Genomic DNA, 115,343 nt, shown 5'->3' with positions numbered 1-115,343 from the left:
CTCCCCGGCGCGTATGTCTTCGCGCGCTTCGAATTCCCCGGAAAGAAGCTGCTGCGGTCCGTGGTCGCGGTGCCGTTCGTCCTGCCCACGGTGGTGGTGGGGTCGGCGTTCCTGGCCCTGGTCGGGCGCGGCGGAGTGCTGGACGACCTGTGGGGCGTACGGCTGGACACGTCGGTGTGGGCGATCCTGCTGGCGCACGTCTTCTTCAACTACGCCGTGGTCGTACGGACCGTGTCCGGCCTCTGGGGGCAGCTCGACCCGCGGCAGGAGGAAGCGGCCCGGGTGCTCGGCGCGTCCCGCTGGGGCGCCTGGCGGCGGGTGACACTGCCCGCGCTGGGGCCGGCCGTCGCGGCCGCCGCACTCATGGTCTTCCTCTTCACCTTCACCTCCTTCGGTGTGGTGCAGATCCTGGGAGGGCCGACGTTTTCCACTCTGGAGGTGGAGATCTACCGGCAGACCGCCGATTTCCTGGATCTGCCGACCGCTGCCGTCCTCACGATGCTCCAGTTCGCCGCCGTACTGGCGCTGCTGGGCCTGCACGCCTGGACCGTACGGCGGCGGGAGGCCACCCTCACGCTCGTCGACCCGGCGCAGACGGTACGGCGGCCGCGCGGCGCCGGCCAATGGACGCTGCTGTGGGGGACGCTCGTCGTGATCGTGCTGCTGCTGGTGGTGCCGCTGGCGGTGCTGATCGAGCGGTCCTTCGCCGGGCCGGACGGCTACGGGTTCACGTTCTACCGGGCGTTGCAGTCCGCTGCCTCCATGGACAGCACCTTCGCCGTGGCCCCCTTGAACGCCTTGTGGAACTCGCTCGCGTACGGGGCCGCCGCCACGCTGATCGCCCTGGTGGTGGGCGGGCTGGCCGCGGCCGCGCTGACGAAGCGGGGCGGCAGGCTGGTGCGCGGGTTCGACGCGTTGCTGATGCTGCCCCTCGGGGTTTCGGCCGTGACCGTCGGGTTCGGCTTTCTGATCACTCTTGATGAGCCGCCGCTCGATCTGCGGTCGTCGTGGTGGCTGGTGCCGCTGGCCCAGGCCCTGGTCGGAGTGCCTTTCGTCGTACGGACCATGCTGCCCGTGCTGCGCGCCGTGGACGAACGGCTGCGGGAGGCCGCGGCGGTGCTGGGGGCCTCGCCGTGGCGGGTGTGGCGCGAGGTCGACCTGCCGCTGGTGCGGCGGGCCCTGCTGGTCGCCGCGGGCTTCGCGTTCGCCGTGTCGCTGGGCGAGTTCGGCGCGACGGTCTTCATCGCGCGGCCCGACAACCCGACGCTGCCGGTGGCCGTCGCTCGGCTGCTGGGACGCGCCGGAGAACTCAACTACGGACAGGCCATGGCACTGTCCACGATCTTGATGGTGGTGTGCGCGGGCGCGCTGCTGGCGCTGGAGCGCATCCGTACCGACCAGGCCGGAGAGTTTTAGATGGCGGAACACGCCGACACGGCGGACCAGGCGCTGCTGCGGCTGGACGACGTCACCGTCCGCTTCCGTACCGGGCAGCCGCCGGCGCTGGACGGGGTCGGCCTGAGCGTCGCCGCGCAGGAGATCGTCTGCGTGCTGGGGCCCAGCGGCAGCGGCAAATCCACGCTCCTGCGGGTCGTGGCGGGACTGCAGGCCGCCGACACGGGGCGCGTCCTCCTGCAAGGACGGGACCAGTCGGGCGTGCCCACACACCGCCGCGGCGTCGGGCTGATGTTCCAGGACCACCAGCTCTTCCCGCAGCGCGACGTCGGCGGGAACGTGGCCTTCGGCCTGCGCATGCGCGGCGCCTCACGTGCCGAACAGGAGCGTACGGTTGCCGAACTCCTGGACCTGGTCGGCCTGCCGGGCGCCCAGCGGCGCGCCGTGGCGGCGCTGTCCGGCGGCGAACAACAGCGGGTCGCGCTGGCCCGTGCCCTCGCACCGAGGCCACGGCTGCTGATGCTGGACGAGCCGCTCGGCCAGCTCGACCGCGGCCTGCGGGAGCGGCTGGTCGTCGAACTGCGGAGGGTCTTCGGCGAGCTCGGGACGACCGTGCTGGCCGTGACGCACGACCAGGGTGAAGCCTTCGCGCTGGCCGACCGGGTGGTGGTCATGCAGGAGGGGCGGATCGCGCAGAGCGGCACCCCGCTGGAGGTCTGGCAGCGTCCCGCCACCGAGTTCGTCGCCCGCTTCCTGGGCTTCGACAACGTGGTGGAGGCGACCGTACGGGGTGGATCGGCCGACACCCCGTGGGGCAAGGTCCCGGTGCCGGACGGCACACCGGACGGCCCGTGCCGCCTGCTGGTGCGCCCGGCCGGGGTGAGGATCACGGCTGCCGCGGACGGATTGCCGTGCAGGGTAGCCGCGCGCACCTTCCGCGGTACCCATGTCGCCCTGCTCCTTCAGCCGGACACCGGGCCGCAGGTGGAGGCCGCCTGCGCGCTGCGGGACGCACCGCAGGACGGCGAATCGGTGGGCGTCACCTTCGCGGCCGAGGACGTCGTGGTCCTGGACGGCTGAGGGACGCCCACCATAGGGACGGCTCGTGCTAGGGGGAACTGGTGCGGCTGCCCGCCGTGCTCCGGGCGTCGCTCTCGGCCGCCGGCCCGTCCAGCGCCTTCGCTTCCGCCGCGGGAGCCGGTACGGCCGCCGGACCGGCCGCCGCTTCGGTCGCGCCGCCGCCCTCCGGCTCGCCGAACCACGCGACCGCGACGGCGCCCGCCACCGCCACCAGGAAGCCGAGCACCGCCATCCAGGCGAAGCCCGGCCGGGAGGAGTCACCGAGCCACAGCACCCCGAGGATGCCCGGCACCACCGTCTCGCCCACCACCAGTGCCGCCGTGGCGCCGTTGACCGAACCGATCTGGAGAGCCACCGTGTGCAGGTACATGCCGCCGATGCCGGCGACCAGGATCGCGTAGAGCGCCGGGTCGGCCAGGAGGGTGGGCAGATTGAACGGGTCGACGCCGTTCAGTACCCGTACGCCCACACCGAGCGCGCCGAAGCCCAGACCGGACAGCAGACCGGCGAGGATCGCGGCGCGGCTGCCGAGCAGCCGGACGGCCAGCGTTCCGCCGCCCATCAGCGCCACCGAGGCGATCAGCAGCCACCAGTGGGTGGTCGTCGAGGCGTCACCGCCGCCCTCCGGCCCGGCCGCGGTGGCGAGCAGGACCAGCGCCGAGCAGACCACGCCGATGGAGACCCACTCGCGCGGGTTCAGCCGGATGCCGAGCAGCTTGATGCTGAGTACGGCGGTGATCACGAGGTTGGCGCTGATGACGGTCTGCGAGAGGAACAGCGGCAGCATCCGGGCGGCCAGCGCGCCGAGCCCGAACCCCACGAAGTCCAGCACCGTACCGACCATGAATTCCCACGTCACGGCGGCCTTGGCGGTGGAGGAGAGGCTGGGTCCGCCGTGGGCGGTGACGCCGGTGGTGGACGCGGCGGCCGCCTCCCGGCGCGCGGACTTGCGCGATCCCACCGCTTGCAGGACCGACCCCGTGCCGTAGCAGGCCGAGGCCGCTACCGCCGTCAGAAGACCGATGAGCACCAAGAACTCCGTTTCGCGCACTGCCTGGTTTTACCTGTGCATTACCTGACTAGCGAGACGTGGTTTTGGAGGCGTGAGTTGCCTCGGAGGGTCAAGCAGATGCCGCAGAACCGGAACCGGGGGCTCCGCCGAGGCGGGCCAGCGCGTCCGGAGCCTCTTCCACCGAGTCGACCAGAGCGATCTTGCCGGACATGGCACGCTCCGCGGCGAGCGCCCGCAGCAGCGGCCAGGCGGGCAGTTTTTCGGTCCAGTGGGCGCGGTCGACCAGCACCATCGGGGTCGGCTCACCCCGCGATCCGTAGTAGTTCGGGGTCGCGTTGTCGAAGATCTCCTGCACGGTGCCCGCCGCGCCGGGCAGGAAGACCACCCCGGCGTTGGAACGGGCCAGCAGGCCGTCCTCGCGGACCGCGTTGACGAAGTACTTGGCGATGTGGGAAGCGAACGCGTTCGGCGGCTCGTGCCCGTAGAACCAGGTGGGAATGCCGACCGAGTCGCCGCCGCCCGGCCAGCGGCCGCGCACCTCGAAGGCGGCCCGCGCCCAGTCCGTCACCGAGGGGCCGAACTGCGGCACCTTGGCGAGCAGCGCGAGGCTCTCGTCCAGCATGGTGTCGCCGAAGGGTGCCGCGTAGGCGCCGAGGTTCGCGGCCTCCATCGCGCCCGGACCGCCGCCCGTGGCGACCGTCAGGCCGGACCGGGCGAGCCGGCGCCCCAGCCGGGCCGCGCCTTCGTACGCGTCGGAACCGCGCTCCAGCGCGTGCCCGCCCATGACGCCGACGACACGGGCACCGGAGAGGTGCTCGTCCAGTGCGTCGGAGACGGCGTCGTCGTGGATGCTGCGCAGCATCGAGGCGAAGATGTCGCCGTCCGACATGGTCCGCTGGTACCAGGCGTAGGCCCGCGCGTCCGGGGTCGCCGGGTAGCCGGCGTCCGTGGCGAGGTCTTCGAAGAGTTCGCCGGGCGAGTAGAGGCTGCCGCGGTACGGGTCGAACGGCAGGCCCGGTATCGGCGGGAAGACCAGCGCGCCGGCCGCCCGCACGCCCGCGGCGACCTCCGGCTCCATCCGGCAGCCGAGGAAGACGGTGTCGGCGACCGGCGTGCCGAGCAGGGCGGAGGTGCGGCCGGTCAGGTCGACGGACTGGACGCGGTAGCCGCGCAGACTGCCCGAGGCCAGCACCCGGTCGAACGCGGCGAGCGTCTCTATCTCGCGGTCGCTGCCGGGGTGTTGCGGCCGTTCGACGGGGCGGTGGGGGGCGGGGGACGCGGGGGGATCGGAGTTCGGCTGCACGCCCGTCATCGTAGGCGGGAGGCACCGGGGCCCGGCGGCGAGGGCGGGGACGGCGAGGACGGCGACGGCGGGGGCGGGCCGCGTGGTGCGGGGGCAGGGGAGGAGAGGGGTGTCAGGGGAGGAGCGGGAGAGCGGCGAGTTCGGCGATGGCCCAGGTCAGGGGAGCCAGGACGGCAAGGAGGGCCAGGACGCGGAGAGCGGCGGCGCGGTGGAGGACCGAGCGGGGCGTACCGAGACGGCGGAGGGCGGCGGTGGTGTGCGTACGGGCCCAGCGGGCCTCCAGGGCCGCCGTGAGGGCGCTCGCGGTGACGCAGGCCAGGACGAGGGCCGCGCCCAGCCCGGTGAGGGGCCCGAGCGGCCGGGCGGGAACGGCTTCGTACACCTTCACCGCCGCGTACGTACCGGAGGCGACCGCGCAGAGCACGCCGAGCGGACGGCCGATGCGCCGGGACTCCTCCTGGAGCACGCGGCCCGCGAGGAGACGCACGGCACCCGGGCGGCCGGCCGCGAGCAGCCGGCCGGACAACTGCGTCAGGCCGGGGCCTGCCAGGACCAGGCCGAGGGTGGACAGCGCCCAGCCCGCCAGGACCCCCGGCGGGCTGCCGACGAGGCGCTCGGGCAACGGGAGGAGCGCGCCGGTGTCGTCGGCGCCCCGGCTGACGTAGGTCTCCAGGGCGAGGCCGGCCGCCGTCAGCGTGATCCCCCACGGGAGCGCGGCGGGCACGGCGGAACGCGAGCCGTTGGTGTCCATGGCCGTCAGCGGCTCGCCGGTTCCGGTGGCCACCCGGGGGCCGCGCCGGCCACCGCGAGCGTCCTTGCGGGGGCGCGGACGGGGGCGCAGGGCGACGGCGGTCGCGCCCGACGCCGTCACGGGGACGACGGCGAGCAGCAACAGCGCACCGGCCGCCGGTAGGGCGTGGCCCGCGCCGAGGAGCTGGGTGGCGGAATCGGCGGCGGCCGCGCCGACCAGGTCGCCGCGGAGCGCCAGGAAGACGAGCAGCGCGAGGACGCTGCCCAGGACACAGGAGACGGCGGTGGAGGCGGCGGCGATCAGGGTCAGCCGGGCAGGGCCCAGCCCGGCCGCCGACATACCCCGTTGCGGGCGGGACGCGGGGTCGGTACGGGCCGCGGACACGGCGAGCTGGGTGGTGGCCGCGACCGGCACGGCGCACCAGAGGAGACGTACGAAGGCGTCCGCGGCCGACGCCGGGTGGGCGGCGGCGTGGCCGAGGACGGCCAGGAGGAGGAAGCCGGTGCCCGCGGCGGCCGCGGCCACCAGCAGACGGCGGAGCAGGACGAGGGGATGGGCCCCACGGGTCAGACGGAGAGCGAGCACTCTGCCCTGCTTTCCTTCTCGGGGGCGGGGGCCTTGGGGCCGACGCGGCGGCCGTCGAGGAGTGCCACGCTGCGGTCCGCGAGGGTCTCGGCCTCGGGCTCGTGGGTGGCGAGGACGACCGTGATGTCGTGGGAGCGGGCGGCCGTGGTGATCGCGCGCAGGACCTGGGCGGCGTCGGAGCGGTGCAGCGGCGCGGTGGGCTCGTCGGCGAACAGGACCCGCGGCGCGCAGGCCAGGGCGCGGGCGACGGCGATGCGCTGGCGCTGCGACTGGTCGAGGCGGCCGGGGCGTTGGCGGGCGCACAGGCCCACGTCCAGCCGGTCCAGCCATTCGCCGGCGGTCTGTTTGGCGGCGCGGTGACCGACGCCGCGCAGCAGCAGCGGGAGGGCGGCGTTCTCCCAGGCGGTCAGCTCGGGGACGAGGTGCGGTTCGGTGTCCACCCAACTGAACCGGTCCAGGCGCAGCCGTTCACGGCTGAGCGGGGAGAGTGTGTGCACGGGTGAACTGTTGAACCAGATCTCCCCGCTGTCCGGGACAAGTTGGCCGGAAAGGCACCGCAGGAGCGTCGTCTTGCCGCAGCCGCGCGGGCCGGTGACGGCGAGGATCTCGCCCTCGCGGACACCGACGGAAACCCCGGCCAGCGCGGGGGAGCCGGCGTATGTGTGGTGCAGGCCGCGCGCCCAGAGAACGTCGTTGTCAGGTGGGGCCACCATCTGCGCACCTCATGCTCGTCGCGTCCGATCGTTCCCCCAACCGGGTGAACGACCATGGAGAGTATCGGTCACTGGCACGGTAAGGAGTGGCGACCCTCGGTATTCGGCGCTCGCCGCGCACCACGGCTGAGGTTCACTCAAATGGCGGCTTATATGAAGAACCTGGGCGAAGGGTGAGCGGCAGGGGAGCGCGGGAGGCTCGGGGTGGGCAGGGGAAGGCAGGGGGCCGGCGCCCGGAACCCGCGCTCGTCCGGGTGCCACGCCTGCCCGGAGGGCGTGCGGGGCTGTGAGTTCCTGGGCGTACGCGCATCACGGGCGGGCGCGCGAGCCTGCTGAGCGGGCCTGTACGTACGTTCCCCGGCAGGTGACCGGGTAACCGGACGGGGGCGGCGGGCCCGGAGGACCGGCCCAGGCCACGGGCCCGGGGCGAGGCAGCGGCCCACTGCCGCACGATCCTCGACCCCGGGCCCGCGCCCGCAGTCCCGTACCTCTCCGTACGTCCCCCCTACTGCCCCCTACTTCGCCGTACGTCTCAGAGCTTCGCCCAAGCCTCCGTCAGCGTGCCGCGCAGAATCTGCTCGATTTCGTCGAAGACCGGCTGGTCGGCGATGAGCGGCGGGGCGAGCTGGATCACCGGGTCGCCGCGGTCGTCGGCACGGCAGTACAGGCCGTTGTCGAACAGGGCCTTGGAGAGGAAGCCGTACAGGACCCGCTCGGTCTCCTCGTCGTTGAACGATTCCTTTGTGGTCTTGTCCTTGACGAGTTCGATGCCGTAGAAGAAGCCGTTGCCGCGGACGTCGCCGACGATCGGCAGGTCGTGCAGCTTCTTCAGGGTCGAGAAGAAGGCGTCCTCCTTGTCCAGCACGTGCTGGTTGAGGCCCTCGCGCTCGAAGATGTCGAGGTTGGCGCAGGCGACGGCGGCGGAGACCGGGTGGCCGCCGAAGGTGTAGCCGTGCAGGAAGGTGTTGTCGCCCTTGTAGAACGGCTCGGCCAGCCGGTCGGAGATGACGCAGGCGCCGATCGGGGAGTAGCCCGAGGTCATGCCCTTGGCGCAGGTGATCATGTCGGGTACGTAGTCGAACTTGTCGCAGGCGAACATCGTGCCGAGGCGGCCGAAGGCGCAGATGACCTCGTCGGAGACGAGCAGCACGTCGTGCCGGTCGCAGATCTCGCGGACGCGCTGGAAGTAGCCGGGCGGGGGCGGGAAGCAGCCGCCCGCGTTCTGCACCGGCTCCAGGAAGACGGCGGCGACGGTGTCCGCGCCCTCGAAGAGGATCTGCTGCTCGATCTGGGCGGCGGCCCAGCGGCCGAACGCCTCCGGGTCGTCACCGAAGAGCGGCGCGCGGTAGATGTTGGTGTTCGGGACCTTGTGGGCGCCGGGGACCAGCGGCTCGAACGGGGCCTTCAGGCCCGGCAGGCCGGTGATGGACAGGGCGCCCTGCGGCGTGCCGTGGTAGGCCACCGCGCGCGATATGACCTTGTGCTTGGTGGGCTTGCCGGTGAGCTTGAAGTACTGCTTGGCCAGCTTCCACGCGGTCTCGACGGCCTCACCGCCGCCGGTGGTGAAGAAGACCTTGTTCAGGTCGCCCGGCGCGTGGTGCGCCAGCCGCTCGGCGAGCTCCACGGCCTTGGGGTGCGCGTACGACCAGATGGGGAAGAAGGCCAGTTCCTGGGCCTGCTTGAGCGCGGTCTCGGCGAGTTCGGCGCGGCCGTGCCCGGCCTGGACGACGAACAGGCCGGCCAGCCCGTCGATGTAGCGCTTGCCCTTGTCGTCGTAGATGTTCGTGCCCTCGCCGCGCACGATCGTCGGCACGGGGGCGTTCTCGTACGACGACATGCGGGTGAAGTGCATCCACAGGTGGTCGTAGGCCGTCTTCGAGAGGTCAGCGGTCATGGCTATCTGGTTCCCCAGGTGTAGGTCTGCTTACGGAGCTTGAGGTAGACGAAGCTCTCGGTCGTCCGGACGCCGGGCAGCGTGCGGATCCGCTTGTTGATCATTTCCAGCAGGTGGTCGTCGTCCTCGCAGACGATCTCGATGAGGAGATCGAAGGAGCCCGCGGTCATGACGACGTACTCGACCTCTTCCATGGCCGTCAGGGCGTCGGCCACCGGGTCGAGGTCACCTTCGACGTTGATCCCGACCATCGCCTGCCGCCGGAAGCCGACCGTGAGGGGGTCGGTGACCGCGACGATCTGCATCACGCCTTGGTCGAGCAGTTTCTGTACGCGTTGCCGCACCGCCGCCTCGGACAGGCCGACGGCCTTGCCGATCGCGGCGTACGGACGGCGGCCGTCCTCCTGGAGCTGCTCGATGATCGCCAGGGAGACGGAGTCGATCGACTGGGTGCCGTTTCTGTCACGAGTGGCCACATCCCTCACTGTGCACGAGCCTCGTCAGTCCCGCAACCCTGATTCGATGAAATCAGTTGTCTGTAGATATCGACGCCACTGATTTCGTCGTTCATCCCTTTCGGGTATGTCGAAAACGTTGACTTCCTGGCTAGGGTGGGCATCTCAAGCACTGGACACCTGACTAGGAGGGGTCGCTCGTGACCACCGAACTGCGTCGGCTGCGCAACTACATCGACGGGGAGTTCCGGGACGCCGCCGACGGGCGGACCACGGAGGTGGTCGACCCGTCCACGGGCGAGGCGTACGCCACCGCTCCGCTGTCCGGCGCCGCGGACGTCGACGCCGCGATGGCCGCCGCCGCGACGGCGTTCCCCGCCTGGCGCGACCTGGTGCCGGCCGAGCGCCAGAAGGTCCTGCTCAAGATCGCCGACCGCTTCGAGGAGCGGGCCGAGGAGCTGATCGCCGCCGAGTCGGAGAACTGCGGCAAGCCGGTCGCGCTCGTCCGGTCCGAGGAGATCCCGCCGATGGTGGACCAGATCCGCTTCTTCGCGGGGGCCGCCCGGATGCTGGAGGGCCGCGCGGCGGGCGAGTACATGGACGGTCTGACGTCCATCGTCCGCCGGGAGCCGGTCGGTGTCTGCGCGCAGGTCGCACCGTGGAACTACCCCATGATGATGGCGGTGTGGAAGTTCGCCCCGGCGCTGGCCGCGGGCAACACCGTCGTCCTCAAGCCCTCCGACACCACGCCCGCCTCGACCGTGCTGATCGCCGAGATCATCGGCGGTGTGCTGGACGAGCTGGGCCACTCCCGCGGCGTCTTCAACGTCATCTGCGGCGACCGGGACACCGGCCGTCTGATGGTCGAGCACAAGACCCCGGCGATGGCCTCGATCACCGGCTCCGTACGGGCCGGTATGCAGGTCGCCGAGTCCGCGTCCAAGGATCTCAAGCGGGTCCACCTGGAGCTGGGCGGCAAGGCGCCGGTCGTGGTCTTCGAGGACACCGACATCGCCAAGGCGGTCGAGGGCATCGCGGAGGCGGGCTACTTCAACGCCGGCCAGGACTGTACGGCCGCGACCCGGGTGCTCGTCCACGAGTCCATCCACGACGAGTTCGTGACCGCGCTCGCCAAGGCCGCCGCCGACACCAGGACCGGCGCGCCGGACGACGAGGACGTGTTCTACGGGCCGCTGAACAACGCCAACCAGTTGGCGCAGGTCAAGCGCTTCATCGACGGTCTGCCCGCGCACGCCAAGATCGAGGCGGGCGGCCACCAGGTCGGCGAGAAGGGCTACTTCTACGCTCCCACCGTCGTCTCCGGCCTCAAGCAGGACGACGAGATCGTCCAGCAGGAGGTCTTCGGCCCGGTCATCACCGTCCAGTCCTTCCGGGACGAGGACCAGGCCGTCGAGTGGTCGAACGGGGTGGAGTACGCGCTGGCGTCCTCGGTGTGGACCAAGGACCACGCCCGGGCCATGCGGATGTCGAAGAAGCTGGACTTCGGCTGCGTGTGGATCAACACCCACATCCCGCTGGTCGCCGAGATGCCGCACGGCGGCTTCAAGAAGTCCGGTTACGGCAAGGACCTCTCGGGCTACGGCTTCGAGGACTACACGCGCATCAAGCACGTGATGACGTCGCTGGACGGCTGATTCGCTGGCCACGGGCGGGCGGGGGTCCCGGCACCGGCCCCGCCCGCCCGTGCGCTCGCCCGCCCCGCCACCGGTCCCGCCCCCCTTCCCGCCGCTCGGCACACCGTCGTGAACAGCGCCCCGGCAGCCGACGTTCTGTTGCTTGCCGCCGCCGCCCACCGCACGTGAGAGTGCTCGCCATGGCTGAACTTTCGCGACGCTCGCTGCTACGGGGCACGGTCGGTACGGGAGCGGCCGGGGCGCTGGCCGCGCTGGCGGCCGGCTGCGGAGTGCCCGCGGCGTACGTCGCGCCGGCCGACCGCGCGGCCCCCGACCGCTCGGCCCGCGACCGGCGCCTGACCTTCGCCAACTGGCCGCTCTACATCGACGTGGACGAGCGCGACCAGCAGCGGCGGCCGACGCTGGAGGCGTTCGAGCGGCACACCGGCATCTCGGTGACGTACACCGAAGAGATCAACGACAACGACGAGTTCTTCGGGAAGATCAGCCCCGCCCTGATGAACCGCCGGCCGACCGGCCGCGACCTGATCGTCATCAGCGACTGGATGTGCGGCCGCTTCGTACGCCTCGGCTGGGTGCAGGAGATGGACCGGGCCCGGCAGCCCCACGTCGCGCAACACCTCGACCCGCTGCTGCGCACCCCGCACTTCGACCCCGGGCGCAAGCACAGCGTCCCCTGGCAGTCGGGCATCACCGGCATCGCGTACAACCGCCGGAAGCTCGGCCGGGAGATCCAGCACACCGCCGACCTGTGGAAGGACGACCTGCGCGGCCGGGTGACACTGCTGTCCGGGCTGGACGAGTCCTTCGCGATGCTCATGCAGGGCGACGGCGTCGACATCACGCGCTGGACGGAGACCGACTTCTACCGGATGACGGAACGTATCCGCCGCCTCGTCGACAGGAAACACATCCGGCGCTTCACCGGCAACGACTACATCAAGGACCTGGCCTCCGGGGACGTGCTCGCGGCGCAGGCGTACTCGGGTGACGTCATCCAGCTCAAGGAGGACAACCCGGACATCGAGTTCGTGGTGCCGCAGGAGGGCGCCGAACTGTGGGCGGAGAGCCTGATGATCCCCGGCCGCGCCGAGCACAAGCACAACGCGGAAGAGCTGATCGACTTCTACTACCGCCCGGAGATCGCCGCCGAACTGGCCGTCTGGGTCAACTACGTCTGCCCGGTCCCGGCCGCCCGGGACATCCTCGCCTCCGCCAAGGACGAGGACCGCGCCGCGCTGGCCGAGGACCCCCTGGTCTTCCCGGACGGCGCGCTGCGCGAGCGCCTGGCCATCGCCCGCGACATCACGTCCAAGGAACGTCCGGCGTTCGCCAAGGAGTGGAATGGGATTGTGGGGTTGTGAGGGGGCAGGCGAAGTGTCAGCTTCCTGACAGGCGGTCAACTTCTCTCTGTAACGCGAGGATGCCGTACGGCGCTTATAAGAATGGGGCCGCATCTGCGGTGGCGTTTCTATAAGATCAAGTCGGAGTCCACCGATCCCGGAGGTTGAATGACTGTCCTTCCTGTCGCCGTACCCGAGCCTGATGGCTATCGCACGCAGCTTGCTGCCCTCGGCACCAAGCTGGAGTACCTGCATCCGGCCTTGCGGGCCGGGGAGGTCGCCCGCCGGTCCGCGACGCGGAACCACCCGGCGAACACCGCCGGCACCAGGGCGTATCAGGAACACGTCCGGATCATTCGTGAGATGCACATCCGGCACGAGGGCTGGAAACGGCTTCTGCACGACCACTTGGAGCTGGTCTGCAACCCTGACAGGACGGTTGCCTTCGGTGTCATGAGCGGTGACGGGGCGACGGGGGAACGGACGTTCCCGCCCCGGAACGCGCGCCGTCGTGGCGCGGCCACGAAGCGGGTCGCCGAGGACAACGCCGCGCAACTGGAGCTGTTCCCGCTGCACCGCGGGAACGAGGTCGTCCTCAGCTCAGAGGAGGCCGGTCACCTCCAGGTCTGGTTCCTCGTCTCCCGCCGCATCGAGGCCGGTGACAAGGTGTACGTCCACAACGAGCTGTCACTGCCCGCCGAGGTCGTCGACGGTTACGTCTCGGAGTGGAAGCGGCGCATCCTTCTGCCGGTCTTCGAAATGGACGGAATCGAACCGCCGCACGAAGATGGGGGTGGCGAGATCGACATCCCGGTGCCGTTCCGCTGAGAGCCCGTCCCGGTGCGGCACTGTTCTCACAGTGCCGCACCCTGCACCACCGACCCTACGAGGCAGTCCACCATGGTGACCCCATCACGCATCACGCTGGCCCGGAAACGCCGGGGACTGACCCTCGCAGATCTCTCCGCCCGCGCCGGAGTGTCCCTGCAGAGCCTGTCGAACTATGAGACAGGTCGCACCGCGCCCCGGCCGTCCACCGTTCGACGGCTCGCCGACGCGCTCGATTTTCCCGAGCGTTTCTTCAGTGGGCCGGACATCGACGAACTGCCGGCGGAGGGCATCTCCTGGCGCGCCCGTACCAAGACACCGCCCCGTGTCCTGGACTCAGCGCGGGCCGCGGGCACACTCGCGGCACAGTTGTACGAGTGGATCGACGAGCGTTTTCGCCTGCCCGAGCCCGATCTGCCCTCGCTCGGCAAACCGGACCCGGAGACGGCCGCGGAGATGGTGCGCACCCGTTGGGGGTTGGGTACCGCTCCGGCGCCGAACATGGTGCACCTCCTGGAGGCGCACGGGGTCCGGGTCTTTTCGCTGCCGCCGGACTCGTTGGAGGTGGATGCGTTCGCGGTGTGGCGGGGCACGGTTCCGTTCGTCTTCCTGAACATGCTGAAGACCGTCGAACGCGGGAGGTTCGACGCCGCCCACGAGCTGGGGCACCTGATCATGCACGGCAGCGGTGAACGCCCGTGCACCGGTCCAGGGGCTGAACGGCAGGCGAACGACTTCGCCAGTGCCTTCCTCATGCCGGCCGCCAGCGTGCTCGGTCACATGCCGGCGGGCGCCCGCGTCGACCAGGTCCTGGAGGGCAAGCGGATCTGGAAAGTCTCGGCCATGGCGCTGACGTACCGTATGCACGACCTGGGGCTTCTCACCGACTGGCAATACCGATCGACCTGTGCGGAACTGAGTGCGCGTGGCTATCGCACGGACGAACCGCAGGGCCTGAAGAAGCGGGAGACGTCGCAGATCCTGACCAAGGTCTTCCAAGGGCTGTGGTCCAAGGGCATCCGTCCCGGTGACGTCGCCGACCAGCTCGGCGTCAGAGCGGAAGAGGTGGCGGAAATGCTGTTCGGGCTGAGCATGGAGACGGTGACGGGCGAGGAAGAAGGAGCCGGCGAGCACCAGGCCAAAAGGTCGCTGAGCCTCGTGCGCTGAGGGGGACGTCACGGTTCGTGCCCCTGCGCAGGAGTGGGCGCAGGGGCTCCTTGTAGTACGTGCGGTTCAGCGTGGCTTGCCCTGCGCGACGGCCTGTTCCAGGGCGGTGCGCAGTCGATCGTACGTAGGGCCGAGTCGTCGCAGGCCCGCTGCCAGTGCTTGGTCGTCGTTGGAGACGACGGGGTACTGCAAACTGCCGAGGATGCGGGACTGTTCGGTCAGGAGGGCGGCCGGGGTGGTCAGGCCCAGGGGGGCGAGGCAGGCTGCTGCGTCGTTGAGGCGGCGGGTGCCGACCTGGATGGCGAATTCAGCGAGCAGCTCGCGGGTGTCGGGAGGCAGGTCGCCCTTGGCGACCTGGTCGGCCAGGGCTTCGAGTGCGGCGGCTCCGCCCAGTGTTCCCGGCGCGACCGGCAGGTCGTTGCGGCCGGCCAGCCACTGTACGGCGCCGGGTAGGGACTGGCGCAGGGCGTCCGTTGGGGCGACGGTCCGCTGTTGGGTGAAGGCGGAGCGCATCACGTAGGTGTCTTCGGTGTACGGCACTGTCTCCGCGCGCCAGGCTGCGGCGAAAGCCGGGGTGGGGAGGGTGGCGTACGGGTGGCCGTGCGGGTCGTGGAGGAGGACGGTGTCGTTCTCGACGGCGAGGACGACGACGTAGTGGTCGGCGCCGTTCGCGGTGCCGGAGCCGTGCTGGTACAGGAGTAGGCCCATCTCCAGTGGGCCGGCCAGGACGGGGCCTTCCGAGCAGGCGGCGCGGAGACGGGCCAGTGCCTCGTCCTGGGTGCCGCCCGCTTCGCGTGTGCAGTGCAGGCCGAGTGCCTGCACGGCGGCGTCCAGGCCGCGTTCCGGGTCCCAGCCGTACGGGTCGAACAGGGGCATGGTGCCGCCGATGAGTTGGACGCCGAACGGGGAGCCGGTGAGGGTTTCGATGAGGGCGGTCGGCGGGGCGGCAGGGCCGAGCAGCATCGCGAGGGAGTTGCTGTAGCAGTACGGGCCGGAGCCGGTGTAGGTGAGCATGGGGGCCTCGATGAGGGGAGAGGGGTGGGTGGGTGCGTCCCTCAGTGGAGTGCTTGACACCGTGACAAGGTCAAGGGGGCTCGTAAGTGGCCGGAAGGCAGGCGGGTTTGGGGGCGTGGCAGACTCGGTGGTCATGTCGGTGATCACGCAGGACATGAGCCCCGCTGTCACGTTCGGACTGCTCGCTGCCTGGGCGCTGCATGATGCGGAGGAGGTGGTCTTCGGGCCGCGGTGGATCCGTAACAGCGTGCCGGAGCTGCGGGAACGGTTTTCCGGGGTGCCGGAACGGTTCTGGAAGGCGCTGGAGGGCGTGGACCAGCGGGAGTTCACGGTCGCGGTGGGGACCATGGCGGTCGTCGTGGCCGCTGCCTCGGTGCGGGGGCACCGCACCGGTGGCCGGTCGGCCTTCTTCCAGGGGGCGGTGGACGGGTTCGGGCTGCACGGCCTGGTGCACCTCGCGCAGGCCGCGGCCGTACGGGGCTACACCCCCGGCTCGGTCACCTCACCGCTGATCGTCATCCCGTACGCGATGTGGGCGCGCGGCAGGCTTCGTCGTACGGGGTGTCTCAGGCCGACGGACGCGCGCGGGGCGGTGAGCGGCTTGGCCGTGGCCGGGGCGGCCACGGTTCTGTCCCACTTCCTGGCGCGGCGATTGGTGAGGCGCTGAGTCGGGGCGGGGCCGTGGCCGGGTACGGATGTCAGAGGGCGGCGCGTACGGCGGGCACCCGGTTGGTCGTGACGGCGTCGACGCCCGCGCGCCTGAGGCGGCGCGCGGCGCGGGGCGTGTCGGTGGTCCAGGCGGCGAACAGGTAACCGCCGTCGTGCGCCCGTTCGACCAGGTCCTCGGTGACCAGGCCGAAGTGGTAGTTGAGCCAGCGGGGGCGGACGCGGGCCAGCAGCTCGGGGCGGGGCGGGGCCGTGCGGCACCAGGACAGGGCGAGTTCGGCGGCCGGGTCGGCGGCGCGGACGGCCAGCATGGACAGGCCGCCGCCGCAGTAGTACGCGCGGTCGGTGGCGCCGGACTCGTGGACTTCGGAGACAGCGGCCTGCGCGGCCGCAGGGTCGGGGAGGTCGATCAGGGCGCGGGCGGACGGGTACTCGGCGGTGAGGGCGAGAGCGGCGCGCAGCGTGGGCACACCGCCTGCCGTGGCCTCTTCCACCTGGGCGTACGTCAGCGAGGAGAGTCTGCGGTCGTGGCCCCACAGGCGTTCCAGCGTCGGGTCGTGCAGGAGGACCGGTACACGGTCGGCGGTCAGCCGTACGTCGATCTCGACCGCGTCGGCGCCCGCTTCGAGCGCGGCGCGGAGCGAGGCCAGGGTGTTCTCGCGGTGGTCGTACGGGGCGCCGCGGTGGCCGATGACCGCGATGCGGCCGGTGGCGGGCGCCGGTGCGGCCGGACGGGCCGACGGCGCCCGCGGCGGCGCGGGGGCCGGGGCGTGGCGCGCGGCCCTCACCGCAGCCATTCCGCGGTGTAGCCGTCGATCTCCGCAGCCAGTGCAGCCTTGGCGGAGGCGTCCATGAACGACGCCTCGACGGCGTTCTTGGCCAGGGCGGCGACCCCGGCGGCGTCGAGGTCCAGCAGGCGCGCGGCGACCCCGTACTCCAGGCACAGGTCCGTGCCGAACATCGGCGGGTCGTCACTGTTGATCGTCACCAGCACCCCCGCGTCGACCATCTCCTTCAGCGGGTGCTCGTCGAGGGTGCGCACGGCGCGGGTGGCGATGTTCGAGGTCGGGCAGACCTCCAGCGGGATGCGGTGCTCGGCGAGGTGGGCCAGCAGCTTCGGGTCCTGGACGGAACTGGTGCCGTGACCGATCCGCTCGGCCCGCAGGTCGGTGAGCGCGTCCCAGACGGTCTGCGGGCCGGTGGTCTCGCCGGCGTGCGGCACCGAGTGCAGGCCCGCGGCGATGGCGCGGTCGAAGTACGGCTTGAACTGCGGGCGCGGCACACCGATCTCCGGGCCGCCGAGCCCGAACGAGACCAGGCCCTCCGGCCGCAGGTCACAGGCGATCCGCGTGGTCTCCTCGGCCGCGTCCAGCCCGGCCTCGCCGGGGATGTCGAAGCACCAGCGCAGCACCACGCCCAGCTCGGCCTCCGCCGCCCGGCGCGCGTCCTCGATGGCCTCGACGAACGCCTCGTCGGGGATGCCGCGACGGGTGGAGCTGTACGGGGTGACGGTCAGCTCGGCGTAGCGGATGTTCTGCCGCGCCATGTCACGGGCCACCTCGTACGTCAGCAGCCGGACATCGGTGGCGTCGCGGATGAGGTCCACGACGGAGAGGTACACCTGGATGAAGTGGGCGAAGTCGCGGAAGGTGAAGTAGTCGGTGAGTGCCTCGGGGTCGGTGGGGACCGCGGAGTCCGGGTGGCGGGCGGCCAGCTCGGCGACGATGCGGGGGGACGCCGATCCGACGTGGTGGACGTGCAGCTCCGCCTTGGGCAGTCCGGCGATGAAGGCGTCGAGATCGGACAACGGGTCCTCCTGGTCGAGGGGCGAGCTGGGCGTGCTGCGGACGGTGGCCATCGTATGCGGGCCCCCGGCGGCCCGAACGGCGCAGGTCTTGGCAAAACGGTGCAGGTCTTAGCATGGGCGGATCGTGAACGTGGGGGGAATGTGGGGATGTCGATGTCCGACAGTCAGCAGCCCGAGCCGCGCGACCCGTGGGCGCCGCCGGAGGACCGGAGGCCGATGCCCGCGCGGTCGGCGGGCGCGCCGACGGCAGGTGCGATGACTGGTGAGGTGGCAGGCGCGGGGGCTGGTGTGGCGGCCGGTGCGGCAATTGGTGCGGCGGCCGGTGCGGCGGGGCTGTCCGGGGCGCAGCCGACCGGGCCGGTGAAGGCCGCGTCCGTGGAGGGCGAGCTTGCGGAGGGTGGTGCCGTGGAGGGCGGTGTTGCGGGGGCTGCGCCTGTGTCGGACGAGGTGAGTGCTTCGGGGGATGCGGAGAGGGCGGGCGCTCAGGAAGTTGTGGGCGGGGCCAGTGGGTCGAGTGCTTCGAGTGGTGCGGAAGGGGTCGGCCGTGCGAGCGGTTCGGACGCTGCGGGCGAGCCCGTTCTCCCGGGCAGCCCGAACGGCCCCGGCCTGCTGAGTAAGCCGGAGGCTCCGGGCGGCCGGTTCGACGTTCCGCCGCCGCCACTCGCACCGGGTACGGCAGGGGCGTACGCACCTCCCGGTGCTCCCGGTGCTCCCGGTTCCCCCGGTTCCGGAGTGCCGCCCATAGCCGGCGCCGGGGCGGACGGGCAGCGGCCCGGCGCTCCGTACGGTGCGGCCCAGCCTCCCTACGGCTCTCCTCAGCCACCGTACGGCCCCGCCGGGCCGGGCGGCGCGCCGTACCCCGGCGGCCAGCCGGGACAGCAGCCGCCGACGGGCTACCAGCCCTACTGGGCGCCTGCCGGGCCGAACAACGGATACGGCACGGCCGCTCTCGTCCTCGGGATCGTCGGTGCCACCCTCTGCTTCACGATGGTGATCGGCTTCCTCCTCGGTGTGCTCGCGATCGTCTTCGGCATACTCGGGCGCGCGAAGGTGTCCAGGGGCGAGGCGGACAACGGCGGGAGCGCGCTGGCCGGGCTGGTCCTGGGCGGTGCGGCGCTGCTGCTGAGCGGGTTCATGGTCTGCTGGGTCGTGCTGGCGTCCGCCACCGACGAAGGCGGCGACGACCCGTGGTACCCCGGCTACTACGACGGCGGTGACTCCGGCGGCTCGACTTCCGGCGGTTCCGGCTCCGGCGGCTCCTCCTCCGGCGGCTCCCGTTCCGAGGACGACGGTCCGGACACGTACCAGGCCGCGCCCGCCCCTGACCCGCGCGTGTACGAGGCCGTGTCCGCCGACCCGGCCGCGGTCCCCGGTCTGTCGGTGCCCTCCCGCGGCCGGCTCGTCGTCTCCGCCTAGCCGTCTCCTCCGCCTAGCCGTCTCCGTCCAGCCGTCTTCTCCCGTTCAGCCCTCTTCGCCTAGCCCTCCGCGGAACCCGCCCCCGTACTCGCTCCGGACGCCAGCCGCCGGCGTGCCTCCATCAAGGCGAAGCCGAGCAGGTTGAGGCCGCGCCAGCGGGCCGGGTCCGGTGCGCGCGCGTCGGCGGCCAGGCCGATGCCCCATATCCGGTCCACCGGGCTGGCCTCGACGAGGACGCGGGAGCCGGTGCCGAGCAGGTAGTCGCGCAGGGCCGGGTCCTGGCCGAACTTGTGGACGTTGCCCTCGACGACGTACTCGAAGCGGCGCCGCCCCCACTCCGCGCTGTCGAAGCCGCGCACGGAGCGGCCGGCGTCCTTCGCCTGCTTCGGGTGGGTGGCGGATATGGCCCGCCGCTCCGCCTCAGCGTCGCCGAACAGCCGGGCCTTGCAGGCCATCATCCAGTGCTCCGCGGTGGCGTACCGCACGCCGTCGACCGTGAACGGAGCGGGCCACCACTGGCTGAGGCAGCTCGCGCCGAGCTGTCCGTCGCGGCGTGGCGCATGGCCCCAGAAGTAGAGGTAGTCGAAGCGTTGGTCAGTCGCCGCGGTCAGCTCTGCCACCGAGCGCGGCTCGCTCCCTGGCTCGTTCATCCCGGCACCCCCCCGTGCTGTCGTGCATCATGCCGGGATTCTGTCAGCGGGCACTGACAACGTGTCGGGGTGCCCCACGACGGAAATCGCAGAATCCGTCGCGTAACCAAAAGGCAACAACGGAATCACTTGTTGAGGCCCAGTCCCTCTGTCAAGATCAGCCATCGATTCCGGAAAGAGCTACGCCTGGGAGTGCCGCCGAGCGGCCCCGGCGCCCGGCGGAGGAGAGCACCATGGTTCAGCGATTCGACGTGCACGAACGTTTCGCCGAGGGCGCGCAGTTCCTCGCCGGCGAGTTGCGGGACGGCAGTTCCGGCCGTACCCAGCAGGTGGTCGATCCGGCCACCGGCGAGCAGGTGTACAGCTACCGGCTGGCCTCCACGGCGGACGTCGACACGGCCGTACGGGCCGCCGCGGACGCCTTCCCCGGGTGGGCGGGCGCGACCCCGGGCGAGCGCTCGGACGCCCTGCACCGCTTCGCCGCCGTCCTCGGCGAGCGGGCCGGTGAGCTGGCGTACGCCGAGTCGTTGCAGTGCGGCAAGCCGGTCAAGCTCAGCGAGGAGTTCGACGTACCGGGGTCGGTCGACAACGCGGCCTTCTTCGCGGGGGCCGCGCGGCACCTGGAGGGCAGGTCGGCGGGCGAGTACAGCCCCGACCACACCTCCGTGGTCCGCCGCGAGCCGATCGGCGTCGTCGGCTCGATCGCACCGTGGAACTACCCGCTCCAGATGGCGGCCTGGAAGGTGCTGCCGGCCGTCGCCGCGGGCAACACGATCGTCCTGAAGCCCGCCGAGATCACGCCGCTGACCTCGGTGATGTTCGCGCAGGCGGCCACCGAGGCGGGTATCCCGGACGGAGTGCTCAACATCGTCTCCGGCGCGGGCCGGGAGGCCGGCGAGCACCTGGTCGCCCACCCCGGCGTCGCCATGACCTCCTTCACCGGCTCGACGGCGGTCGGCAAGCGGGTCGCCGAGATCGCCACCGGCACCGTCAAGCGGCTGCACCTCGAACTCGGCGGCAAGGCGCCGTTCGTGGTCTTCGACGACGCCGACCTGGAGGCGGCGGTGCAGGGCGCGGTGGCCGGTGCCCTGATCAACTCCGGGCAGGACTGCACCGCCGCCACCCGCGCCTACGTGCAGCGCCCGCTGTACGACGCGTTCGTCGGCGGTGTCGCCGACCTGATGGCGACCGTACGGCTCGGCGACCCGTTCGACCCCGCCACCGATCTCGGCCCGCTCGTCTCGCACACCCACCGCGACCGGGTCGCCGGTTTCGTCGAGCGCGCCCGGTCGTACGCCACCGTCGTCACCGGCGGTGAGGCGCCCCAGGGCGACCTGGCGAAGGGCGCGTACTACCGGCCCACGCTCATCACGGGCGCCGCGCAGGACAGCGAGGCGGTCCAGAGCGAGATCTTCGGGCCGGTGCTGGTCGTGCTGCCCTTCGACAGCGACGACGAGGGCATCGCGCTGGCCAACGACACCCCGTACGGCCTGGCGGCGTCCGCCTGGAGCCGGGACGTCTACCGGACCGGCCGCGCCACCCGCGAGATCAAGGCGGGCTGCGTCTGGGTCAACGACCACATCCCGATCCTCAGCGAGATGCCGCACGGGGGCTACAAGGCCAGCGGCTTCGGCAAGGACATGTCCGCCTACTCCTTCGAGGAGTACACGCAGGTCAAGCACGTCATGTACGACAACACGGGGGTCGCCAGGAAGGACTGGCACCGGACCGTCTTCGGGGACCGCGTCTGACGCGGAACGGCCGTCGTCACCGGCCGGGAGCCGGTGGCATCAGGAAAGGGCACCGCGTATGGAGGACCGTCAGCAGCCCGGGGAGAGTCTGTCGCCGCCCGAACTGGCCGCCGTACGGCGCAGCCTCACCGACGGCCGGATGGCCATGACCCGGCGGTCGCTGCTGCGCGCTACCGGGGCGGGGGCGCTGGCGCTCGGCGGCCTCGGCGCACTGTCGGCCTGCGGGATCCCGCCCGCGGGCCGTACGGACGCCGGGCGGTCCGTGGACCACTCCGGGCAGGAGAAACGTGTCGTCTTCTCCAACTGGACGGAGTACCTGGACGTCAGCGACGACGGCAAGCGCCGGCCGACCCTGGACGCCTTCACCCGCCGTACCGGGATCACGGTGAAGTACACCGAGGACATCAACGACAACGACGAGTTCTTCGGCAAGATCCAGGCGCAGCTCGCCGCGGGCCAGGACACCGGCCGGGACCTGATCGTGCTGACGGACTGGATGTGCGCGCGGATGATTTCGCTGGGCTGGGTCCAGCGGCTGGACGCGGGAAATCTTCCGCATGCGTCCGGCGGTGTCGCGCGGCAGTTCCGCGATCCGGACTGGGACCCCGGGCGTGCTCATTCGTATCCGTGGACGGGCATTCCGGCGGTCATCGCGTACAACGCGAAGGCCACCGAGGGGCGCACGGTCGATTCCGTCAGCCAATTGCTCGACGATCCGCGGCTGAAGGGGCGGGTCGGGTTCCTGTCGGAAATGCGGGACACGGTCGGGCTGACGCTCCTGGACATGGGAAAGCGCCCCGAGGACTGCACGTCCGGCGATTTCGACGCGGCCGTCGCCCGGCTGCAGCAGGGCGTGGACGCCAAGCAGATCCGCCGGTTCACCGGCAACGACTACATCAACGACCTCAGCAAGGGCGATCTCGCCGCCTGCGTGGCCTGGGCCGGGGACGTCGTCCAACTGCAGCAGGACAACCCGGACATCGAGTACGCCGTGCCGAAGGCCGGGTGCATGATCTCGACGGACAATCTGATGGTGCCGAACCGGGCCCGGCACAAGGAGAACGCCGAGCGCCTCATCGACTACTGCTACGAGCCGAAGGTGGCGGCGCGGATCGCGGCGTACATCCATTACGTGTGCCCGGTCGACGGGGTACGCGAGGAACTGGCGAAGATCGACCGTGCTCTGGCGGACCATCCGCTGATTCTCCCGGACCGGGAGACGGCCGCCAGGTCGCATTCCTTCCGGGCGCTGAACGCCGGGGAGAGCAAGGAATTCGCCCAGAAATTCGCCGATCTGACGGGCGCCTGAGCAGGCCCCGGACCGGCCCGCCAGGGGCCGCCCCCGGACCGTGCCCGTACCGCCCTTCCGACCCACGGGACCACCCATGACACAGACCTCCGGCGGCGACGTCCGCCTCTCCGGGATCAGCAAGACCTACGGCTCCTTCACCGCCGTCCACCCGCTCGACCTGACGGTCCCGGCGGGCTCCTTCTTCGCGCTGCTGGGCGCTTCCGGCTGCGGCAAGACCACCACCCTGCGCATGATCGCGGGCCTGGAGGACCCGTCCACCGGCACCGTCGCGCTGGACGGCCGGGACGTCACCGCGCTGCCCCCGTACAAGCGCCCGGTCAACACCGTCTTCCAGAACTACGCGCTCTTTCCGCACCTGGACATCTACGAGAACATCGCGTTCGGGCTGCGCCGCCGTGGCATCAAATCCGTGAAGAAGCAGGTCGAAGAGATGCTCGACCTGGTCGAACTCGGTCCGATGGCGCGCCGTAAACCCCAGCAGCTCTCCGGCGGCCAGCAGCAGCGCGTCGCGGTGGCCCGCGCCCTGATCAACCACCCGCGGGTGCTCCTCCTGGACGAGCCGCTCGGCGCCCTCGACCTCAAGCTGCGCCGCCAGATGCAGCTCGAACTCAAACGCATCCAGACCGAGGTCGGCATCACCTTCGTGCACGTCACCCACGACCAGGAGGAGGCCATGACCATGGCCGACACGGTCGCGGTGATGAACGGCGGCCGCGTCGAGCAGCTCGGCGCCCCCGCCGACCTGTACGAGAACCCCGGCACCACCTTCGTCGCCAACTTCCTGGGCACCTCCAACCTCATCGAGGCCGAGGTGGTGACGGCCGGCGGCGACGACCTGCTGCTCACCGCGGGCGGCAGCAAACTGCGGCTGCCCGCCGGGCGATGTCGCACCACGGCCCGTACGGGCGGCACGGTCCTGGCGGGCGTACGGCCGGAGAAGATCAGCCTCGCGCACGCCGATGAAGCGGGTGCGATCGCCGACGGACGCAACCGGCTGACCGGCCGCATCGCCCACGCCGGGTTCCTCGGCGTCAGCACGCAGTACGTCGTCGAGACCCCCGGCGCCGGACGCCTCGCCGTCTACGAGCAGAACGTCGAACGCGACGTGCGCCTGGTGCCCGGCGCCGAGGTCGTCCTGCACTGGAACCCCGCGCACACCTTCGGCCTGGACGCCTCCCAGGACATCGGGGCCGGCGCGGACACCGCCGAGGAGACGGCATGACGACGACCACCGAGGCGCCACCACCCGCCGCCGAGGACGCGCCGCAGGTCCGGGCACGCGGCGCGCGGAAGCGGCTCGTCCCGTACTGGCTGCTGCTCCCCGGCATCCTGTGGCTGGTCGTCTTCTTCGCCGCCCCGCTCGTCTACCAGGCGTCCACGTCGGTGCAGACCGGCTCCCTCGAAGAGGGCTTCAAGGTCACCTGGCACTTCGCCGCCTACTGGGACGCGCTCGGCGCGTACTGGCCGCAGTTCCTGCGGTCCGTCGGCTACGCGGCCACCGCGACCGTGCTCTGCCTGGTCCTGGGCTACCCGCTCGCGTACCTCATCGCCTTCAAGGCGGGCCGCTGGCGCAACGTCGTGATGATTCTGGTCATCGCCCCGTTCTTCACCAGCTTCCTGATCCGCACGCTGGCCTGGAAGACGATCCTCGCGGACGGCGGCCCGGTGGTCGGCGTCCTGAACTCGTTGCACGTCCTGGACGTGACGAGCTGGCTCGGGCTGACCGAGGGGCAGCGGGTGCTGGCCACGCCGCTGGCGGTGGTCTGCGGCCTGACGTACAACTTCCTGCCGTTCATGGTGCTGCCGCTGTACACCTCGCTGGAGCGCATCGACCCCCGGCTGCACGAGGCCGCCGGGGACCTGTACGCGCGTCCGGTCACCACCTTCCGCCGGGTGACGTTCCCGCTGTCCATGCCGGGTGTGGTGGCCGGCACCCTGCTGACCTTCATCCCCGCGGCGGGCGACTACATCAACGCCGAACTGCTCGGCTCCACCGACCAGAAGATGATCGGCAACGTCATCCAGTCGCAGTTCCTGCGCGTCCTGGACTACCCGACCGCCGCCGCGCTCTCGTTCATCCTCATGGCGGCCATCCTCGCCATGGTCACCCTCTACATCCGCAAGTCCGGGACGGAGGACCTGGTCTGATGGCCGTGCTCCGGTGGCTGCGCCGCCACCTCGTCGTGCTCGCGGGCCTCGGCACGCTCGGGTACCTGATCCTGCCCAACCTCGTCGTCCTGGTCTTCTCGTTCAACAAGCCCAACGGCCGCTTCAACTACGAGTGGCAGCGCTTCTCGGCGGACGCCTGGGCCGATCCGTGCGGCGTCGCCGACCTGTGCGGATCGCTGGGCCTGAGCCTGCGGATCGCCCTCTGGGCGACGGTCGGCGCGACCGTACTGGGCACCATGATCGCCTTCGCGCTGGCCCGCTACCGCTTCCGCGCCCGGCCCGCCGTCAACACCCTGATCTTCCTGCCGATGGCGATGCCCGAGGTGGTGATGGCCGCCTCGCTGGCCACCCTCTTCCTCAACATGGGCATCCGGTTCGGGTTCTGGACGATCCTGATCGCGCACATCATGTTCTGCCTGAGCTTCGTCGTCACGGCGGTCAAGGCCCGCGTGATGAGCATGGACCCGCGCCTGGAACAGGCCGCCCAGGACCTCTACGCGTCCCCCGCGCAGACGTTCCTGCGGGTGACGCTGCCGATCGCCGCCCCCGGCATCGCGGCGGGCGCGCTGCTCTCCTTCGCGCTGTCCTTCGACGACTTCATCATCACGAACTTCAACGCCGGCTCCACTGTGACGTTCCCCATGTTCGTCTGGGGATCGGCGCAGCGTGGCACACCCGTTCAGATCAATGTCATCGGAACGGCGATGTTCCTCATCGCCGTGCTCTGCGTCCTGGGAGGGCAACTCCTCTCCGGACGCCGGAAGAGGAGCTGAGAACCATGGCACGAGCTGCCATGAGCACCCCCGCCCACGCCCTCGCGGACGCCGCGCCGGTCTCCTTCTGGCTGGACGACGAGGACCGTCCCGCCGCGCTGCCCGCCCTCGTCGGCGACGAACGCACCGACCTGCTCGTCGTCGGCGGCGGCTACTCCGGACTGTGGACCGCCCTGATCGCCAAGGAACGCGACCCCGGACGCGACGTCGTCCTCGTGGAGGGCCAGGAGGTCGGCTGGGCCGCCTCCGGCCGCAACGGCGGCTTCTGCGCCGCCTCCCTCACCCACGGCCTCGGCAACGGCCTGGACCGCTGGCCGGACGAGCTGGCGAAGCTGGAGGAACTCGGCGCCCGCAACCTCGACGCCATCGAGGACACCGTCGCCCGCCACGGCATCGACTGCGCCTTCGAACGCACCGGCGAGATCAACGTCGCCACCGCACCCCACCAGGTCGCCGAGCTGAAGGAAGGCGCCGAACAGGCCGCCCGGCTCGGCCTGGACGGCGTGGAGTTCCTGGACCGCGAGGCGCTGCGCGAACACGTCGTCTCGCCGACCTTCCTGGCCGGCCTCTGGGACCGTACGGGCGTCGCCATGCTCAACCCGGCCCGCCTCGCCTGGGGCCTGAAGAAGGCATGCCTGGACCTCGGCGTACGGATCTACGAGCACACGCCCGCCACCGCGCTCGCCGCCGACGGCGTGGGCATGGCCGCCCGCACCCCGTACGGCCGGGTCTTCGCCCGCCGGATCGCCCTCGGCACCAACGTCTTCCCGTCCCTGGTGCGCCGTGTCCGCCCGTACGTCGTGCCCGTCTACGACCACGCGCTGATGACCGAGCCGCTGTCCGCCGAGCAGCAGGCAGCCATCGGCTGGCAGGGCCGCCAGGGCCTGTCGGACAGCAACCACCATTTCCACTACTTCCGCCGCACCGCCGACGGCCGCATCCTGTGGGGCGGCTACGACGCCGTCTACCGCTTCAACGCCGCGGTACGGGCCGAGTACGACCACCGTCCCGCCACGTACGAGAAGCTGGCCCGGCACTTCTTCCGGTGCTTCCCCCAACTGGAGGGGCTGCGCTTCACGCACGCCTGGGGCGGTGCCATCGACACCTGCTCGCGCTTCTCCGCCTTCTTCGGCACCGCGCACGCCGGGCGGGTCGCCTACGCCGCCGGGTACACCGGCCTGGGTGTGGGCGCCACCCGCTTCGGGGCCGAGGTGATGCTCGACCTGCTGGCGGGGGAGCGGACCGAACGCACCGAGCTGGAGATGGTCCGCAAGAAGCCGCTGCCGTTTCCGCCGGAGCCGCTGCGCTGGGCCGGGATCGGCCTGACGCAGTGGTCGATGACACGGGCCGACACCCACGGCGGGCGGCGCAATCTGTGGCTGCGCGCGATGGACAAGGCGGGGCTCGGGTTCGACAGCTAAAGGCTGGTGGGGCCCGGGCAGGTTCCGGAGGGGCGCGTTCCGTACCCGGCCGGTGTCCGGGACCCGCCGTCCGCCCCTCCCGCGCGCCGGTACACCACTCCGCGCCCCCGCCGGCTCCGGTCTTCCGTGAAAAACCCCGGCAAACCCGTGTAAGGATGCCGCCTCCGCCGCCTCTCACCGGGCGGACAGCGGTCCGAGGGGACCGCGGAAGCGAGGAGACATGGACCCCGCGGGGGCGAAGAACGCAGTGGAGTGGCTGGCGACGGCGGCAGCGGACCCGGACGCCTGCCGGTGGGAATGGGAGCGCAACCCCCTCGGGGTCGCCCTGCTCCCGGCCGGCCGGCTCTGGGACGTGCTGATCGTGCCCGGCGCCCTGGGACGCCCGACCCTGGACGTACTGACCCGTGTACTGGACCAGCCGGGACCGGTCCTAGCCGACTTCGGGGGCACCCGTACGGGTTTCTTCGTGCCGCCGGGCACCGCGGCACGCTGGCTCGGCACCGGCGTGCGCGGCGCGGGCGACGGCAGTTGGATCGTGGTGCCGTACCCGGGGCGGGCGACGGGCGGGGTGCGCTGGCTGGTCGTCCCGGACGGCACCGGGCGGCTCACCGAACCGGCCGTGCTCGAACTGGCGATGCACGAGGCCGCCGCACGGCTCGCCGGGGACCGGTGAGAAGACCGGCGCGGCGGCGCCGTGAGACAGGACACAGCCGTGCTTTCCCCGGCGCGGCGTTGAGTCCTCCGGCGCCCGTATCCGTGGTCCCGAGTGGGACGCCCGACAGGGCTCCCCGGCGGGCCGGGCGTGTGGGGCGTCCGTCGTCGTAGTCAGGTGCCGCATCTCAGGGGGGAATCATGCGCACGTCGGAGTACGTTCTCGGAAGGCTGGGCGTCGAACCGGCGACGGAATCGGTCTACCGCGCCCTGCTGGCGCAACCGCATGCCACGGCGGCGGAATTGGCGGCCCGTACGGACCTGACCGAGCAGGAGGCCGAGCGGGCCCTCGGCCGGCTGACCGGACTCGCCCTGGCACACCCTTCCACGGAACGCCCCGGGCGGCTTTACGCGGTGAGCCCGCGCCTGGGCATGGACATTCTGCTCGCCCGGCAGCAGGCCGAACTCGCCGCGCAGCAACAGCGCGTGGAGGAGAGCCGGGCAGCCGCCGCCCGGCTCGTCTCCGAATTCGCCACGCATCAGCATTCCGCCGCCGACCAGGGGGTGTTCCGATTGGCGGGGGCCGACCGGATCAGCGACCACGTACGGGAAATCGGCGCCCGTGCCGAGGAGGAATTGCAGGTGTTCGCCGCCGGGCAGCCGTACCCGTCGTCCGCCGCGTCCGCGTCCCGGCGTCTGTACGAGGACCTGCTCGCCCGCGGAATCCGGATACGGACCGTCTGCCTCGACAGCGCCCGCAACGATCCGGACGCCGTGGAGCAGGCCGAGCGGCTGGCGGCGGCCGGCGCCGAGGTCCGTACCGCCGCGGTCCTCCCCACCCGCATGGTCGTCGTCGACCGCCGCTCCGCGCTCGTCTTCACGGCCGGCGAGGACGCCACGGAGGCCGCCGTCTCCGTACGGGTGCCGGGCGTCGTGACCGCGCTGAGCACGCTGTTCGACGCCGTGTGGGCAGCGGCGGAACGGCTGGGCCCGCCGCCGTCCCGGCGCGCGGCGGACGGCTTCACCCGGCAGCACCTCGCCGCGCTGCAACTGCTCGCGGAGGGCCACACGGACGCCACGGTCGCCCGGCGGCTGGGCGTCTCGGCCCGGACGGCGCGCCGGATCGCCACCGACGCGATGGCGGGGATGAAGGCGCGCAGCCGGTTCCAGGCCGGGGTGCTGGCCGCGCAGTTGGGTTATCTGCCGGCGGCGTCGCCCGAGGTGCAGCGCACCGCATGAAGCGGAAAGGGTGGCCGGTGTCAGCACACCGGCCGCTTTTTCCCGTCCGCCGTTCCGGGGCCGGGCCGTGGACCGAATGGGACACGGCCGGTTCGGTCCACCGGCCGCCTCTTTTCCCGTACGGCGGCCGGTCCGACACTCCTTTCCATGAAGGCTCTGGTGTTGTCCGGCGGGACGGGAACCCGTCTTCGCCCATTCACGTACTCGATGCCCAAGCAATTGATCCCGATTGCGGGCAAGCCGGTTCTGCGGCACGTCCTGGAGAACATCCGGGAATGCGGTGTCACGGACATCGGCATCGTCGTCGACGCCCGGGACCGCCACATCGCGGCGGCTTTCGGTGACGGCGCGGACCTCGGCGTACGGCTCGGTTATCTGCGCCAGGAACAGCCCCTGGGGCTGGCGCACTGCGTGGCCCTCGCCCGGGAATTCCTCGGCGCGGAGGATTTCGTGCTGTACCTCGGCGACACCGTGCTGCCCGAGGGGATCGGCACGCTCGCCGCGGAATTCGCCGCCCGCCGCCCGGCCGCTCAACTCGTGGTCCAGAAGGTGCCCGACCCCCGCCGGTTCGGCGTCGCCGAACTGGACGCGGACGGCGCGGTGGTGCGGCTGACGGAGAAGCCGGACCGGCCGCGCAGCGACCTCGCGCTGGTCGGCGTCTACTTCTTCACCGCCGAGGTGCACCGCGCGGTGGCCGCGACCGGGCCGGGCCCGCGCGGCGAACGGGAGATCACCGATGCCGTGCAGCGGCTGGTCACCGAGGGCGCCGAGGTCCGGGCGGCGGAGTACGGCGGCTACTGGCGTGACACCGGCCGCGTCGAGGACGTCCTCGCCTGCAACCGCAGGCTGCTGGAGGGCGTCCGGACCGCCGTGGCGGGCACCGTGGACGCCGCGAGCCGGCTGACCGGGCCCGTCGTGGTCGAGGCCGGGGCGCGGGTCATCCGCTCGCGGATCGAGGGCCCGGCGCTGGTCGGCGCGGGCAGCGTCGTCGAGGACAGCCGCATCGGCCCGTACACCTCCCTGGGCCGCGACTGTGTGCTGCGCCGGGCCGGGCTGGCGGACTCCATCGCCCTCGACGGCGTCACCGTCGACCGGGTCGGCGGCGTGCACGGCTCGCTGATCGGCCGCGCCGCCCGCATCGGGCCCGGCGACGGCCGGCACCGGCTGCTGGTGGGCGACGACACCCGCGTCGAGGTGGCCGCGTGAGGCTCCTGGTCACCGGCGGCGCCGGGTTCATCGGCTCGCACTACGTACGGACGCTCCTCGGCGGCGGCTTCGGGGAGCACGGTGACGCGGACACCCACGTCACCGTGCTGGACCTGCTCACCTACGCGGGGAACCGCGCCAGCCTGCCCGCCCGCCACCCCCGCCTGGACTTCGTCCGCGGCGACATCGGCGACCTGCCGCTGCTGCTGTCCCTGCTGCCCGGCCACGACGCCGTACTGCACTTCGCGGCCGAGTCGCACGTCGACCGCTCACTCGACCCGGACACCGCGCCCGACTTCGTCCGCACCAACGTCCTCGGCACCCAGACGCTTCTCGACGCCTGTCTGCGCACCGGCGTCCCCCGAGTGGTGCACGTTTCCACCGACGAGGTGTACGGCTCCATCGAGCGCGGCGCGTGGACCGAGGACCAGCCGGTGGCACCGCGGTCCCCGTACGCGGCGTCCAAGGCGGCGGCCGACCTGTTCGCGCTGGCCTGCCACCACACCCACGGGCTGGACGTGTCCGTCACCCGCTGCTGCAACACCTACGGCCCCTACCAGCACCCCGAAAAGCTCGTCCCGCGCTTCGTGACCCACCTCCTGGAGGGCCGCGACCTGCCCCTGTACGGGGACGGCGGCAACGTCCGCGAATGGCTGCACGTCGACGACCACTGCCGGGCCGTCCACCGGGTGCTCCACCACGGCCGGGCCGGCGAGATCTACCACGTCGGCGACGGCACACCCCGCACCAACCGCGCGCTGACCGGCGACCTGCTGCGGCTGTGCGGCGCCGACTGGTCCCGCGTCCGCCGGGTGCCCGACCGCAAGGGCCACGACCGGCGCTACGCGCTCGACGCGACCAAGATCCGCGCGGAGCTGGGCCACCGCCCGCGCACCGGCTTCGACCGCGGCCTGGCCGACACCGTGGCCTGGTACCGCGACAACCCCGACTGGTGGAAGGAGGCGGCCCACCGATGACCACCCACGTGTGGGACTACCTGGCCGAGTACGAGGAGGAACGGGCGGACGTGCTGGACGCCGTCGATACGGTCTTCCGGTCCGGCCGGCTCGTGCTCGGCGCGAGCGTCCGCGGCTTCGAGACCGAGTACGCCGCCTGGCACGGCACCGGGCACTGCGTGGGCGTCGACAACGGCACCAACGCCGTCACCCTCGCCCTCCAGGCCCTCGGCATCCGCCCCGGAGACGAGGTGGTGACCGTCTCCAACACCGCGGCGCCCACCGTACTGGCCATCGACGCGGCCGGCGCCGTCCCCGTCTTCGTCGACGTCCACCCGGACACGTACCTCATGGACACCGGGCAGCTCGCGGCGGCCGTGACCGACCGCACCCGGGCGCTGCTGCCCGTGCATCTCTACGGGCAGTGCGTGGACATGGCGCCCCTCCGGGCCGTCGCCGAGGCGCACGGTCTGGCCGTACTGGAGGACTGCGCCCAAGCGCACGGCGCACGCCACCACGGCCGCCTCGCGGGAACCCTCGGCGACGCGGCGGCGTTCTCCTTCTACCCGACCAAGGTTCTCGGCGCGTACGGCGACGGCGGTGCGGTCCTCACGCGGTACGCGCATGTCGACGCCGCGCTGCGACGGCTGCGCTACTACGGCATGGCGGACCGCTACTACGTCGTCCGCACCCCCGGCCACAACAGCCGGCTCGACGAGGTGCACGCCGAGATCCTGCGCCGCAAACTGCGCCGCCTGGACCGGTATGTCGCCGGACGGCGCGCGGTGGCCGAGCGCTACGAAGAAGCGCTGGCAGGCAGCGGATTGGTGCTGCCCGTCACGGCTCCCGGCAATGAGCACGTGTACTACGTGTACGTCGTCCGCCACCCCGAACGGGACCGCATCCTGCGGACCCTCAAGGAGCGCCACGACATCGCGCTCAACATCAGCTACCCGTGGCCCGTGCACACCATGAGCGGCTTCGCCCACCTGGGCTGCCCCCGGGGATCACTGCCCGTCACCGAGGAACTGGCCGGGGAGATCTTCTCGCTGCCGATGTATCCGTCGCTGCCGCGCGGTGTGCAGGACCGGGTGATCGAGGCGCTGCTCGGCGTACTGGGGGAGCTGTGACGACCATGCCTGTGACGACCACGACGGCCTCGCCCGTGACGGCCGCGCCGGTGGCGCCCGGCCCGCTCGGCCGCTGGTTCGCCGAAGCCGGCGAGCGCCGGTACACCCGTACGCGGCGCATCCCGCTGGACGCCCTGGAGGGCTGGCACACCGACGCCCGCACCGGCGACCTCGTCCACGACCGGGGCGCGTTCTTCACCGTCCGGGGACTGGACGTGTCGGCCCCCGAAGGACCGGTCCCGTACTGGGCGCAGCCCATCCTCGACCAGCCCGAGACCGGCGTGCTGGGCCTGCTGGTCAGGGACTTCGGCGGCCGGCCGCACGTCCTGGCGCAGGCCAAGCCCGAGCCGGGCAACGCGGGCGGGCTCCAGCTCGCGCCGACCGTGCAGGCCACCCGCTCCAACTTCACCCGCGCGCACGGCGGCCGGACGGTGCCCTACCTGCGGTACTTCCGCGACCCGCCGTCGCGCGGGCTGGTGGCGGACGTACGCCAGTCGGAACAGGGCGCCTGGTTCTACCGCAAGCGCAACCGCAACATGATCGTGCGCACGACGGAGGACGTCGAGGTGCTGCCGGGGTACCGGTGGATGCCGCTGCCCCGCGTCCACGCCCTGCTCGGAGCCGGTGACGTGGTCAACATGGACGCCCGGAGCGTGCTCGCCTGCCTGCCCCCGCCGCCGGGGTCCGCGGGCCGCGCGCTGCACTCCGGGCGGGAGATCCTGCACTGGCTCACCGGCGTGCGCAGCCACGCCGGGCTGCGCACCCGGCCCGTACCGCTGCGCGGCCTGCCCGGCTGGCACCGCACCGAACACGCCGTGAGCCATGACACCGGCCGCTTCTTCGACGTCATCGCGGTCGAGGTGCGGGCGGGTGGCCGGGAGGTGCGGCGCTGGACGCAGCCGATGCTGCGCCCGCACGGGACCGGCATCGTCGCCTTTCTCCTCACCCGTGTCGACGGCGTGCCGCACGTCCTGGTGCACGCCGCCGCCGAACCGGGCAGCGTGGACGAGGCCGAGCTGACCGCGACGGTGTGCTGCACGCCGGAGAACTACGACGTACTGCCGCCCGGGGCACGCCCGCGCTTCCTCGACGAAGTCCTGACCGCAGCGCCGGACCGGGTGCTCTTCGACGCCCTCCTGTCGGAGGAGGGCGGCCGCTTCCACCACGCGCTCAACCGCTATCTGATCGTGGCCGTGGACGGGCCCGGACCGTACGAGGACTCCGGCACCCACCGATGGATGACCGCACACCAGCTCTCCGCCCTGCTGCGGCACAGCCACTACGTCACCGTCCAGGCCCGCACCCTGCTCACCTGCCTGCGCAGCCTGACCGGCCCGGACGGAACCCTGGAGCGCTGACCATGCCGACGTGCCGGATCTGCGGAACATCGCTGCACACCTTCCTCGACCTCGGCCACCACCCCCTGTCCTCGGCCTTCCCGACCCCCGCCGAGGCCCGGCGGGGCGACGCGTGCGACGCGTTCCGCTACCGCCTCGCCGCCGGGATCTGCGAGCACTGCGCCCTCGTCCAGCTCACCGACGGCATCCCGCACGAACGCCGCCCGTACCCGGGCTACCCGTACCACTCGTCCGGGTCGTCAGTGATGCGCGAGCACTTCCGCGCGACCGGGAGGCACCTGCTGCGCACCGAACTGCCGGGGAGGCACGCACCGTTCGCCGTCGAGATCGGCTGCACGGACGGTGTCGTCCTGCGGACCCTGGCGGACGCGGGGGTCCGCACTCTCGCCTTCGAGCCGTCCGGCTACACCGGGGCCGACGGAGTACAGGTGCACCGCGCCTTCCTCACCGCGGCTTCGGCGCGCGAGGCCGTCGCCACCGAGGGGCCCGCCCAGGTCGTGTACGCGGCCAACACCGTCTGCGACATCGCCGACCTGCCGGGGTTCTTCGCGGGGCTGGACGAACTCCTCGCGCCGGACGGCGTGTTCGTCTTCGAGGACCCGTACTTCGGCGAGATCGTCGGGCGCACCGCCTTCGACCAGTTCTACGACGAGCACCGGTACTACTTCACCGCGACCTCCGTACGGGCCCTGGCCGAACGGTTCGGCTTCCGGCTCGTCGGCATCGAACGCCTGCCGGTGCACGGCGGCCAGCTCCGCTACACCCTCGCCCGCGCCGGCCGCCGCCCGCCCGCCCCGGCCGTCGCGGAACTCCTGGCGGAGGAGGCGGCCCGGGGCCTGACGGACCCGGTGGCGCTCGCCGCCTTCGCGGGCCGGGTGGACGGCGTACGGAAAGACCTGGTGGCCCTCCTCGAAGAGCTGCGCGCCACGGGCCGCACCGTCGCCGGGTACGCGGCCACGGCCAAGAGCTGCACGGTGACCGCCTACTGCGGCCTCGGCCCGCGCCTGGTCCCGTACGTCTGCGACTCCACCCCCGCCAAGCAGGGCAGGCTGACCCCCGGCGCCCGCATCCCGGTCCGTGCGCCCGGTGCCTTCGCCGTGCCCTATCCGGACTACGCGCTGCTGTTCGCGTGGAACCACGCGGCGGAGATCATGGCGAAGGAGCGGGCGTTCCGGGCGGCGGGCGGGCGCTGGATCCTGTACGTCCCCGACGTGCGCGTGGTGTGAGCCGGGCGCCGGTGGCGGCTGCCACCGGCGCCCGGCCGTCCCGAGGTCAGGCCTGCGCCGGGTGGATCTTCCAGTCGGCCACGTCGGAGCTGCGGTTGAAGTACGCGTTGGTGCACAGGTCGTACTTGCCGCCGGTGGCGGTGCTGTGGCCGTTGGTCTCCAGGAAGCCGCCGTTGCCGCCGTAGGTGTTCCACAGGTGGACCACGTCGCCCGTCCGGACGTTCCGGTCGCCCGGCGAGGAGCTGCGGGCGAAGATCCGCCAGCGGCCGGTGCCGGGGGCGCGGTCCCGGGACTGGGAGGTGGACACGTCGTACAGGGCGCCCGCGTTCTTCTGGGCGTCGGAGGCGTGGCCGTTGCTGTCGAGGTAGCCGCCGTCGCCGCCGTAGAGGTTGCGCAGATACACCAGGTCGCCGCTGACGACGGGCTGGCCGGACGCCTTGCCGCTGGCCGAGTGGATCTCCCAGGTGCCGGTGCCCTTGCCGCGGGCGGGGGTGTCGGCGGTCGAGACGCTGTACTTGGCGCCCGAGGCGCCGCTGTGCCCGTTGGTGTCGAGATAGCCGCCCTGCCAGCCGTTGTACCCGTTCTGCAGGTGGATGCGGTCGCCGTACTTGAGCTCGTTCGCCATGGAGTTCCCCTCGGTGGACGATGCCGGGTGCGCAACCTCGCCGGGCGTGCCGCCGGTGCCCGGCGCGCACGGCCATCCTGTCGGCTACGCGCCCGTTTCTCCGGGCGATACGCGGACTTGTCCGGAACCCGACCGGCGCGCGCCCCGCGCCGCGCGCCCCTGTTCCGCCAGTTTCTCCAGCCGCGGCACGATGGCGGCGGGGGTGGGCAGAGCCGCCGTCTCGGCGCGGATATCGGCTGCCACGGCCAGCATCTTCTCGTCCGTGAGCAGGCGGCGCAGCAGCGTGGCGTCCACCGCGTCCGGGGTGCTGACCAGGCCGGCGCCCCGCGCGTGAAGAATCCGCGCCACCTCGAAGTCGTCGGCGCCGCCCGGCAGCACCAGATGGCTGACGCCCGCACCGAGCCCGGCCAGCGTGGTGCCGTTGCCGCCGTGGTGGATCATCGCGGTGCACGTCTCCAGCAGCGCGGTCAGCGGCAGCCACCCCTCGGCCCGTACGTTGGCGGGCAGTTCGCCCAGCACGGCGGGGTCGGCGTCGCCGAGCGCCAGGACGAACTCGGCGTCCACCGCTCCCGCCGCCCGGACCACCGTCCGCAGCTCGCCGACGCCGTTGAGCTGCGGGCGCAGGGTGCCGAGGGTGACCGCGACGCGCGGGCGGGGCGGGCGTTCCAGCAGCCAGGGAGGCAGCACCGCGCCGGTGGTGTAGGGGAGCGCCCGCATGGGCCAGCCGCCCAGGTCGTACGTGGCGATGCTGGGCGGACGGGTGTCGACCGTCGCGGCGACCGGGGGCCGCCCGGCCAGGCCGTGGCGCCGGTACGCGGCGGCCAGCCACGGCCCGAACCGGTCACTGATCTGCCGGAAGTGGTGGCAACTGATGGTGTGCTCGACCGCGGGCACCCCGAGCACGGCGGCCACCAGCGGCCCGGCGCCCTGGAGTTCGGTGTGCAGGACGAGGTCGGGCCGCCAGGACCGGGCGACCTCGACGGTCCGGTCCACGGTGGCCTCCGAGGTCCGGGCGAAGAGTTCGGCCGCCAGGGTGACGGCCTCGGGCGAGTCCGTACGGAACCGGTCGAAGGTCATCCGCCGCTCGGCCAGCAGCCGTCCGAAGATCTCCTCGGTGTCGCAGCCGGGCGCGGAGTCGAAGGCGTGCAGTCCGGCGCGCGCCACGAGCGCGCCGGAGGCGCCGGGGGTGGCGAACAGGACGTCGTGCCCCGCGGCGCGCAGCGCGTGCGCCAGCGCGACGGGCGGGAAGACGTGCCCCGCTCCGTGGGACGTGGTCACCAGGACGCGCATGGTTCGGCTCTCCCTCTCTCCTGGGGGACGGTCATTGCGCCGCTTCGACGGCCTTGCGCAGGGCGGCGGCCACCGTGCGGACATCGGCGTCGGTGAGCCCCGGGTGCAGCGGCAGGCACAGGGTCTCCGCGGCGGCCTGTTCCGCGCCGGGCAGGTCCGCGCCACCGGCCCCGTAGGCGGGGACCCGGTGCAGCGGCGCGTAGCGGAAGGTCGTGTAGATGCCGTCGCGGAACAGCGCGGAGGCCACCTCGTCGCGCAGGCGGGCGGCCATCTGCACCCAGTAGAGGAAGTACGAGGACGTGTGCCCGGCGGGCAGCTCGGGCGGCACCCGCACCGCGTCGAATCCGGCCAGTTCCTGGTCGTACAGCTCGACGATCTCCTTGCGGCGGGCGAGGAACGCGGGCAGCCGGGCCAGTTGTACGGTCCCGATGGCCGCGGTCAGGTCGTTGCCGATCTCCCGGCGGCCGGGCTCCGGGACGTCCAGGTCCCACCAGCGGTCCGAGACCCGCGCGTGGCCGAGCCCGGTCGGCTGGACCAGGCCGTGGTACGCCAGCCGCCGCGCCCGGGCGGCGAGCCGGGTGTCGCGTACGTGCAGCATCCCGCCGTCGCCGGTGGTCATCACCTTGGCCGCGTCGAAGCTCCACATCGCCAGGTCGCCGAAGGTGCCCACGGCCCGTTCGCCGACCCGGGAGGCCACCGAGCAGGCGCAGTCCTCGACCAGGGTGAGGCCCGCCCTGCGGCAGCGGTCCGCGATGCGCGCGATGTCGCCGGGGTAGCCGCCGTAGTGCAGCACCACGACCGCTTTCGTGCGGGGGGTGACGGCGGCCGCGATGTCCTCGGCGGACGGGTTGAGGGTGCGGGAGTCCACGTCGCAGAAGACCGGGCGGCCGCCGGCCCGTACGACGGCGTTGGCGGCCGCCACGAAGCTGGGCGAGGGCAGCACCACCTCGTCGCCGGGGGCGAGATCCAGCAGTTCGGCGGCGAGGAACAGGCCGGCGGTCCCCGAGTTGACGAACAGCAGGTGCTCGGGACGGGCGCCGATGTGGGCGGCGAAGGCCGCCTCGAAGGCGGTGCTGCGCGGTCCGTGGCCGAGCCAGCGGTCGGCGAACACGGCGGCGACGGCGGCCAGTTCGTCGTCGCCGGCCTGTGGCTGGAAGAGGTCGATCATGCCGGTCCTCGCATCCTCGAAGGGGCGGGCTTCGACGGTGAGTCTCGTGCGGGCGGAGGGGGCGCAGAAGCGGGGGACGCGGGCCCGAACGGGCCACGGCCGGTTCGGGCCACGCGAACTGCCTTTCCCGCGCGGGGCGGTGGCGGAAAAGTCATGGGTGTCAGCGAGAAGTCGTCCACGACGTGGAAAGTTCTTGAACTCTCAAGTACTGTTCGCTGTCACCGCGCCCGGCCGGCCGGCCCGGCGCGCCGCCATCCGGAGAGGAACCATGACGTCCCAAGCCGTCCACGCGTCCGGCCCGACCACCGACGACGCCCCTGACGACACCCGGCCCTGGACGACGGCCGCACCCGGCCCCTTCGGCGTGCTGATCACCGCGACCGGGCCCGGCGTCCCGGTCACCGCCGTCCCCGTACCGTGGCTGCGCGACCTGGCCCGCCGCCACCACCTCGTCGCTTTACGGGGGTTCACCGCCCCGGCCGACGCGACGGAACTCGACGCCTACGCGCGCACCTGGGGCGAGGTGATGGAGTGGCCGTTCGGCACGGTCTTCGACGTACGCGCCCACCAGGACCCCGAGGACCACGTCTTCGACACCGGCTTCATGCCGCTGCACTGGGACGGGATGTACGTCGACTTCGTGCCCGAGTTCCAGGTCTTCCACTGCGTCGCGGCACCCGGCGCGGCCGAAGGCGGCGGCACGCTCTTCTGCGACACCACCCGCGTCCTCGCCGACGCGGACGAGGAGACCCTGGAGCGCTGGCGCGGCCTGACCCTGCGCTACCGCAACGCCAAGGTCTCCCACTACGGCGGCCTCGTCGTCTCGCCCCTGATCGAACCGCACCCCGACGCCGGCTTCCCGGTCATGCGGTTCCTCGAACCGGTGCCGGACGGCGAGCACATCATCAACCAGCCCGATGTGAAGGTCGACGGGCTGGAGGGTGAGGCGGCCGCCGCCGAACTGGCCGCCGTCCGCGACGCCGCGTACGACCCCCGGCACGTGTACGTGCACGCCTGGCAGCAGGACGACATCGTCATCGCCGACAACTACACCCTGTTACACACCCGCGTGCCGTACCGCCGCGGACTGCCGCGCCACCTGCGCCGCGTCCACGTCCTGGGCGAACCCCGCTGCCCAGCCACATCCACGACCACCGGGACACCACCGGGGCCGACACCCAGCGAGGGACCGCATGACCGTGACGTACGAGCAGCACGCCGAGCGCGGGGAGCAGGGGGAGGACGAGGGCGAAGCCGCGTTCGCCGCCCTTACGGAGCAGTACACCGCCCGCATCCTGGAACTGCTGCTGCCGCACCGCAGGCCCGCCGGCGCCCCGGCGGGCACCCGGGACGACGGGGGAGACGGCGCCGACAGCGCCGAGGGCCGCGGCCACGACAGCCACCGGCCCGGACAGTGCTTCGCCGAACAGCTCACCCAGATCCGCGGCTTCGTCGCCCGCCGCGAGCCGGTGCTGCTGACCCTGCCGGCGTTCCCCTGCAAGTCGCCCAACCCCGCCAAGGTCGCCGGCCACCTCCCCGACCTCGGCGAACTGCTCTCGCTGCGCTTCCTGGACGACCTGTGCGCCGCGATCGACGCGGTCTACCCGCCCGGCGCCCGGCTGCTGATCTGCTCGGACGGCCATGTCTTCGGCGACCTCATCCGGGTGCCGGACGCGCACATCGACGCGTACGGCAAGGCACTGCGCGACATGATCGACGCCAACGGCCTGCGGCACATCGACACCTTCGGTCTCGACCACGTCTACGACGGCCGCAGCTACGACGAGAAGCGCGCGCTGCTGGAGAAGGACTACGCGCAGAGCGTGGAGGAACTCCGGGCCGAGGTACGGGCCGGCGGGCCGGCGCTCAGCCACTACCGGGGCACCATACGGTTCCTGGTCGAGGACACCGCGGACTGGACCGGCTCCAAGGCCCAGTTGCAGCGCGAGTGCCGCAGCCGCGCGTACGGCGTGCTGCGGCGCAGCCGGGCGTGGGGCGAGCTGATAGCCCACCACTACCGGCAGACCGTACGGCTCTCCATCCACCCGCAGGCCTGCGGCTCGGCGAAGTTCGGGATCGCGCTGCTGGAGGCGGCGGACAACTGGCTCACGCCCTGGCACGCCGTCGTCGTGCAGACCGGCACCGACCGCTTCCGGCTGATGAAGCGGCACGAGGCGGAGCGGGTGGGCATCCCGGCGGGTCCGAGCTGGCGCCCGAGCCACTACATCGCGTCGGAGCTGGTCGGCGCGGCGGGCTGACCGTCGTCCGCCGTGTGCGGGCGGTCCGCCCTTCGCCCGCACACCGCCGCGCAGGCCGCGAGCAGCACCCCGGCCAGGCACCAACTGGCCAGCACGTCCAGCGGCCAGTGATAGGCGCGGCGCACCAGGCCGACGCCGACCGCGAGATCGAGCAGCACCACGGCGGCCGCCAGCGCCGGTCCGTACGACCGTCCCGGGTATGCGGTCCACGGTGCGGCGAGCAGCAGGGCCACCGCTCCGTACGCGACGGCCGCCGTCGCTCCGTGCCCGGACGGGAAGAAACCGGCGTGCGCGCCGCCCGCCATCTCCGGGGGCCCCGGCCGGGCCAGCCACGTCTTCACCGGAACGACTACCGCGGGCACCACGGCCATCGTGACCAGGGAGGCCAACGGCGGCAGCCACCAGCGCGGGGCCGCCGCCCGCCGTCCGCGCCAGGCCGCGTACAGCGCGGCGAGTGCCAGCATCGGCACCGCCACGACCGTGTTGCCGAGGTCGGCGAAGAACTCGGCCAGGGCGGTGGGCACCGGGCTGTGCACGACGGCGCGGCCGAAGCGCTCGTCCAGCGCGCGCAGCGGGCCGTCGGAAGCCACCTGCCAGGTGAGGGCCGCGAAGAGCGCGGCGCACAGGACGCCCGCCCACAGGAGGGGGCGGACGAAGAAGGCCGGCCGCCTCGGAACAGGGGGGGTGGTTCCGAGGCGGCCGCGCTGACCGGAGGTCCGCGCGCCCCGGGGGGTCTGGGGCGGGCGGCCGTCCGATCGGTGAGGATTTCCGGGGCGCGCGGCCCCGGAGTCGTGCGCGAAGGCACGGCTCGGCCGTAGCTGGGGAAGCGCCGGCCGGGCGTCGCCCGCAGTCCCCTGCGGGCGGAGTGTTTCGCTCATCTGCAGAAACCGTACGGCAGGGAGCCGGGCCCGGACAGCCGGATCACCTGCCCGCCATCGGCCCCGCACACATTCTTCACGACCTGCCGCCGGTTCCCTCGGGTCACACCGTCGCGAGCGCGCTCTCGATGATGTCCAGGCCCTCGTTCAGCAGGTCCTCGCCGATGACCAGCGGCGGCAGGAAGCGCAGCACGTTGCCGTACGTGCCGGTGGTCAGCACCAGCAGGCCCTCCTGGTGGCACGCCGCCGCCAGCGCCGCGGTCGCCTTCGGGTTCGGCTCCTTGGAACCGGACTCCACGAGCTCGATGGCGATCATCGCGCCCCGGCCGCGCACCTCGCCGATGATGTCGTGCTTCTCCGCCATCGCCGCCAGCCGCGGCTTCATGATCTCGCCGATCCGGCGGGCCTTGGCGTTCAGGTCCAGCTCACGCATGGTCTCGATGGAGCCGAGCGCCGCCGCGCAGGCCACCGGGTTGCCGCCGTAGGTGCCGCCCAGGCCGCCCGCGTGCGCCGCGTCCATCATCTCGGCGCGGCCGGTGACGGCGGCCAGCGGCAGGCCGCCCGCGATGCCCTTGGCGGTCGTGATCAGGTCCGGGACGATGTTCTCGTCCTCGCACGCGAACCACTGACCGGTACGGCAGAAGCCGGACTGGATCTCGTCCGCGACGAAGACGATGCCGTTCTCCTTCGCGAACTCCGCGATGGCGGGCAGGAAGCCCTTGGCCGGCTCGATGAAGCCACCCTCGCCGAGCACCGGCTCGATGATGATCGCGGCCACGTTCTCCGCGCCGATCTGCTTGGTGATCTGCGAGATGGCCTGGTCCGCGGCCTCCTTGGCGCAGTTCTCCGGGCCGGTCAGCCAGCGGTAGGGGTAGGCCAGCGGCACCCGGTAGACCTCGGGCGCGAACGGTCCGAAGCCGTGCTTGTACGGCATGTTCTTCGCGGTCAGCGCCATCGTCAGGTTCGTCCGGCCGTGGTAGCCGTGGTCGAAGACGACGACCGCCTGGCGCTTGGTGTACGCGCGGGCGATCTTGACGGCGTTCTCCACGGCCTCCGCGCCGGAGTTGAACAGCGCCGACTTCTTCGCGTGGTCGCCCGGCGTCAGCTCGGCGAGCTGCTCACAGACCTCCACGTACGGCTCGTACGGCGTGACCATCACACAGGTGTGGGTGAAGTCGGCGAGCTGCGCGGTGGCGCGGCGCACCACGGCCTCCGCGCTGTTGCCGACCGAGGTCACGGCGATGCCGGAGCCGAAGTCGATGAAGGAGTTGCCGTCGACGTCCTCCAGGATGCCGCCGCCCGCGCGCTTGGCGAAGACGGGCAGCACCGCCCCGACACCACCGGCCACGGTGGCCTGCTTGCGGGCCCACAGCTCCTGGGACTTCGGGCCGGGGATCGCGGTGACGACGCGACGCTCCTGGGGGAGGGCGGGGCCTCCGGACAGTTCGGTCATGGCAGTCTCCTGGGGGTGGAACGGGACGTACTGAAGACGTACGGAAGGGGTTGTGCTCGCAGGCTAGGGGGAGGAACGGGACGTCGGCATGTTCCGTTCGGGAGAAGTGCGCGTGTTGCGTTGTCCGCACCGGACATAGCGGCGCTCCGCGGCCAGTAGATTGAACGGCGGCAATGCGCGGGAACAGCAGGGCGCACGGGCGGAACCGTCTCCGTCCGGCGTCCGGACGTCTCAAGGGGGACGAGGGGCACCGGATGGACACCGAGGGCACGCAGCACGACGCACCGCACACCCGCACCGACCACCCCGTACCCCGCCCCACGGCACCACCGGTCCCGTCCGCGCCGCCGGCCCCGAGAATCCCGCCGGTGCCGCCGGCGCCGCCCGCCGCCCCCGGGGACGGTACGTTCCTGCGCTGGCTGCGCGCCCCCGCCGGGCCGCCGCGCCCGGCATCTGGACGTACGGGCACGTGCCCCGGCCCGAGGAGAGCCCCGACCGGGTGCCCACCCGGCAGCTCGTCACCGGCGCGCTGATCTCGTTCCTGTGCGGCTGGCTGCTCTGGTCGCTGCTCTGGAACGGCTACCTCGGCCCGTACTGGCTCTACCCGCTGCTGCTCCTGACGCCCGACTCCTGGCGCGCGGCCGGCGGCGACAAGATGATCTTCGTCTGGGTCACGTACCTCTACTACGCGCTCTTCCTCGCCCTCCTCGTCCTCGTCTTCGGACGCCTCGGCCGCTGGGCCGAACTGGGGCGGCGCTGCCTCGGGCCCGTACTGCGCCGTGCCAGGGAACGCCGCCCCGACGCCGTACCGGAGCCGCAGGAGGACCGCGCCCAGTGGCCCGCACTGCGTGCGGGCGGCGCGCCCGACGCCGCCGACAAGCTCACCGCCGAGACGCTCGCCGGGCGCATGAACGACGTCGACGTGGCGCGCATCGAACGCGCCTGGCACTCGGTGCGTTCCGGCCACAACTCCCTCGCCTCCTTCACCGACACCGTCCTGCGCCACGGCGCCGCCGCCTGCGCCCACCCCTCCGGGCAGCGCGACCTGCCCGTCCGCACGGCCCACCACGACCTGCTCGCCCACCAGGTGCGCATCGGCACCGCCACCGACCACCCGCGCAACCCCCACCAGCACCGCGGTACGGGCTTCGCCCTCGACCCGGCGCTGCTGGGCACCTCGTTGCTGGCCGTCGGCCCGCCCGGCTGCGGCAAGACCACCCGGGTGGTGCGGCCGGTCGTGGAGTCCCTGTGCCTCCAGGCGCTGGCCGGCCGGAGTGCCGTGGTCGCCGTCGGCGCGGCCGGCTCCGCCCTCGGCCCGGACGACGCGTTCGACGTGATCGTCCGGATCGGCGCGCCCGAACCGGACTGCGACCTCGACCTGTACGGCGGCACCACCGACCCCGACGAAGCGGCCGGCATCCTCGCCGAAGCGCTCGTCGGCGACCTCGCCGCCACCCAGCCCGGCGGTGACAGCCGACGCGCCGCGACCGCGCTCGGCCAACTGCTCGGCCCGTTCCGGACCGCGCACCGTCGCTTCCCGTCCGTCCCCGAACTCCGCGAACTCCTCGACGGATCGGACACGGCGCTCGCCGCGCTGCGCACCGCCCTGAAGACCACCGAGTCGCACGCCCAGTTGCGCGAACTGGACGCCCGCGCACGGCAGTCCGGGCGCCCCGGCGACGTCGGCGACCTGCTCGCCGACCGCCTCGCCCTCCTCGACCGCCCGCCTTCGCGCCGTACTTCCGCCCCGAGGGCGGCGACCGCCAGCTCTCCCTGCGCGCCCTCGACCGCCCGCTGCGCGTCCGCGTCGACCTGCCCGAACGCGGTCACGCCGAGGCGTCGCGCATCCTGGCCCGGCTGGTGCTCGCCCAGTTCACCGAGTGCGCGGCCGCCCGCGGTGACCGCTCGCTCTTCGCCTGCCTGGTCCTGGACGACGCGGCGCACACCGTCACCGCCGAATCCCTGCGCGGCCTGCAACGGCTGCGCGCCGCCAACGCGGGCGTCCTGATGACCCTGCGCTCCCTCGACGACGTCCCCGAGTCGCTGCGCAGCGCGCTGCTGGGCGCGGTGGGCTGCCGGATGGCGTTCGCGGGCGTGACGACCTGGGACGGGGCGCGGTTCGCCGAGGTCTGGGGCAAGGAGTGGGTCGAGACCCGGGACGTGACCGACCGTCAGATCATCGCCGAGGGCGCCGCGATGAAGGCGTTCCACCTCTTCCGCCACCTGGTCACCGGCAAGGCCGCCACCGCCAAGGCGGTCACCGTCCGCACCGTCGAGCGCGAACGCTGGTCCGCCTCCGACCTGGCCAACTCCGTCCCCCGGGGCACGGGGTGCTGTCGGTGACGTCGGTGCGGGGGGAGCATGCGCCGCCGGTGTTGGTGGATCTTCGGGGGTGAGGAGGGCCTGGGTCACTCCTCCCGCACCACCCCCGTAGCCGTGACCTCCACCAGTTGTCCCGGGTAGCCGAGGACGGTCACGCCCACGAGCGTGGAGGTGTGCGGGCCGGTGGACAGGGCCGAGGCGCGGATCTCGTCCCAGACCGCGGAGAGGTCCTCCGGAGCACTGCCGACGACGTACACGGTGCTGGCGAGCACCTGGTCCAGGCCGCTGCCGGCCGCTTCCAACTGGACGGCGAGGTTGGCGAGGACCTGGCGGGTCTGGGCCGGGCGGTCGTCCGGGCCGACGAGGGCGCCGTCCGCGTCCAGCGGGACCGCGCCCGCCGAGAAGACCAGGCGTTCACCCGCCTCGACGACGGCGGCGTGCGAGTAGAGCGGGGGCGGGAACAGGCCGGGCACGGTCGTGAAGCGGGTCATGAGGCTCCTCCGGAGCGAGCGGGTGCCGACGTGCTGCCGAACCGGTCGGTGCCGATCAGCTCACGGCCGGGCCCGGCGCGTCCACCCGATTTCCAGGCCGTCGCGGGTGTCACGCTGCCAGGGCCACCCCCACCCGTACGGCTGCATCCCCGGACGATCCCACCCCCGCACCCCTCCACTGAGGCAGAATCGGCAGCGACCGTTCATACGGGACGGCGCAGCGCCGGCCCGCCGACAGCACGCCCGCCCGCCGACGCCCCCGAAGGTCCCATGCCGCACACGCTCGCCTCCCTGGCCCACCACTCCGCGCTCAAGCTGACGGTGCTCGCGGGCGAGGACCGGCTGGACACCCCGGTGCGCTGGGCGCACGCCAGTGAGCTGATCGACCCGGTGCCGTACATGGAGGGCGGCGAGCTGCTGCTCATCACCGCCCTCAAGCTGGACGCCGAGGACCCGGCGACGGCCCGCCGGTACGTGCGGCGGGTCGCGGGCGCCGGTGTCGTCGGGCTCGGCTTCGCGGTCGGCGTCAACTACGAGGACGTGCCGCGGGCGCTGGTCACCGCCGCCGCCGAGGAGGGACTGCCGCTGCTGGGCGTGCCCCGCAGCACCCCGTTCATCGCCATCAGCAAGGCCGTCTCCGCCGCGGTCGCCGCCGACCAGTACCGCGCCGTGACCGAGGGCTTCGAGGCGCAGCGCGAGCTGACCCGGGCCGCCCTCGGCACCGAGGGCCCGGCCGAGCTGCTGGCCCGGCTCGCCGCGCACCTCAAGGGGTGGGCCGCGCTGTACGACGCGTCCGGCACGGTGGTCGCGGCGGCCCCCGACTGGGCGGCCCGCCGCGCCGCGCGGCTGAGCGGCGACGTGGGGCGGCTGCGCGAGCGCCCGGCCCCCGCCAGCTCCGTCGTCAGCGACGCCGAGGGCGACGACCGTGTGGAGCTCCAGTCGCTGGGCACCGGCCGCCGCGCCCGCGGCGTCCTCGCGGTCGGTACGGGCGCGCCGCTGGGCACCGCCGAACGCTTCGCCGTGCACTCCGCCGTCGCCCTCCTGACGCTGACCACCGAGCGCTCCCGCGCCCTCCAGGAGGCCGAGCAGCGGCTCGGCGCCGCGGTGCTGCGGATGCTGCTGGCCGGTGAGCCGGACCACGCGCGGGCGGTCGCGGGCCGGCTGTACGGCGGTCTCCTGGACGCGCCCTTCCGGGTGGTGGTCGCCGAGCCGGTCGCCGCCGACGGCACGGAGTCCGGCGACGCGCCGCCCGCCCTGGACGCGCTCGCCGACGCCATGGAGTCGGCGGCGGCCCGTACCGGCGAGGCCGTGCTGGCCGTACCGGAGGGCGCCCGGCTGGTCGTGCTGGCCGCCGACGGCGGGGCCGCCGTCGAGGCGTGCGCCGAGCACGCCGCCGCGGCCCAGGCCCGGTACGGCGGGCAGCCGCTGCCGCGCGGGCGCGCGGCGCGGGCCGAGGCGGGGCGGTCCGGCGCGCAGCTCGCCGTCGGCCTGTCCGCGCCGTCCGGGCCGCGGGACGCCGCGCACGCCCACCGCCAGGCCGAGCAGGCCCTGTCGGTCGCCCGCCGCCGCGGCCGGGTGCTCGTCGAGCACGAGGACGTGGCGTCCGGTTCGGTGCTGCCGCTGCTGGCCGACGACGCCGTACGGGCCTTCGCCGACGGCCTGTTGCGCGCCCTGCGCGAGCACGACGCCACCGGCCGCGGGGACCTCGTCGCCTCGCTGCACGCCTGGCTGTCCCGGCACGGCCAGTGGGACGCGGCCGCCGCCGACCTGGGCGTGCACCGGCACACCCTGCGCTACCGGATGCGGCGGGTGGAGGAGATCCTCGGCCGCTCGCTGGACGACCCGGACGTACGGATGGAGCTGTGGCTGGCGCTGAAGGCGACGGCGGCGGTGGCGGACCCGTACGAGGACGGTCCGGGGGAGTAGCCGGCGCAGGAGACGGCCCGTGCCCCGTCCGCGTACGCCAATGCGGCGGGCGGCGCCGTACGACTACTCCGCGCCGGACAAACGCCGTGGCCGCACCCCGCCCCTACGGTGGACCCAGGCCCGCGAGGGCCGTCCGTACCACCCCCACTTCGGAAGGGCCGGGACCCCTGTGACTTCTCCCACCGCCTTTTGGCTCGCCGGTCGCCAGGCCACCGGCGAGGACACCTTCGACGTCACCTCCCCCTGGGACGGCCGTCTCGTCGGCACGGTGAGCGTTCCCACCGAGGCCCAGACCGAGGAGGCCGTCGCGGCCTCCGTCGCCGTGCAGGAAGCGTTCGCTGCCACCCCCGCCCATGTGCGGGCCGCGGCGCTGGACCATGTGCAGCGGCGCCTGGTGGAGCGCACCGAGGAGATCGCCCGGCTCATCTCCGCCGAGAACGGCAAGCCCATGAAGTGGGCCCGCGGCGAACTGGGCCGTGCCGTCTCCGTCTTCCGGTTCGCCGCCGAGGAGGCCCGCCGCTTCAACGGCGGCGAGGCGCAGCGTCTGGACACCGACGCGGGCGGCGCCGGCCGGCTCGCCCTGACCCGCCGCTTCCCGCGCGGCACGGTGCTGGGCATCGCGCCCTTCAACTTCCCGCTCAACCTCTGCGCCCACAAGATCGCCCCGGCGATCGCGGCGGGCGTGCCGATCATCCTCAAGCCGGCCCCGGCCACCCCGCTGTCCGGCCTGATCCTGGGCGAGCTGCTGGCCGAGACCGACCTGCCGGCCGGTTCCTGGTCGATCCTTCCGGTGCCCAACGACCGGATGCCGGCGCTGGTGCAGGACGAGCGGCTGCCGGTGATCTCCTTCACCGGTTCCGAGCAGGTCGGCTACGCGATCATGGACTCGGTGCCGCGCAAGCACTGCACCCTCGAACTGGGCGGCAACGGCGCGGCCGTGGTGCTGGCGGACTACGCCTCCGAGGCCGACCTGGACTGGGCGGCGCAGCGCATCGCCACCTTCTCCAACTACCAGGGCGGCCAGTCCTGCATCTCCGTGCAGCGGGTGATCGCCGACGCGTCGGTGTACGACCGGCTGGTCCCGAAGATCGTGGCGGCCGTCAACGCACAGGTCACCGGCGACCCGTCGGACGACGCGACCGAGGTCGGCCCGCTGGTCAGCGAGGCCGCCGCCCAGCGCGTCGAGGCGTGGGTGGACGAGGCCGTCGGCGCGGGCGCCAAGCTGCTCGCGGGCGGCAAGCGGGACGGCGCCTCGTACGCGCCGACCGTGCTGGAGGACGTGCCCGCCGGCGCGACCCTCGCCTGCGAGGAGGTCTTCGGCCCGGTCCTGACCCTGACGAAGGTGGACGGCGAGGAGGCGGCGTTCGCCGCCGTCAACAACTCCAAGTACGGCCTCCAGGCGGGCGTGTTCACGCACGACGTGCAGACCGCGTTCCGGGCGCACCGGGCGCTGGAGGTCGGCGGCGTGATCGTCGGCGACGTGCCGTCCTACCGCGCGGACCAGATGCCGTACGGCGGCGCCAAGCAGTCCGGTGTGGGCCGCGAGGGTGTGCGCTTCGCGATGGAGGACTACACCTACGAGCGGGTGCTCGTGCTGACCGGTCTGGACCTGTAGGACCCGGCCGGCCGCCGGTACGGACGTACCGGCCGGACCGACGAGCAACGCGCTCCGGCACCCTGTCCCGGAGCGCGTTGCCTCCCCCGTTCCCCCGTGCGGCGGTGCTGTCCTTCCCCCGTGCCCCCGCACTCTTGTGGCGGTACGGCGACCGTACGCGCCCGCCGCCCGCCGGGGCGTCCCGTCAGAGGTGGAAAACCGGGTGTGACTTCCGCGGTACCGGCCGCCCGGACGTACGACTTCCGCGGTACCCGCACCGACTCCTCCGGGCCGACGACCCGCCGTACGCGCCGGGTTACGCTGCGGGCGTGCGCATGGGCGGGGTGGCCGGGGAGGTGCGACGGCGGGTACGGAGCGTGCCGCCGCCGACCCTCGACGCGGGCATCGCGGCCGGCTTCGCCGTCGTCTCGCTGCTGCTCGGCCACGACAACGTGCCGGCCGGCTGGGAGCGCCTGGACGGCCTCGGCTCCGCGCTGACCTGCCTGATCAACCTGCTGGTCGTGGCCCGCAGGCAGGCCCCCGTCGCCGTGTGCCTGGCCGTCTTCCTGCTGTGGGGCGGCTACATCGCGCTGGACTACTGGCCCGTCGTCAACAGCCTCGCCGGGCTGATGGCCCTCTACACCGTCGCCGCCCACCGCCCGCCACGCGTCGCCGCCGGCTGCTCGGTCCTGCTGGCCGTGCTCTGGAACTTCGCCGGGCTGACGGGCGAGGAGAGTTCGTGGGCCACCACGCTCGGCCAGAGCGTGCTGTACCCGGTGATCCTGTGCTGGTTCGGCAACGTCGCCCGCACCTCCGCCGAACGCAACGTCCGGCTCGCCGAGATGGCCGGACAGCTCCGCCGCGAGCAGGAGGAGAACGCCCGGCGCGCGGTCGCCGAGGAACGGGTGCGCATCGCCCGCGAACTGCACGACGTGGTCGCCCACCACATGTCCGTGATCTCCGTGCAGGCCGGACTGGCCGGATATGTCTTCACCTCCGACCCGGACACCGCCCGCCGCGCCCTGGGCACCATCGCCGGAACCAGCGGCGAGGCCCTGGAGGAGATGCGGCGGCTGCTCGCCGTACTCCGGGTGGACCCGAGGGAGATGGCGGGCGGACCGGCCGCCGTGGACCGCCGGGAGACGGGCGAGGGCGCGACGGCCGACGCCTACGAACCGGCGCCCGGCCTCGACCGGATCGGTACGGTCGTCGCCCGGGTACGGGCCGCCGGGCTGCCGGTCGCCCTGCGGACGACGGGGGAGCGGCGGCCGTACCCGCCGGGGCTGGAACAGTGCGCCTACCGCGTCGTCCAGGAGGCCCTGACCAACGCCCTCAAGCACGCCGGGTCCGCCCGCGTCGACGTGCGGATCGACCACGGCGCCGACCGGCTCACGGTCGAGGTGCGCGACGACGGCGGCACCTCCGGCACTCCCGGCACGCCTGCCCCACACGCCCCACACGCCCCGCACGCCCCGCCGCGCGGGGCCGCGGCCCCACCGCCGCCACCCTCCGCACCGTCGGCATCCGGCCAACTCTCCACCGGACACGGGTTGATAGGGATGCGCGAGCGGGCCAGGATTTACGGCGGCAGTCTGCGCGCCGGTCCGGTACCGGGCGGCGGCTTCCAGGTGCTGCTCACCCTGCCCGTCCATCCCGCGGCGGGCCCGGCACCGCCGCGGAAAGGGACGACAGAGCATGATCAGGGTGCTGGTGGCCGATGACCAGGTCCTCATCCGGGCCGGTGTGGCCGCCCTGCTGCGGGCCGCGCCCGACGTCGAGGTGGTCGGCGAGGCGTCGGACGGCGAGGAGGCGGTCCGGCTGGCCGCCGAACACCGCCCCGACGTGATCCTCATGGACATCCGGATGCCCGGGGTCAGCGGCATCGCGGCCACCGAACGCATCCTGCGGGCCGCCGCCGAGTCCGGCGGGCAGGCCCCGCACGTCGTGGTGCTCACCACCTTCGACCTGGACGAGTACGTCTACGCCGCGCTGCGCGCCGGAGCCAGCGGCTTCCTCCTCAAGGACACTCCGCCGCAGCGGCTGCTCTCGGCCATCGCCACCGTCGCGGGCGGCGACATGCTCTTCGCGCCGAGCGTGACCCGCAGGCTGGTCGAGGCGTACGCCCAGCGGCTGGACGAGCCCGCTCCGGAGGCCGCCGACGGGCCGGAGTCCCTCCAGGCGCTCACCGCCCGCGAACGGGAGGTGCTGCGGCACACCGCCAAGGGCCTGTCCAACCCGGAGATCGCGGCCCGGCTGGTGATCAGCGAGGCCACCGTGAAGACCCATCTGAACCGCACGATGGCCAAGCTGGGGCTGTGCAGCCGGGCCCAGGCGGTGGTGCTGGCGTACGAGACGGGACTGGTCACGCCGGGCGTCCGCTGACGGCCGGGAAGACACCGCGGGCACCGCCGTCCCCCCGTCTCCCGCCTGCCTCCGGACGGGCGTAATCCGGTCGGCGGTGCTCACCCGTCCGCCTTTGCCGGTGCCGCGAAGTCTGGTGCAAGTCCAACGGAACGGGTAGAGACTCACAAGTAGCACTGACCGGTAGCCGGACGGCCGCGGGACACCGTACGCCTGCCCGCTCGGCGCGGCACCGCACGGAACGCCGGATTCCGTGCCTGCCGACCGCACGGTCCCCGGTGGACCGCCGACCCACTCCGAGACCCGACTCCGCGGCGAGGTGAGCCCCTCATGACCGCTCCATCCACCCGCAATGTGTCCGAGCGCGAGGCCCGGCAGGTCGCCGAGGCCGCCCGGGAGCAGGACTGGCGCAAGCCCAGCTTCGCCAAGGAACTGTTCCTGGGCCGCTTCCGGCTCGACCTCATCCATCCGCACCCCACCCCCGCCGACGAGGACGCCCAGCGCGGTGAGGAGTTCCTCGCCAAGCTCCGCGACTTCTGCGAGACGAAGATCGACGGCGCCCGGATCGAACGCGAGGCGCAGATCCCGGACGAGACCATCGACGGTCTCAAGGAGATCGGCGCCCTCGGCATGAAGATCGACACGAAGTACGGGGGTCTGGGCCTCACCCAGGTCTACTACAACAAGGCGCTCGCCCTCGTCGGCTCCGCCAGCCCGGCCATCGGCGCGCTGCTCTCCGCGCATCAGTCGATCGGCGTACCGCAGCCGCTGAAACAATTCGGCACCCAGGAGCAGAAGGACGTCTTCCTGCCGCGCTGCGCCCGTACGGACATCACCGCCTTCCTGCTCACCGAGCCCGACGTCGGCTCCGACCCGGCCCGGCTGGCGACCACGGCCGTCCCCGAGGGCGACGACTACGTACTCGACGGCGTGAAGCTGTGGACCACCAACGGCGTCGTCGCCGACCTCCTGGTCGTCATGGCGCGCGTCCCGAAGAGCGAGGGCCACAAGGGCGGCATCACCGCCTTCGTCGTGGAGGCCGCCGCCGAGGGCGTCACCGTCGAGAACCGCAACGCCTTCATGGGCCTGCGCGGCATCGAGAACGGCGTCACCCGCTTCCACCGCGTACGGGTGCCGGCCGCCAACCGCATCGGGCCCGAGGGCGCCGGCCTGAAGATCGCGCTGACCACGCTCAACACCGGCCGCCTCTCGCTGCCCGCCATGTGCGTCGGCGCCGGCAAGTGGTGTCTGAAGATCGCCCGCGAGTGGTCGGCCGCCCGCGAGCAGTGGGGCAAGCCGATCGCGAAGCACGAGGCGGTCGGCGCCAAGATCTCCTTCATCGCGGCCACCACCTTCGCCCTGGAGGCCGTCGTCGACCTCGCCTCCCAGATGGCCGACGAGGACCGCAACGACATCCGCATCGAGGCCGCGCTGGCCAAGCTGTACGGCTCCGAGATGGGCTGTCTGATGGCCGACGAACTCGTCCAGATCCGCGGCGGCCGCGGCTTCGAGACGGCCGCCTCGCTCGCCGCCCGCGGGGAGCGCGCCGTGCCCGCCGAGCAGATCCTGCGCGACCTGCGCATCAACCGGATCTTCGAGGGCTCCACCGAGATCATGCACCTGCTCATCGCCCGCGAGGCGGTGGACGCCCACCTGTCGGTGGCCGGTGACCTGATCGACCCCGAGAAGTCCCTGTCCGACAAGGGCAAGGCCGCCGCCAAGGCCGGCACGTTCTACGCCCGGTGGCTGCCCAAGCTGGTCGCGGGCCCGGGCCAGTTGCCGCGCACGTACGCGGAGTTCGGCGACCTCGCCGGGCATCTGCGGTACGTGGAACGCGCCGCCCGCAAGCTCGCCAGGTCCACGTTCTACGCCATGTCCCGCTGGCAGGGCCGGATGGAGACCAAGCAGGGCTTCCTCGGCCGGATCGTGGACATCGGCGCCGAACTCTTCGCCATGAGCGCGGCCGTCGTACGCGCCGAGCACCTGCGCGCCACCGACGACCACGGCCGCGAGGCGCACCAGCTCGCCGACGTGTTCTGCCGACAGGCCCGCATCCGCGTGGACGAACTCTTCGGCCGGCTGTGGACCAACACCGACGACCTGGACCGCAAGGTCGTCTCCGGCGTGCTGACCGGCACCTACACCTGGCTGGAGGAAGGCGTCGTGGACCCGAGCGGCGACGGCCCCTGGATCGCCGACGCGACCCCCGGGCCGACGGCGAAGGAGAACGTCCACCGGCCGATCCGCTGACCCGGGCGGGGCGCGCTTCACCCGGGCTCTAGAGGAACTGCCAGGTGAAGCGCGCCGCCGCGAAGTTGCGCGCGGCCAGGTCCGCCCGGGATATCAGCCAGTACAGGGTGCCCTGGTGGACCCACTCCATCCGGGCCCGGTCGTCGCTGTCGATCTGGGCGAGCAGCACCCAGTCGTCCGGGTCCTCGTCCTCGCCCAGATCGGGGCCCACCCCGCCCTGTATGGGGATGGGGTAGCCGCCCACGCGGTGCCACATCGTGGGTGAGAGGTCGGTCAAGGCGTCGTCGAAGGCGTCCACCCACTCCGGGAGCTCGTCGCCGGGTGAGGCACCTACCAGATCCCCCAGCCAGAAATCCTCGCGATGGGGCCATGTCATCTCCGGCTCGGCCGACAGCGGGACACGGCGGTACGGCTCTTCGAGGCCCCCGGGAACCCGACGCTCGGCGACGGGGGTGCCCTCGGGCACGTACACGACACGGGCGCCCCGCTGCCCCTCCGGGCCGAGGCCGGGCACGCCCTCGCCCTGCCCGGGGCCGTAGGACACGAAGAAGAGCAGCGTGCCGTCCCCGGGCAGGGGTATGTCCAGGTCCGCGCCGGCCAGTGCGGACAGCGACAGCGAAGCGACGAACGTGAGCGGTCCGTTCCCCTCCCACACCGGCCACGGCACGTCGTCCGGCAGCTCGGGACGGCCGCCCAGATACCCCACGGGCGGCCCGGCGAGCGGTGCGCGGCGGTCGTCCGGCCGCGTCAGGCGCACCGCCGGACGCAGCAGCGCCGTCCAGCGCTCCGCCGCGCCGGCGGGCATCAGCTCGGCGGCCAGCCGCTCCGGAGGGGACATCGTTCGTTCCATACCCGTACGGTCCCACGACCCACTGACAATCCCCTGCGGCTCACGGCCACGCCCGGACCGGCAACAATGGTCCCCATGACGGACACCCTCGCTGACCCGCATCTGCGCTTCACCCCCGCCCCGCTCACCGGCGGCGGCGACGGGCCGCGCGACATCGTGATCCTCGGCTCGACCGGGTCGATCGGCACCCAGGCCGTCGACCTGGTGCTGCGCAACCCCGACCGGTTCCGGGTCACCGCGCTGTCCGCGGCCGGCGGCCGGGTGGCGCTGCTGGCCGAGCAGGCGCACGTGCTGCGGGTCCGTACGGTGGCGGTGTCCCGCGAGGACGTGGTGCCGGCGCTGCGCGAGGCGCTGTCCGCCCGGTACGGCGCGGGGGAGCCGCTGCCGGAGATCGTCGCCGGGCCCGGCGCGGCCACCGAGCTGGCCGCGTCCCCCTGCCACACCGTGCTCAACGGCATCACCGGCTCCATCGGCCTCGCGCCCACCCTCGCCGCCCTGGAGGCGGGCCGCGCGCTGGCGCTCGCCAACAAGGAGTCGCTGATCGTCGGCGGCCCGCTGGTGAAGGCCGCGGCCCGCCCCGGCCAGATCGTGCCCGTCGACTCCGAGCACTCCGCCCTCTTCCAGGGCCTGCTGGGCGGCCCCCGCAAGGAGGTGCGCAAGCTGGTCGTCACCGCCTCCGGCGGGCCGTTCCGGGGCCGTACGAAGGAGGAGCTGGCGTCCGTCACGCCGGAGCAGGCGCTCGCCCACCCCACCTGGGCGATGGGCCCGGTCATCACGGTCAACTCCGCGACCCTGGTCAACAAGGGGCTGGAGGTCATCGAGGCGCATCTGCTGTACGACGTGCCGTTCGACCGGATCGAGGTCGTCGTCCATCCGCAGTCCTACATCCACTCGATGGTGGAGTTCACCGACGGCTCCACCCTGGCCCAGGCCGGCCCGCCCGACATGCGGATGCCGATCGCGCTGGGCATCGGCTGGCCGGACCGGGTGCCGGACGCCGCCCCCGGCATCGACTGGACCAGGGCCCACCAGTGGGACTTCCTGCCGCTGGACACCGAGGCGTTCCCGTCCGTGCCGCTGGCCTGCCACGTCGGTGAACTGGGCGGCACCGCGCCGGCCGTCTTCAACGCCGCCAACGAGGAATGCGTCGACGCGTTCTTGCAGGGCGGGCTGCCGTTCACAGGAATTGTCGATACGGTCGCCGAGGCGGTCGCGGAGCACGGTACGCCGGCCAGGGGAACCTCCCTCACGGTCGCGGACGTCTTGCAGGCGGAAACCTGGGCGCGCGCCCGCGCCCGTGAGCTGGCCGCCCGAGCGGCCCGTACGACATCGGAGGCTCGCGCATGACGACATGGATGACCGTTCTGGGCATAGTCGTCTTCGTCGTCGGCCTGCTCTTCTCGATCGCCTGGCACGAGCTCGGGCACCTGTCCACGGCCAAGATGTTCGGCATCCGGGTGCCGCAGTACATGGTGGGCTTCGGGCCGACGCTCTTCTCGCGCCGCAAGGGCGACACCGAGTACGGGATCAAGGCCATACCGCTCGGCGGCTACATCCGCATGATCGGGATGTTCCCGCCGGGGGAGGACGGCGCCATAACGGCCCGGTCCACGTCCCCCTGGCGCGGCATGATCGAGGACGCCCGTTCGGCCGCCTTCGAAGAGCTGCAGCCCGGTGACGAGAAGCGCCTGTTCTACACGCGCAAGCCCTGGAAGCGCGTCATCGTGATGTTCGCCGGGCCGTTCATGAACCTGATCCTCGCGGTCGTGATCTTCATGAGCGTGCTGATGGGCTTCGGCATCAACACCCAGACCACCCAGGTCGGCTCGGTCTCGGACTGCGTGATAGCGGCCTCCGCCAAGACCGACAAGTGCACGGCCGGCGCCAAGGACTCCCCGGCCAAGGCCGCGGGCCTGCGGGCCGGCGACAAGATCGTGGACTTCGACGGAAAGCCCGTACCGGACTGGGCCACCCTCCAGCAGCGCATCCGGGACACCACCGGCCCGGCGACGATCACCGTCGAGCGGGACGGCAAGCGGCAGCAACTGCACGCGGACCTGATCGAGAACAAGGTCGCCAAGACCGACGGCAACGGCTCGTACGTGCCGGGCGAGTACGTCACCGCGGGCTTCCTCGGCTTCACCCCGGCCACCGGCATCGTCCCGCAGACCTTCGGCCAGTCCGTGGACCGCATGGGCAGCATGGTCGAACAGGGCGTCCAGTCGCTGGTCCACCTGCCCGCCAAGGTCCCCGACCTGTGGGACGCCGCCTTCAACGGCGGCGAGCGCAAGCAGGACTCCCCGATGGGCGTGGTCGGCGCGGCCCGGGTCGGCGGCGAGGTCTTCTCGCTGGACATCCCGCCGGAGCAGCGGGTGGCGACCATGCTCTTCCTGGTCGCCGGGTTCAACCTGTCGCTGTTCCTGTTCAACATGCTGCCGCTGCTGCCGCTGGACGGCGGGCACATCGCGGGCGCGCTGTGGGAGTCGGTCCGCCGGGCCTTCGCCCGCGTCTTCCGCCGCCCCGACCCCGGCCCCTTCGACGTGGCCAAGCTCATGCCGGTCGCCTATGTGGTCGCCGGGATCTTCATCTGCTTCACGCTGCTGGTGCTGGTGGCGGACGTGGTGAATCCGGTGAAGCTGACCTAGGTACCGGGGCGCTGCCCGGTGCGGTAGCCGCCCAAACCGCGCACATGGGTGCTCCTCCGCCCCCCAACGGGGGGCAGGAGGGGATCGATGTGCCCACCGCAACCCTCGTGCCGTAATCTCGAAGGCCGGAGCCCGCCGATCTCGGGATCCGATCTCGGGACCTAGATCCACACCTTGGGGTTGCTCGCCAGATGACTGCCATTTCACTGGGAATGCCGGACGTACCGACCAAGCTGGCCGACCGCCGGGTCAGCCGCCAGATCCAGGTCGGACCGGTCGCCGTGGGCGGGGACGCACCGGTCTCGGTGCAGTCGATGACGACCACGCGGACGTCCGACATCGGCGCCACGCTCCAGCAGATCGCCGAGCTGACCGCGTCCGGCTGCCAGATCGTCCGGGTCGCCTGCCCGACCCAGGACGACGCCGACGCGCTGCCGGTCATCGCCCGCAAGTCGCAGATCCCGGTCATCGCGGACATCCACTTCCAGCCGAAGTACGTGTTCGCCGCGATCGACGCGGGCTGCGCCGCGGTCCGGGTGAACCCGGGCAACATCAAGCAGTTCGACGACAAGGTCAAGGAGATCGCCAAGGCGGCCTCCGACGCGGGCACCCCGATCCGGATCGGCGTGAACGCGGGCTCCCTCGACCGCCGCCTGCTCCAGAAGTACGGCAAGGCGACGCCCGAGGCCCTGGTGGAGTCGGCGCTGTGGGAGTGCTCGCTGTTCGAGGAGCACGGTTTCCGGGACATCAAGATCTCGGTGAAGCACAACGACCCGGTCGTGATGGTCAACGCGTACCGCCAGCTCGCCGCGCAGTGCGACTACCCGCTGCACCTCGGCGTGACCGAGGCCGGCCCGGCGTTCCAGGGCACGATCAAGTCGGCGGTGGCCTTCGGCGCGCTGCTGAGCGAGGGCATCGGCGACACGATCCGCGTCTCCCTGTCGGCCCCGCCGGCCGAGGAGGTCAAGGTCGGCCTGCAGATCCTGGAGTCGCTGAACCTGCGCCCGCGCCGCCTGGAGATCGTCTCCTGCCCGTCCTGCGGCCGCGCCCAGGTGGACGTGTACAAGCTGGCCGACGAGGTGACGGCGGGCCTGGAGGGCATGGAGGTGCCGCTGCGCGTCGCGGTCATGGGCTGCGTCGTCAACGGCCCCGGCGAGGCCCGTGAGGCCGACCTGGGCGTGGCCTCCGGCAACGGCAAGGGCCAGATCTTCGTGAAGGGCGAGGTCATCAAGACGGTGCCCGAGTCGAAGATCGTCGAGACCCTCATCGAAGAGGCCATGAAGATCGCCGAGCAGATGGAGAAGGACGGCGTGGCCTCCGGCGAGCCCACCATCGCCGTCGCCGGCTGATCCCCGGCCCTCCCGTACAGCCCCCGGCGCCTGGCGCGCCCCACGAGCCCCGCCACCGGACCACACCGGTGGCGGGGCTCGTGCGTGAACCGCGCCAGGTGCGGTACCCGCAGCGGATCCGCTGCCCGGCCGCCGGGGAGGTAAAGTGCCAGGACCTGCAGTTGCCTGGCCTCCCAGGCCCGTAAAGGTGAGGCTTTCCGACACGTGCTGACGACCACGACCACCAAGGTTCTGGAGCCCGGGGAGCTCGACGCCGCACTGGCGGTACTGGACCGCGACCCCGTCGCCAACGCCTTCGTCGCCGCCCGCGTCCAGGTCGCCGGGCTGGACCCCTGGCGGCTCGGCGGCGAGATGTGGGGCTGGTACACGGACGGCCGCCTGGAGTCGCTGTGCTACGCGGGCGCCAACCTCGTCCCCGTCTGCGCCACCCCCGAAGCGGTACGCGGCTTCGCCGAGCGGGCCCGCCGCCAGGGCCGGCGCTGCTCCTCGATCGTCGGCCCGGCCGGGCCCACCGCCGAGCTGTGGTCCCTGCTGGAGCCCGCCTGGGGCCCGGCCCGAGAGATCCGCGCGAACCAGCCGCTGATGGTCACGTCCGCCTTCGCCACCGAGGTCGAGCCCGACCCGTACGTCCGGCGCATCGGCAAGCACGAGATGGACGTGATCATGCCCGCGTGCGTGGCGATGTTCACCGAGGAGGTCGGCATCTCGCCGCTGGCCGGCGACGGCGGGCTGCTCTACCAGGCGCGCGTCGCCGAGCTGGTCGGCGCCGGGCGGTCCTTCGCCCGCGTCGACGACGGCAAGGTGGTCTTCAAGGCCGAGATCGGCGCCGCGACCCAGCGGGCCTGCCAGATCCAGGGCGTCTGGGTCGCCCCCGAGTTCCGCGGCAAGGGCCTCTCGGAGACCGGCATGGCGGCCGTGCTGCGCTACGCGCTCACCGAGGTCGCGCCCGTCGCCTCGCTGTACGTGAACGACTTCAACACGGCGGCGCGGGCCGCGTACCGGCGGGTGGGCTTCGAGGAGACCGGGGCCTTCATGAGCGTGCTGTTCTAGCCACCGGCGCCCCGCCGCCCGCTCCGGGCCCGTCGGCCGATCGTCTTACGGCCCGGTGCCTTGTACGCTCCCGACCATGGATGACGTCGCGGTCGGCCCCCTGGATCTCGCCGTCCGTGTGGACGACGCGCTCGCCGTGCAGGCACTGGCGTTCGGACTGACGGACGACGAGATCGGCGTCCGCCGCCACATCGTCCTGCGGCATCTGACCAGCCCCGGGGCCCGCGCCCTCGGCGCCACCACGCCCGGCGGGCGGCTGGTCGGCTTCGTCTACGGGATGCCCAACAGCCGTACGCACTGGTGGTCCACGGTCGTCGAGCCGTACCTGCGCCACCAGGACCGGGACCACTGGCTCGACGACTCCTTCGTGATCACCGAGCTGCATGTGCTGCCCGCCTTCCAGAACCGGCGGATCGGCCGCGAACTGATCACCCGCATCACCGACGAGGCGGCCGAACCCCGGAGCATCCTGTCCGCCATCGACACCGACAGCCCCGCCCGCGGCCTGTACCGCTCCCTGGGTTACCAGGACCTGGCCCGCCGGGTGCTGTTCCCGAGCGCCCCGCTGCCGTACGCGGTGATGGGCGCGCCCCTGCCGCTCAAACGCTGACCGGGCGGGACCGGGCACGGGGCGTATACGGGGCGGCCGCGGCGCGGATCCCATTTCCGTGGGGCGTGTCCCTCCGGATAACCTCGCGGAAGTCACCTTTCTTACGCAGGAGAATCACCATGGCCCAGGTCCAGCGCATGTCCCGGTTGATGATCAAGACGCTGCGCGACGACCCGGCCGACGCCGAGACCGCCAGCCACAAGCTGCTCGTGCGCGCCGGCTACGTCCGCCGCACCGCCGCCGGCATCTGGACCTGGCTGCCGCTGGGCAAGAAGGTGCTGGAGAACGTCTCGCGCGTCATCCGCGAGGAGATGGACGCGATCGGCGCGCAGGAGGTGCTGCTGCCGGCCCTGCTGCCCAAGGAGCCGTACGAGGCCACCGGCCGCTGGGAGGAGTACGGCGACCAGTTGTTCCGGCTCAAGGACCGCAAGGGCGCGGACTACCTGCTCGGGCCGACCCATGAGGAGATCTTCACCCTCATGGTCAAGGACCAGTGCACGTCCTACAAGGACCTGCCGGTGATGCTGTACCAGATCCAGACCAAGTACCGCGACGAGGCCCGCCCGCGCTCCGGCGTGCTGCGCGGCCGCGAGTTCCAGATGAAGGACTCGTACAGCTTCGACACCACCGACGAGGGCCTGGAGGAGTCGTACCGCCTGCACCGCGAGGCGTACCAGAAGATCTTCCAGCGGCTGGGCCTGGACTACCGCATCGTCTCCGCCGTCTCCGGCGCCATGGGCGGCTCCGCCTCCGAGGAGTTCCTGGCCCCCGCCGCGGCCGGCGAGGACACCTTCGTGGACTGCCCGGCCTGCGACTACGCGGCCAACACCGAGGCCGTCACGGTCACCGTCCCGGCGGTGGACGGCAGCGGGCACGGCCCCGTCGAGGAGCTGGACACCCCCGACACCCCGACCATCGAGACGCTGGCCGAGCACCTGGGCGTCCCGGCCTCCGCCACGCTGAAGAACCTGCTGGTCAAGGTCGACGGCGAGATCGTCGCGGTGGGCGTGCCCGGCGACCGCGAGGTGGACCTCGGCAAGCTCGGCGAGCACCTGGCCCCGGCCACGGTCGAGCTGGTCACCGCCGAGGACTTCACCGGCCGCGACGACCTGGTCCGCGGCTACGTCGGCCCGCAGGGCCTGGCCGGCAAGTCCTTCAAGTACCTCGCCGACCCGCGGGTCGCCCCCGGCACCGCCTGGATCACCGGCGCCAACAAGGACGGCAAGCACGCGCGCAACGTCGTCGCGGGCCGTGACTTCGAGGTCGACGAGTACCTGGACGTCGTCGTGGTCGAGCCGGGCGACCCCTGCCCGAGCTGCGGCGCGGGCCTGCGCATCGACCGCGCGATCGAGATCGGCCACATCTTCCAGCTCGGCCGCAAGTACGCGGACGCCTTCCAGCTCGACGTGCTCGGCCAGAACGGCAAGCCCGCGCGCGTCACGATGGGCTCGTACGGCATCGGCGTCTCGCGCGCCGTCGCGGCCCTCGCCGAGCAGACCTTCGACGAGTCGGGCCTGTGCTGGCCGCGCGAGATCGCCCCGGCCGACGTGCACGTGGTCGCCGCGGGCAAGGCCAAGCAGACCGAGCTGGCCCTGGAGGTCGGCGACAAGCTGGGCGCCGCGGGCCTGCGCGTCCTGGTGGACGACCGGGCGGGCGTCTCGCCGGGCGTGAAGTTCACCGACGCCGAGCTGCTGGGCATCCCGAAGATCCTGGTCGCGGGCCGCCGCGCCGCCGAGGGCGTGGTCGAGCTGAAGGACCGCCGTACGGGCGAGCGCGAGGAGCTGACGGTCGAGGAGGCCGTCGCCCGGCTGAGCGCCTGACGGACAGCGGCCCAGGGGCCGGGCGGGACCGGCCTCCCGGTCCCGCCCGGCCCCTGGGCCGTCTCTACGGCCGGGCCGCCCCTACAGCCAGGTGGCGAACTCCAGCAGCAGCTCACCGCGCTGCACGTCGCCGCCCGTCGTCGTCATCTCGCGCACGCCCGAGTCCACCGCCCGGTACAGCGTCCAACTGCGCAGCCGGTCCCGGTCCACGTCCAGGGAGTCCGCCAGCTTGGCCACCCGGCGCCGGGCCGCAGAGGCCGCCCCGGAGCCGGCCGCCAGGTCCTCGAAGCGGTCCAGCACCAGCCAGGCCAGGTCGTACGCCCGCTCGCCGACCACCGGCGACGGGCCGACCGCCAGCCACGGCGCCCGTTCCCCGGCCAGCACCTTGCCCTGCCGGAACGCGCCGTGCAACAGGACGTCCTCGGGGCGTCGGCCGGCAGCGCGCGGCGCAGCTCCAGCGTCTCGTCCAGCAGCGGCCCCGCGGCCGGGGTCGCCGCCCCGAGGGCGCGCAGCTCGTCGACGGCCTCCTCCGTACGGCCCGCCAGGGACGCGAAGGGGTGCCCGTCGGCCGGGGACACCCACAGCCGCCGTACCGTGCCGGCCGCCTCCAGCAGCGCCTTGGCCTCCGGCAGTGAGCGCAGGGACACCGCGCCCTGCAAACGCTCCAGGAGCAGCGCACCGCTGTCCGCGTCGGCGCGCAGCAGCCGTGCCGCGCCCCAGCCGTCCCACTGCGCCAGCGCCACGCCCTCGTGCGCCGGCGCACGGCCGGGAGCCGGGAACTTCAGCGCGGCCGGTGTGCCGTCGGCCTGCCGCACGTACACGAGCAGGCTGCTGCGGCCACCCGGCTCGTGCACCCGCTCCGGCGTCAACTCCCAGGCGTCGAGGCGCTGTCGCACCAGGTCGGGCAGCGCTTCCAGCCAGGCACCGGCCGGGCCGTCCGGATCGCCGCCGAGCGCGCTCACCAGCCGTCGCGGCGGTTCGATGGGTGCCGTAGCCATGCCTGTGCTGTCCCTTTCGGTGGACGTTCGGTGACCTCCCGGTGCGGGCGGCCGTCAGTGCCGGTCCGCGGCGGCGCCGGGCGCCGGGCCGGACGGGGTGCCGGTCGGGCTGCCGCCGCCGGCCCGTTCCGCGAGCCCAGGGAAGGCTACGCCGCTGCCGCGCCAGCGCACCGCACGCACCGCGGCCTCCCGCAGCGCCCCGGCCGCGTCCCGGCGCCGCGCCCCGGCACCGTCCCGTACGAGATCCGCGTACACGGCCGCCACCCGGTCCTCCAGCTCCGCGGCCAGCCGGACGGCGGCCGCCGCGTCCGGCACCGGGAACGGCAGCGCGTAGGCGGCCGCGGCGGCCCGCGGGGTACCGCCCAGGTCCCGTACGCCGCGCCGCAGCTCGTCCCGGCGCGCGCGGTGCGCGTCGTAGCCCTCGCGCGCCTCCTTGCGCCGGTCGTCGCCGATCCGGCCGCCGACCACGCCGTAGCCGTAGACGGCCGCGTGCTCGGCCGCCAGCGCGGCCTGGAGCGCCCGCAGCTCGGCGCCGCGCGCGTCGCCCTCCGCCGCGTCCGTACGCGCCGCCGTGGATGTCAGCATCGTGCCCCTTCCGTGACCGGGCTCCGGCCCGGCCGCTGTCCCGTCGTGCGTGCGGCCGCCGCTGCGGCGTTCCTCACGTGCCGTCCTCCGTGAGCGTGAGCAGATACGCGTGCGCCGCGCCCGCCGCCGCGACCGACGCCAGCAGCCTGGCCAGCTCCGGCGCCGCGCTCACCAGGGCCGTGGCGCGGGCGTCCGCGGTACGGCGTTCCGCCGCCGCCAGGTCCGTACGCGCCTGCTTCTCGTCGGGCGGGACGGCGGGGGCGGACGGGGCGGCCGAGGAGGCGGACGGAGCCGCGGCGGCCGAGGCGCCCGTACGCGGCCGGGCGGACGGGACGCCGGACGCGGCGGGCGCGGGGGAGGCCCCGAACGCCGCCGCGTGCCGCGCCACTTCGGCGCGCAGCGGCCGCAGCCGCTCGCCGAGCCCGGGGTGGGCGGCGAGCGTCGCGTCGTACCGGGCGAGCAGCGCGGAGCTGTCCCGCGCGGCCTGCGCGCGCAGCCGCGTGTCCGCCGCCGCGTCCGCGTCCTTCCGGCCGTCACGCGGACCGGAACCGTCCGAGCAGCCGGTGAGCAGCAGGGCCGTCCCGCCGAGCACGGAACCGGCCAGCAAGGTCCTCCTGCGCGTGAGCGCGACGTTGTGCACGTGTGACTTCCCGGGGTCTTCAGAGGGGGCGGCCGTAGTGATCACCGCAGGCGAGCGTATCCGTGACCGGCCACCGAATCGTCAGTACCCCGCCGGAACAGCTAGGCTTTGACCCGACACGCGACCTTCCCACAACAGCACACGCGGCCGAGGAGTCACCCGGATGAGCACCACCCAGAGCGAGAGGCTGCGCGGACTGCTTGAACCGCTCGTCGCCGCGCGAGACCTGGATCTGGAAGAGATCGAGGTGACACCGGCCGGAAAGCGGCGTGTGCTGAGGATCGTGGTCGACTCCGACGACGGCGTACAGCTCGACGAGTGTGCCGAGCTGAGCCGCGAGGCGTCGCAGGCACTCGACGACTCCGACGTGATGGGCGGCGCCCCGTACACGCTGGAGGTCACCTCCCCCGGAGCCGACCGCCCGCTGACCGAGCCGCGGCACTACCGCCGCGCCGTCGGCCGCCTCGTCAAGGCCCAACTCCACGAGGGCGGCGAACTGGTGGCGCGCATCACCGCCATGGACGACGAGGGTCTGGACCTCGAGGTACCGGGTGTGAAGGGGCGCAAGCCCACCGCCCGCCGGGTCGCCTTCGCCGAGATCGCCAAGGCGCGCGTGGAGATCGAGTTCAACCGCAAGCAGGACCAGGGGCGCGACGACCGCGCCGAGCAGAACGACGAGAGCCAGGAGGAGGCGTAGCCGTGGACATCGACATGAGTGCCCTGCGGGGTTTGGTACGGGAGAAGGAGATCTCGTTCGACCTGCTGGTCGCGGCCATCGAGTCGGCCCTCCTCATCGCGTACCACCGCACCGAGGGAAGCCGCCGCCACGCGCGGGTGGAGCTGGACCGCAACACCGGACATGTGACGGTGTGGGCCAAGGAGGACCCGGCCGACCTCGAAGAGGGCGCCGAGCCGCGTGAGTTCGACGACACCCCGTCCGGCTTCGGCCGGATCGCGGCGACCACCGCCAAGCAGGTCATCCTCCAGCGGCTGCGGGACGCCGAGGAGGAGATCACCTTCGGCGAGTACGCCGGACGGGAGGGCGACGTCGTGATGGGCGTCGTCCAGCAGGGCCGGGACCCGAAGAACGTCCTGGTCGACATCGGCAAGCTGGAGGCCATCCTGCCGGCGCAGGAGCAGGTCCCCGGCGAGGAGTACGCGCACGGCACCCGGCTGCGCTCGTACGTCGTCCGGGTGGTCAAGGGTGTGCGCGGCCCGTCCGTGACGCTCTCCCGCACCCACCCCAACCTGGTGAAGAAGCTCTTCGCCATGGAGGTGCCGGAGATCGCCGACGGTTCGGTGGAGATCTCCGCCATCGCGCGTGAGGCGGGTCACCGCACCAAGATCGCCGTACGGTCCACCCGCTCCGGGCTGAACGCCAAGGGCGCCTGCATCGGCCCGATGGGCGGCCGGGTGCGCGCGGTCATGGCCGAGCTGCACGGCGAGAAGATCGACATCGTCGACTGGTCGGACGACCCGGCCGAGCTGGTGGCGCACGCGCTGTCGCCCGCGCGGGTCAGCAAGGTCGAGGTGGTCGACCTCGCGGCCCGGTCCGCCCGGGTGACCGTGCCCGACTACCAGTTGTCGCTGGCCATCGGCAAGGAAGGGCAGAACGCCCGGCTCGCCGCCCGCCTCACCGGCTGGCGCATCGACATCCGCCCGGACACCGACCAGGGCGCGGGCCAGGAGTGATCCCGGACCGCCGCCGGGCGCGGGTGGTCCCCGCGCCCGGCGGCGGTCCGGGACGGACCGGGGTGCGGCCGCAGCCGGAAAATCGGTGGCGGCCCACCGGAATTTTGAGCGACCGTTCGGGCATTACCCCGTAGGGGTGAGGTCGGCGCGGGGAGGTAGACTTAAGCAGTGTCTGGCCGGACGCATGCCCGCGTATGCCCTGAGCGCACCTGTGTGGGGTGCCGGGAGCGAGCGGCCAAGGACGATCTGTTGCGGATCGTGGCGATCGAGGGCGAGTGTGTCCCCGATCCTCGCGGTACGCTGCCCGGCCGGGGTGCTTACCTGCACCGGACCCGGGTCTGTCTCGATCTGGCGGTCCGCCGCCGGGTCTTCCCCCGGGCCTTCCGGGGCCGGGGACCGTTCGACGTGACGGCCTTGCGCCGGTTCGTGGAACGGACGCATGTTGATCAAGCTGCACCGGTTGATCAGGCAACACCGTAAGAAAGCACAGCGCACGGAAAACCGTGCGGTCAGGTACCTCGCGAGTCGGAAGTAGGTCGAGATTGCGATGAGCACTCGATGAGTACGCGATGAGTACGCCCATGAAGTAGCGACGGTCCGGTGGACACCCGGACCTAGAAGGAGCGAAGTGGCTAAGGTCCGGGTATACGAACTCGCCAAGGAGTTCGGCGTTGAGAGCAAGGTCGTCATGGCCAAGCTCCAAGAACTTGGTGAATTCGTCCGTTCGGCGTCCTCGACGATCGAGGCGCCGGTTGTTCGCAAGCTGACCGACGCTTTCCAGGCGGGCAACGGCAACGGCCGTGCCGCCGGCAAGCCCGCGGCGCCGCGCAAGAGCGCGCCCGCGAAGCCCGCGCCGTCCCCGGCGCAGGCACGTCCCGCCGCCCCGAAGCCGGGCGCCCCCAAGCCGGGCCCCGCGGCTCCGGCGCCGGCCGCCCCCGAGGCACCCCAGTCCCAGGCCCCGGCGGCTCCCGCCGAGGCCCCGAAGTCGGCCCCGGCCCCGGGTCCGCGTCCCACGCCGGGCCCCAAGGCCCCGGCGCCCAAGCCCGCTCCGGCCGCCCCCGCGCAGCCCGAGTTCCAGGCCCCGCCGTCGGCCCCGGCTCCCAAGCCGGGCGCCACCCCCGGTCCGCGTCCGGCCCGCCCGCAGCAGGGTGGCCAGGGCGGCGGCCAGGGTGGTCAGGGCCGCGGCAACGCCCCCCGTCCCGGCGGCGACCGCCAGGGCGGCGCCCCGCGTCCCGGCGGCAACCGTCCGTCCGGTCCGCGTCCGGGCAACAACCCCTTCACGTCCGGTGGCTCCACCGGCATGGCCCGTCCGCAGGCCCCCCGTCCCGGTGGCGCGCCGCGTCCCGGCGGCCAGGGTGCCCCCGGCGGCCCGCGTCCGCAGGGCGGCGGCCAGGGTGGCCAGGGCGGTCCCCGTCCGCAGGCTCCCGGCGGCAACCGTCCGACCCCGGGCGGCATGCCCCGTCCGCAGGGTGCGGGCCAGGGCGGTCCCCGTCCCGGCGGCGGTAACCGTCCCAACCCCGGCATGATGCCGAAGAGCCCGGCCGCCGGCCCGCGTCCGGGTCCCGGTGGCGGCGGTCGCGGTCCCGGTGGCGCCGGTCGTCCCGGTGGCGGCGGTCGTCCGGGCGGCGGCGGCTTCGCCGGCCGTCCCGGTGGCGGCGGTGGCGGTCGTCCGGGTGGCGGCGGCGGTTTCGCCGGTCGTCCCGGTGGCGGCGGTCCCGGTGGTGGCGGCGGCTTCGGCGGCCGTCCCGGCTTCGGCGGACGTCCGGGTGGTCCCGGTGGCCGTGGTGGCACGCAGGGCGCCTTCGGCCGTCCCGGCGGCCCCGCGCGCCGCGGTCGCAAGTCCAAGCGTCAGAGGCGCCAGGAGTACGAGGCCATGCAGGCCCCGTCGGTGGGCGGCGTCATGCTGCCCCGCGGCAACGGTGCGACGGTTCGCCTGTCGCGCGGTGCCTCGCTGACGGACTTCGCCGAGAAGATCAACGCCAACCCGGCGTCGCTCGTCCAGGTCATGCTGAACCTGGGTGAGATGGTCACCGCGACGCAGTCCGTCTCCGACGAGACGCTGCACCTCCTCGGCGAGGAGATGAACTACGTCGTAGAGATCGTCTCCCCGGAGGAGGAGGACCGCGAGCTCCTGGAGTCGTTCGACATCGACTTCGGCGAGAACGAGGGCGGCGAGGAGATGCTCGTCGCGCGTCCGCCGGTGGTGACCGTCATGGGTCACGTCGACCACGGTAAGACGCGCCTGCTGGACGCGATCCGCAAGACCAACGTCATCGCGGGCGAGGCCGGCGGCATCACCCAGCACATCGGTGCCTACCAGGTCGCGACCGAGGTCAACGACGAAGAGCGCCGCATCACCTTCATCGACACCCCGGGTCACGAGGCGTTCACCGCCATGCGTGCCCGTGGTGCCAAGTCGACCGACATCGCGATCCTCGTGGTGGCGGCCAACGACGGTGTGATGCCGCAGACGATCGAGGCGCTGAACCACGCCAAGGCGGCCGACGTGCCGATCGTGGTCGCGGTCAACAAGATCGACGTCGAGGGCGCGGACCCGACCAAGGTGCGCGGTCAGCTCACCGAGTACGGCCTGGTGGCCGAGGAGTACGGCGGCGACACGATGTTCGTCGACATCTCCGCCCGCCAGGGCCTGAACATCGAGGAGCTGCTGGAGGCCGTGGTCCTGACCGCGGACGCCTCGCTCGACCTGCGGGCCAACGCCGAGCAGGACGCGCAGGGCATCGCGATCGAGGCTCACCTCGACCGTGGCCGCGGCGCCGTGGCGACCGTCCTGGTCCAGCGCGGCACGCTGCGCGTCGGTGACACGATGGTGGCCGGCGACGCGTACGGCCGTGTCCGGGCGATGCTCGACGACAAGGGCCAGAACGTGCAGGAAGCGGGTCCCTCGACCCCCGTCCTGGTGCTGGGTCTGACCAACGTCCCGGGTGCCGGCGACAACTTCCTGGTCGTCGACGAGGACCGCACGGCCCGCCAGATCGCCGAGAAGCGCGCCGCCCGTGAGCGCAACGCCGCGTTCGCCAAGCGCACCCGCCGGGTGTCGCTGGAGGACCTGGACAAGGTGCTCAAGGCCGGCGAGGTCCAGCAGCTCAACCTCATCATCAAGGGCGACGCGTCCGGTTCGGTCGAGGCCCTGGAGTCCTCGCTGCTCCAGCTCGACGTCGGCGAAGAGGTCGACATCCGGGTCCTGCACCGCGGCGTCGGTGCGGTCACGGAGTCCGACATCAACCTGGCGTCCGGCTCCGACGCGATCGTGATCGGCTTCAACGTCCGCGCCGAAGGCCGCGCGACGCAGATGGCCGAGCGCGAGGGCGTCGACGTCCGCTACTACTCGGTCATCTACCAGGCGATCGAGGAGATCGAGGCGGCCCTCAAGGGCATGCTCAAGCCGGAGTACGAAGAGGTCGAGCTCGGTACGGCGGAGATCCGCGAGGTCTTCAAGTCGTCCAAGCTGGGCAACATCGCGGGTGTGCTCATCCGCTCCGGCGAGGTCAAGCGCAACACCAAGGCTCGCCTGGTGCGCGACGGCAAGGTCGTCGCGGAGAACCTCAACATCGAGGGTCTGCGCCGCTTCAAGGACGACGTCACCGAGATCCGCGAAGGCTTCGAGGGCGGTATCAACCTCGGCAACTTCAACGACATCAAGGTCGACGACGTCATCGCGACGTACGAGATGCGGGAGAAGCCGCGCGGCTGATCACGCAGTGACCGACTGGGGCCGGTCGGCGGGAGAAATTCCGTCGATCGGCCCCGGCCGTTGCCTGTACGGTTCAAACAGTTCGTACAGTCGGCATCTAGTGCCCCACGGGTGGCCTTACCCGCACCGCATGTACGTAGGGACGCTGTCCTTCGACCTCCTCCTCGGCGACGTACGGTCGCTGAAGGAGAAGCGCTCCGTCGTCCGCCCGATCGTCGCCGAACTGCACCGCAAGTACGCGGTCAGCGTGGCGGAGGTCGGCGAGCAGAATCTCCACCGCAGAGCCACCATCGGACTCGCGGTGGTGTCCGGGGACACGGGGCACCTCACAGACGTACTGGACCGCTGCGAGCGCCTGGTCGCCGCACGGCCCGAAGTGGAGCTGCTGTCGGTACGGCGGCGGGTCCACGGCGACCATGACGACTGAGCGGGTCGTCGGCGCCACACGCACCATGGTGAAAGACACAGAAGGAGACGGACCAGTGGCCGACAATGCGCGGGCGAAGAAGCTGGCGGACCTCATCCGGGAGGTGGTCGCCCAGAAGCTGCAGCGCGGCATCAAGGACCCGCGGCTCGGCAGCCACGTGACCATCACGGACACCCGGGTCACCGGTGACCTGCGGGAGGCGACGGTCTTCTACACGGTCTACGGCGACGACGAGGAGCGGGCCGGCGCGGCCGCCGGGCTGGAGAGCGCCAAGGGCATCCTGCGCTCCGAGGTCGGCAAGGCGGCGGGCGTGAAGTTCACGCCGACCCTGACCTTCGTCGCGGACGCCCTGCCGGAGAACGCCAAGACCATCGAGGACCTGCTCGACAAGGCACGGGCCTCGGACGCCAAGGTGCGCGAGGCGTCCTCGGGCGCCACGTACGCGGGCGAGGCCGACCCGTACCGCAAGCCGGGCGACGAGGACGAGGACACCCCGCAGTAATGAAGCGCGAGAACACCGGCGCGAAGCGTGTCGAGCGCACCCGCGCCAAGCAGGGGGCGCCGGACGGCCTGGTCATCGTCGACAAGCCGGCCGGCTTCACCTCGCACGACGTGGTGGCCAAGATGCGCGGCATGGCCCGCACCCGCCGCGTCGGGCACGCCGGCACGCTCGACCCGATGGCGACGGGCGTGCTCGTGCTGGGCATCGAGCGCGCCACGAAGCTGCTCGGTCACCTCGCGCTGACCGAGAAGGAGTACGTCGGCACGATCCGGCTGGGCCAGACGTCGGTCACCGACGACGCCGAGGGCGAGATCACCGCCTCCAAGGCCGCGCACGGCCTGGACCGGGCGGCGATCGACGCGGGCGTGGCGGAGCTGACCGGCGCGATCATGCAGGTGCCGTCCAAGGTCAGCGCCATCAAGATCGACGGCAAGCGGTCCTACGCACGGGTGCGCAAGGGCGAGGACGTGGAGATACCGGCCCGTCCGGTGACCGTCTCCTCCTTCGTCGTCTACTCCGTGGAGGAGGCCGAGGCGGCGGACGGCACGCCCGTCACCGACCTGCTGGTCTCGGTGGAGTGCTCCTCCGGTACGTACATCCGGGCGCTCGCCCGCGACCTCGGGGAGGCCCTCGGCGTCGGCGGCCACCTGACCGCGCTGCGGCGTACCCGGGTGGGCCCGTACAAGCTCGACCGGGCCCGCACGCTGGAGCAGCTCCAGACGGCCGTGGACGACGAGGCGGGCGGCGGCCTGCCGGTCATGCCGATCGGCGAGGCGGCGGCCGCGGCCTTCCCGCGCTGGGACGTCACCCTCGACCAGGCGCGGCTGCTCACCAACGGGGTGCGCATCCCGATGCCGCGCTTCGACGAGGACGGCGACGGCCCGGCCCGGCCCGCGGCGGCGTTCGCGCCGGACGGGACGTTCCTGGCGCTGCTGGAGAACCAGGGCGGACGGGCGAAGAGCCTGGCGGTCTTCGCGGAGTGACCGGGTGCCCTCTCCCGGGCAGGCCGGAGCAGTACGACGGGCGGTGCCGTACCCACGGCGCCGCCCGTCGCCATACCCGCCGCGCCGGGTGGCCCGGTGGCTCCGACCGGCGGGGCGCGGACGGCGGCGGCGTGCTCCGGCGTACGGGTGACACGCGCGGGCCGGGACGGCGGACCACGCGCCCGGGGGTGCCGCACTCCACAGAAGCGAGGTGACCCTTCCCGCGAACCGATGCGCGAGGCATGGCAGTCTTAGACCTGCGTAAGGCCGAGGGTGCCCGGATCCGACCGGGTTCTTCCCGGCGCAGTGACGGACGAGAGTTCTGGCGAGGAGCGGGCACAGTGCAGCGCTGGCGTGGCTTGGAGGACATCCCCGAGGGCTGGGGACGCAGCGTCGTCACCATCGGCTCCTACGACGGCGTGCACCGCGGGCACCAACTGATCATCGGGAAGACGGTGGCGCGCGCCCGGGAGCTGGGTGTACCGGCCGTGGTGGTCACCTTCGACCCGCACCCCAGCGAGGTCGTACGGCCCGGCACCCACCCGCCGCTGCTGGCGCCGCACGAGCGGCGCGCGGAGCTGATGGCGGGCCTCGGCGTGGACGCGGTGCTGATCCTGCCGTTCACCAAGGAGTTCTCGAAGCTGGCCCCGGCCGACTTCGTGGTCAAGGTCCTGGTCGACAAGCTGCACGCGCAGCTCGTCGTCGAGGGGCCGAACTTCCGCTTCGGACACAAGGCCGCAGGCACCGTCGAGACGCTCGCGGAGCTGGGCGGCACCTACGACTACGCGGTCGAGGTGGTCGACCTGTTCGAGCGCGGGACGGCGGGCGGCGGCGAGCCGTTCTCCTCGACGCTGACCCGGCGGCTGGTCGCCGAGGGCGACGTCGCGGGCGCGCGGGAGGTCCTGGGACGGCCGCACCGGGTCGAGGGCGAGGTGGTGCGCGGCGCCCAGCGCGGCCGGGAACTGGGCTTCCCGACGGCGAACGTGGAGACGCTGCCGCACACCGCCATCCCTGCCGACGGGGTGTACGCGGGCTGGCTGCACGCGGACGGCGAGAAGATGCCGGCGGCGATCTCGGTCGGCACCAACCCGCAGTTCGACGGCACCGCGCGGACCGTCGAGGCGCACGCCATCGACCGCGTCGGCCTGGAACTGTACGGCCTGCACGTCGCGGTGGACTTCTACGCGTACCTGCGCGGCATGGAGAAGTTCGAGACGCTCGACGGGCTGCTGGAGCGGATGGCGGTCGACGTGAAGGAGACGCGCGAGCTGATCGGGGCGGCCGAGGCCGAGGCAGAAGCCGGGAGCTGACGACGCTTCACGGCGGGCCCGCGCGGGCCCGGCGACAACGGGACAGGGCCCGGCACTCCTCCGAGTGCCGGGCCCTATCGTGTGCCGTGGTGCTGCTGCGTGCGCCGTGGTGCTACTGCGGCGGGGGCTGCTGCGTCCATCCCGGCTGGAGACCGGGCTGGCCGGGCGCCTGCGGCGCGTCCGGGGGCTGCTGCCAGCCCTGGGGCGGCTGCCCCTGCTGCTGGGGCTGCTGCGTCCAGCCGCCCTGTTGCGGCGGGTACCCGGCGGGCTGCTGCCCCGGCGCCACCTGGCCCGGCTGCTGCGGGTACGCCTGCTGGCCGTACTGCTGATGCCCGTACTGCTGCTGGGCGTTCGGGTCGCCCGGCTGCATCTGCTGCTGGGCAGGGTCCGGCCAGGCGCCCTGCGCCTGCTGGGTCCGGGAGAAGTCCTCGGCCACCAGCGCGGACAGGTTGAAGTACGCCTCACGGGTCTTGGGCCGCATCATGTCCAGGTCGACCTCGGCGCCGGCGGCCAGATGCTCGTCGAACGGGACCACGACCACCCCGCGGCACCGCGTCTCGAAGTGCGACACGATGTCGTCGATTTTGATCATCTTGCCGGTCTCGCGGACCCCGGAGATCACCGTGATACCGCGCTGTACGAGGTCGGCGTAGCCGTGCGCGGACAGCCAGTCCAGCGTGGTGCTGGCGCTGGACGCACCGTCCACCGACGGTGTGGAGATGATGATGAGCTGGTCGGCGAGGTCCAGCACCCCGCGCATCGCGCTGTAGAGCAGGCCGGTGCCCGAGTCGGTGAGGATGATCGGGTACTGCTTGCCGAGCACGTCGATCGCGCGCCGGTAGTCGTCGTCGTTGAACGTGGTCGAGACGGCCGGATCCACGTCGTTGGCGAGGATCTCCAGACCCGACGGAGCCTGCGAGGTGAACCGGCGGATGTCCATGTAGCTGTGCAGTTGCGGAATCGCCTGCACCAGGTCACGGATGGTCGCACCGGTCTCGCGGCGCACCCGGCGGCCGAGCGTGCCGGCGTCCGGGTTCGCGTCGATCGCCAGGATCTTGTCCTGCCGCTCGGAGGCGAGCGTGGCGCCCAGCGCGGTCGTCGTCGTGGTCTTGCCGACGCCGCCCTTGAGGCTGATGACCGCGATCCGGTAGCAGGACATCACCGGCGTACGGATCAGCTCCAGCTTGCGCTGGCGCTCCTGCTCCTCCTTCTTCGCACCCAGCTTGAAGCGCGAGGGCTGCGCGTTGGCGCCCGGCTTCTTCTTCTTGGGCTGGTTGCGGAGCAGCCGGTCGGAGGTCAGCTCGACGGCGGCGCTGTAGCCCAGGGGCGCGCCGGGGGCGGCCCGCTGCTGTTGCTGCTGCTGGCCCGGCTGCGAGTACTGCGCGTAGTTGGCGGCGGCGTTCGGGTCGGCGCCCTGGACGGGGGTGGGGGCCTGCGGCTGGTGCGGGGCCTGCGGCTGTGCCTGCGGGGGCTGTTGGGCCTGCGGCGGGGCCTGCTGCTGGCCGTACCCGGGATACGGCTGCTGTTGCTGCTGCGCGGGCGCGGTCTGCTGCGGGTAGCCCTGGGCGGCCTGGGGGTAGCCGTAGCCACCCTGCTGCTGCGGATAGCCGTAAGCAACCTGCTGTTGTGCTTGCTGCTGCGCCTGCTGGGGGTACTGCTGCTGAGGCTGGGCCTGCTGCGGGTAGCCGTAACCACCCTGCGCCGCAGCGGTGTTGGGGTCGGCCGGCGCCTGCTGCGGCGTCGGGGCGCCCTGCTGGGGCTGCTGGTGCGGGTATCCGTAGGCGGGCTGTGGGTAGCCGTAAGCGGCCTGCTGCTGGGCCTGCTGAGGTGCCGGCTGCTGGGGATGGGCCTGCTGCGCCTGCTGGGGGTATTGCTGCGGGTAGCCGGACTGCTGCTGGTACGGCGGCTGCTGCGCGTACGGCTGCTGCTCGGGCTGGGCCTGGGGCTGCGCCTGCTGCTGGTACGGCTGTTGGGCCTGAGCTTGTGCCTGGGCCTGAGCCGTGCGCGGGTCCGCAGGCTGGTACTCAGGAGGCAGCGGCGGGAGGTTCGCAGGCGCACCTGCTTGCTGCCCGGCAGCGGCGCCCCAAGGCGCGCCCTGCGGGGGAGTGCCCTGCTGCTGCGGCATCTGCTGTGCCTGCTGCTGCATCTGCTGCGGTGCCGCCTGCTGCTGAGGCGGCAGCTCCTGCGGAGCCTGCTGCTGGAGCGGCAACTCCTGGGCGGCGCCCTGCTGCGGTGCTTCCTGCGGCACGTCCTGCTGCGGTGCTTCCTGCTGTCCGGCCTCCGGCTGCTGCTGCGTCTCCGGAGCGGGCTGCTGCACAGGCGGTTGCGGCGCGGCGACGGCCGCTTCGGCCTCCGGCGCGGGCGGTGCCAGGGGAGCGGGGGCCGGTGCCTCGGCCGCGGCGGGAGCGTCGGACCCGTCCGCTTCCTCGGTCCGCTGCTCGTCGGCGGCCGGTGCGGTCTCCACCGGGGCGGGCGCGGGGGCCGGTTCGGGCGCCGGGTCGTCGGCCCACAGGGAGGCCGACGGGTCGACACCACTTCCGGCGCGTACGGTCCCGGCCGCGGACGCCGCCGTCGCGTCGGACTCCGCGGCCTCGGCAGACGGTTCCGGCGCGGCCTCGGCGACGGGCGCGGGAGGCGCCACGGGAGCCGTCGGCTCCGGTGCGGGCGGCGGGGGCGTGACGGGACCCGGTGCGGGGGCGACGGGAGCCGGTGCGACCGGCGGCGCGGTGGGCGCGGGTGCCGGAGCGCCCGCGTTGGCAACGCCCGCGTCGGGACGGAGCGTCGGGAAGCCGGGAGGGGCGGCAGGTGGCATCGCATCGCCCTGCGGCGTGCTCTGGGCCGGGGCGGTCTGCGGACCGGCCTGGCCGGGGCCCGGCTGCGCGGGCCCGCTCAGCGGCGCGCCGGTGGGTGGCGTGGAGGGCGTGGCGGCGGGAGGTGTGGCCGGTGCGGCCGCGGCCGTACCGCCGCCGCTGGTGTCGTTGCTGGCGTACCAGGCCGGAGCCGCAAAATCGATCTTGAATTCACCCGTCAGATCGAACTCGGACTGGTCGTCGTCAGGATCGTTCCCGTCCGGACGGAAAGCCTCCTGCTCCCTCACTGTGCCTCCTGGTGTACTGCAACGCACCTGAACGGCAGGACCGGATACAGGCGGATCGATCGGATGTAGCGGACGTCGGACCACACCACCCCGGGTAGCGCCAACACTAACTGTCTCCATCCCCGTATCGGCAGCCGTCGGTGTGCTCCTGCGGCTCTCCAATACAGCCTAATCAACAGTCGGCCACGAACGGCAGTCGGCGGCGTCTCGTCTTGGCAACCCGGCGGCGCACCCGTGCGCGGGCCCGTGACCGCACGCGCGCGGGCCCGCGAACACCCCGCAAGAGGTACCCGCGAAGGCCCGCGCCGTACGCGTCGCGCCGTACGTACCCCTCCGTACGTACCGCTCCGTCAGTCCATGCGCCGCGCGCCGCCGAGCAGGTTCGTCTCCGCGTCGGTCGGCTGCGTCATCACGAACTGGTGGCTGTCGCGCGTGCACCAGAGCATCGCGTTGTCGCTGAGTGTCGGCAGCACGCCGCCGATCTGCGCCGGGAGCCGCATGATGCGCGTCACGACCTCGGCCTCCTCCGGCGACAGCCGCTGCAGGCAGACCAGGTCGGCGCGGGCCAGCAACTGCGGCGACCGCGGGCCGAGGAAGGGCAGCACGGTCAGTACGGACTGCCAGGGCCCGGGCGCGAGCTGGTTGCGCGGCGGCCGCGCTCCCATGTCCCGTACGACCAGGACCGGGCTGGAGACCGACGCGCCCTGCGGGGCGATCTGCCGTACGTCGTGGACCGAGACGCACTGCTGTCCGCCGCCCGCGGCCTGCGCCATCTGCGCCCAGGCCGGCGGCCGGGCGGTCTCGACCGCGACCCGCGCGCCGGTGGCGACCGTACGCAGCGACAGCACCTGCGCCAGCCACATGCTGCCCACCAGCACCACTTCGAGCGGGCTGGGCCGCAGCAGGTTCACCACGGCGGGCTGGTTCTGCGGGTCGATGCCGATGACGACACCGTCCTCGGCGACCGGCAGGGTCAGCGAGCCGAGCGACTCCGCGGGCAGGACGTGCGGGCTGCGCCGCGGGCCTTTCAGGCCGAAGCCCGGCTGCGGGCGCGGCCCGGCGGCCGCCGACTGCCGCTCGTCGGGCCGGGGCTCGTGCGAGAGCCGCCGCCCGCCGCCCGAGGGCGCGCCGCCGATGGGGGGATTGCGCCAGCCGTCGCTGCTCGGGGTGGCGCGGGGCTGGTAGGTGGGCGTCGCCATCAGCGGGTACCTCCGAGGGGGAGCGTGGCCAGGAGACCGGGGAGCTGCTCCCGGTCCAGCCGTACGAGTCCGACCTTCACGGAGCCGGAGCGGCGTTCCAACTCGCCCTGCGCGGCGGTCAGTTCGTTCTCGCTGCGGGTCGAGAGGCGGACGTAGCCGGAGATGGCGGGGGCCCGGCCGCTGCCGTGCGAGGCGGTCAGGGAGAAGGTGCTGGCCATGGCCGGGGTGCTGCTCAGCAGTTGGACGACGCCCGCGAGCGGGGTGCCGCCCTGGCCGAGCTGGGGCCAACGGCCGATCCAGTACGTGGTGTGCCAGCGGTCGTCGCAGCGCATCGCGCGGACCGTCTCCTGGGTACGGCGCGCGGCGCGGCCGTCCCGGCCCATCGCGCCGTTCGCGGCCCGCGGGCTGACGCACACCGCGGTGCCCACCGCGGCCACCACCTCGCGCTCGGCGAGCACCTTGGCCCGTACGCCGTGCGCGGAGAGGCGGCTGACGAGCTGGTCGGCGGCGCGCAGCAGCGAGCGCTTCGCGCCGTCGAGGCCGCCGCCGCGCGCCTCGATGGCCTCCGCGCACAGCTCCGGGTCCAGCTTCAGCGCGATCCAGGTGAGCTGCAGGGCGGGGGTCTTCGTCTGCGCCTGGAGCGGCGCGTAGGAGCGGGCGGCGACCGCCTGCTCGGGCAGGTGCGGGGCCGGGGCCGGCTGGGTGTACTGCACGAACTGCACCGATTCGAGGTGGATGTCCTCCACGTCCAGCGCGGTGTGCAGCACGTCCATCGGCAGCGACCGGCCGCCGCTCGCCGGGCGCAGCGGCTCGTCGCGGCCCTCCAACTGGACGAGGGCGGTCAGGAACGTACCGTCCCCGACAAAGCCGATCGCCCGCTGGTCGGAGTCGGTGTACTCGTACGTCCGCAGCGCCGGGTCGCACTCCACCAGCGGCGCGAAGGCCGGGTCGACGCCGCCGGAGCCCGCGGCCGAACCGCTCCGCTTGGCCCGGCGCTTCATCGCGCGCACCGTCGTGATCCACTCCGGCAGCGGAATGCGCCGGCGGCGGCCGAGGGCGAAGATGACGAGTACGGCCGCCAGTACCGCGGCGACCGTCAGGGCCACGGGGTGGATCGTCCATCCCACCAGCACCAGCGCCGCGGCGATTTCGATGATCGCGAGCTGTTGGACACGGACGCCGCCGATGCTTCCGGCCTGTGCGCGCAGCCGGGGTGCCACCGGTCCGGCCGGCCGGTCCGCTGTTCCGCGGTCTTGATTTCCTCCATTGCCCGGAGCTATACCGATTTGGCCCGCATTTCCCGCGTAATGCGGCGCAACGGAAGGCTGTTGCTGTTGCTGCCGCCCATTGCGGCGTCGAGCCCTGGTGGCGCTGGACATCCCCCGGCCTGCTCCTCTACTGGTGGTGTGGCTCCGAGCATTGTGCCTCTGAGCGGTATGTCTTCCCGGCCTCAGTACCGTCGTCGAGACTGGTGCGCCGGAAGGTGGCACCCGTACCGTACGGGTCGATCGACACACGGCATAGTAGAGGGCGCTGCGGCCCGAGTGCCGGGGGCGGTCCACGGTGGATCCGACAGGCGGGGAGAGAAAGCAACAATGGCATCACGTCGGGACGAGCTGAATGCGTATTCGTTCGCTCGAAAGCGGACGACTGCGGCATTTCTGAAGCCGCTGCCGAACGGCTCGATCGAGAGCGCGCCGCGGCCGCTCAAGGCGGTGCTCCCGAGCATCCTGCTCGGCCTGGTGGTGACCGTGGGCTTCGGCGCCTGCGGCATCCTCAAGCCGGTCGCCCCGAAGGGCTGGGACACGCCGGCGCAGAACGTCATCGTCGGCGACAAGTCCACCACCCGCTATGTCGTTCTGAACAGCAAGGGCGAAAACGGCAGCAATCAGAAACTTCTCCACCCGATCCTCAACCTGGCCTCCGCCAAACTCCTTCTCGACCCGAAGAAGTTTCAGGTCGTAAAGGTGAAGGAGGAGGAACTCGACGGAAAGATTCCGCACGGCCCGGCCATAGGAATCCCGTACGCCCCCGACCGGCTGCCCACCGAGAAGGAAGCCGGCACCCCCAAGGTCTGGGCGGTCTGCGACCGTCCGGGCAGCGGTGAGAACAGCAAGTCCCAGCAGGCCGTGTTCGTCCTCGGCGGCAAGGACAAGGCCAAGGTCCTCGACCACGGCAAGCTGGACCTGCACCAGGCGCTGTACGTCCAGGACCCGGACGGCCAGAAGTATTTGGTCGACGAGAACGGTGTGGCCTTCCCGTTCGACGCCCTCGCCGGCAAGGCGCCCTCCCCGGCCGTAAAGGAGCAGCAGGACGACAAGCTGCGCCAGGTCATCTTCGGTGACGCGCAGCCGCAGCAGGTGACCTCCGAATGGATGAACACCCTCATCAAGAGCCAGATGCCGCTCACCATGCCCCGCGTGGAGAAGGCGGGCACCCGGGCCGCCGTCGAGGGCGTACCGAGCAACTACAGCGTCATCGGCAACGTCCTGCAGGCCGGTGACAGCCAGAAGTACGTGGTGACCGCCGACGGCCTGGAGAAGGTGACGAACTTCCAGGCCAAGCTGCTGCTGGAGGGGCCGAACGCGACCGCCGTCAAGAAGGGCGGCGAGAAGATGGACGTCATCAAGGTGTCCACCGACAGCATCACCCCCAAGCGTGACGACAAGGACCAGGTCGTCCAGTTCATGTCCGACTTCCCCGGCACGGCCCTGTGGCCCTCCGAGGCCGTCACCATGGCCAACGCCGCCGCGACGCGGCGCAGCTCCGGCATCGGCGACTCGGGCAAGGGCCCCGACGTGGCCTGCAGCGTCTACCACGGCACCAGCACGGAGTACGCGAACGGCGCGGGCAAGGCGCTCGGCTTCAGCGGCGCCGTGCCCAAGATGACCACCTGGGTCGGCAAGGACTACCCGGCCGCCATCGCCTCCGGCTCGGCCTCGTACGTGACGCCCGGCAGCGGCCTGCTGTACCAGCAGGTGACGGGGAATGCCAAGGAGGGCACGCTCTTCCTGGTGACCGACACCGGTCTGCGCTATTCGGTGCCGCGCAGCAACGACAGTGCCACCAAGGCGGGCAATGCGGAGAAGGCGCGCGATCAGGCGCAGATCCACCTCGGATACGAGAGTGTGCGCCCGCCGACGGTCGACAAGGCGTGGTCGCAGCTCCTGTCGGAAGGGCCGCAGTTGGATGTCGAGAGCGCCAAGAAGCCGCAGAGCTCCTGACCTCCGGACCCGCACTGTTCCTTCACATCCGAAGGAGCCGCTTCACCTGTCCGCTTGACCGAAACAAAGGCATCTGTCCGTTTCCATCGAAATGGCATTCGCGGGCGGCCAGTTGCCTTTGTTGTGATCCCGTCACAACCGCCCACCCGCTGTTGGGAACAGGAGTATGGAGTGGTTAAAGTGGCGGAAGGCGTCAACAGAAGATGCCGACCGGGGGCCCGCTTCACGTCAGTCCCCCGGCACGACGTACGAGTCTCATGGGGGACGTTGACTTATGGCTGGTCAGCAGTTCACAACCACTGAGGAGGAGATGGTCGCATTCAGCGGCCGTATCTCCTCCGTCAACCAGTCGATCCAGGGTGAGATCACTCGCCTGAACGGGGTCGTCGAGGGCATCACGTCCGGGTGGAAGGGCGCTGCCGCCACCTCGTACCACCAGCTCCAGACCCAGGTGAATGATGACGCCAAGCGCCTGAACCAGCTGCTGAACGAGATCAAGGAAGCGATCGACTCGACCACGAAGAACTACGTGGCCTCGGAAGAGGAGCAGCAGCAGACGATGTCCCACGTCTCCGCGCAGGCTTCGCCCTTCGGATGACGGGACCGCGCCGCCCACCGCGGCGCGCCCACTTCGCCGCAGCACGCACCGGCCCACCGCCCCGGCGGACCGTGGGCCGGCCGGCCTGCTGCGGCATGTGAATCGATCTCAGCTCAACTCCCCGAGGAGACTTCATGTCCGGCCAGATCCTCGTCAATTTCGCGACGATCTCCCAGGCCGCCTCCGACGTGCGCGGAACGGCCAACAACATCCGTACCCAGCTCGACGACCTCGAGTCGGGTGTCAAGAAGATCGCCGCAAGCTGGGAAGGTGCCGCGCAGGAGGGCTACCAGGCCCGCCAGCGCGAGTGGGACCAGCGCGCCGCTTCCCTGCACTCGACCTTGGAAGCCATCGCCAAGGCCCTGGACCAGGCCGCTCAGAACTACCAGAGCACCGAGTCCAAGAACGCCAGCATCTGGGGCGGCTGACCGGCACCGTCCACCGACGGGAACGGTCACGGCACAACGGCTGAGCAGCCACGAAGGCTCGCACAGTAGTGAATGAGGGCGGGCGCGCTGCACCAGTGCGCCCGCCCTCACGCAGTCCACCCCCCCCGATTCCTCCCCCTCACCTTCACCGAATCCGCCACACACGGAGAGCAGACACCTCGTGGGATCTCGCGCCAATGGTCACCGAGCCGGGCACCGCCGACGCGCGGCGGTAGCACTGGCCGGTGCGGCCTCGGCCGTCGCACTGTCCTGCGCGACGGCAGCGCCGGCGCTCGCGGACCCGAACGTGCCCCTGAACAGTGGCCAGTGCACGTTCGGCACCGACGACATCAAAGAGACCCCGTGGTCGCTGCAGCGCCTGCTCACCCGGCAGATGTGGGCGTACGGAGAAGGCCAGGGCGTCAAGGTCGCCGTCATCGACACCGGCGTCGACTCCGGCAACGAACAGTTGCGCGGCGCGATCACCGGCGGCAAGAGCTACGTCGAGAAGGGCAAGCCCACCGAGGACCAGGTCGGCCACGGCACCAAGGTCGCGGGCATCATCGCCGCCCGCCCGAAGGCCGGCTCCGGCTTCTACGGCCTGGCCCCCAAGGCGCAGATCATCCCCTTCCAGCAGACGGACAAGGAAAAGGGCGGTACGGCCGCCAGCCTGGCCAAGGCGATAGACGACGCGGTCGCCGCGAACGCCGACATCATCAACATCTCCCAGGGCACCAACGCGAACCCGGCTCTCCTGAGCGGCCTGCGCGCCGCGGTCACCCGGGCCGAGGCCAAGGGCGTCCTGATCGTCGCCTCCGCGGGCAACGGCGGCGCGAGCGGCGCCGAGCAGAGCATGTACCCCGCCGCCTTCGAGAACTCCAACGTCCTGGCCGTCGGCGCCTCCGACCGCAACAACGAACGCGCCCCCTTCTCCCAGGCCGGCTCCTTCGTCGACATCGCCGCCCCCGGCGTGGACATGGTCTCCACCGTCCCCAACGGCGGCAACTGCGTCGACCAGGGCACCAGCTTCGCCGCCCCGTACGCCGCCGGCGTCGCGGCCCTCCTGATCGGCCGCAACAACGCCGAACACCAGAAGTGGCAGCCGCGCGAGATCATCTGGCACCTGGAGAAGACCGCCGAACGCGTCCGCAAGAACCGCGACCACAACATCGGCTGGGGCGTCGTCGACCCCGTGGCGGCCCTCAACGACAAGACCAAGCCGACCGGCGAACCCAAGCCGGACACGGACTCCGGCCGCGCCGACAACGGCGCCGACATCCAGGCGGCCGCCCTGACCATCGGCGAATCCACCGAGGAACGCCAAGCCCGCATCGCCATCTACATCATCGGCGGCGGCGCACTGGCCGTCGCCACGGTCGTCGGCACCTCGATCGCCCTGCGCGACTGGCGCCGCAAGAACACCTTGAACACACGGGGAGGACATTAATGGGCAGCAGCGACGAGTACTACGTCGATCTCGAAGCGCTGGACACCGTCGGGCGCAAGCTCAACGGGGTGCTCAGGAGCATGACGGAGGCCAAGAGCAAGGCGGGGCACAGTACGTTCCTGCCGGCCGGGACACTGGGTACCGGTTTCCGGGAGGAGGAGGAACTCCGGCGGGCGCATGACGAAATGAAGGCGTTCATGGACGAGGAGATTCTCAAGAGGCTCGCCGACCTCGTCGACGATCTGAGCAAGAAGACAGCCAAGACGAAGGACGCGTATCACGACCGTGAGTACGACGTTCACAATGCGCTGAACCCCGGGGGTAAGTGACCATGTCGGCGAGCAATGGCGGAGTCACCACCGACAAGGGGTGTTTCTACGCGAAGCACGAGACCAAGTTCTACGAGCGCGACATGGACGAACTCAAGGCCATGGTGGCGCACGCCGATCCCGGCAAGGTCAAAGAGGTCGCCGTCAACTGGAAGTGGATCCACGACACCCTCGTGGGTGCAGACGGGCGCGGCGGCCTGCGGAAGGAGTTCGACGACGCCGTCAAGGAAGTCCTCGAACACTGGGGCGGTCAGGCCGCCGAGGGATTCCGGCAGCGCGCGAACACGATCAGCCAGAACATCGGCAACGCGGCCCCGTACGCGTCCAACATGCACCACGTCATGGATGGCGTCGGACACACGCTGGACGAGTACAAGAAGAAGATCGACGCGATGGAGAAGCCCTCCAGCACGGAGAGCAATCTCGACGCCGTGGGCAACTACGCACTCAAAGCGGTGACCTTCGGTTCGAAGGGTGGACGCGACGACTCGAAGGCGATCCACGAACTTCAGCAGGGCAAGGACACCACGGACGTCCTCAACGGCAACTCGGGAGAGCTGTCGGAGGGCAAGGAGCGTCAGCTTCAGACGGCCGTCATGATGGAGTATCTCGGGTCTGCGTACCGGTCCAACGCTGCGGCCATCGGAAAGCCGCAGCGTGGCGGTGTCGGCGAGAACGACGTGCCGAGGCAGAACGACACGCCTCCACCGCCTCCTTTCGTCCCCCTTCCGGACGGTGTCGTCAACCGCCCCAAGCCGTCCGCCCCGAAGGGATCCGTTCCTTCCCCGAAGGGGCCGGGATACACCTCCCCCGGTGATCTGGAAGCTCCGCGTCAGCGAGGCATCTCCGGTGGTGTCGGCACCACGACTCCGCCCAAGACGTCGACTCTTCCCCATGTGGGGACCGGCCTCAACAGCCTCCCCGGCGGCGGCTCCGGCGGTGGAGGACTCACCGGCGGGGGTGGCGGCGGCCTCGCCGGTGGTGGGGGCCTGAGCGGCGTCGGCGGAGGCGGCGGTCATGTGAGCGGCGGCGGCTCCGGAGCGACGGGCATTCCGGGTGGCGGCATGCCCGGTGGCACGATGACCGGCCGGTCGGGTACGGGCGGCGGCGGAGCCGCCGGTGCCGGCTCCCGCAGCGGACGTGCCGGCGCACCGGGCATGGGAGGCGCGGCCGGCGCGGGTGGCGGAGCCAAGGGCGCCGCAGCCGGACGCGGAGGGGCGCTGGCCCGGCAGAAGGGCGGCGTCGTCGGCGGTACCGGTGGCAAGACCGGCACCGGCGGCCAGGGCGGCTCGGGCCTGCACCGTAGCCGTGGCGGTACGCAGTCCGGCACCGGCGGCGGCCGTCGCCCGGCGGGCATGGCCGGAATGCCGGGCGCACACGGCGGCAAGGGCAAGGAGAAGGGCCCGAACGGCGAGCGTCCCGACTACCTCGTGGAAGACGAGGAGACCTGGACGCCGGAGCGTAATGTGGCGCCGAAGGTCATCGAGTAAGGCCGATCTGGCCCAGTAGTAGCCGGCGGAACCGAGACGGGGCCCGCAGTCCTAGGGCTGTGGGCCCCGTCCTGCAGAGGAGAGGTGTACGGCATGAGCTTCACGCGAACGCTGCGTGCGGTGAGCGGCGCGGCGGTGGTGGGAGCGCTGCTCTTCGGCACCGCGCCGGTTGCTGCGGCAGACCAGGTCAGAGACGATCAGTGGGCACTCAGCTATCTGAGCGCGAGCAAGGCGTGGTCACAGTCCACCGGAAAAGGCGTCACCGTCGCCGTCATCGACAACGGCGTGAACGGGAGCCACCCGGACCTGACAGGCAACGTGCTCCCTGGCAAGAATTTTTCCAGTGGGGACCCGGCTGACCGCGAAACCCGGAACAACCACGGCACGGGTATGGCCTCAGTCATCGCTGGCCACGGGCACGGGAGTGGCGGCAGCCAAGGAGTCAAAGGCCTGGCCCCTGATGCGAAGATCCTGCCCATCAAGACCTGGGACTCGGACGGCAATACCCTTTCCAACAGCATGGCTGAACCGTTGCGGTATGCGGTAGACCAGGGCGCCAAAGTGGTGAACATGTCGTTCGCCGGTGTGGGATCGCTCCGGGACGACGAGAAGCAGGCAGTCGCTTACGCGGCCTCCAAGGATGTCCTGCTGATTGCGGGTTCGGGTAACAGCGGGTCGAGCTACAGCTACTACCCGGCGGCAGAGCCGGGCGTGCTGGCTGTCGGGGCGGTGAATCAGGAAGGGAAGGTGTGGGAGAACTCGAACCACGGACCGCACCTTCTTCTGAGTGCTCCAGGTAAAGGCATTCGTTCGGCGGCTGCCAGCCAGCCGTATCAGTACACCCGTGGAACGTCTGACGCGACCGCATACGTGTCCGGCGCCGCAGCGCTCATCCGGTCGAAGTTCCCGGACCTGACCGCAGGACAGGTGGCGAATCGGCTCATCAAGACCGCGAAGTTCCCGTCGGCGGCTTCAGGAACGGCCCCGGACGCGTACTACGGGTACGGGATCATCCGTCCGTACGAAGCCCTCACCAAAGACATCCCCGCCGGACCGAAGAACGGCCCGCTCAAGGCCCCCACAGCCCAGGGGCAGGAGCAGCCTTCCAACGGAGGTGCGGACCAGGACCGCTGGAAGGAAGAAGAAGACAACAGCAACACCAAGGCAGCCATTGGTATTGCGGCCTTCTCGCTCATTGTCCTGGCGATCATCACCACGATCGTCGTCTTGGTGAAGAAGCGGAAGAAGAAGCGTAACGGCCCGCCCCCCGGTGGCGGTTACGGCGGCCCCGGCGGGCCGGGCTACTACCCGCCGCAGCAGCCTGGCCCCTACCAGCAGCCGGGTCCTTACCAGCAGGCTGGCCCCTATCAGCAGTCCGGCGCTCCCGGCGGCTATCCGCCGCCGGCGCCGCCCAACCAGCCTCCGGGCCAGTAGTAGACATGTGAGCTTGGGCAGGCTCCGTCGCCGGATTCTTCTTCGCGGGAGCCTTTCCCCACGGGTCCCACAGTCCTCGGGCTGTGGGACCCGTCTTGTTTCAGGAGAGGTGTACGGCATGAGCTTCACGCGGACGTTGCGTGCGGTGAGCGGCGCGGTCTTGGCGGGAGCGCTGGTTCTCGGCACCGCGTCGGCCGCTTCGGCGGATTACATCAGGGACGGGCAGTGGGCGCTCGGTGCGTTCGGCGCGGACGATATTCGCCGGCATTCCACGGGTAAGAATGTGATCGTGGCGGTCATAGACAGTGGAGTCGATGCAGCCCATCCCGACCTGAAGGGAAACGTCCTCCCAGGGAAGAGCTTCGCTCGTGCGGGCGGGAGAGCAGATCACCCGACAGAGGATGCCCACGGCACCGCGATGGCCGCGATGATCGCCGGCCATGGGCACGGCGCCAACGGCTCTGCCGGAATCATGGGTCTGGCGCCGGACGCGAAGATACTTCCGGTCATGACGGACAGTACGGAGACCGCCGTGACGTCCTCCGGCTTCGCGGAGCCGCTCCGGTATGCGGTCGACCAAGGGGCCAAGGTCGTCAACATGTCGTTCGGTTCGGGCGCCATCGACCTCGACGAGAAGAAGGCCATCAGCTACGCCCTCGCAAAGGACGTACTGCTCGTGGCCGCCACCGGAAATGCCGGAACCTCCGCACCTCAGTATCCCGCGGCCGCACCCGGCGTGCTGGCTGTCGGCGCGGTGGCCAAGGACGGGCAGGTGTGGCGCAACTCGAACTACGGTGAGCACGTCCGGCTTCTGGCTCCAGGACAGGGCATCTACTCGGCCGGTCTCGGCGGGAAGTACCGGCAGTCGGACGGTACGTCTGATTCCGCCGCCTACGTGTCCGCGGCGGCAGCGCTTGTCCGTTCCAAGTTTCCGGACCTTACTGCCGGCCAGGTCGCCAATCGTCTGACGAAAACCGCGATCACCCCCGACGGCAAGTCGGACATCAGCACGCCAAGCCCCAAGTACGGCTACGGCATCGTCCGCCCTTTCCGTGCGCTCACCCAGGACATTCCGGCCGGTTCCAAGTACGGGCCGCTCAAGGCTCCGGAAGTTGCTGATGTGATGGGCGGAGGGAATAGCGGTAGCGATACCGGGGACAGTGGTGTGCAGAAGGCGGCTGGTAGTAGCGGGATCGGTATTCCTCCGATCGTCATCATCGGGGTGGTGCTGGTTCTGTTCGTGGCGGCTCTGGTGGTCGTCATTGTCGTGGTGCGGCGCAAGAAGAACAACGGTGGTCCGCCGCCCGGTGGTCTCGGTGGGCCCGGTGGTTTTGGAGGGCCCGGAGGTCACGCCGGCTTTCCGCCGCCGCAGCAGGTCGGGCCGTATCAGCAGCAGCCGAATCCGTATGGGCAGCAGCCCAACCCATACGGGTCCTACGGTTCCTACACGTCGCCTCCGCCTGCCCAGCCGCCGGGGCAGTAGTCGCGTCGCGTCACTGGGAGAGGGGCCCGCAGCACGTTGCGGGTCCCTCTTCGCGTACGGGGGAGGGGGAGGCAGCAGGGGCGTCAGCGGCGTGCACGTTGTTCGCCCGGATGAGTGGTGATTGATGTTGGTGTGGGTGTGCGCTGTTTGTTTCGGTTGTTGGTCGGGGTGCGGCTGCTTGTTGAGGGTGGGTGTGCGGCGATGACTGTTTGGCGGTGCGGGGGTGGGTGGGTGGTGTCGTGCGGGAGGGGCTTGGGTGTGGCTCGGTAAAGGTTTCTTCGGATTGTCTGAGCGGTGGGGTGTGGCGAGTGGGGGCTGAGGGTGCGACTGAGGTGGGGCAGCGGCGCTCGGCGGGTGGCTGTTTGCCGGTCTTGCGGTGGGGTGGAAGGCTCGCGGCACTTCATCAGGGGGCGGTGATTTCGTCGCCTCTTTCGCCGGTTAATTGTTCGAGGGGTGGCTGGGTCATGGGCAGGGCATTTGATGTTGATACGGATGGGATCAGGTGTCAGGGCAGGGAGTTCGTCCATATCGGGGCGGAGTTCGGGAGCGCCTCTAAGCGGTTGCGCGACACCTTGCAGGGGTTGGGCGCGCCGTGGCGGGGCGCCGAATTCGCGGAGGCGTTCGCCATGGCGTACGAGCCCGTCCGGGACGGCATGTTCGCGTCCATGGATTCGCTCGGGAAGCGGATGGAGGGAATGGGGGAGAACCTCCAGGAAATGGCGCGGAGGTATGAGGCGGCAGAGGGGGAGGGCGTGCGGCTCGTCGGGCAGGTGTCGTGCTCGTCCCCGATGTCGCGGGGGCTGTGACGGTGGTGGGCGTCCCGGGAGGAGGCGGCCGTGGCGCTGACGCTGCCCGGTGAGGTCGTATGGGTGCTCGATCTGCTCGGGTACCGGTGGCCCGAGGCCGACGAGGACAAGCTCATGGAGTGCGGTCGGGCCTGGCTGGACTTCGCGGCCCAGGTCGGGCGGACCGACGGGCGGGGCGGATGCGCCGTACGGGAGGTCGCCGGCGGCAGTTCGGGCGAGGCGGTGCGCCGCTTCATGGGGGAATGGGAGGGCTTCTCGGGCGGCCCGGGCTCGTACCTGACCGACGCGCGGATCGCGGCGCAGGTGATCGGCGTCGCGTTCGAGGTGGCGGCGGCCGCGGTGTTCGCCGCGAAGGCCGAAGTCGTCGCGCAGCTCGTCGTGCTGGCCGTCGAACTCATCGCGGCGCAGGCCGCGGCGCCCCTCACCTTCGGGCTTTCGGAGATCGGGGCGCTGGGGGTGACTCAGGCGACCCGTCTCGTGGTGCGACGGCTCTTGGACACGCTGAAGCGGGAGGTCGTCGAAGCGGTCACCGAGGCGATGGCGGACGCCGCGGAGAAGGGCGTCCGGGAGGTCGCTTCCGACTTCGTGAAGCACCAGGTCAAGGACTTCGTGACGGATTACGCGCGGAAGACCGTCCAGGACATCGTGGTCGATCCCGCGAAGGAGACGGCCATCGGCATCGTGACCGGGGCAGGGCAGAACATCGCCCAGCAGGGGATCGAGAGCCACTTCGGCGCCCGCGCCGGCGTCGACCTGGGCGACACGGCGGACGGCGCCCAGGAGGAGTTCGCGAAGCAGTTCGGCACGGTGCGGGGAGGTGAGTTCACAGCGGGTGAGTACGTCGTCGGCGCGCCGAGTGGCCCGGGGGAGCGGGAGGGGGGCTTGGCCGGTCTCCTCGACCCTGCGACTCATCACGACCGGTTGATCGACGCTGCTACGGAGGCGGGGACGAATGCCGCGGCGGTGAGAGCGCGGGAGGCCGTTCAGCGGGGGAGGAGGGGTGGGGGAGGTGATGGGGACGGAGGAGATGGAAGTGGCGGCGGGAGTGGAGGAGGTGGTGCGGGTGGGGGTGAAGGGAAGTCTGGTGTCGCGGAGGATATTCGTGCTGTTTTCGGGTGAGGTCCGCTGAGGGCTGAGGGCTGAGGGCTGAGGGCTGAGGGCTGAGGGCTGAGGGCTGAGGGCTGAGGGCTGAGGACTGAGGACTGAGGGCTCAGCGAGAAGGGTGTGCGGTGCGCACACCTTGCAGCTACGCCTCCAGGCCCGTAATTCACCCGCCCCCGGCGCCCTCACCCGAATACAGCCTGCACCGAATCCCTCGCGCCGTCGGTGACGCCCTGGTGGCGGGTCGCGGCGCCGCCCGTGCGGGTGTCCACGTGTTTCTGCGCCGCGTCGAGGCCCCGGTTGGTGAGGTCTTCCCGGGCGTGGTCGACGTAGGTCTGGGGGTCGGCCAGGCTCTGGGCGCCTTCCTTGAGCCCGTCGACGTATGCGCCGGCCTTTTCCTTGCCGATGTCGGCGGTCTCACCCCAGTCCATGCCGTCGCGGGCACCGAAATGATTCTCGATGCCCTGCTGGGCGATGTTCTGCCCCATTTCCGTGGCGGCTTCGGTGGCCTTCGCCTTGCCTTCTTCGACGACCTTGTCCTGCACGGTCTCCTTGACCGTGTCCTTGACTGTCTTCTTGGCGTAGTCCATGGCCAGTTGCCGTGTTTCCTTGGAGCCCGCCTTCTTGGCCAGCTTCTTGATGGCGTCCATCGTGGCGTGTTCCATGGCCTTGGTGGCGGCCTGGACGACCTCTTGTTTGATCTTGTTCAGAATTTCGCGGACGGCGACGCGGGTGATTTGCGTGGCGCCTGCCGCGCCCGCTTCGGACAGCCCGAACGTGAAGGGGGCGGCCGCCTGTGCGGCGATGAGTTCCACCGCGAGGGCGACGAGTTGCGCGATGATGGCGATCTTGCCGGTGAGTACGGCGATGGCGGCCGCGTCGAAAGCCAGGGCGATGGTCTCGGCGGCGAGCTGGGCGTCCCGCAGGTAGTGGTCGGAACCGGATCCGCCGGAGAAGGCGCCCCATTCCTTGGTGAATCCGTCGACGGCTTCGCCGGTGTTCGCCCCGCATACCTCGTTCGCCGCCGACGCGCCCTGGGAGGCGGTCTGTTCGACCTGGGCGGCGAAGGTGCGCCAGGTCTCGGCGCACTGGAAGAGCGCGTCCTCGTCGGCCTGCGGCCAGTCGTACCCGAGGAGCCCGAGGACCCAGGCGACCTCGCTCGGCAGTGTCAGTGACACAGTGTTCGTCCCCCGTGCGGTTGCAGCCGTGTGCGTGCGGCTGGAGCGATCGTGTTCACGGCCTTACGCGGCCGTGCGCATGGCTGTGCGTACGGCCGTGTAAAGCCGCACGGAACGGTGGTGTTCCTCAGACGGCGGGCCGGGGAACCGAGCTGACGACGTGGACGCCCTGTTCGTCGGAGGCCGTGTAGGTACGGGCCATGCCCTGGAGTTTGTCGCCGATGTCCTCGATGCGTTCGCCCAGCGAATCCATGGAGGTGAACATGCCGTCGCGGATCGGGGTGTAGATGACGTCGAAGGCCGCGCCGAAGTCGGCGTCCTCCCAGGGCTTTCCGAGGCCCTCCAGGTCGTCCTTGAGTTTCTTGGCGGCCTTGCCGAACTCCGTGCCGATGCTCACGAACGCATGACCCTGGGTGCGCAGCACCTCAGGATCCACGTCGAATGCCTTGTCCGCCATCACGACCCCCGTCATTGCCCTGTCCTGCGCGCCTGGCGCGTTTGTCTCCCGACAGGCCCGGCGTGACCACTTTATGTGTTCTTAACGCAGGCATGTCAAGGCGGTCCCTCGCGGGCGGGCGCCGGACCGGCGGTTTGAGCTCCGTAGGGGGCAGGGGATGTGAAAAGGGTCCAACGGGGCGTTGTCGACGACGCGTTGGGGCATATGCGTGCGTGGAATCCGCTCGAATACGGATCGAATTCGGGGGGATTGGCCATGCTGGGGTGTCGGTGCCGACCGGAATACGTGACGGGAGGGGAGTGGTGCGGACGGGGAAAGAGGTGGTTAAGTTTTGGTGCCTGCCCGGTCAAGAGGCCGCGCGCCACGGGTGGCGTGCGTGCGCGTGCCGTACGGCTGCCGAGCAGGCCGGCACTGTCCTCCACCCCAACGGGCCCCTGGCCTCCGTCCAACGCGCTCCTCGTCCTCCACAGCAACGCGGTCTCTCCATGTCAACGCAGCCCTCCTTCCGTACGCGCCCGTCGCCCCCACGCATGCGCCGGCCGACCCGGCTGTCATCCTCCGCGGGCGGGGTCGTAGGCGCCGGTCTGGCCCTCGCCGGGCTCTTCTTCGGCGGGATGACCGCCAAGGACATGGGCTATCCGAACGGCCACAAGGGGGACGCGGGCACGCTCACCGTCCAGGACTGCCGTACGCAGTTCGACCGCGCCGGCTCGTCCCGCCACCGGCACGCGCGGCCCGTCGTCACCTGTACCGGTACCTTCCGGGGGGATCGGGACGGCTCCACGGTCGAGGACGCGACGGTGGAGACCGGCGCCAAGTTCGAGCCGGGCAAGCACCTGGCGGTCCAGAAGACGGACCACAAGTTCGTCCTGATCGACGAGCAGTGGATCTGGCAGAGCCTGGCCATCGTCTGCGTCTCCGTGTGCGCGCTGGTGGCCGGAGTGTTCTGCCTGCTCACCGGCTTCGGCGCACGTCGTGGCCCGGGGTTCCGGGAGGCCTGGCACCGGGTTCCCGGCGGTGCGGCGGTCCGTGCCGTACTGGCCGCGATCGGTGGTCTGGCCGCCCTCGACGCGGGCGCGGCGCTGCTCGTCGACGGGATCGTCTGATGCCGCCGCCGAGCGTGGCCGGGCGGGCCGTCGGCCTCGCCCTGGTGGTGCTGGGGGCGACGGTCTGCGTGCTGTCGGTCCGGGGAGCGGCCCTCGCCGCCGGATACACCGGCACCCCCGGGACGTACACCGTCGAGGAGTGCCGGGAGCGGTACACGGCCGGCGGCAGTGGCCGTCACGGCAGCCGGACGATCAGTTGTACGGGCACGTTCCGAGCCGAACGGGACGTCGACGGTGCCCGCACGGTCAACCCCTTCGGGGCGTTCCACCCCGGCACGGTGTATCCGCCGGGCGCCCGGGTCCCCGTACGGAGCGGTGACGACGGAACGTACACGGCCGCCGGCCGGGAGCAGGTGTGGAGCCGGGCCGCCGGGGCGTCCGGGTCCCTGCCGATGCTCGCGACGGGCGCTTTCTGCCTGCTCACCGGCTTCGGCGCCCGCCGGGGACGGCCGTTCGGCGAGAGCTGGGACGGACTGCCCGGCGGGACGGTGCTGCGCCCGCTGCTGCTCTCCGTCACCGGGGTGGGCATCCTTGGTGCAGCCGTCTTTCTCTTTTTGCAGCATTACGGGTGACGCTGCGCACCGCCTGGCCGGCCGGGCGGGTGCGCACGGGCCGTAGGCTCGGCACATCGCGGAAGCACGTACACCCCCGTACGCGCGGCATGAACCGGCAAGCCGACGCGTGCATCGTTCGTCCTGCACCTTCGCACGCCCCTGGAAAGGATCGCTGACCATGGCAGCACAGTCGGAACACACCAGGTCAGGCGCGTCCCATGCCTCCAGTGCGGGCGCCGCGCCGGGTGTGGACGGGGTGAAGCGCGGCCTGGGGCGGCTGATCGGGGTGGGTGTCCTGCTGGCCGCGCTGCTGCTGATCGCGATCGGTGTCTACGTGGGCCCGTACTCGGTGTGGGTGGACGGCAGCCCCGGCAAGATCACCGTGGAGGCGTGCGCCACGGACTACCACTACGCGAACAAGCAGCACTCGGGGAACCGTACGCGGGACATCCAGTGCTACGGCACCTTCCGGTCGGACGACGGCCGGACCAAGGACCTCAACGCCAGCGTCGACTCCTGGCACCGGTTCAAGGAGGGCGACCTGATCGAGGTACGGCAGGTCGGCCGCTCCAGTTACGTACAGCACAGTTGGAACCGGCTGGCCAACGGCGTGCTGTGCCTCTGCGGCGGACTGGTCGTCCTCGTCCTGGGCTTGCTCTGCACGGTGACCGGCTACCGCTTCCGGAGCGCCCCGACCTTCGACGACGCGTGGCGGTCGGTCGGCCCCGGCGTGCTGCGGACGCTGATGGTCGGGCTGATGGCCGCGGGGCTGATCGGCGCGGTACTGTCCGGGGCGGTGCTCTTCTTCACTTAGCCGGAAGGCAGGGGGAGAGGGCGGGCCGAAGCCGAGGGCCGAAGCCCGAGCAGGCGAGCGGGCGGGATGCGAACGCAGCCGTACGGGACCGAACAGCCGTCCCGTACCATTCCCGCTCATGGACGCACCCGCCGATGCCGCCGACGCCGACGAACAGCCCCCGTCCGCACGCCGTGTGAACCTGACGCCCCGTCAGGCCCGGCAGGTGCGGATCGTGCTGGCCTCCGTGCTGATGGCCGCGATGGCGGCCGTGCTCGTGATCCGCCTCGCGAGCCGTACGTCGGTCCTGGTCGTGGGGGTGTACGGGGCCGCGCTGATCCTCTGCGGGGTCGTGATCGAGCTGAGCCGCAACGGACGCACCCGGCTGGGCACCTGGCTGCTCGGCCTGGGGCTGGCGGCGGCCCTCGCCGCCGACTGGCTGCTGCTGCCCTGAGGGGCCCGCCGCCTCAGGCGAACCGCGCACGGTGATCACATGCCGCCCCCTGTGCGGCCGGGCGGACCTATGGGGGAGTCGGCAGGGGGAGCAGGGGCGGGTACGGGGGCGGAGTGGGGCACGGAGCGGGGTGCCGGTGCGGGCGGGGGCGCGGGCAGCGGTATCTGCAACGCCTTGACGCCGCGCTCCGTGGCGACGACCAGGACGCCCTCGGGCGAGAGGTCGGCGTCCGTGAAGGGGACGTCGCTGACGAGGGAGGCCACCACCTCTGTACGCTGCCGGTCCCACACCCGGACGCAGCCTGCGTCCTGGCTGAGCGTGAGCGGCGCCGCTGCCCGTACGTCCTCCGAGGGGCGCAGGACCTGTGCCGGGTCGGCATCCACGAGCCCCGGACTCAGCAGTTGGTGGACGAGCACGGCGGAACCGCCCGCCCCCTCGGCCCCGGCGCCGGCCTTGGCGAGGACCGTACGGGAGCCCGGGGTGCCTTCGGGGACGACGAAGGCAACGACCGGCAGCGCGGCGACGGCCGGGTCCGTACCGACCGGGTCCGCACCGGCCACGCCCCCGACGGCGGGAGTCGACGGCAGGCTGCCGACGGTCACGCCGGTGACCCCGGGCAGCGGCACGCTCCACAGCGTGCGCCACGGCAGGCCGAGACCGAGCGCGTGCACCGCGTCCGCGTACGGGCCGAGGCCGTCCTCGACGAAGGCCGTCTCCAGGAGCGCCGCACGCATCACGACGGACGTTCGGGACCGGGTGAGCAGCGGCGCCGTCCGCAGATACGTACGGGCGGGAGCGCCCAGCGTCTCGTACGGCACGGCTTCGACCGCCGTACGCAGCGAGACGGGATCGGCGTGTGCGAACAAACCCGGGTCGGTGAGCAGTTGCGGCAGCAGACCGGCGGCCAGCGTGTGCGCGGCGAGGTGGTCGCGGACGTACGGGTCGGCGCGGGACCAGTCCTGCTCCGGCACCGCCTCCAGGAGCGCCATGGCGATACGTGTCTGCGCGTCGCGGGCGTCAGCCGGCCCGGCGCGCACCGCGTCCGCGACGCCGGGATGCACGAGGCGCAGCAGCTTACGGCCACCACCGTCGGCGTCCCCGAAATCCCCGGCCGCTTCGACGAACGGCCCCGTCAGCGCCATCCCGTCCGCGATCTCCCGGGACAGGTCGCGCCCGGCGACGGCGGACGCCAGCGGCCCCCACAGAGCGAGCGGCAGACCGGCCCCCTCGGCGAGCGCCAGGGGCGCCAGCATCAGCCGCAGCGTCTGCGGGTCGGCGCCCAACCGCCACGCGTGCAGGTCCAGCGCCTCGTCCACACTGCCCGGCAGGTGTGACCCGTCGGCCGGGTCGAAGCCTTCGGGCCGCATCAGGACACACCGTACGGCGAGCTGTGCGGTCAGCCGGTTGCCGTCGGCGCGCTCCGCGATCGCCTCGGCGAGCGCCCGACGCGCGCCCGGGTCTTCGGTGTACGGCAGGACCGGGGCGCCGGCCTCCGGGGTGAGCGACGTCTCCACCTGGTGGACCAGCCCTTCGGGGTCGGCCCAGCGCGGCTCGTCGAGGTCGATGATCTGTCCCTGCCCGGACGGCAGTGCCGCGATCACCTCGGCGGCCAGCGCCCGCGGCACGTCGGCGAGCAGTTGGACCGTGCCGGTTTCCGCGAGCGGCTTCAGCACGTCCCGTACGAGGCGCGCGGGCTCGTCGGCGGCCCGCACCGGGCCCGCCCGGTCGACGTCCGGCACGACGACCGTCACCGGGTCGGCGGCAGCGGCGAGTTCGGGGACGATGTCCGCGCTGCGGGTGGCGGTCAGGCCGAAGTGGCCGGCGAGGGCCCGCAGAACCTGTCCGGCGGTGCGGCCTTCGGCAGCGGGTACGGCGGGGGCGGGCAGGTCGGGCGGTACGGTCGTCGGGTCCAGGTCGTCCAGCGGCAGGCGCTTGCGGTGCTCCGGGTCGCACAGCATGAGGAACCCGGCCACCAGGTGCGAACGCCCGCTGCCCGGGCTGCCGGTGAGCACGACGACCCGGGGGGCGCCGGGCCACTGCATCCGCCATGCGGCGAGCGCACGCAGGACGGCGGTGCGGCCGCCGATGTACGGATGCGGCGCGTAACCTCCCGTACCGGTGTGCGCCTCGCCCGAGGCGTGCACGAATTCCTCGTCCCCCATGACCCCTTCGCCCTCCGCTTCCCGCTCTCCGTCTTCTGACGTCCGCTCTCCGGCTTCCGCTCTCCTCGACTTCCGGCTGATCCTACGATCCGGCACTGACAGCGATACGGCTGCCCGCCGAAGCCCAGGTCAGCGAGGTCAGCCCGCGGGCGGCGGGCCGAAGCCGCCCTGCGGTGGCGGATATCCGGCGGGTGCCTGGAACCCGCCCGGTGCTTGATAACCAGGGGGTGCCTGATGCCCCGGAGGCGCCTGGTACCCCGGAGCGCCCGGCATCGGCCCGCCGAACGGCCCGTACGCGGGTGCGCCCATGGACCCCGGCACGTACGGCCCCGGCACACCCGGAACAGGTCCGAGGCCAGGAACCGCGAATCCCGGCACCCCCGGCTGAACCGGCACCCCGCGCCGCCCCATCAGCACCAGCACCACCACCGAACCGACCAGCTCCACCAGCATCTGCACCCGACCCAGCAGTGCCCCGCCCGGCGCGACGTCCCCCAGCTCGAAGAGCGTGCCGGTACGGAGCGAGCCGATCAGGGCCAGGAACGCGACCGGCAGCAGAGCCAGTGCCGTCCCGAGGGCGAAGCTGCGGGCGGAGACCCGGCGGGTGGCGGCCAGGATCGTGCCGACCGCGCACAGCGGCAGGAAGGTGAGCCAGGCCCAGCCGGGCGCCATGCCGAGCATGGCCCGCAGCACGCCGTGGCCGGTGAACAGCATCTCCAGTGACGCTCCGGACCCGCTGCCGAGGGACTGCACCAGCGCGTAGCAGATCCAGATGACCCACAGGAGGGTGAGCGCGCCCAGCGCGATCGCGGACGCAGGGCCCGCGGGGCCGTGGGGGCGTACCGGAGGCCGGCCGGGTGCCCGGCCGGGGCGCGGCCAGGCCCGGATGCCGGCCGGCAGGACGACGGCGGCGACGAGCGCCAGGGGCACCAGCGCGCCCGCCGAGAGGAAGACCGCCGTGAGGGTGGAGTCGTCGATGCCGCCCCCGCCGACGAACCAGAGGTCGGTCGAGGTGTGGCTACCGGTACTGACGACGGCCTGCACCCGCAGCGAGAGCGTCAGCGTTGTCGCCACCGCGAGCAGGCCGCCGGCCGGCCGCCTTCCCGCGAACGCGGTTCCCACGGCGGCGCCTTGCAGCAGGGCCAGCCCCAGCTCGTACGGAGTCGCGACCGGATAGGCGGCCATCGGGGCACCGCCGAATCCGGCGGACGCGCCTCCCGTCCACAAGCCCCACACCGTGCCGGGCCCGAGCGTCACAAGATCATGGCCGAGCCAGTACAGGGTGTGCAGGAGGAAAAGCAGGCACAAGGCGCCCGCCGTGATCCGCGCGCCCTTACTGAGCACCCGAATATGTGGCATTTTGCTCCGCTCTCTCCCGCGTGCACTTCTCCGGCACGTGATCGCGCACGATAGTAATGCCGGTCAAGTTCCCATCAAATGCAGGCAAGAGCAGGCAAGATCAGGGTGAGAGTGGGCAGGCAAACGCGGAAGACTCCCAAGACTCTCCAGTTGTCCGAGGTGCCGAAGGCGGCAAAGGCATCAAAAGGCTGATCCCGTACGGCGGACAAAGTCCGGGGCCCGACCGCCGACGGCCGGGCCCACAGGCTCAGTCCCGCAGGCTCAGTCCCGGTGGCTTGACCCGCCCCGGCCGCCCCGCCGCGGCCCCGTCACGATGGCCCCCGAAGGCCCGTCGCGCTCGGCGCGCTCCTGGTCCTCCTTGGCCTCCTGCTCCTTCTGCCACTTCGCGAACTGCTCGCGGGAAGCCTCTCGCTCGGCCTGCGTCTGGTTCTCCGCCGCCCGCCGCATCTCGTGCAGACGGTCGCCGATGGCACCCATGTACTCCTCGGACTGGATGGCGTCCTTCATGCCGATCCGCCCGGAAAGCACCTCCTGGGCCATCTCCTGGAGTTTTCCGCCGACCTTGGGATTGGTGGCCAGTGTCTGCAGGGCCTTGCGCAGCCGGTGCGCCTGTTCGGGATCCTGGGCGACATCCATCAGATCCGCGTCCTGGATCTGCCGCTCATTGCCCGCGCCGTTCGTGCCGTTCATGTCTTCTGCCCCCGGTGAACTAGGTGGTGCGGCAACCGCGTGTGCCGTACCGGCGTCATGAGTCTAATGACGGATCGGAACCACGCGTCACGGAGGCTTGTTGGCATTGCGGGATATTGGTCCCTTTTCTCGTCCCGTACGGCCGGCCCGCCGCTCCGGACGCACCGGTCGGCCCCTATCCGGGTGTGCTAGACCTGAGGACTTGTCCGGCAGGCCGTCGCCGCTTTCGTGCCGCGTCATTCGTGCCGCGCCCATCAATTCGGGGAGAAAAGATGTCAGACGAGGTCCGGATCAGTACCGGGGAGCTGCACAAGCTCGGTAGCGAGTTCGAGATATCCGCGGACGACCTGGGCCGTGAGCTGACCGCTTTCAGACGGCGCAGTGACGCCGCGGCGCTGTGCGAAGGGTTCGGCTCCCGCGAGGCGGCCGGGCCGTACCTGGAGCTGTACGAGCAGGCCGAGCGCGCCCTGGAACAACTGCGGGAGCGGCTGACGGAGGTCGCCGGCGGCCTCAAGGAGACCGCCGTGTCGACGGACACGGCCGAGGAAGAACTCGTCAAGACGATCCGGGGTGTCCAGTGACCGAGCAGCGCAACCCCCACGCCCTGCACGAGGCGGCGGCCGGCTGGCGGGACATGGGAAAGCACCTGGACGGCCTGGTACGGGACCTGGACCGGCAGGTGGGCAAGGCCGCGGCCGCCAACTGGCACGGCCCCGCGGGCGAGGCGTTCGCGGCGGAGTGGCACCAGCTCAAGCGGTCCGTCGACGAGACCCTGCCCGCCTTCGAACTCGCCGCCGCCGACCTGGAGAACGCCGCCTCCCAGGACAAGGGGGCGCACGCGGGCGCGGGCTCCGGCGCTCACGACGACGCGCCGGACGCCTCCCAGAACGACGGCTCCCCTTCGTCCGGCACGGAGTCGTCCGGCACGCAGACCGCGTACGGCTTCATGGCCCTGGGCCAGCTCGCCACGTCGCTGGGCGGCGCCTTCCGTGGCAAGGGAGGCAAGGGCGGCGGCCGGGGACAGCGGCCCCCGCTGACCGCGCAGTGGGAGACCTCCGGTGCGCCTCAGGGGCCCGACCCCTTCGGACCGCCGCAGACCGGGCCGGAGAAAGCACGGGGCGGCGCGGGCGTGGCGAAGGGCGTACGTACGGGGGAGGCCGCGGCCACCGGAGACGCGCCCGAGACACCGGCCGCCAAGAAGCCTGAGAGCGACAAGCCCAAGAAGGGCCAGGAGGCCAAGGAAGCCAGGGGGGCCAAGGAAGCCAGGGACGCCAAGGGCAAGGCCGCCAAGGACACCAACCCCCCGCCCCCCGACGTGCGCCGCCACGGCGCCTTCGGCTGAGTCCGAGCCCAGCCACCAGCCCCAGCCCCCACCCCACCCCCAAACCCAAAAAGCGCCAGGGCGCCCCTCCCAAAGAAGAGGCGCCCCACCGCTCTCATCCGGCCCGCCCGGCACCGCAGCGCCCGACCGCCGGACCGCCCGTCACCCGCTGTGCGCCGGCAGCCACCCGGTCTGCACCAGCTGCGCACCTCGCTTGCGCGTGATGAACTGCGCGCGGCCCGGCGTCAGGCTGGTCGCCTTGAGGTTGCCCATCAGCGGCCCCTCGCCCGGGTCGCCCGACAGGATCAGGCCCTGGGCGCCGAGTTCCTTCGTCCGCTGCATCACGGGCTCGAAGGAGGACCGTCCGGCACCAGAGGAACTGCGCGCCAGGATCAGGCGAAGGCCCAGGTCGCGGGCGAACGGCAGGTACTCCAGCAGCGGCTGCAGCGGGTTGCCGCTGCTGGTCGCCACCAGGTCGTAGTCGTCCACGATCACGAACGCGTCCGGCAGGTCGTACCAACTGCGGTTGCGAAGCTGCTCCGGCGTGACGTCCGGGCCGGGCATCCGGCGGCCCAGCGAACCGGCCAGTCCGGTGATGACCTCCTGCAACTGCGGCCCCGCGGCACAGTACTTGTACATGTGGCTCTCGGGGATCTCGCCGAGCAGCGCGCGCCGGTAGTCGGAGACGACCATGAGGGCCTTGTCCGACGGGTAGCGCTCCGCGATCTGCTTGGCGATCAGACGCAGCAGCGAGGACTTGCCGGACTCGCTCTCGCCGTAGATGACCAGCAGCGGATCGGTCTCGAAGTCGATGAACGCCGGCGACAGCGTGGTCTCGTCGACACCGATCGCGATGCCGTGCTCCGGGTAGTCGCCGCCCTTGGGCAGGTCGCTCGCCGGGAGCAGCGTCGGCAGCATCCGCACCTTGGGGGCGGGCTCGCCCTGCCAGTGCTCCTTGACGGTGGCCACCAGGTGCGCCATGCCGTCGCTGAGGCTCTCCGCCTCCTGGACGCCGTCGATACGCGGCAGCGCAGCCAGGTAGTCCAGCTTCTCGGGGGAGAGGCCGCGGCCCGGGCGGCCCATCGGCACGTTCTCCGCGCGCTTGCGGTCGAACTCCGACTCCATCGGGTCGCCGAGCCGCAGCTCGACGCGGTTCAGGAGCTGGTCGCGCAGGGCGGGGCGTACCTCGGTGTAGCGGGAGGCGCCGAGGATCAGGTGGATGCCGAAGCCGAGACCGCGGCTGGCGATGTCCAGTATGACCGGGTCGAGCTGCTCGTAGTCGGTCTTGAAGGTGCCCCAGCCGTCGATGACGAGGAAGACATCGCCCCACTTCTGGTCCGGGAACGCGCCCGCGGCACGCCGCTGGCGGTAGGTCCCCATGGAGTCGATGGAGTTCGAGCGGAAGAACTCCTCCCGCTCGTTGAGGATGCCGACGACCTCGGCGACCGTACGGCGGACCTTCTCCGCGTCCAGCCGGGAGGCGACGCCGCCGACGTGCGGCAACTGCTCCAGGGCCAGCATGCCGCCGCCACCGAAGTCGAGGCAGTAGAACTGCACCTCGGACGGGGTGTGGGTGAGCGCGAAGCCCGCCATGGCGGAACGGATCAGCGTCGACTTGCCGGACTGCGGACCACCGACGACCAGGCCGTGACCGGCGCCCGCGGAGAAGTCCAGGTACATCACGTCGCGCCGCTGCTCGAACGGCTTGTCCACGAGCGCGACCGGCACGACCAGCTTGCCGAGCGCCGTGTACTCCGGAGCGTGCACGCCCCGCTCGGGCGTGACGGCGAGCGCCGGGAGCAACTGGTTGACGGTGGGCGACTCGTCCAGCGGCGGCAGCCACACCTGGTGCGCCGGCGGGCCCTGGCCCTGCATCCGCTGGACGATCACGTCCAGGACGGTGTCGGCCAGCGCGTCGTCCTGCTGCTGGGTGAGCGACGGCTCCTCGGCGATGATCTCCTCGACGATCGGCGCCAGCACCGGCGACGCGGTGAACGGCACCGGCATCCGGTTCGTACGGCTGCCACCGCCGCCACCGCCGGCGCCCGGACCGCGGTACGGGCCCGACACGTACGCGGCCTTGAACTGCACCATCGTCTCGGTGTCGTACTTCAGGATGCCGGAGCCCGGCACGTTGGGCAGGTGGTACGCGTCCGGCACGCCGATCGCCGTACGGGACTCGGCCGCGGAGAACGTCCGCAGACCCAGCCGGTAGGACAGGAAGGTGTCCAGACCGCGCAGCTTGCCCTCTTCGAGGCGCTGCGAGGCGAGCAGCATGTGCACACCCATCGACCGGCCGATCCGGCCGATCTGGATGAACATGTCGATGAAGTCCGGCTTGGCGGTCAGCAGCTCGGAGAACTCGTCGAGCACCATCACCAGCGAGGGCAGCGGGTCCAGCGGGGCGCCGGCGGCACGCGCCTTCTCGTAGTCGGTGATGTTGGCGTAGTTGCCCGCCGAGCGCAGCAGCTCCTGACGGCGCTGCAGCTCACCGGTGATCGAGTCGCGCATGCGGTCGATCAGGCTGACGTCGTCGGCCAGGTTGGTGATGACCGCCGCGACGTGCGGCATCTCGGACATGCCGGTGAAGGTGGCGCCGCCCTTGAAGTCCGCGAGGATGAAGTTGAGCGTCTCCGAGGAGTGGGTGACCGCGAGGGCGAGCACCAGGGTGCGCAGCACCTCGGACTTGCCGGAACCGGTCGCGCCGACACACAGACCGTGCGGGCCCATGCCCTCCTGGGAGGCTTCCTTGATGTCGAGCATGACGGGCTGGCCGTCCTTGTCGACACCGATGGGCACCCGCAGCCGCTCGTGCAGCGTGCGCGGACGCCAGGTGCGCGAGACGTCCACCGAACCGGCGTCGCCGATGTTCATCAGGTCCGTGAAGTCCAGGTTGGACAGCAGCGGCTCCTCGCCGTCGGCGCCCGAACCGGCCCGCAGCGGCGCCAGCAGGCGGGCCAGCGACTCCGCCTCGGCGACCGACAGGGTGTCCACGGTCCCGTTGTAGACCGCGCCGCCCGCCGACTCCAGCACCAGCTTGCCCGGCCACACCTGTACGGCGAGGCCGCCCCGGATCTCGTCCAGCTCGCCCGGCACGATCTCCAGGATCGTCACGCCCTGCAGGCCCTCGGCCCCGGCGATCACCGAGTCCATCGGCACCTCGCCGGCGTCCAGCACGACCACCACGTGCGGGGTGTCGGTGACCGGCGTGCCCTGCGGGTTGAAGCGGCCGCGGCCCTCCAGTTCCTCGGCGAGCAGCTCCTCGATCTCCCCGAGGTCACCGACGACCAGCCGGCGGGTGCCGGCGCCGTCGGTGGTCTTGTCCTGCACGTGCGGCAGCCACTTGGTCCACTCCCACTCGGCCTGCGCGCCCGGCGCCGCCACCACGGCGACGACCAGGTCCTCCGGCGAGTGCAGGGTGCAGAGCTGCGCGAGGATGGCGCGCGCCGACCCGTACACGGTGTCCGGATCGCCGGAGACCGTCAGGTGGTAGAAGGCGCGCAGCGAGACCGCGAGCGGCAGTTGGTCCAGGTGTCCGTGCTTGTCGAGGAACTCCTTCATCGCGTGCGCGGTGAGCGGTTCCAGTTCGTCGACCGGCGCGGTCTCCGGCGCCTTCAGGGGAGTGGCCAGTTGCTGCGGGCCGAGTCCCATCCGTACTTGTGCGAAGTCGGCGTCGGAAGCCCGCCGTTCCCACACCCGTTTGCCTTCGGCGACGACCGCCCACAATTGCCCCGGATCGGGGTGCAGGAAAAGCTGCGCGTCACGCTGTTTGCGTGCGGTGCGCCGCACTTCCTTTCGCTTCTGCGCCAGGTATTTGAGGTAATCCTGGCGCTCCTGGAGCATTTGCCCGGAAGGCCCTTGGCGGGCCTTGACGATCTGGACAATAGCCATCGCGAGGGTGGAAACCACCATCACGCCGCCCATGATCTTCATGAACGGCTGGGTGCCCATGAACAGGAAACCCGCCGAACCCGCCATGCCCATCATCGGCATGAGGTTCATCAGCATGTTGTCCTCGCCTTCGCGAGGCAGCTCCGGCGGAGCTTCGAGCGTCAACTCCTCACCGGGGATATCAGGTGGAAGCGCGCGGGGCGGGCGCTTGACGATGACAACGCTCACCGAGGCATCAGTCCTTCATGCATCTCGCAGTCTCGGACCGCCCCCGTTGGTTCGACGGTCCCCCGGACCAAGTCCATGGCCCGACGCAGGCGTTGATCCTACTGTTAACGGTCAAGTGCCGGGGCGGGTGGGGCGGCGGCCTAATTGGGGGGTACGCTGACGCCTCGCGAGCGCGCCCAAGGCCCCGTAACGACGTCCCTTATATAAGGCACGGTGGCGGCGCCCCTATATATAAGGCGCGCACGCGACAAACTGCCCAACGGATAGGGGGAACCGCCAGGTGAGCACGACTACAGGCACCGGCTTCTGCCGGGTCACAGTCGCCGCGCCGGACGCACGGATCGACGTGGCACTGCCGGAGGATGTCGCACTCGTCGATATTTATCCGGAGATCCTGCGACTCTCCGGCCAGTCCCAGGCGGAGGGCGCCCCCACCGGATACCACCTGGTGCGCCGGGACGGCACCGTCCTGGACGCCGGCCAGTCCCTCGCCCAGCAGCGCATCCTCGACGGTGACCTGCTCCTGCTGCGGCCGTTCGCCGAGTCGCTGCCGCTGCCCGTCTTCGACGACGTCTCGGACGCCGTCGCCTCCGCGGTCAAGCGCAACCGCAACCGCTGGAGCGACGACCTGATGAACATCGTCGGCCTCACCGCCGGCGTGCTCCTGCTCGTCATGATGGCGTTCGCCCTGTGGTTCTCGAACCCGGCCGATCGCGACATGCACCGCCTGCCCGGCATCATCGCCGGCGTCACCGGCATCGTCCTGGTCGCCCTGTCCGGCGTACGGGCCCGGATCTACGACGACCACGGCTCGTCCATCGCCCTGGGCCTGGCGTCGCTGCCGCACCTGCTGATCGCCGGCTCCGGGATCATGCCGGTGGCCGACGGCGAGGGCCCCGGCCGGCTGCAGTTCCTGGTCGGCTGCGTGACCGTACTGATCGCGTCCGTCCTCCTGGTGGTCCTGCTGCCGCGCGGCGACGCGCCCTTCGTGGCCGCCGCCTTCCTGGCCACCATCGGCACCCTCGCGGTCTTCGCCGCCATCCTCACCGAGGCCGAGCCGCGCGAGGTCGCCGCGGTCACCGCCGTCGTCGCCATCGCGGTGGTCGCCTGGCTGCCCGGCCTGTCCGCGCGCTTCGCCCGGCTGCCCATCGGCTACAAGTCGCCCGACCAGATCGCCGCCGGTCCGCACGGCGACGGCGAGCAGGGCGCGGCGACCGAGTCCGTCGACTTCGTCAAGATCGGCAACCAGGCCAAGCGCGGCCACGAGCTGCTGCTCGGCCTGGTCGCCGGCTGCTCCGCGCTGGTCGTCGGCGCGGCCGGTGTCGTCCTGGGCTTCTCCGACAACAGTTGGGCGCAGTTGCTGGCGCTGGCCGCCGGCATCACGATCATGCTGCGGGCCCGGCTCTTCGACTACACCGCGCAGGTCGCCTGCCTGACGATCGCCGGCATCCTGACGGTCGTGCTGCTCATCCTGGGCATCGCGCTGCACCCGCCGGTCGACGTCATCGCCGACCTCGTGCGCTTCGGCGACTCCGGCCCGCTCAACATCCGTACGGTCTGGTTCTCCGGCAGCATCGCGGCCGGCGCCGCCATCCTGGTCGGGGTGGGTCTGATCGTCCCGCGCAAGGGCGTCACCCCCTTCTGGGGCCGCGTCTTCGACATCTTCGACGGCGTCGTCCTGCTGTCGCTGGTGCCGCTGTGCCTGGCGGTACTGGACGTGTACGGCACCGTCCGCGGCCTCACCGGCTCCTCGTAGGACGCCGCGAAAAGCTCCTCGTACGGATGACCCGCCCACCACGGGGGGTCACCCGTAGGCACGGCCCTCTGACCGACCGGTCGGGGGGCCGTTCTGAGCTGGTACTCTGGGTGACGGTCTTTGCCGAGTCATCGAAGAATCCCTGTGAAGACGATCCAGGGACGCTCGCAGGCCCAGAACACCCAGAGGAGTACGCGTGTCGCTCGACGCCGCCACGAAGAAGCAGATCATGGCCGAGTTCGCCACCAAGGAGGGCGACACCGGCTCCCCCGAGGTCCAGGTCGCGCTGCTCTCCCGCCGCATCTCGGACCTGACCGAGCACCTGAAGACGCACAAGCACGACCACCACTCCCGCCGTGGTCTGCTGCTGCTCGTCGGCCAGCGCCGCCGCCTGCTGCAGTACCTGGCGAAGAAGGACATCACGCGCTTCCGTGCGCTGGTCGAGCGCCTGGGCATCCGCCGCGGCGCGGCGGGCGCCAAGTAACACATCGTGAAGGGAGCGGTTCCCACACCCGGGGGCCGCTCCCTTTGCCGTACGCACCGGACGTCCGGTCCGCTGCCTGGTGGACCTGAGCTTTGTAGTCTGGTCCCATAACGCCATAGCGAAGAGGTGGAGCGCCTTTCAGCCGCCGGTCCTCGGTAGTGGCCCCCGGACGGCGCGCGGACGACCGCGCGGACCCGTATCCGGGTGCTTCGATCGAAGACCGGCCCGCAATTCCGGCGCTCCACCGACGAAGGTCCACCGCCACACGGGCGGTGGACGCAGACGAGGAGATATTCCTGGTGGAGAACGAGACCCACTACGCCGAGGCCGTCATCGACAACGGCTCCTTCGGCACCCGCACCATCCGCTTCGAGACGGGCCGCCTGGCCAAGCAGGCCGCCGGCTCCGCCGTCGCGTACCTGGACGACGACACCATGGTGCTGTCGGCCACCAGCGCGTCCAAGACGCCCAAGGATCAGCTCGACTTCTTCCCCCTGACGGTGGACGTCGAAGAGCGCATGTACGCGGCCGGCAAGATCCCCGGCTCCTTCTTCCGCCGTGAGGGCCGGCCCTCCGAGGACGCGATCCTCACCTGCCGCCTGATCGACCGGCCGCTGCGCCCCTCCTTCAAGAAGGGCCTGCGCAACGAGATCCAGATCGTCGAGACGATCATGGCGCTCAACCCCGACCACCTCTACGACGTGGTCGCGATCAACGCCGCCTCCTGCTCCACGCAGCTCGCCGGCCTGCCCTTCTCCGGCCCGATCGGCGGCACCCGCGTCGCACTGATCAACGGCCAGTGGGTCGCCTTCCCGACCCACACCGAGCTGGAGAACGCGGTCTTCGACATGGTCGTCGCCGGCCGTGTCCTCCCGGACGGCGATGTCGCGATCATGATGGTCGAGGCCGAGGCCACCGAGAAGACCATCCAGCTCGTCAAGGACGGCGCCGAGGCCCCCACCGAGGAGGTCGTCGCCGCCGGTCTGGAGGCCGCCAAGCCCTTCATCAAGGTGCTGTGCAAGGCCCAGTCGGACCTGGCCGCCAAGGCCGCCAAGCCGGTCGGCGACTTCCCGGTCTTCCTCGACTTCCAGGACGACGTCCTGGAGGCGCTGACCGCCGCCGTCAAGGACGAGCTGGCCCAGGCGCTGACCATCGCGGGCAAGCAGGACCGCGAGGCCGAGCTGGACCGCGTCAAGGCCGTGGCCGCCGAGAAGCTGCTCCCGCAGTTCGAGGGCCGCGAGAAGGAGATCTCCGCCGCCTACCGCGCGCTGACCAAGTCCCTCGTGCGCGAGCGCGTGATCAAGGACAAGGTCCGTATCGACGGCCGTGGCGTGACGGACATCCGTACGCTCGCCGCCGAGGTCGAGGCGATCCCGCGGGTGCACGGCTCGGCGCTGTTCGAGCGTGGCGAGACCCAGATCCTGGGCGTCACCACCCTGAACATGCTCCGCATGGAGCAGCAGCTCGACACCCTCTCCCCGGTGACCCGCAAGCGCTACATGCACAACTACAACTTCCCGCCGTACTCCGTCGGTGAGACCGGCCGCGTGGGCTCGCCCAAGCGCCGCGAGATCGGCCACGGCGCGCTCGCCGAGCGCGCCATCGTGCCGGTGCTGCCGACGCGCGAGGAGTTCCCGTACGCCATCCGCCAGGTCTCCGAGGCGCTGGGCTCCAACGGCTCCACCTCGATGGGCTCGGTCTGCGCCTCGACGATGTCGCTGCTGAACGCCGGTGTGCCCCTGAAGGCCCCGGTCGCCGGTATCGCCATGGGCCTGATCTCCGAGGAGATCGACGGCAAGACGCACTACGTCGCCCTCACCGACATCCTCGGTGCGGAGGACGCGTTCGGCGACATGGACTTCAAGGTCGCCGGTACGAAGCAGTTCGTCACCGCCCTGCAACTGGACACCAAGCTGGACGGCATCCCGGCGTCCGTGCTGGCCGCGGCCCTCAAGCAGGCCCGCGACGCCCGTCTGCACATCCTGGACGTGATGAACGAGGCGATCGACGTTCCGGACGAGATGTCCCCGAACGCGCCGCGCATCATCACCGTCAAGATCCCGGTGGACAAGATCGGTGAGGTCATCGGCCCCAAGGGCAAGATGATCAACCAGATCCAGGAGGACACCGGCGCCGACATCACGATCGAGGACGACGGCACCATCTACATCGGTGCCGCCGACGGCCCGGCCGCCGAGGCCGCCCGCGCCACGATCAACGGCATCGCCAACCCGACCATGCCGGAGGTCGGCGAGCGCTACCTGGGCACGGTCGTCAAGACCACCACCTTCGGTGCGTTCGTCTCGCTGCTCCCGGGCAAGGACGGTCTGCTGCACATCTCGCAGATCCGCAAGCTGGCCGGCGGCAAGCGCGTCGAGAACGTCGAGGACGTGCTCGCCGTGGGCGCCAAGGTCCAGGTGGAGATCGCCGAGATCGACCAGCGCGGCAAGCTGTCGCTGGCCCCGGTCATCGAGGGCGAAGACGACGACGCGAAGGACGACACCGCCAAGTGACGTCCCGTAGCTCACGGACGACGGCCCGCACCTCTTCGGAGGGGCGGGCCGTCGCCCGTACCCAAACGCTTCTCAAGGGCACCAACGGCGCCGGCACGGTCCGCAAGACGGTCCTGCCCGGCGGCCTGCGGGTGGTCACCGAGACCCTGCCCTCCGTCCGGTCCGTCACCTTCGGCATCTGGGCCAACGTCGGCTCCCGTGACGAGACCCCGTCGCTGAACGGCGCCACCCACTACCTGGAGCACCTGCTCTTCAAGGGCACCAGGAAGCGCAGCGCGCTCGACATCTCCGCCGCGATCGACGAGGTCGGCGGCGAGATGAACGCCTTCACGGCGAAGGAGTACACCTGCTACTACGCGCGGGTGCTGGACACCGACCTGCCGCTCGCCATCGACGTGGTCTGCGACATGCTGACCGGCTCGCTCATCGAGCCCGCCGACGTCGACGCCGAGCGCGGCGTGATCCTGGAAGAGATCGCGATGACCGAGGACGACCCGGGCGACTGCGTGCACGACCTGTTCGCGCACACCATGCTCGGTGACACCCCCCTCGGCCGCCCGGTCCTCGGCTCCGTCGACACGGTCAACGCCCTCACCCCCGAGCGCATCCGCCGCTTCTACAAGAAGCACTACGACCCGACCCGCCTGGTCGTCGCCGCCGCCGGCAACGTCGACCACGCCAAGGTCGTCCGGATGGTCCGCGCCGCCTTCGAGAAGGCCGGTGCCCTCGACCGTACGGACGCGGTGCCGATGGGCCCGCGCGACGGCTCCCGCGCCATCCGTACGGCGGGCCGGGTGGAACTGCTCAACCGCAGGTCCGAGCAGGCCCACGTGATCCTCGGCGTCCCGGGCCTGGCCCGGACCGACGACCGCCGCTGGGCCATGGGCGTCCTGAACACCGCCCTCGGCGGCGGCATGAGCTCCCGCCTCTTCCAGGAGGTACGGGAGAAGCGCGGCCTGGCCTACAGCGTGTACTCGTACACCTCCGGCTACGCCGACTGCGGTCTGTTCGGCGTGTACGCGGGCTGCCGCCCGAACCAGGTCGACGACGTCCTGAAGATCTGCCGCGACCAGCTCGACCAGGTCGCCGAAGAGGGGCTGACGGACGACGAGATCCGCCGCGCGATCGGGCAACTGCGCGGTTCCACCGTGCTCGGCCTGGAGGACACCGGCGCGCTGATGAACCGCATCGGCAAGAGCGAGCTGTGCTGGGGCGCCCAGATGTCGGTCGACGACATGCTGGCCCGGATAGCGGCGGTCACCCCGGACGAGGTACGGGAACTGGCCCGCGATGTACTGGGACAGCGCCCGTCGCTGTCCGTCATCGGCCCGCTGAAGGACCGGCAGGCGGACCGGCTGCACGACGCGGTCGCCTGACCTTCCGTATCAGGCGTAGCTGAGGTAGCAGGCGTACCAGAGGTACTGGGAAAGAGAGAGCGGGAAACGATGAGCAAGCTGCGCGTGGCGGTCATCGGCGCCAAGGGCCGCATCGGCTCCGAGGCCGTACGGGCCGTCGAGGCCGCCGAGGACATGGAACTGGTCGCGGCCCTGGGCCGGGGCGACGGGCTGGAGACGCTGACCGAGGCCGGCGCCCAGGTCGCGGTCGAGCTGACCCACCCGGACGCCGTCATGGACAACCTGGAGTTCTGCGTCCGCAACGGCATCCACGGCGTCGTCGGCACCACCGGCTGGACCGACGAGCGCCTCGCGCGGCTGCGCACCTGGCTGGACGCGTCGCCCCGCACGGGCGTGCTCATCGCCCCGAACTTCTCCATCGGCGCGGTGCTGACCATGCGGTTCGCGCAGCAGGCGGCCCGGTTCTTCGAGTCGGCCGAGGTCATCGAGCTGCACCACCCGAACAAGGCCGACGCGCCCTCGGGCACCGCGGCCCGCACGGCCAAGCTGATCGCCGAGGCCCGCGCCGCCGCGGACTGCCCGCCGCAGCCGGACGCCACCAGCAGCGCGCTGGACGGCGCCCGCGGCGCGGACGTGGACGGCATCCCCGTCCACTCCGTACGGCTGCGCGGCCTCCTGGCCCACCAGGAGGTGCTGCTCGGCGGAGTGGGGGAGACCCTCACCATCCGCCACGACTCGCTCCACCACAGCAGCTTCATGCCGGGCATCCTGCTCGGCGCGCGCCGCGTGGTGGCCACTCCCGGCCTGACCATGGGCCTGGAGAACTTCCTCGACCTGGACTGACGGGGTTCGCGCGTGCGTGCAAAGATCACCTACTGCGTTCTCGCGGCGGTCCTGGTCGTCTACTTCGTCCTCGTCGGCAGCCGCGGCGTCCTGCTCATCGAGCAGGGCACCGTACTGACCGTCGCGTTCGGCGTCGCCGTCCTGATCCTGCCGTTCATCGGACTGTGGTTCCTCTGGCACACCACCCAGTTCGCCCGTAAGGCAGGCCGCCTGGCGCGCGAGCTGGAGGCCGAGGGCGGGCTGCCGGTCGACGAGCTGAAGCGCACCCCGGGCGGCCGGATCGACCGGGACTCCGCCGACGAGGTCTTCGACCGGCGGCGTGCCGAGACCGAGCGGGCGCCGGAGGACTGGCGGGCCTGGTTCCGGCTGGCGGTCGCCTACCACGACGCCCGGGACACCCCGCGGGCCCGTAAGGCGATGCAGCGGGCCATCGCCCTGCACGAGGGCAAGCCCGTACGGGTCTGAACGGCGCGGCACCTGTAAACCTGGAAACGACGCGGTGCCCGTACGGTCTGAGCCGTACGGGCACCGCTGTCCACAGGGGCCGGCCCCGAGCCGCGGCTACCGGCAGTACTCCGCCGCCCACGCCTCCAGGACGTCAGCGGCCAGGTCGAACGCCTCGGGACGCGCCAGGAAGTCCGCGTTGTGGTCCGTCACGAGCGTCCGCAGCGCGCTGCCGTCCCGCCGCTCGACGACCAGCGCCTGGCCCTGGACCGTCCGCGGCACACCCAGCCAGCGCACCGGCCGCTGAGCCGTACGGACTGCGGCGACCTCGCTCCAGCGCAGCGTCGTGGTCCGCAGCAGCTCGACCTGACGCAGGCCGTGGGCACTCACCCACACCCCCACCCGCAGGAAGCGCACCGCGAGCGCGATGATCAGCGCCGCGATACCGGCGCAGACAGCGGCGGCGGGCAGCGCCCCCGCGGCCACGATGATCACCGCGGACAGCAGGACGAACGAGGCCAGCAGCAGAAGCACGGCGGCCGCCCCCACGCGTCCAGGGCCCGGACGGTAAGGGCGGCGCCAGCGGTCCGGCCCCGCGTGGGGCAACGGCGCTTCGACCGCCTGACCGGCCTGGTCGTCGAGATCGCGGTCGGCCGTCAGGAAGGTCAGGGGCACGGCGGATCCTCACTCCAGGCACGCAGATGAAGGCTGTGACCGGTGAGGTTATCGAGACTTACGTGCCGGAACCACTTCGTGCCGGGCGGCACGCGCGGCGACAGCGCGCGGACCGCCCGGCCGGATCAGCGGCCGTGTGCCGCCTCGGACTGGTGCGTGCCGACGCCGCCGGTCTCCTGCTGGAGTGCCGGGACACCGAGCAGCAGGGCGCCGGCGAGACCGCCGACGACCGTCAGGCCGATCAGGGACCGGCCCGCGAGCTGGGCACGACTGACGCGTTCTCGGGGCGGGGGCGCGACATTGCTGCGGAACCGGTCGGCCTCGGCGACGAAGGCGAACGGCACTGGCTCTCGCCGGCGGAACATGAGCGGGCTCTCCTTGGAACCTCGAAGTGGGCACTGTCACAGGGTTAGACGTCTGTCGCGTCCGTTTGGTGCCCGTTTTCTGCAAGTTCTGTGAAAAATATCAACCACAGGACGGGCTGGGCGCAACGGCGTCCGATTTTGTACGGTACGCGGCATCCCGCCGCATTTCCGGGACTGTCGGTGGCGGGCCGTAGGCTGGGGCGCGCCACGTGGAATGAACGGAAGGAACCGTCGGTGTCACCTACCCCCGCCGAGAGCGTCGAAGCGTCCGAAGGCACGGCCCCCAGCTTCCGGAGCGAGGTGACGGTCGAGCTGGTCAAGCACAGCGCCGCGGACAGTGACGTGCTGTGGGCGGCCCGTGTCTCCACCGCCGGCGAGCAGTCGCTGGAGGAGCTCCAGAAGGACCCGGAGCGCTCCAAGGGCCTGATCAACTACCTGATGCGGGACCGGCACGGCAGCCCCTTCGAGCACAACTCGATGACCTTCTTCATCAGCGCGCCGATCTTCGTCTTCCGTGAGTTCATGCGGCACCGCGTCGGCTGGTCCTACAACGAGGAGTCCGGCCGCTACCGTCAGCTCGAACCGGTCTTCTACGTGCCCGGCACGTCCCGCAAGCTCGTCCAGCAGGGCCGCCCCGGCAAGTACGAGTTCGTCGAGGGCACCCCCGAGCAGCACGCGCTCGCCGGCAAGGTCATGGAGGACTCCTACCGGCAGGCGTACGAGGCCTACCAGGAGATGCTGGCCGCCGGCGTCGCCCGCGAGGTGGCCCGCTCGGTCCTGCCCGTCGGCCTGTTCTCCTCGATGTACGCGACCTGCAACGCCCGTTCGCTGATGCACTTCCTCGGCCTGCGTACGCAGCACGAGCTCGCGGCCGTGCCGTCCTTCCCGCAGCGCGAGATCGAGATGGTCGGCGAGCAGATGGAGGCCCACTGGGCCCGCCTGATGCCGCTCACCCACGCCGCCTTCAACGCCAACGGCCGTATCGCCCCGTAAGGCCCCGGTCCCGCGGGCGACCCGCCGGACCGGTGCGCGGACCGGCCGCCGCCCTCCGGCGCCGTAGCGGACCGCACAGACGTGCCAGGTGTCCGTATTGCGGCATTTTGAGAAGTTCATCTACGCTGAAGAAACGGACCCGGCACTGCTTGAACCCCCGAGCAAGCAGTGCCGGAGTCCACATCCCGGCTCCCCAGGGGCGCGACCCGAGGTGAGCTACGAGTAGCGTGGTGCCCATGGCTCCGACTTCCACACCGCAGACCCCCTTCGGGCGGGTGCTGACCGCCATGGTCACGCCGTTCACGGCGGATGGCGCTCTCGACCTCGACGGTGCGCAGCAGCTCGCCGCGCACCTGGTGGACTCCGGCAACGACGGTCTCATCGTCAACGGCACCACCGGTGAGTCACCGACCACCAGCGATGCGGAGAAAGCCCGGCTGGTCCGGGCCGTGGTGGACGCGGTCGGAGACCGGGCCTTCGTCGTCGCCGGAGCCGGCACCAACGACACCGACCACAGCCTGGAGCTGGCCCGCGCCGCGCGCGACGCCGGGGCCCACGGCCTGCTCGCCGTGACGCCGTACTACAGCAAGCCCCCGCAGGAAGGTCTCTTCCGGCATTTCACCGCCATTGCGGACGCCACCGACCTGCCGGTCATGCTCTACGACATCCCCGGCCGCAGCGGTGTGCCGATCAACACCGAGACCATGGTGCGGCTCGCCGAGCACCCGCGCATCGTCGCCAACAAGGACGCCAAGGGCGACCTCGGCCGCGCGAGCTGGGCCATCGCCCGCTCGAACCTCGCGTGGTACAGCGGCGACGACATGCTCAACCTCCCGCTGCTGTCGGTCGGCGCCGTCGGCTTCGTCTCGGTCGTCGGCCACGTCGTCACGCCCGAGCTGCGCGCCCTGCTCGACGCCCACCTGCACGGTGACGTCACCAAGGCCACCGAGATCCACCAGAAGCTGCTGCCGGTCTTCACCGGCATGTTCCGCACCCAGGGCGTCATCACGACCAAGGCTGCGCTCGGGCTCCAGGGCCTGCCCGCCGGGCCGCTGCGCCTGCCGCTGGTGGAACTGTCGGCCGACGAGACCGAACAGCTCAAGCGCGATCTTGCCGCCGGCGGGGTACAGCTGTAACCAAAGACTTCACAACTGAACACGGAAAACAACCGCCAAACCGCAAGTGCACGAATGTCATGCGCGCCACGTGTGCCTCACGGCGACGTGGCGTGTGTGGTGAGGAGAGTCTTTTGAGTCATCCGCATCCTGAGCTCGGCGCGCCGCCGAAGCTCCCCAAGGGCGGCCTGCGCGTCACCCCCCTCGGCGGCCTGGGTGAGATCGGCCGCAACATGACGGTCTTCGAATACGGCGGCCGGCTGCTGATCGTCGACTGCGGAGTGCTTTTCCCGGAGGAGGAGCAGCCCGGAATCGACCTGATCCTGCCGGACTTCTCGTCCATCAGGGACCGCCTCGACGACATCGACGGCATCGTGCTCACGCACGGCCACGAGGACCACATCGGCGGTGTCCCCTACCTCCTGCGCGAGAAGCCGGACATCCCGCTGATCGGCTCCAAGCTGACCCTCGCCCTCATCGAGGCGAAGCTCCAGGAGCACCGCATCCGGCCGTACACGCTGGAGGTCGCGGAGGGCGACACGGAGGCCATCGGCCCCTTCGACTGCGAGTTCGTCGCGGTCAACCACTCCATCCCGGACGCCCTCGCGGTCGCCATCCGCACCCCCGCGGGCATGGTCGTGCACACCGGCGACTTCAAGATGGACCAGCTCCCGCTGGACCGCCGCCTGACCGACCTCCCGAAGTTCGCCAAGCTGGGCGAGGAGGGCATCGACCTCCTGCTGTCCGACTCCACGAACGCCGAGGTCCCGGGCTTCGTCCCGCCCGAGCGCGACATTTCCAATGTGCTGCGCCAGGTCTTCGCGAGCGCCCAGAAGCGCATCATCGTGGCCAGCTTCGCCAGCCATGTGCACCGCATCCAGCAGATCCTGGACGCGGCACACGAGTACGGCCGCCGGGTCGCGTTCGTGGGCCGCTCGATGGTCCGCAACATGGGCATCGCCCGTGAACTGGGCTACCTGAAGGTCCCGGCCGGACTGGTCGTCGACGTCAAGGCCCTCGACGACCTGCCGGACGACGAGGTCGTGCTGGTCTGCACGGGTTCCCAGGGCGAGCCGATGGCGGCCCTGTCCCGGATGGCCAACCGCGACCACCAGATCCGTATCGTCCCCGGCGACACGGTGATCCTGGCGTCGTCGCTGATCCCCGGCAACGAGAACGCGGTCTACCGCGTCATCAACGGCCTGACCCGCTGGGGCGCCAACGTCGTCCACAAGGGCAACGCCAAGGTGCAC

At 71.7% G+C, this 115,343-nt stretch carries 96 protein-coding genes and 3 pseudogenes (2 of these 99 only partly in view); 68 read left to right on the top strand and 31 right to left on the bottom strand.

The genetic code is table 11. The features are described from left to right. On the top strand, window positions 1-1,416 hold the 3' portion of the coding sequence (locus EJG53_RS11215; protein WP_125049311.1) for an ABC transporter permease. The gene continues 198 nt to the left of window position 1, outside the view; the window shows 1,416 of its 1,614 coding nt (coding positions 199-1,614); its start codon lies beyond the left edge, outside the window; it ends in the stop codon at window positions 1,414-1,416. Continuing rightward, entirely contained in the window at window positions 1,417-2,475 is a 1,059-nt protein-coding gene (locus EJG53_RS11210) for an ABC transporter ATP-binding protein (RefSeq protein ID WP_125044734.1), read from the top strand. A gap of 28 nt (window positions 2,476-2,503) precedes the next feature. Here the strand turns inward: EJG53_RS11210 and EJG53_RS11205 are convergent, their stop codons facing one another. From EJG53_RS11205 to EJG53_RS11180, 6 genes are all read right to left on the bottom strand, one after another. Beyond that, a complete protein-coding gene (locus EJG53_RS11205) occupies window positions 2,504-3,505 on the bottom strand; it encodes a DMT family protein (protein WP_244955610.1) in 1,002 nt (333 codons plus the stop codon). 91 nt (window positions 3,506-3,596) lie between these two features. Then, window positions 3,597-4,706 carry an LOG family protein gene (locus EJG53_RS11200; RefSeq protein WP_244955609.1) on the bottom strand — a complete coding sequence of 370 codons (1,110 nt, stop codon included), beginning with the start codon at window positions 4,704-4,706 and terminating at the stop codon, window positions 3,597-3,599. Between the two features lie 196 nt (window positions 4,707-4,902). Beyond that, window positions 4,903-6,126 carry a hypothetical protein gene (locus tag EJG53_RS11195; protein ID WP_125044732.1) on the bottom strand — a complete coding sequence of 408 codons (1,224 nt, stop codon included), beginning with the start codon at window positions 6,124-6,126 and terminating at the stop codon, window positions 4,903-4,905. After that, the gene (locus tag EJG53_RS11190; protein WP_125044731.1) at window positions 6,108-6,839 is read right to left on the bottom strand and encodes an ABC transporter ATP-binding protein; all 732 of its coding nucleotides are present in this window, start codon (window positions 6,837-6,839) and stop codon (window positions 6,108-6,110) included. Before EJG53_RS11190 ends, EJG53_RS11195 begins: the two co-directional genes overlap by 19 nt. A 532-nt stretch (window positions 6,840-7,371) precedes the next feature. Beyond that, window positions 7,372-8,733 (bottom strand): aspartate aminotransferase family protein, encoded by a 1,362-nt coding sequence (locus EJG53_RS11185; RefSeq protein ID WP_218041912.1) that lies wholly within the window; start codon window positions 8,731-8,733, stop codon window positions 7,372-7,374. A gap of 2 nt (window positions 8,734-8,735) precedes the next feature. Next, window positions 8,736-9,209, bottom strand: coding sequence for an Lrp/AsnC family transcriptional regulator (locus EJG53_RS11180; protein WP_003980199.1), 474 nt, complete (start codon window positions 9,207-9,209; stop codon window positions 8,736-8,738). A 179-nt stretch (window positions 9,210-9,388) separates the two neighbouring features. On the opposite strand from EJG53_RS11180, the gene EJG53_RS11175 reads away from it, so the two are divergent. From EJG53_RS11175 to EJG53_RS11160, 4 genes are all read left to right on the top strand, one after another. Beyond that, entirely contained in the window at window positions 9,389-10,843 is a 1,455-nt protein-coding gene (locus EJG53_RS11175; RefSeq protein WP_125044729.1) for a gamma-aminobutyraldehyde dehydrogenase, read from the top strand. Between the two features lie 179 nt (window positions 10,844-11,022). Then, entirely contained in the window at window positions 11,023-12,207 is a 1,185-nt protein-coding gene (locus EJG53_RS11170; RefSeq protein WP_125044728.1) for a polyamine ABC transporter substrate-binding protein, read from the top strand. 147 nt (window positions 12,208-12,354) lie between these two features. Continuing rightward, complete coding sequence (locus EJG53_RS11165; RefSeq protein WP_125044727.1) at window positions 12,355-13,014, top strand: hypothetical protein; 660 nt, start codon at window positions 12,355-12,357, stop codon at window positions 13,012-13,014. A 72-nt stretch (window positions 13,015-13,086) separates the two neighbouring features. After that, complete coding sequence (locus EJG53_RS11160; RefSeq protein ID WP_125044726.1) at window positions 13,087-14,181, top strand: ImmA/IrrE family metallo-endopeptidase; 1,095 nt, start codon at window positions 13,087-13,089, stop codon at window positions 14,179-14,181. 66 nt (window positions 14,182-14,247) lie between these two features. Here the strand turns inward: EJG53_RS11160 and EJG53_RS11155 are convergent, their stop codons facing one another. After that, window positions 14,248-15,195: a hypothetical protein gene (locus EJG53_RS11155; RefSeq protein ID WP_125049310.1), complete on the bottom strand. Its 948-nt coding sequence runs from the start codon at window positions 15,193-15,195 to the stop codon at window positions 14,248-14,250. Window positions 15,196-15,328: 133 nt separating this feature from the next. Between EJG53_RS11155 and EJG53_RS11150 the strand changes: the two genes are divergently transcribed. After that, entirely contained in the window at window positions 15,329-15,862 is a 534-nt protein-coding gene (locus EJG53_RS11150; RefSeq protein WP_125044725.1) for an HXXEE domain-containing protein, read from the top strand. A gap of 31 nt (window positions 15,863-15,893) precedes the next feature. On the opposite strand, the gene EJG53_RS11145 is transcribed toward EJG53_RS11150, so the two are convergent. Both EJG53_RS11145 and EJG53_RS11140 read right to left on the bottom strand, forming a co-directional pair. Then, window positions 15,894-16,649: a glycerophosphodiester phosphodiesterase gene (locus EJG53_RS11145; RefSeq protein WP_371858675.1), complete on the bottom strand. Its 756-nt coding sequence runs from the start codon at window positions 16,647-16,649 to the stop codon at window positions 15,894-15,896. Then, window positions 16,646-17,668, bottom strand: coding sequence for an adenosine deaminase (locus tag EJG53_RS11140; RefSeq protein ID WP_125049309.1), 1,023 nt, complete (start codon window positions 17,666-17,668; stop codon window positions 16,646-16,648). The genes EJG53_RS11145 and EJG53_RS11140 overlap by 4 nt, the downstream gene beginning before the upstream one ends. 732 nt (window positions 17,669-18,400) lie before the next feature. Between EJG53_RS11140 and EJG53_RS41055 the strand changes: the two genes are divergently transcribed. Next, window positions 18,401-19,084 (top strand): DUF4190 domain-containing protein, encoded by a 684-nt coding sequence (locus EJG53_RS41055; RefSeq protein WP_167515096.1) that lies wholly within the window; start codon window positions 18,401-18,403, stop codon window positions 19,082-19,084. 59 nt (window positions 19,085-19,143) lie between these two features. Here the strand turns inward: EJG53_RS41055 and EJG53_RS11130 are convergent, their stop codons facing one another. Continuing rightward, window positions 19,144-19,734: an NADAR family protein gene (locus EJG53_RS11130; RefSeq protein WP_125044722.1), complete on the bottom strand. Its 591-nt coding sequence runs from the start codon at window positions 19,732-19,734 to the stop codon at window positions 19,144-19,146. A 233-nt stretch (window positions 19,735-19,967) separates the two neighbouring features. On the opposite strand from EJG53_RS11130, the gene EJG53_RS11125 reads away from it, so the two are divergent. From EJG53_RS11125 to EJG53_RS11065, 13 genes are all read left to right on the top strand, one after another. Beyond that, on the top strand, window positions 19,968-21,485 hold the full coding sequence (locus tag EJG53_RS11125) for a gamma-aminobutyraldehyde dehydrogenase (RefSeq protein WP_125044721.1): 1,518 nt from the start codon (window positions 19,968-19,970) through the stop codon (window positions 21,483-21,485). Window positions 21,486-21,543: 58 nt separating this feature from the next. Next, entirely contained in the window at window positions 21,544-22,794 is a 1,251-nt protein-coding gene (locus EJG53_RS11120) for a polyamine ABC transporter substrate-binding protein (RefSeq protein WP_125044720.1), read from the top strand. 76 nt (window positions 22,795-22,870) lie between these two features. Further along, window positions 22,871-24,019, top strand: a complete 1,149-nt coding sequence (locus tag EJG53_RS11115) for an ABC transporter ATP-binding protein (protein ID WP_125044719.1) — start codon at window positions 22,871-22,873, stop codon at window positions 24,017-24,019. Further along, window positions 24,016-24,945 (top strand): ABC transporter permease, encoded by a 930-nt coding sequence (locus EJG53_RS11110; RefSeq protein ID WP_125044718.1) that lies wholly within the window; start codon window positions 24,016-24,018, stop codon window positions 24,943-24,945. The genes EJG53_RS11115 and EJG53_RS11110 overlap by 4 nt, the downstream gene beginning before the upstream one ends. Then, a complete protein-coding gene (locus EJG53_RS11105) occupies window positions 24,945-25,739 on the top strand; it encodes an ABC transporter permease (RefSeq protein WP_031008845.1) in 795 nt (264 codons plus the stop codon). The genes EJG53_RS11110 and EJG53_RS11105 overlap by 1 nt, the downstream gene beginning before the upstream one ends. 5 nt (window positions 25,740-25,744) lie before the next feature. After that, a complete protein-coding gene (locus tag EJG53_RS11100) occupies window positions 25,745-27,160 on the top strand; it encodes an NAD(P)/FAD-dependent oxidoreductase (protein ID WP_125044717.1) in 1,416 nt (471 codons plus the stop codon). Window positions 27,161-27,380: 220 nt separating this feature from the next. Beyond that, window positions 27,381-27,833, top strand: coding sequence for a bifunctional DNA primase/polymerase (locus EJG53_RS11095; protein WP_125044716.1), 453 nt, complete (start codon window positions 27,381-27,383; stop codon window positions 27,831-27,833). A 179-nt stretch (window positions 27,834-28,012) separates the two neighbouring features. After that, on the top strand, window positions 28,013-29,050 hold the full coding sequence (locus EJG53_RS11090) for a helix-turn-helix domain-containing protein (protein ID WP_125044715.1): 1,038 nt from the start codon (window positions 28,013-28,015) through the stop codon (window positions 29,048-29,050). Window positions 29,051-29,197: 147 nt separating this feature from the next. Then, on the top strand, window positions 29,198-30,256 hold the full coding sequence (locus tag EJG53_RS11085; protein WP_125044714.1) for a glucose-1-phosphate thymidylyltransferase: 1,059 nt from the start codon (window positions 29,198-29,200) through the stop codon (window positions 30,254-30,256). After that, entirely contained in the window at window positions 30,253-31,233 is a 981-nt protein-coding gene (gene rfbB / locus EJG53_RS11080; RefSeq protein ID WP_125044713.1) for a dTDP-glucose 4,6-dehydratase, read from the top strand. Before EJG53_RS11085 ends, rfbB begins: the two co-directional genes overlap by 4 nt. Continuing rightward, a complete protein-coding gene (locus EJG53_RS11075; protein WP_125044712.1) occupies window positions 31,230-32,342 on the top strand; it encodes a DegT/DnrJ/EryC1/StrS family aminotransferase in 1,113 nt (370 codons plus the stop codon). Before rfbB ends, EJG53_RS11075 begins: the two co-directional genes overlap by 4 nt. A gap of 5 nt (window positions 32,343-32,347) precedes the next feature. Beyond that, complete coding sequence (locus EJG53_RS11070) at window positions 32,348-33,700, top strand: NDP-hexose 2,3-dehydratase family protein (RefSeq protein ID WP_125044711.1); 1,353 nt, start codon at window positions 32,348-32,350, stop codon at window positions 33,698-33,700. 2 nt (window positions 33,701-33,702) lie between these two features. Continuing rightward, complete coding sequence (locus tag EJG53_RS11065) at window positions 33,703-34,926, top strand: class I SAM-dependent methyltransferase (RefSeq protein ID WP_125044710.1); 1,224 nt, start codon at window positions 33,703-33,705, stop codon at window positions 34,924-34,926. A gap of 46 nt (window positions 34,927-34,972) precedes the next feature. Here EJG53_RS11065 and EJG53_RS11060 read toward each other — a convergent pair whose 3' ends face one another. The 3 genes from EJG53_RS11060 to EJG53_RS11050 all read right to left on the bottom strand — a co-directional run bounded on the left by EJG53_RS11060 (window position 34,973) and on the right by EJG53_RS11050 (window position 38,009). Beyond that, window positions 34,973-35,551 (bottom strand): hypothetical protein, encoded by a 579-nt coding sequence (locus EJG53_RS11060; protein WP_125044709.1) that lies wholly within the window; start codon window positions 35,549-35,551, stop codon window positions 34,973-34,975. A gap of 84 nt (window positions 35,552-35,635) precedes the next feature. Continuing rightward, complete coding sequence (locus EJG53_RS11055; protein ID WP_167515095.1) at window positions 35,636-36,841, bottom strand: nucleotide disphospho-sugar-binding domain-containing protein; 1,206 nt, start codon at window positions 36,839-36,841, stop codon at window positions 35,636-35,638. A gap of 31 nt (window positions 36,842-36,872) precedes the next feature. Beyond that, the gene (locus tag EJG53_RS11050) at window positions 36,873-38,009 is read right to left on the bottom strand and encodes a DegT/DnrJ/EryC1/StrS family aminotransferase (protein ID WP_125044707.1); all 1,137 of its coding nucleotides are present in this window, start codon (window positions 38,007-38,009) and stop codon (window positions 36,873-36,875) included. Here EJG53_RS11050 and EJG53_RS43860 point away from each other — a divergent pair. Together EJG53_RS43860 and EJG53_RS11040 are read left to right on the top strand one after the other, a co-directional pair. Then, window positions 38,008-39,060: pseudogene (locus EJG53_RS43860) on the top strand (TauD/TfdA dioxygenase family protein); the annotation flags it as partial. The gene EJG53_RS11050 and the pseudogene EJG53_RS43860 sit on opposite strands and share 2 nt — an antisense overlap. Before the next feature lie 142 nt (window positions 39,061-39,202). Further along, window positions 39,203-40,267 carry an L-tyrosine/L-tryptophan isonitrile synthase family protein gene (locus tag EJG53_RS11040; RefSeq protein ID WP_125044706.1) on the top strand — a complete coding sequence of 355 codons (1,065 nt, stop codon included), beginning with the start codon at window positions 39,203-39,205 and terminating at the stop codon, window positions 40,265-40,267. Here EJG53_RS11040 and EJG53_RS11035 read toward each other — a convergent pair. Next, window positions 40,231-41,145: a phosphatase PAP2 family protein gene (locus EJG53_RS11035; RefSeq protein WP_125044705.1), complete on the bottom strand. Its 915-nt coding sequence runs from the start codon at window positions 41,143-41,145 to the stop codon at window positions 40,231-40,233. The genes EJG53_RS11040 and EJG53_RS11035 overlap by 37 nt on opposite strands. A gap of 103 nt (window positions 41,146-41,248) precedes the next feature. Then, the gene (gabT, locus tag EJG53_RS11030) at window positions 41,249-42,598 is read right to left on the bottom strand and encodes a 4-aminobutyrate--2-oxoglutarate transaminase (RefSeq protein WP_125044704.1); all 1,350 of its coding nucleotides are present in this window, start codon (window positions 42,596-42,598) and stop codon (window positions 41,249-41,251) included. A gap of 254 nt (window positions 42,599-42,852) precedes the next feature. Here gabT and EJG53_RS11020 point away from each other — a divergent pair. Further along, window positions 42,853-44,994, top strand: a pseudogene (locus EJG53_RS11020) (ATP-binding protein). A 12-nt stretch (window positions 44,995-45,006) separates the two neighbouring features. Here EJG53_RS11020 and EJG53_RS11015 read toward each other — a convergent pair. Beyond that, entirely contained in the window at window positions 45,007-45,411 is a 405-nt protein-coding gene (locus tag EJG53_RS11015; protein ID WP_125044703.1) for a RidA family protein, read from the bottom strand. 270 nt (window positions 45,412-45,681) lie between these two features. Between EJG53_RS11015 and EJG53_RS11010 the strand changes: the two genes are divergently transcribed. The 5 genes from EJG53_RS11010 to EJG53_RS10990 all read left to right on the top strand — a co-directional run bounded on the left by EJG53_RS11010 (window position 45,682) and on the right by EJG53_RS10990 (window position 53,542). Next, a complete protein-coding gene (locus EJG53_RS11010; protein ID WP_125044702.1) occupies window positions 45,682-47,337 on the top strand; it encodes a PucR family transcriptional regulator in 1,656 nt (551 codons plus the stop codon). 169 nt (window positions 47,338-47,506) lie between these two features. Next, the gene (locus tag EJG53_RS11005) at window positions 47,507-48,952 is read left to right on the top strand and encodes an aldehyde dehydrogenase family protein (protein WP_125044701.1); all 1,446 of its coding nucleotides are present in this window, start codon (window positions 47,507-47,509) and stop codon (window positions 48,950-48,952) included. 314 nt (window positions 48,953-49,266) lie between these two features. Continuing rightward, window positions 49,267-50,652, top strand: a complete 1,386-nt coding sequence (locus tag EJG53_RS11000) for a sensor histidine kinase (RefSeq protein ID WP_125049308.1) — start codon at window positions 49,267-49,269, stop codon at window positions 50,650-50,652. Further along, complete coding sequence (locus tag EJG53_RS10995) at window positions 50,627-51,313, top strand: response regulator (protein WP_174856394.1); 687 nt, start codon at window positions 50,627-50,629, stop codon at window positions 51,311-51,313. Before EJG53_RS11000 ends, EJG53_RS10995 begins: the two co-directional genes overlap by 26 nt. 309 nt (window positions 51,314-51,622) lie before the next feature. Continuing rightward, complete coding sequence (locus EJG53_RS10990) at window positions 51,623-53,542, top strand: acyl-CoA dehydrogenase family protein (RefSeq protein ID WP_125044700.1); 1,920 nt, start codon at window positions 51,623-51,625, stop codon at window positions 53,540-53,542. A gap of 28 nt (window positions 53,543-53,570) precedes the next feature. Here EJG53_RS10990 and EJG53_RS10985 read toward each other — a convergent pair whose 3' ends face one another. After that, window positions 53,571-54,392: a YwqG family protein gene (locus tag EJG53_RS10985; protein ID WP_218041911.1), complete on the bottom strand. Its 822-nt coding sequence runs from the start codon at window positions 54,390-54,392 to the stop codon at window positions 53,571-53,573. A gap of 75 nt (window positions 54,393-54,467) precedes the next feature. Here EJG53_RS10985 and dxr point away from each other — a divergent pair, with 75 nt between their 5' ends. The 6 genes from dxr to EJG53_RS10955 all read left to right on the top strand — a co-directional run bounded on the left by dxr (window position 54,468) and on the right by EJG53_RS10955 (window position 61,866). Further along, on the top strand, window positions 54,468-55,739 hold the full coding sequence (gene dxr, locus EJG53_RS10980; RefSeq protein ID WP_125044699.1) for a 1-deoxy-D-xylulose-5-phosphate reductoisomerase: 1,272 nt from the start codon (window positions 54,468-54,470) through the stop codon (window positions 55,737-55,739). Next, window positions 55,736-57,037 carry a M50 family metallopeptidase gene (locus tag EJG53_RS10975; protein WP_125044698.1) on the top strand — a complete coding sequence of 434 codons (1,302 nt, stop codon included), beginning with the start codon at window positions 55,736-55,738 and terminating at the stop codon, window positions 57,035-57,037. Before dxr ends, EJG53_RS10975 begins: the two co-directional genes overlap by 4 nt. 191 nt (window positions 57,038-57,228) lie before the next feature. Continuing rightward, entirely contained in the window at window positions 57,229-58,386 is a 1,158-nt protein-coding gene (gene ispG, locus EJG53_RS10970) for a flavodoxin-dependent (E)-4-hydroxy-3-methylbut-2-enyl-diphosphate synthase (RefSeq protein WP_125044697.1), read from the top strand. Between the two features lie 204 nt (window positions 58,387-58,590). Beyond that, window positions 58,591-59,436 (top strand): GNAT family N-acetyltransferase, encoded by an 846-nt coding sequence (locus tag EJG53_RS10965; RefSeq protein WP_125044696.1) that lies wholly within the window; start codon window positions 58,591-58,593, stop codon window positions 59,434-59,436. 76 nt (window positions 59,437-59,512) lie between these two features. Beyond that, window positions 59,513-60,046: a GNAT family N-acetyltransferase gene (locus EJG53_RS10960; RefSeq protein ID WP_125044695.1), complete on the top strand. Its 534-nt coding sequence runs from the start codon at window positions 59,513-59,515 to the stop codon at window positions 60,044-60,046. A gap of 119 nt (window positions 60,047-60,165) precedes the next feature. Next, a complete protein-coding gene (locus tag EJG53_RS10955; protein WP_125044694.1) occupies window positions 60,166-61,866 on the top strand; it encodes a proline--tRNA ligase in 1,701 nt (566 codons plus the stop codon). A gap of 81 nt (window positions 61,867-61,947) precedes the next feature. On the opposite strand, the pseudogene EJG53_RS10950 reads toward EJG53_RS10955, so the two are convergent. The 3 genes and pseudogenes from EJG53_RS10950 to EJG53_RS40610 form a co-directional block, all read right to left on the bottom strand. Beyond that, a pseudogene (locus EJG53_RS10950) lies at window positions 61,948-62,864 on the bottom strand (aminoglycoside phosphotransferase family protein). A gap of 54 nt (window positions 62,865-62,918) precedes the next feature. Then, a complete protein-coding gene (locus EJG53_RS10945; RefSeq protein ID WP_125044693.1) occupies window positions 62,919-63,449 on the bottom strand; it encodes a ferritin-like domain-containing protein in 531 nt (176 codons plus the stop codon). 73 nt (window positions 63,450-63,522) lie between these two features. Then, window positions 63,523-64,053 (bottom strand): hypothetical protein, encoded by a 531-nt coding sequence (locus tag EJG53_RS40610; protein ID WP_244955607.1) that lies wholly within the window; start codon window positions 64,051-64,053, stop codon window positions 63,523-63,525. Between the two features lie 199 nt (window positions 64,054-64,252). On the opposite strand from EJG53_RS40610, the gene rimP reads away from it, so the two are divergent. The 8 genes from rimP to EJG53_RS10900 all read left to right on the top strand — a co-directional run bounded on the left by rimP (window position 64,253) and on the right by EJG53_RS10900 (window position 72,718). Beyond that, on the top strand, window positions 64,253-64,786 hold the full coding sequence (gene rimP, locus EJG53_RS10935; RefSeq protein ID WP_031009509.1) for a ribosome maturation factor RimP: 534 nt from the start codon (window positions 64,253-64,255) through the stop codon (window positions 64,784-64,786). A 2-nt stretch (window positions 64,787-64,788) separates the two neighbouring features. Continuing rightward, window positions 64,789-65,781, top strand: coding sequence for a transcription termination factor NusA (gene nusA, locus EJG53_RS10930; protein ID WP_031009511.1), 993 nt, complete (start codon window positions 64,789-64,791; stop codon window positions 65,779-65,781). Between the two features lie 168 nt (window positions 65,782-65,949). Beyond that, the gene (locus tag EJG53_RS10925; protein ID WP_125044691.1) at window positions 65,950-66,261 is read left to right on the top strand and encodes a YlxR family protein; all 312 of its coding nucleotides are present in this window, start codon (window positions 65,950-65,952) and stop codon (window positions 66,259-66,261) included. Window positions 66,262-66,409: 148 nt separating this feature from the next. Next, entirely contained in the window at window positions 66,410-69,496 is a 3,087-nt protein-coding gene (infB, locus tag EJG53_RS10920; protein WP_125044690.1) for a translation initiation factor IF-2, read from the top strand. 130 nt (window positions 69,497-69,626) lie between these two features. Beyond that, on the top strand, window positions 69,627-69,923 hold the full coding sequence (locus tag EJG53_RS10915) for a DUF503 domain-containing protein (protein ID WP_125044689.1): 297 nt from the start codon (window positions 69,627-69,629) through the stop codon (window positions 69,921-69,923). Between the two features lie 55 nt (window positions 69,924-69,978). Beyond that, window positions 69,979-70,425, top strand: a complete 447-nt coding sequence (rbfA, locus tag EJG53_RS10910; protein ID WP_031009518.1) for a 30S ribosome-binding factor RbfA — start codon at window positions 69,979-69,981, stop codon at window positions 70,423-70,425. Further along, complete coding sequence (gene truB / locus EJG53_RS10905) at window positions 70,425-71,408, top strand: tRNA pseudouridine(55) synthase TruB (RefSeq protein WP_125044688.1); 984 nt, start codon at window positions 70,425-70,427, stop codon at window positions 71,406-71,408. The genes rbfA and truB overlap by 1 nt, the downstream gene beginning before the upstream one ends. A 341-nt stretch (window positions 71,409-71,749) precedes the next feature. After that, window positions 71,750-72,718, top strand: a complete 969-nt coding sequence (locus EJG53_RS10900; protein ID WP_125044687.1) for a bifunctional riboflavin kinase/FAD synthetase — start codon at window positions 71,750-71,752, stop codon at window positions 72,716-72,718. Window positions 72,719-72,830: 112 nt separating this feature from the next. On the opposite strand, the gene EJG53_RS10895 is transcribed toward EJG53_RS10900, so the two are convergent. From EJG53_RS10895 to eccE, 3 genes are all read right to left on the bottom strand, one after another. Continuing rightward, the gene (locus tag EJG53_RS10895; protein ID WP_125044686.1) at window positions 72,831-75,815 is read right to left on the bottom strand and encodes an SCO5717 family growth-regulating ATPase; all 2,985 of its coding nucleotides are present in this window, start codon (window positions 75,813-75,815) and stop codon (window positions 72,831-72,833) included. Between the two features lie 350 nt (window positions 75,816-76,165). Continuing rightward, window positions 76,166-77,014, bottom strand: a complete 849-nt coding sequence (locus EJG53_RS10890; RefSeq protein ID WP_125044685.1) for a hypothetical protein — start codon at window positions 77,012-77,014, stop codon at window positions 76,166-76,168. Continuing rightward, window positions 77,014-78,234 carry a type VII secretion protein EccE gene (gene eccE, locus EJG53_RS10885; protein WP_125044684.1) on the bottom strand — a complete coding sequence of 407 codons (1,221 nt, stop codon included), beginning with the start codon at window positions 78,232-78,234 and terminating at the stop codon, window positions 77,014-77,016. Before eccE ends, EJG53_RS10890 begins: the two co-directional genes overlap by 1 nt. A gap of 375 nt (window positions 78,235-78,609) precedes the next feature. Between eccE and EJG53_RS10880 the strand changes: the two genes are divergently transcribed. The 10 genes from EJG53_RS10880 (at window position 78,610) to EJG53_RS10835 (ending at window position 89,372) form a co-directional block, all read left to right on the top strand. Further along, window positions 78,610-80,238: a type VII secretion protein EccB gene (locus EJG53_RS10880; RefSeq protein ID WP_125044683.1), complete on the top strand. Its 1,629-nt coding sequence runs from the start codon at window positions 78,610-78,612 to the stop codon at window positions 80,236-80,238. Between the two features lie 274 nt (window positions 80,239-80,512). Next, on the top strand, window positions 80,513-80,836 hold the full coding sequence (locus tag EJG53_RS10875) for a WXG100 family type VII secretion target (RefSeq protein ID WP_031009535.1): 324 nt from the start codon (window positions 80,513-80,515) through the stop codon (window positions 80,834-80,836). Window positions 80,837-80,970: 134 nt separating this feature from the next. Then, window positions 80,971-81,264: a WXG100 family type VII secretion target gene (locus EJG53_RS10870; RefSeq protein WP_030024340.1), complete on the top strand. Its 294-nt coding sequence runs from the start codon at window positions 80,971-80,973 to the stop codon at window positions 81,262-81,264. A gap of 307 nt (window positions 81,265-81,571) precedes the next feature. After that, window positions 81,572-82,711 (top strand): type VII secretion-associated serine protease mycosin, encoded by a 1,140-nt coding sequence (mycP, locus tag EJG53_RS10865; RefSeq protein ID WP_244955099.1) that lies wholly within the window; start codon window positions 81,572-81,574, stop codon window positions 82,709-82,711. Continuing rightward, window positions 82,711-83,040, top strand: a complete 330-nt coding sequence (locus EJG53_RS10860) for a hypothetical protein (protein ID WP_125044681.1) — start codon at window positions 82,711-82,713, stop codon at window positions 83,038-83,040. The genes mycP (EJG53_RS10865) and EJG53_RS10860 overlap by 1 nt, the downstream gene beginning before the upstream one ends. Before the next feature lie 2 nt (window positions 83,041-83,042). Continuing rightward, a complete protein-coding gene (locus EJG53_RS43305; RefSeq protein ID WP_167514992.1) occupies window positions 83,043-84,530 on the top strand; it encodes a hypothetical protein in 1,488 nt (495 codons plus the stop codon). Window positions 84,531-84,623: 93 nt separating this feature from the next. Then, window positions 84,624-85,964, top strand: a complete 1,341-nt coding sequence (mycP, locus tag EJG53_RS10850; protein WP_125044680.1) for a type VII secretion-associated serine protease mycosin — start codon at window positions 84,624-84,626, stop codon at window positions 85,962-85,964. Window positions 85,965-86,082: 118 nt separating this feature from the next. Beyond that, entirely contained in the window at window positions 86,083-87,447 is a 1,365-nt protein-coding gene (locus tag EJG53_RS10845) for a S8 family serine peptidase (RefSeq protein WP_125044679.1), read from the top strand. Window positions 87,448-88,007: 560 nt separating this feature from the next. Then, entirely contained in the window at window positions 88,008-88,253 is a 246-nt protein-coding gene (locus tag EJG53_RS10840; protein WP_244955098.1) for a hypothetical protein, read from the top strand. A 30-nt stretch (window positions 88,254-88,283) separates the two neighbouring features. Continuing rightward, window positions 88,284-89,372 carry a WXG100-like domain-containing protein gene (locus EJG53_RS10835; protein ID WP_125044677.1) on the top strand — a complete coding sequence of 363 codons (1,089 nt, stop codon included), beginning with the start codon at window positions 88,284-88,286 and terminating at the stop codon, window positions 89,370-89,372. 167 nt (window positions 89,373-89,539) lie between these two features. Here the strand turns inward: EJG53_RS10835 and EJG53_RS10830 are convergent, their stop codons facing one another. Both EJG53_RS10830 and EJG53_RS10825 read right to left on the bottom strand, forming a co-directional pair. Then, a complete protein-coding gene (locus tag EJG53_RS10830) occupies window positions 89,540-90,532 on the bottom strand; it encodes a WXG100-like domain-containing protein (protein WP_125044676.1) in 993 nt (330 codons plus the stop codon). A 127-nt stretch (window positions 90,533-90,659) separates the two neighbouring features. Next, window positions 90,660-91,004 (bottom strand): WXG100 family type VII secretion target, encoded by a 345-nt coding sequence (locus tag EJG53_RS10825; protein ID WP_244955097.1) that lies wholly within the window; start codon window positions 91,002-91,004, stop codon window positions 90,660-90,662. 515 nt (window positions 91,005-91,519) lie between these two features. On the opposite strand from EJG53_RS10825, the gene EJG53_RS10820 reads away from it, so the two are divergent. The 4 genes from EJG53_RS10820 (at window position 91,520) to EJG53_RS10805 (ending at window position 93,896) form a co-directional block, all read left to right on the top strand. Then, window positions 91,520-92,095: a hypothetical protein gene (locus EJG53_RS10820; protein ID WP_125044675.1), complete on the top strand. Its 576-nt coding sequence runs from the start codon at window positions 91,520-91,522 to the stop codon at window positions 92,093-92,095. After that, window positions 92,095-92,667: a hypothetical protein gene (locus EJG53_RS10815; protein ID WP_125044674.1), complete on the top strand. Its 573-nt coding sequence runs from the start codon at window positions 92,095-92,097 to the stop codon at window positions 92,665-92,667. Before EJG53_RS10820 ends, EJG53_RS10815 begins: the two co-directional genes overlap by 1 nt. A gap of 160 nt (window positions 92,668-92,827) precedes the next feature. Continuing rightward, the gene (locus EJG53_RS10810; RefSeq protein ID WP_125044673.1) at window positions 92,828-93,463 is read left to right on the top strand and encodes a hypothetical protein; all 636 of its coding nucleotides are present in this window, start codon (window positions 92,828-92,830) and stop codon (window positions 93,461-93,463) included. 118 nt (window positions 93,464-93,581) lie between these two features. Next, window positions 93,582-93,896, top strand: coding sequence for a hypothetical protein (locus EJG53_RS10805; protein ID WP_125044672.1), 315 nt, complete (start codon window positions 93,582-93,584; stop codon window positions 93,894-93,896). A gap of 35 nt (window positions 93,897-93,931) precedes the next feature. On the opposite strand, the gene EJG53_RS10800 is transcribed toward EJG53_RS10805, so the two are convergent. From EJG53_RS10800 to EJG53_RS10790, 3 genes are all read right to left on the bottom strand, one after another. Next, window positions 93,932-96,058 carry an ATP-binding protein gene (locus EJG53_RS10800; protein ID WP_244955096.1) on the bottom strand — a complete coding sequence of 709 codons (2,127 nt, stop codon included), beginning with the start codon at window positions 96,056-96,058 and terminating at the stop codon, window positions 93,932-93,934. A 138-nt stretch (window positions 96,059-96,196) separates the two neighbouring features. After that, window positions 96,197-97,402: a hypothetical protein gene (locus EJG53_RS10795; protein WP_125044671.1), complete on the bottom strand. Its 1,206-nt coding sequence runs from the start codon at window positions 97,400-97,402 to the stop codon at window positions 96,197-96,199. Window positions 97,403-97,678: 276 nt separating this feature from the next. Continuing rightward, the gene (locus EJG53_RS10790; protein WP_125044670.1) at window positions 97,679-98,107 is read right to left on the bottom strand and encodes a hypothetical protein; all 429 of its coding nucleotides are present in this window, start codon (window positions 98,105-98,107) and stop codon (window positions 97,679-97,681) included. Window positions 98,108-98,379: 272 nt separating this feature from the next. Here EJG53_RS10790 and EJG53_RS10785 point away from each other — a divergent pair, with 272 nt between their 5' ends. Continuing rightward, window positions 98,380-98,688, top strand: coding sequence for a WXG100 family type VII secretion target (locus EJG53_RS10785; protein WP_125044669.1), 309 nt, complete (start codon window positions 98,380-98,382; stop codon window positions 98,686-98,688). Then, window positions 98,685-99,449, top strand: coding sequence for a WXG100 family type VII secretion target (locus EJG53_RS10780; RefSeq protein WP_125044668.1), 765 nt, complete (start codon window positions 98,685-98,687; stop codon window positions 99,447-99,449). The genes EJG53_RS10785 and EJG53_RS10780 overlap by 4 nt, the downstream gene beginning before the upstream one ends. Before the next feature lie 141 nt (window positions 99,450-99,590). Here the strand turns inward: EJG53_RS10780 and eccCa are convergent, their stop codons facing one another. Next, the gene (gene eccCa / locus EJG53_RS10775) at window positions 99,591-103,547 is read right to left on the bottom strand and encodes a type VII secretion protein EccCa (protein WP_125044667.1); all 3,957 of its coding nucleotides are present in this window, start codon (window positions 103,545-103,547) and stop codon (window positions 99,591-99,593) included. A gap of 280 nt (window positions 103,548-103,827) precedes the next feature. Here eccCa and eccD point away from each other — a divergent pair, with 280 nt between their 5' ends. The 6 genes from eccD to EJG53_RS10745 all read left to right on the top strand — a co-directional run bounded on the left by eccD (window position 103,828) and on the right by EJG53_RS10745 (window position 110,963). Continuing rightward, complete coding sequence (gene eccD, locus EJG53_RS10770) at window positions 103,828-105,303, top strand: type VII secretion integral membrane protein EccD (RefSeq protein ID WP_125044666.1); 1,476 nt, start codon at window positions 103,828-103,830, stop codon at window positions 105,301-105,303. Window positions 105,304-105,499: 196 nt separating this feature from the next. Beyond that, window positions 105,500-105,787, top strand: coding sequence for a 30S ribosomal protein S15 (gene rpsO, locus EJG53_RS10765; RefSeq protein ID WP_030414166.1), 288 nt, complete (start codon window positions 105,500-105,502; stop codon window positions 105,785-105,787). 299 nt (window positions 105,788-106,086) lie between these two features. Further along, the gene (locus EJG53_RS10760; RefSeq protein WP_125049304.1) at window positions 106,087-108,300 is read left to right on the top strand and encodes a polyribonucleotide nucleotidyltransferase; all 2,214 of its coding nucleotides are present in this window, start codon (window positions 106,087-106,089) and stop codon (window positions 108,298-108,300) included. After that, entirely contained in the window at window positions 108,297-109,676 is a 1,380-nt protein-coding gene (locus EJG53_RS10755) for a M16 family metallopeptidase (protein ID WP_125044665.1), read from the top strand. Before EJG53_RS10760 ends, EJG53_RS10755 begins: the two co-directional genes overlap by 4 nt. A 69-nt stretch (window positions 109,677-109,745) precedes the next feature. After that, window positions 109,746-110,498 carry a 4-hydroxy-tetrahydrodipicolinate reductase gene (dapB, locus tag EJG53_RS10750; RefSeq protein ID WP_125044664.1) on the top strand — a complete coding sequence of 251 codons (753 nt, stop codon included), beginning with the start codon at window positions 109,746-109,748 and terminating at the stop codon, window positions 110,496-110,498. Between the two features lie 12 nt (window positions 110,499-110,510). Beyond that, window positions 110,511-110,963 (top strand): tetratricopeptide repeat protein, encoded by a 453-nt coding sequence (locus EJG53_RS10745; protein ID WP_031009582.1) that lies wholly within the window; start codon window positions 110,511-110,513, stop codon window positions 110,961-110,963. Window positions 110,964-111,059: 96 nt separating this feature from the next. On the opposite strand, the gene EJG53_RS10740 is transcribed toward EJG53_RS10745, so the two are convergent. Both EJG53_RS10740 and EJG53_RS10735 read right to left on the bottom strand, forming a co-directional pair. Then, on the bottom strand, window positions 111,060-111,617 hold the full coding sequence (locus tag EJG53_RS10740) for a PH domain-containing protein (protein ID WP_125044663.1): 558 nt from the start codon (window positions 111,615-111,617) through the stop codon (window positions 111,060-111,062). 125 nt (window positions 111,618-111,742) lie between these two features. Next, window positions 111,743-111,982, bottom strand: coding sequence for a hypothetical protein (locus EJG53_RS10735; protein WP_030023054.1), 240 nt, complete (start codon window positions 111,980-111,982; stop codon window positions 111,743-111,745). A 234-nt stretch (window positions 111,983-112,216) separates the two neighbouring features. Here EJG53_RS10735 and thyX point away from each other — a divergent pair, with 234 nt between their 5' ends. The 3 genes from thyX to EJG53_RS10720 form a co-directional block, all read left to right on the top strand. Then, a complete protein-coding gene (gene thyX, locus EJG53_RS10730) occupies window positions 112,217-112,975 on the top strand; it encodes an FAD-dependent thymidylate synthase (protein WP_125044662.1) in 759 nt (252 codons plus the stop codon). A gap of 236 nt (window positions 112,976-113,211) precedes the next feature. Further along, window positions 113,212-114,111: a 4-hydroxy-tetrahydrodipicolinate synthase gene (dapA, locus tag EJG53_RS10725; protein WP_125044661.1), complete on the top strand. Its 900-nt coding sequence runs from the start codon at window positions 113,212-113,214 to the stop codon at window positions 114,109-114,111. A 113-nt stretch (window positions 114,112-114,224) separates the two neighbouring features. Next, window positions 114,225-115,343, top strand: partial view of a ribonuclease J gene (locus EJG53_RS10720; RefSeq protein WP_125044660.1) — the 5' portion only. Its footprint extends 567 nt past the window's final position; only the first 1,119 of its 1,686 coding nucleotides appear in the window; its start codon is at window positions 114,225-114,227; its stop codon lies off the right edge, out of view.

This window comes from Streptomyces chrestomyceticus JCM 4735 (assembly GCF_003865135.1).
In the GTDB taxonomy this organism is placed as follows: domain Bacteria; phylum Actinomycetota; class Actinomycetes; order Streptomycetales; family Streptomycetaceae; genus Streptomyces; species Streptomyces chrestomyceticus.
Note: the sequence above shows the minus strand (reverse complement) of the source record. Positions and strands in the feature narration are given on the sequence as shown.

What these genes read in the sequence shown, in the direction of transcription:
- EJG53_RS11120 (WP_125044720.1), top strand. Translation starts at nt 21,544, where the DNA reads ATGGAGGACCGTCAGCAGCCCGGGGAGAGTCTGTCGCCGCCCGAACTG.
- dapA (WP_125044661.1), top strand. Translation starts at nt 113,212, where the DNA reads ATGGCTCCGACTTCCACACCGCAGACCCCCTTCGGGCGGGTGCTGACC.
- EJG53_RS11165 (WP_125044727.1), top strand. Translation starts at nt 12,355, where the DNA reads ATGACTGTCCTTCCTGTCGCCGTACCCGAGCCTGATGGCTATCGCACG.
- EJG53_RS11110 (WP_125044718.1), top strand. Translation starts at nt 24,016, where the DNA reads ATGACGACGACCACCGAGGCGCCACCACCCGCCGCCGAGGACGCGCCG.
- EJG53_RS10800 (WP_244955096.1), bottom strand. Translation starts at nt 96,058, where the DNA reads ATGGGGGACGAGGAATTCGTGCACGCCTCGGGCGAGGCGCACACCGGT.
- EJG53_RS10815 (WP_125044674.1), top strand. Translation starts at nt 92,095, where the DNA reads ATGCCGCCGCCGAGCGTGGCCGGGCGGGCCGTCGGCCTCGCCCTGGTG.
- EJG53_RS10805 (WP_125044672.1), top strand. Translation starts at nt 93,582, where the DNA reads ATGGACGCACCCGCCGATGCCGCCGACGCCGACGAACAGCCCCCGTCC.
- dxr (WP_125044699.1), top strand. Translation starts at nt 54,468, where the DNA reads ATGACGGACACCCTCGCTGACCCGCATCTGCGCTTCACCCCCGCCCCG.
- EJG53_RS11150 (WP_125044725.1), top strand. Translation starts at nt 15,329, where the DNA reads ATGTCGGTGATCACGCAGGACATGAGCCCCGCTGTCACGTTCGGACTG.
- dapB (WP_125044664.1), top strand. Translation starts at nt 109,746, where the DNA reads ATGAGCAAGCTGCGCGTGGCGGTCATCGGCGCCAAGGGCCGCATCGGC.
- EJG53_RS10875 (WP_031009535.1), top strand. Translation starts at nt 80,513, where the DNA reads ATGGCTGGTCAGCAGTTCACAACCACTGAGGAGGAGATGGTCGCATTC.
- EJG53_RS10990 (WP_125044700.1), top strand. Translation starts at nt 51,623, where the DNA reads ATGACCGCTCCATCCACCCGCAATGTGTCCGAGCGCGAGGCCCGGCAG.
- EJG53_RS11155 (WP_125049310.1), bottom strand. Translation starts at nt 15,195, where the DNA reads ATGCTCACCTACACCGGCTCCGGCCCGTACTGCTACAGCAACTCCCTC.
- EJG53_RS10860 (WP_125044681.1), top strand. Translation starts at nt 82,711, where the DNA reads ATGGGCAGCAGCGACGAGTACTACGTCGATCTCGAAGCGCTGGACACC.
- EJG53_RS43305 (WP_167514992.1), top strand. Translation starts at nt 83,043, where the DNA reads ATGTCGGCGAGCAATGGCGGAGTCACCACCGACAAGGGGTGTTTCTAC.
- EJG53_RS10820 (WP_125044675.1), top strand. Translation starts at nt 91,520, where the DNA reads ATGCGCCGGCCGACCCGGCTGTCATCCTCCGCGGGCGGGGTCGTAGGC.
- EJG53_RS10825 (WP_244955097.1), bottom strand. Translation starts at nt 91,004, where the DNA reads ATGACGGGGGTCGTGATGGCGGACAAGGCATTCGACGTGGATCCTGAG.
- EJG53_RS11015 (WP_125044703.1), bottom strand. Translation starts at nt 45,411, where the DNA reads ATGACCCGCTTCACGACCGTGCCCGGCCTGTTCCCGCCCCCGCTCTAC.
- EJG53_RS11210 (WP_125044734.1), top strand. Translation starts at nt 1,417, where the DNA reads ATGGCGGAACACGCCGACACGGCGGACCAGGCGCTGCTGCGGCTGGAC.
- EJG53_RS10960 (WP_125044695.1), top strand. Translation starts at nt 59,513, where the DNA reads ATGGATGACGTCGCGGTCGGCCCCCTGGATCTCGCCGTCCGTGTGGAC.
- EJG53_RS11070 (WP_125044711.1), top strand. Translation starts at nt 32,348, where the DNA reads ATGCCTGTGACGACCACGACGGCCTCGCCCGTGACGGCCGCGCCGGTG.
- EJG53_RS11105 (WP_031008845.1), top strand. Translation starts at nt 24,945, where the DNA reads ATGGCCGTGCTCCGGTGGCTGCGCCGCCACCTCGTCGTGCTCGCGGGC.
- EJG53_RS11075 (WP_125044712.1), top strand. Translation starts at nt 31,230, where the DNA reads ATGACCACCCACGTGTGGGACTACCTGGCCGAGTACGAGGAGGAACGG.
- EJG53_RS10845 (WP_125044679.1), top strand. Translation starts at nt 86,083, where the DNA reads ATGAGCTTCACGCGGACGTTGCGTGCGGTGAGCGGCGCGGTCTTGGCG.
- EJG53_RS11100 (WP_125044717.1), top strand. Translation starts at nt 25,745, where the DNA reads ATGGCACGAGCTGCCATGAGCACCCCCGCCCACGCCCTCGCGGACGCC.
- EJG53_RS11115 (WP_125044719.1), top strand. Translation starts at nt 22,871, where the DNA reads ATGACACAGACCTCCGGCGGCGACGTCCGCCTCTCCGGGATCAGCAAG.
- EJG53_RS11055 (WP_167515095.1), bottom strand. Translation starts at nt 36,841, where the DNA reads ATGCGCGTCCTGGTGACCACGTCCCACGGAGCGGGGCACGTCTTCCCG.
- EJG53_RS10790 (WP_125044670.1), bottom strand. Translation starts at nt 98,107, where the DNA reads ATGAACGGCACGAACGGCGCGGGCAATGAGCGGCAGATCCAGGACGCG.
- truB (WP_125044688.1), top strand. Translation starts at nt 70,425, where the DNA reads ATGAAGCGCGAGAACACCGGCGCGAAGCGTGTCGAGCGCACCCGCGCC.
- mycP (WP_125044680.1), top strand. Translation starts at nt 84,624, where the DNA reads ATGAGCTTCACGCGAACGCTGCGTGCGGTGAGCGGCGCGGCGGTGGTG.
- EJG53_RS10785 (WP_125044669.1), top strand. Translation starts at nt 98,380, where the DNA reads ATGTCAGACGAGGTCCGGATCAGTACCGGGGAGCTGCACAAGCTCGGT.
- EJG53_RS10915 (WP_125044689.1), top strand. Translation starts at nt 69,627, where the DNA reads ATGTACGTAGGGACGCTGTCCTTCGACCTCCTCCTCGGCGACGTACGG.
- EJG53_RS10995 (WP_174856394.1), top strand. Translation starts at nt 50,627, where the DNA reads ATGATCAGGGTGCTGGTGGCCGATGACCAGGTCCTCATCCGGGCCGGT.
- EJG53_RS11160 (WP_125044726.1), top strand. Translation starts at nt 13,087, where the DNA reads ATGGTGACCCCATCACGCATCACGCTGGCCCGGAAACGCCGGGGACTG.
- EJG53_RS11010 (WP_125044702.1), top strand. Translation starts at nt 45,682, where the DNA reads ATGCCGCACACGCTCGCCTCCCTGGCCCACCACTCCGCGCTCAAGCTG.
- EJG53_RS10890 (WP_125044685.1), bottom strand. Translation starts at nt 77,014, where the DNA reads ATGGCGACGCCCACCTACCAGCCCCGCGCCACCCCGAGCAGCGACGGC.
- EJG53_RS11090 (WP_125044715.1), top strand. Translation starts at nt 28,013, where the DNA reads ATGCGCACGTCGGAGTACGTTCTCGGAAGGCTGGGCGTCGAACCGGCG.
- EJG53_RS10810 (WP_125044673.1), top strand. Translation starts at nt 92,828, where the DNA reads ATGGCAGCACAGTCGGAACACACCAGGTCAGGCGCGTCCCATGCCTCC.
- EJG53_RS11050 (WP_125044707.1), bottom strand. Translation starts at nt 38,009, where the DNA reads ATGATCGACCTCTTCCAGCCACAGGCCGGCGACGACGAACTGGCCGCC.
- EJG53_RS11035 (WP_125044705.1), bottom strand. Translation starts at nt 41,145, where the DNA reads ATGAGCGAAACACTCCGCCCGCAGGGGACTGCGGGCGACGCCCGGCCG.
- EJG53_RS10945 (WP_125044693.1), bottom strand. Translation starts at nt 63,449, where the DNA reads ATGCTGACATCCACGGCGGCGCGTACGGACGCGGCGGAGGGCGACGCG.
- rimP (WP_031009509.1), top strand. Translation starts at nt 64,253, where the DNA reads ATGAGCACCACCCAGAGCGAGAGGCTGCGCGGACTGCTTGAACCGCTC.
- EJG53_RS11040 (WP_125044706.1), top strand. Translation starts at nt 39,203, where the DNA reads ATGACCGTGACGTACGAGCAGCACGCCGAGCGCGGGGAGCAGGGGGAG.
- EJG53_RS11170 (WP_125044728.1), top strand. Translation starts at nt 11,023, where the DNA reads ATGGCTGAACTTTCGCGACGCTCGCTGCTACGGGGCACGGTCGGTACG.
- gabT (WP_125044704.1), bottom strand. Translation starts at nt 42,598, where the DNA reads ATGACCGAACTGTCCGGAGGCCCCGCCCTCCCCCAGGAGCGTCGCGTC.
- EJG53_RS11185 (WP_218041912.1), bottom strand. Translation starts at nt 8,733, where the DNA reads ATGACCGCTGACCTCTCGAAGACGGCCTACGACCACCTGTGGATGCAC.
- EJG53_RS11130 (WP_125044722.1), bottom strand. Translation starts at nt 19,734, where the DNA reads ATGAACGAGCCAGGGAGCGAGCCGCGCTCGGTGGCAGAGCTGACCGCG.
- EJG53_RS11190 (WP_125044731.1), bottom strand. Translation starts at nt 6,839, where the DNA reads ATGGTGGCCCCACCTGACAACGACGTTCTCTGGGCGCGCGGCCTGCAC.
- EJG53_RS10985 (WP_218041911.1), bottom strand. Translation starts at nt 54,392, where the DNA reads ATGGAACGAACGATGTCCCCTCCGGAGCGGCTGGCCGCCGAGCTGATG.
- EJG53_RS11095 (WP_125044716.1), top strand. Translation starts at nt 27,381, where the DNA reads ATGGACCCCGCGGGGGCGAAGAACGCAGTGGAGTGGCTGGCGACGGCG.
- EJG53_RS11065 (WP_125044710.1), top strand. Translation starts at nt 33,703, where the DNA reads ATGCCGACGTGCCGGATCTGCGGAACATCGCTGCACACCTTCCTCGAC.
- EJG53_RS10735 (WP_030023054.1), bottom strand. Translation starts at nt 111,982, where the DNA reads ATGTTCCGCCGGCGAGAGCCAGTGCCGTTCGCCTTCGTCGCCGAGGCC.
- EJG53_RS11060 (WP_125044709.1), bottom strand. Translation starts at nt 35,551, where the DNA reads ATGGCGAACGAGCTCAAGTACGGCGACCGCATCCACCTGCAGAACGGG.
- EJG53_RS10955 (WP_125044694.1), top strand. Translation starts at nt 60,166, where the DNA reads ATGGCCCAGGTCCAGCGCATGTCCCGGTTGATGATCAAGACGCTGCGC.
- EJG53_RS11000 (WP_125049308.1), top strand. Translation starts at nt 49,267, where the DNA reads ATGGGCGGGGTGGCCGGGGAGGTGCGACGGCGGGTACGGAGCGTGCCG.
- ispG (WP_125044697.1), top strand. Translation starts at nt 57,229, where the DNA reads ATGACTGCCATTTCACTGGGAATGCCGGACGTACCGACCAAGCTGGCC.
- EJG53_RS10870 (WP_030024340.1), top strand. Translation starts at nt 80,971, where the DNA reads ATGTCCGGCCAGATCCTCGTCAATTTCGCGACGATCTCCCAGGCCGCC.
- EJG53_RS10975 (WP_125044698.1), top strand. Translation starts at nt 55,736, where the DNA reads ATGACGACATGGATGACCGTTCTGGGCATAGTCGTCTTCGTCGTCGGC.
- EJG53_RS11125 (WP_125044721.1), top strand. Translation starts at nt 19,968, where the DNA reads ATGGTTCAGCGATTCGACGTGCACGAACGTTTCGCCGAGGGCGCGCAG.
- EJG53_RS10880 (WP_125044683.1), top strand. Translation starts at nt 78,610, where the DNA reads ATGGCATCACGTCGGGACGAGCTGAATGCGTATTCGTTCGCTCGAAAG.
- EJG53_RS11085 (WP_125044714.1), top strand. Translation starts at nt 29,198, where the DNA reads ATGAAGGCTCTGGTGTTGTCCGGCGGGACGGGAACCCGTCTTCGCCCA.